102 protein-coding genes, 6 pseudogenes and 2 riboswitches (2 of these 110 cut by a window edge) are annotated in these 113,635 nt (G+C 61.4%); of the genes and pseudogenes, 60 read left to right on the top strand and 48 right to left on the bottom strand.

Going from position 1 to position 113,635, the window contains the following annotated elements; genetic code table 11:
- Positions 1-867, top strand: a pseudogene (locus AYR47_RS19810) (TonB-dependent siderophore receptor); it begins 1,636 nt to the left of the window's first position.
- A gap of 59 nt (positions 868-926) precedes the next feature.
- Here the strand turns inward: AYR47_RS19810 and AYR47_RS19815 are convergent.
- Both AYR47_RS19815 and pdxR read right to left on the bottom strand, forming a co-directional pair.
- On the bottom strand, positions 927-1,508 hold the full coding sequence (locus AYR47_RS19815; RefSeq protein WP_082781513.1) for a TIGR00730 family Rossman fold protein: 582 nt from the start codon (positions 1,506-1,508) through the stop codon (positions 927-929).
- Between the two features lie 80 nt (positions 1,509-1,588).
- Entirely contained in the window at positions 1,589-2,974 is a 1,386-nt protein-coding gene (pdxR, locus tag AYR47_RS19820) for a MocR-like pyridoxine biosynthesis transcription factor PdxR (protein ID WP_061436438.1), read from the bottom strand.
- A gap of 183 nt (positions 2,975-3,157) precedes the next feature.
- Here pdxR and AYR47_RS19825 point away from each other — a divergent pair, with 183 nt between their 5' ends.
- Both AYR47_RS19825 and AYR47_RS19830 read left to right on the top strand, forming a co-directional pair.
- Positions 3,158-3,598, top strand: a complete 441-nt coding sequence (locus tag AYR47_RS19825) for a carboxymuconolactone decarboxylase family protein (protein WP_061436440.1) — start codon at positions 3,158-3,160, stop codon at positions 3,596-3,598.
- 92 nt (positions 3,599-3,690) lie between these two features.
- Entirely contained in the window at positions 3,691-4,020 is a 330-nt protein-coding gene (locus tag AYR47_RS19830; RefSeq protein WP_033898242.1) for a hypothetical protein, read from the top strand.
- Positions 4,021-4,024: 4 nt separating this feature from the next.
- Here AYR47_RS19830 and AYR47_RS19835 read toward each other — a convergent pair whose 3' ends face one another.
- Positions 4,025-4,924, bottom strand: a complete 900-nt coding sequence (locus AYR47_RS19835) for a LysR family transcriptional regulator (RefSeq protein WP_061436442.1) — start codon at positions 4,922-4,924, stop codon at positions 4,025-4,027.
- 109 nt (positions 4,925-5,033) lie between these two features.
- Between AYR47_RS19835 and AYR47_RS19840 the strand changes: the two genes are divergently transcribed.
- From AYR47_RS19840 to AYR47_RS19860, 5 genes are all read left to right on the top strand, one after another.
- Positions 5,034-6,071 carry an AbrB family transcriptional regulator gene (locus tag AYR47_RS19840; RefSeq protein ID WP_061436444.1) on the top strand — a complete coding sequence of 346 codons (1,038 nt, stop codon included), beginning with the start codon at positions 5,034-5,036 and terminating at the stop codon, positions 6,069-6,071.
- A 65-nt stretch (positions 6,072-6,136) separates the two neighbouring features.
- Entirely contained in the window at positions 6,137-6,832 is a 696-nt protein-coding gene (locus AYR47_RS19845) for a fumarylacetoacetate hydrolase family protein (protein WP_033898239.1), read from the top strand.
- 36 nt (positions 6,833-6,868) lie between these two features.
- On the top strand, positions 6,869-7,777 hold the full coding sequence (locus AYR47_RS19850) for a helix-turn-helix transcriptional regulator (protein WP_033898240.1): 909 nt from the start codon (positions 6,869-6,871) through the stop codon (positions 7,775-7,777).
- Positions 7,778-7,851: 74 nt separating this feature from the next.
- Positions 7,852-8,298 (top strand): GNAT family N-acetyltransferase, encoded by a 447-nt coding sequence (locus tag AYR47_RS19855; RefSeq protein WP_061436445.1) that lies wholly within the window; start codon positions 7,852-7,854, stop codon positions 8,296-8,298.
- Positions 8,299-8,302: 4 nt separating this feature from the next.
- Positions 8,303-8,560 (top strand): hypothetical protein, encoded by a 258-nt coding sequence (locus tag AYR47_RS19860; RefSeq protein ID WP_061436447.1) that lies wholly within the window; start codon positions 8,303-8,305, stop codon positions 8,558-8,560.
- 266 nt (positions 8,561-8,826) lie between these two features.
- On the opposite strand, the gene AYR47_RS19865 is transcribed toward AYR47_RS19860, so the two are convergent.
- On the bottom strand, positions 8,827-9,771 hold the full coding sequence (locus AYR47_RS19865; RefSeq protein WP_033902310.1) for a sensor domain-containing diguanylate cyclase: 945 nt from the start codon (positions 9,769-9,771) through the stop codon (positions 8,827-8,829).
- Between the two features lie 247 nt (positions 9,772-10,018).
- Between AYR47_RS19865 and AYR47_RS19870 the strand changes: the two are divergent.
- Positions 10,019-10,268, top strand: a pseudogene (locus AYR47_RS19870) (DUF1652 domain-containing protein).
- Here AYR47_RS19870 and AYR47_RS32705 read toward each other — a convergent pair.
- A complete protein-coding gene (locus AYR47_RS32705; RefSeq protein WP_167351259.1) occupies positions 10,265-10,405 on the bottom strand; it encodes a hypothetical protein in 141 nt (46 codons plus the stop codon). The pseudogene AYR47_RS19870 and the gene AYR47_RS32705 sit on opposite strands and share 4 nt — an antisense overlap.
- 213 nt (positions 10,406-10,618) lie before the next feature.
- On the opposite strand from AYR47_RS32705, the gene AYR47_RS19875 reads away from it, so the two are divergent.
- From AYR47_RS19875 to AYR47_RS19890, 4 genes are read left to right on the top strand one after another with little or no spacing between them, the layout of a single operon-like run.
- The gene (locus AYR47_RS19875; RefSeq protein WP_028616441.1) at positions 10,619-10,930 is read left to right on the top strand and encodes a YXWGXW repeat-containing protein; all 312 of its coding nucleotides are present in this window, start codon (positions 10,619-10,621) and stop codon (positions 10,928-10,930) included.
- 15 nt (positions 10,931-10,945) lie between these two features.
- Complete coding sequence (locus AYR47_RS19880) at positions 10,946-11,524, top strand: RNA polymerase sigma factor (protein WP_033902308.1); 579 nt, start codon at positions 10,946-10,948, stop codon at positions 11,522-11,524.
- A complete protein-coding gene (locus AYR47_RS19885; RefSeq protein WP_033902307.1) occupies positions 11,521-11,952 on the top strand; it encodes a hypothetical protein in 432 nt (143 codons plus the stop codon). Before AYR47_RS19880 ends, AYR47_RS19885 begins: the two co-directional genes overlap by 4 nt.
- Positions 11,949-12,416: a periplasmic heavy metal sensor gene (locus AYR47_RS19890; protein ID WP_033902306.1), complete on the top strand. Its 468-nt coding sequence runs from the start codon at positions 11,949-11,951 to the stop codon at positions 12,414-12,416. Before AYR47_RS19885 ends, AYR47_RS19890 begins: the two co-directional genes overlap by 4 nt.
- A 168-nt stretch (positions 12,417-12,584) precedes the next feature.
- Here the strand turns inward: AYR47_RS19890 and AYR47_RS19895 are convergent, their stop codons facing one another.
- Both AYR47_RS19895 and AYR47_RS19900 read right to left on the bottom strand, forming a co-directional pair.
- Positions 12,585-14,018 (bottom strand): serine hydrolase domain-containing protein, encoded by a 1,434-nt coding sequence (locus AYR47_RS19895; RefSeq protein ID WP_061436448.1) that lies wholly within the window; start codon positions 14,016-14,018, stop codon positions 12,585-12,587.
- Positions 14,019-14,042: 24 nt separating this feature from the next.
- On the bottom strand, positions 14,043-14,957 hold the full coding sequence (locus AYR47_RS19900; protein ID WP_028616574.1) for a LysR substrate-binding domain-containing protein: 915 nt from the start codon (positions 14,955-14,957) through the stop codon (positions 14,043-14,045).
- A gap of 379 nt (positions 14,958-15,336) precedes the next feature.
- Between AYR47_RS19900 and AYR47_RS19905 the strand changes: the two genes are divergently transcribed.
- The 11 genes from AYR47_RS19905 to AYR47_RS19955 all read left to right on the top strand — a co-directional run bounded on the left by AYR47_RS19905 (position 15,337) and on the right by AYR47_RS19955 (position 29,268).
- On the top strand, positions 15,337-16,899 hold the full coding sequence (locus AYR47_RS19905; RefSeq protein WP_061436450.1) for an ABC transporter substrate-binding protein: 1,563 nt from the start codon (positions 15,337-15,339) through the stop codon (positions 16,897-16,899).
- Between the two features lie 2 nt (positions 16,900-16,901).
- Complete coding sequence (locus AYR47_RS19910; protein ID WP_033902298.1) at positions 16,902-17,843, top strand: ABC transporter permease; 942 nt, start codon at positions 16,902-16,904, stop codon at positions 17,841-17,843.
- Positions 17,840-18,718: an ABC transporter permease gene (locus AYR47_RS19915; protein WP_061436452.1), complete on the top strand. Its 879-nt coding sequence runs from the start codon at positions 17,840-17,842 to the stop codon at positions 18,716-18,718. The genes AYR47_RS19910 and AYR47_RS19915 overlap by 4 nt, the downstream gene beginning before the upstream one ends.
- Entirely contained in the window at positions 18,715-20,358 is a 1,644-nt protein-coding gene (locus AYR47_RS19920) for an ABC transporter ATP-binding protein (RefSeq protein ID WP_061436453.1), read from the top strand. Before AYR47_RS19915 ends, AYR47_RS19920 begins: the two co-directional genes overlap by 4 nt.
- Before the next feature lie 111 nt (positions 20,359-20,469).
- A complete protein-coding gene (locus tag AYR47_RS19925; RefSeq protein ID WP_016977186.1) occupies positions 20,470-21,723 on the top strand; it encodes an OprD family porin in 1,254 nt (417 codons plus the stop codon).
- A gap of 130 nt (positions 21,724-21,853) precedes the next feature.
- Positions 21,854-22,972, top strand: coding sequence for a succinylglutamate desuccinylase/aspartoacylase family protein (locus AYR47_RS19930; RefSeq protein ID WP_033902296.1), 1,119 nt, complete (start codon positions 21,854-21,856; stop codon positions 22,970-22,972).
- A 27-nt stretch (positions 22,973-22,999) separates the two neighbouring features.
- The gene (gene rocD / locus AYR47_RS19935; RefSeq protein ID WP_051422206.1) at positions 23,000-24,193 is read left to right on the top strand and encodes an ornithine--oxo-acid transaminase; all 1,194 of its coding nucleotides are present in this window, start codon (positions 23,000-23,002) and stop codon (positions 24,191-24,193) included.
- Positions 24,190-26,844 carry an aconitate hydratase AcnA gene (gene acnA / locus AYR47_RS19940; protein WP_061436455.1) on the top strand — a complete coding sequence of 885 codons (2,655 nt, stop codon included), beginning with the start codon at positions 24,190-24,192 and terminating at the stop codon, positions 26,842-26,844. Before rocD ends, acnA begins: the two co-directional genes overlap by 4 nt.
- Positions 26,837-27,550: a transporter substrate-binding domain-containing protein gene (locus AYR47_RS19945; protein ID WP_061436457.1), complete on the top strand. Its 714-nt coding sequence runs from the start codon at positions 26,837-26,839 to the stop codon at positions 27,548-27,550. The genes acnA and AYR47_RS19945 overlap by 8 nt, the downstream gene beginning before the upstream one ends.
- 71 nt (positions 27,551-27,621) lie before the next feature.
- On the top strand, positions 27,622-28,602 hold the full coding sequence (locus AYR47_RS19950; RefSeq protein ID WP_033902293.1) for a Gfo/Idh/MocA family protein: 981 nt from the start codon (positions 27,622-27,624) through the stop codon (positions 28,600-28,602).
- 36 nt (positions 28,603-28,638) lie between these two features.
- The gene (locus AYR47_RS19955) at positions 28,639-29,268 is read left to right on the top strand and encodes a ribonuclease T2 family protein (protein ID WP_061436458.1); all 630 of its coding nucleotides are present in this window, start codon (positions 28,639-28,641) and stop codon (positions 29,266-29,268) included.
- On the opposite strand, the gene AYR47_RS19960 is transcribed toward AYR47_RS19955, so the two are convergent.
- Entirely contained in the window at positions 29,265-29,702 is a 438-nt protein-coding gene (locus tag AYR47_RS19960) for an Rrf2 family transcriptional regulator (RefSeq protein ID WP_033902291.1), read from the bottom strand. The genes AYR47_RS19955 and AYR47_RS19960 overlap by 4 nt on opposite strands.
- A gap of 144 nt (positions 29,703-29,846) precedes the next feature.
- On the opposite strand from AYR47_RS19960, the gene AYR47_RS19965 reads away from it, so the two are divergent.
- Entirely contained in the window at positions 29,847-30,719 is an 873-nt protein-coding gene (locus AYR47_RS19965; RefSeq protein ID WP_061436460.1) for an NAD(P)/FAD-dependent oxidoreductase, read from the top strand.
- Here the strand turns inward: AYR47_RS19965 and AYR47_RS19970 are convergent.
- Positions 30,709-31,407 (bottom strand): SDR family oxidoreductase, encoded by a 699-nt coding sequence (locus tag AYR47_RS19970; RefSeq protein WP_061436462.1) that lies wholly within the window; start codon positions 31,405-31,407, stop codon positions 30,709-30,711. The genes AYR47_RS19965 and AYR47_RS19970 overlap by 11 nt on opposite strands.
- A 106-nt stretch (positions 31,408-31,513) precedes the next feature.
- Between AYR47_RS19970 and AYR47_RS19975 the strand changes: the two genes are divergently transcribed.
- The gene (locus AYR47_RS19975) at positions 31,514-31,948 is read left to right on the top strand and encodes a winged helix-turn-helix transcriptional regulator (protein WP_033902288.1); all 435 of its coding nucleotides are present in this window, start codon (positions 31,514-31,516) and stop codon (positions 31,946-31,948) included.
- A gap of 53 nt (positions 31,949-32,001) precedes the next feature.
- The gene (locus AYR47_RS19980) at positions 32,002-33,690 is read left to right on the top strand and encodes a phospholipase D-like domain-containing protein (protein WP_061436463.1); all 1,689 of its coding nucleotides are present in this window, start codon (positions 32,002-32,004) and stop codon (positions 33,688-33,690) included.
- Here the strand turns inward: AYR47_RS19980 and AYR47_RS19985 are convergent.
- The 3 genes from AYR47_RS19985 to AYR47_RS19995 form a co-directional block, all read right to left on the bottom strand.
- Complete coding sequence (locus AYR47_RS19985; RefSeq protein WP_237142485.1) at positions 33,683-34,276, bottom strand: TetR/AcrR family transcriptional regulator; 594 nt, start codon at positions 34,274-34,276, stop codon at positions 33,683-33,685. The genes AYR47_RS19980 and AYR47_RS19985 overlap by 8 nt on opposite strands.
- A gap of 64 nt (positions 34,277-34,340) precedes the next feature.
- Complete coding sequence (locus AYR47_RS19990; RefSeq protein WP_061436467.1) at positions 34,341-35,183, bottom strand: alpha/beta fold hydrolase; 843 nt, start codon at positions 35,181-35,183, stop codon at positions 34,341-34,343.
- 133 nt (positions 35,184-35,316) lie between these two features.
- On the bottom strand, positions 35,317-36,336 hold the full coding sequence (locus AYR47_RS19995; protein ID WP_033902284.1) for an NAD-dependent epimerase/dehydratase family protein: 1,020 nt from the start codon (positions 36,334-36,336) through the stop codon (positions 35,317-35,319).
- 172 nt (positions 36,337-36,508) lie between these two features.
- Between AYR47_RS19995 and AYR47_RS20000 the strand changes: the two genes are divergently transcribed.
- Positions 36,509-37,096, top strand: a complete 588-nt coding sequence (locus tag AYR47_RS20000) for a LysE family translocator (RefSeq protein ID WP_061436468.1) — start codon at positions 36,509-36,511, stop codon at positions 37,094-37,096.
- Here AYR47_RS20000 and AYR47_RS20005 read toward each other — a convergent pair.
- The 11 genes from AYR47_RS20005 to gloB all read right to left on the bottom strand — a co-directional run bounded on the left by AYR47_RS20005 (position 37,038) and on the right by gloB (position 52,106).
- Positions 37,038-37,931 (bottom strand): AraC family transcriptional regulator, encoded by an 894-nt coding sequence (locus AYR47_RS20005; RefSeq protein ID WP_033902282.1) that lies wholly within the window; start codon positions 37,929-37,931, stop codon positions 37,038-37,040. The genes AYR47_RS20000 and AYR47_RS20005 overlap by 59 nt on opposite strands.
- A 63-nt stretch (positions 37,932-37,994) precedes the next feature.
- Positions 37,995-40,457, bottom strand: coding sequence for a TonB-dependent siderophore receptor (locus tag AYR47_RS20010; protein WP_061436470.1), 2,463 nt, complete (start codon positions 40,455-40,457; stop codon positions 37,995-37,997).
- Between the two features lie 97 nt (positions 40,458-40,554).
- A complete protein-coding gene (locus AYR47_RS20015) occupies positions 40,555-41,505 on the bottom strand; it encodes a FecR domain-containing protein (RefSeq protein ID WP_061436472.1) in 951 nt (316 codons plus the stop codon).
- Positions 41,502-42,023 (bottom strand): sigma-70 family RNA polymerase sigma factor, encoded by a 522-nt coding sequence (locus tag AYR47_RS20020; RefSeq protein WP_033902279.1) that lies wholly within the window; start codon positions 42,021-42,023, stop codon positions 41,502-41,504. The genes AYR47_RS20015 and AYR47_RS20020 overlap by 4 nt, the downstream gene beginning before the upstream one ends.
- 219 nt (positions 42,024-42,242) lie before the next feature.
- Positions 42,243-43,844, bottom strand: a complete 1,602-nt coding sequence (locus AYR47_RS20025; RefSeq protein ID WP_061436474.1) for an ABC transporter ATP-binding protein — start codon at positions 43,842-43,844, stop codon at positions 42,243-42,245.
- Between the two features lies 1 nt (position 43,845).
- The gene (locus AYR47_RS20030; RefSeq protein WP_012723835.1) at positions 43,846-44,865 is read right to left on the bottom strand and encodes an ABC transporter permease; all 1,020 of its coding nucleotides are present in this window, start codon (positions 44,863-44,865) and stop codon (positions 43,846-43,848) included.
- Position 44,866: 1 nt separating this feature from the next.
- Positions 44,867-45,943: a microcin C ABC transporter permease YejB gene (locus AYR47_RS20035; protein ID WP_033902277.1), complete on the bottom strand. Its 1,077-nt coding sequence runs from the start codon at positions 45,941-45,943 to the stop codon at positions 44,867-44,869.
- Complete coding sequence (locus AYR47_RS20040) at positions 45,944-47,782, bottom strand: extracellular solute-binding protein (protein WP_061436475.1); 1,839 nt, start codon at positions 47,780-47,782, stop codon at positions 45,944-45,946. It abuts the gene before it with no gap.
- Complete coding sequence (locus AYR47_RS20045) at positions 47,779-49,608, bottom strand: extracellular solute-binding protein (RefSeq protein WP_033902275.1); 1,830 nt, start codon at positions 49,606-49,608, stop codon at positions 47,779-47,781. The genes AYR47_RS20040 and AYR47_RS20045 overlap by 4 nt, the downstream gene beginning before the upstream one ends.
- Positions 49,609-49,824: 216 nt before the next feature.
- On the bottom strand, positions 49,825-51,240 hold the full coding sequence (locus AYR47_RS20050; RefSeq protein ID WP_033902274.1) for a lytic transglycosylase domain-containing protein: 1,416 nt from the start codon (positions 51,238-51,240) through the stop codon (positions 49,825-49,827).
- A gap of 98 nt (positions 51,241-51,338) precedes the next feature.
- The gene (gene gloB / locus AYR47_RS20055) at positions 51,339-52,106 is read right to left on the bottom strand and encodes a hydroxyacylglutathione hydrolase (RefSeq protein ID WP_061436477.1); all 768 of its coding nucleotides are present in this window, start codon (positions 52,104-52,106) and stop codon (positions 51,339-51,341) included.
- Between the two features lie 65 nt (positions 52,107-52,171).
- On the opposite strand from gloB, the gene AYR47_RS20060 reads away from it, so the two are divergent.
- From AYR47_RS20060 to AYR47_RS20080, 5 genes and pseudogenes are all read left to right on the top strand, one after another.
- Entirely contained in the window at positions 52,172-52,930 is a 759-nt protein-coding gene (locus AYR47_RS20060; protein ID WP_016979721.1) for a methyltransferase domain-containing protein, read from the top strand.
- Positions 52,931-52,960: 30 nt separating this feature from the next.
- Positions 52,961-53,413: a ribonuclease HI gene (gene rnhA / locus AYR47_RS20065; RefSeq protein WP_010210917.1), complete on the top strand. Its 453-nt coding sequence runs from the start codon at positions 52,961-52,963 to the stop codon at positions 53,411-53,413.
- Positions 53,414-53,483: 70 nt separating this feature from the next.
- Positions 53,484-54,225, top strand: a pseudogene (dnaQ, locus tag AYR47_RS20070) (DNA polymerase III subunit epsilon).
- Positions 54,226-54,426: 201 nt separating this feature from the next.
- Positions 54,427-56,682 carry an Orn/Lys/Arg decarboxylase N-terminal domain-containing protein gene (locus AYR47_RS20075; RefSeq protein WP_061436479.1) on the top strand — a complete coding sequence of 752 codons (2,256 nt, stop codon included), beginning with the start codon at positions 54,427-54,429 and terminating at the stop codon, positions 56,680-56,682.
- Positions 56,683-56,690: 8 nt separating this feature from the next.
- Complete coding sequence (locus AYR47_RS20080) at positions 56,691-57,272, top strand: GNAT family N-acetyltransferase (RefSeq protein ID WP_082781514.1); 582 nt, start codon at positions 56,691-56,693, stop codon at positions 57,270-57,272.
- On the opposite strand, the gene AYR47_RS20085 is transcribed toward AYR47_RS20080, so the two are convergent.
- The gene (locus AYR47_RS20085; protein ID WP_061436482.1) at positions 57,269-58,162 is read right to left on the bottom strand and encodes a LysR substrate-binding domain-containing protein; all 894 of its coding nucleotides are present in this window, start codon (positions 58,160-58,162) and stop codon (positions 57,269-57,271) included. The two genes, AYR47_RS20080 and AYR47_RS20085, sit on opposite strands and share 4 nt — an antisense overlap.
- A gap of 108 nt (positions 58,163-58,270) precedes the next feature.
- Here AYR47_RS20085 and AYR47_RS20090 point away from each other — a divergent pair, with 108 nt between their 5' ends.
- Positions 58,271-58,615 (top strand): hypothetical protein, encoded by a 345-nt coding sequence (locus tag AYR47_RS20090; RefSeq protein WP_061436484.1) that lies wholly within the window; start codon positions 58,271-58,273, stop codon positions 58,613-58,615.
- Between the two features lie 61 nt (positions 58,616-58,676).
- Here AYR47_RS20090 and AYR47_RS20095 read toward each other — a convergent pair whose 3' ends face one another.
- Entirely contained in the window at positions 58,677-58,913 is a 237-nt protein-coding gene (locus tag AYR47_RS20095; protein ID WP_016979714.1) for a hypothetical protein, read from the bottom strand.
- 227 nt (positions 58,914-59,140) lie between these two features.
- Here AYR47_RS20095 and AYR47_RS20100 point away from each other — a divergent pair, with 227 nt between their 5' ends.
- Complete coding sequence (locus AYR47_RS20100; RefSeq protein ID WP_061436486.1) at positions 59,141-59,698, top strand: NADPH-dependent FMN reductase; 558 nt, start codon at positions 59,141-59,143, stop codon at positions 59,696-59,698.
- An 11-nt stretch (positions 59,699-59,709) separates the two neighbouring features.
- On the opposite strand, the pseudogene AYR47_RS33455 reads toward AYR47_RS20100, so the two are convergent.
- Together AYR47_RS33455 and AYR47_RS20105 are read right to left on the bottom strand one after the other, a co-directional pair.
- Positions 59,710-59,805 (bottom strand): annotated as a pseudogene (locus tag AYR47_RS33455) (N-acetyltransferase); the annotation flags it as partial.
- Between the two features lie 33 nt (positions 59,806-59,838).
- Entirely contained in the window at positions 59,839-60,468 is a 630-nt protein-coding gene (locus AYR47_RS20105) for an FMN-dependent NADH-azoreductase (protein ID WP_061436487.1), read from the bottom strand.
- A 95-nt stretch (positions 60,469-60,563) separates the two neighbouring features.
- On the opposite strand from AYR47_RS20105, the gene AYR47_RS20110 reads away from it, so the two are divergent.
- Positions 60,564-61,415 carry a LysR family transcriptional regulator gene (locus AYR47_RS20110; RefSeq protein WP_033902265.1) on the top strand — a complete coding sequence of 284 codons (852 nt, stop codon included), beginning with the start codon at positions 60,564-60,566 and terminating at the stop codon, positions 61,413-61,415.
- On the opposite strand, the gene poxB is transcribed toward AYR47_RS20110, so the two are convergent.
- A complete protein-coding gene (poxB, locus tag AYR47_RS20115) occupies positions 61,412-63,136 on the bottom strand; it encodes a ubiquinone-dependent pyruvate dehydrogenase (protein ID WP_061436489.1) in 1,725 nt (574 codons plus the stop codon). The genes AYR47_RS20110 and poxB overlap by 4 nt on opposite strands.
- Positions 63,137-63,213: 77 nt before the next feature.
- On the bottom strand, positions 63,214-64,446 hold the full coding sequence (locus AYR47_RS20120; RefSeq protein WP_033902263.1) for an NADH:flavin oxidoreductase/NADH oxidase family protein: 1,233 nt from the start codon (positions 64,444-64,446) through the stop codon (positions 63,214-63,216).
- Positions 64,447-64,517: 71 nt separating this feature from the next.
- Between AYR47_RS20120 and AYR47_RS20125 the strand changes: the two genes are divergently transcribed.
- Positions 64,518-64,922 (top strand): MerR family transcriptional regulator, encoded by a 405-nt coding sequence (locus AYR47_RS20125; protein WP_033902262.1) that lies wholly within the window; start codon positions 64,518-64,520, stop codon positions 64,920-64,922.
- A gap of 41 nt (positions 64,923-64,963) precedes the next feature.
- On the opposite strand, the gene AYR47_RS20130 is transcribed toward AYR47_RS20125, so the two are convergent.
- Together AYR47_RS20130 and AYR47_RS20135 are read right to left on the bottom strand one after the other, a co-directional pair.
- Positions 64,964-65,458, bottom strand: coding sequence for a DUF934 domain-containing protein (locus tag AYR47_RS20130; RefSeq protein ID WP_033902261.1), 495 nt, complete (start codon positions 65,456-65,458; stop codon positions 64,964-64,966).
- Positions 65,442-67,100, bottom strand: coding sequence for a nitrite/sulfite reductase (locus AYR47_RS20135; RefSeq protein WP_033902260.1), 1,659 nt, complete (start codon positions 67,098-67,100; stop codon positions 65,442-65,444). The genes AYR47_RS20130 and AYR47_RS20135 overlap by 17 nt, the downstream gene beginning before the upstream one ends.
- Positions 67,101-67,774: 674 nt before the next feature.
- Here AYR47_RS20135 and AYR47_RS20140 point away from each other — a divergent pair.
- Positions 67,775-68,836 carry an ABC transporter substrate-binding protein gene (locus AYR47_RS20140; RefSeq protein WP_061436491.1) on the top strand — a complete coding sequence of 354 codons (1,062 nt, stop codon included), beginning with the start codon at positions 67,775-67,777 and terminating at the stop codon, positions 68,834-68,836.
- Here the strand turns inward: AYR47_RS20140 and AYR47_RS20145 are convergent.
- Together AYR47_RS20145 and metH are read right to left on the bottom strand one after the other, a co-directional pair.
- Positions 68,833-69,051: a DUF2970 domain-containing protein gene (locus AYR47_RS20145; RefSeq protein WP_033902258.1), complete on the bottom strand. Its 219-nt coding sequence runs from the start codon at positions 69,049-69,051 to the stop codon at positions 68,833-68,835. The genes AYR47_RS20140 and AYR47_RS20145 overlap by 4 nt on opposite strands.
- 52 nt (positions 69,052-69,103) lie before the next feature.
- Positions 69,104-72,814 carry a methionine synthase gene (gene metH, locus AYR47_RS20150; protein ID WP_061436492.1) on the bottom strand — a complete coding sequence of 1,237 codons (3,711 nt, stop codon included), beginning with the start codon at positions 72,812-72,814 and terminating at the stop codon, positions 69,104-69,106.
- Between the two features lie 166 nt (positions 72,815-72,980).
- Here metH and AYR47_RS20155 point away from each other — a divergent pair, with 166 nt between their 5' ends.
- Both AYR47_RS20155 and nfuA read left to right on the top strand, forming a co-directional pair.
- Positions 72,981-75,272: a fatty acid cis/trans isomerase gene (locus AYR47_RS20155; RefSeq protein ID WP_061436494.1), complete on the top strand. Its 2,292-nt coding sequence runs from the start codon at positions 72,981-72,983 to the stop codon at positions 75,270-75,272.
- 781 nt (positions 75,273-76,053) lie between these two features.
- The gene (nfuA, locus tag AYR47_RS20160) at positions 76,054-76,638 is read left to right on the top strand and encodes a Fe-S biogenesis protein NfuA (protein ID WP_003190728.1); all 585 of its coding nucleotides are present in this window, start codon (positions 76,054-76,056) and stop codon (positions 76,636-76,638) included.
- A gap of 63 nt (positions 76,639-76,701) precedes the next feature.
- Here the strand turns inward: nfuA and cobM are convergent, their stop codons facing one another.
- The 4 genes from cobM to AYR47_RS20180 form a co-directional block, all read right to left on the bottom strand.
- Positions 76,702-77,448 carry a precorrin-4 C(11)-methyltransferase gene (cobM, locus tag AYR47_RS20165; RefSeq protein ID WP_061436496.1) on the bottom strand — a complete coding sequence of 249 codons (747 nt, stop codon included), beginning with the start codon at positions 77,446-77,448 and terminating at the stop codon, positions 76,702-76,704.
- Positions 77,449-77,517: 69 nt separating this feature from the next.
- Positions 77,518-77,910 (bottom strand): cobalamin biosynthesis protein, encoded by a 393-nt coding sequence (locus AYR47_RS20170; protein ID WP_061436498.1) that lies wholly within the window; start codon positions 77,908-77,910, stop codon positions 77,518-77,520.
- The gene (locus AYR47_RS20175; protein ID WP_061436499.1) at positions 77,907-78,611 is read right to left on the bottom strand and encodes a CbtA family protein; all 705 of its coding nucleotides are present in this window, start codon (positions 78,609-78,611) and stop codon (positions 77,907-77,909) included. Before AYR47_RS20175 ends, AYR47_RS20170 begins: the two co-directional genes overlap by 4 nt.
- 11 nt (positions 78,612-78,622) lie before the next feature.
- A complete protein-coding gene (locus tag AYR47_RS20180; RefSeq protein WP_012723860.1) occupies positions 78,623-78,811 on the bottom strand; it encodes a CbtB domain-containing protein in 189 nt (62 codons plus the stop codon).
- Between the two features lie 96 nt (positions 78,812-78,907).
- Positions 78,908-79,110, bottom strand: a riboswitch (cobalamin riboswitch).
- 115 nt (positions 79,111-79,225) lie between these two features.
- Positions 79,226-79,426, top strand: a riboswitch (cobalamin riboswitch).
- 93 nt (positions 79,427-79,519) lie between these two features.
- On the opposite strand from AYR47_RS20180, the gene cobW reads away from it, so the two are divergent.
- Genes cobW through AYR47_RS20200 form a run of 4 tightly spaced genes read left to right on the top strand, consistent with a single transcriptional unit; the run spans position 79,520 to position 85,997 of the window.
- Entirely contained in the window at positions 79,520-80,581 is a 1,062-nt protein-coding gene (cobW, locus tag AYR47_RS20185; RefSeq protein ID WP_033902251.1) for a cobalamin biosynthesis protein CobW, read from the top strand.
- Positions 80,582-80,584: 3 nt separating this feature from the next.
- Positions 80,585-84,346 (top strand): cobaltochelatase subunit CobN, encoded by a 3,762-nt coding sequence (gene cobN / locus AYR47_RS20190; protein WP_061436501.1) that lies wholly within the window; start codon positions 80,585-80,587, stop codon positions 84,344-84,346.
- Positions 84,346-85,344 carry an ATP-binding protein gene (locus AYR47_RS20195; RefSeq protein ID WP_061436503.1) on the top strand — a complete coding sequence of 333 codons (999 nt, stop codon included), beginning with the start codon at positions 84,346-84,348 and terminating at the stop codon, positions 85,342-85,344. Before cobN ends, AYR47_RS20195 begins: the two co-directional genes overlap by 1 nt.
- Positions 85,345-85,397: 53 nt before the next feature.
- On the top strand, positions 85,398-85,997 hold the full coding sequence (locus tag AYR47_RS20200) for a vWA domain-containing protein (protein WP_033902313.1): 600 nt from the start codon (positions 85,398-85,400) through the stop codon (positions 85,995-85,997).
- Here the strand turns inward: AYR47_RS20200 and AYR47_RS20205 are convergent.
- Positions 85,994-86,941 (bottom strand): DUF1853 family protein, encoded by a 948-nt coding sequence (locus tag AYR47_RS20205; protein WP_033902248.1) that lies wholly within the window; start codon positions 86,939-86,941, stop codon positions 85,994-85,996. The two genes, AYR47_RS20200 and AYR47_RS20205, sit on opposite strands and share 4 nt — an antisense overlap.
- Positions 86,942-87,085: 144 nt before the next feature.
- On the opposite strand from AYR47_RS20205, the gene AYR47_RS20210 reads away from it, so the two are divergent.
- The 8 genes from AYR47_RS20210 to pepN are packed head-to-tail and all read left to right on the top strand — an operon-like array spanning position 87,086 to position 95,555.
- Positions 87,086-87,976, top strand: coding sequence for an NAD(+) kinase (locus AYR47_RS20210; RefSeq protein WP_003217892.1), 891 nt, complete (start codon positions 87,086-87,088; stop codon positions 87,974-87,976).
- Positions 87,973-88,947: a metallophosphoesterase gene (locus tag AYR47_RS20215; protein WP_420492070.1), complete on the top strand. Its 975-nt coding sequence runs from the start codon at positions 87,973-87,975 to the stop codon at positions 88,945-88,947. The genes AYR47_RS20210 and AYR47_RS20215 overlap by 4 nt, the downstream gene beginning before the upstream one ends.
- 38 nt (positions 88,948-88,985) lie before the next feature.
- Positions 88,986-90,335 (top strand): ATP-binding protein, encoded by a 1,350-nt coding sequence (locus AYR47_RS20220; RefSeq protein WP_061436507.1) that lies wholly within the window; start codon positions 88,986-88,988, stop codon positions 90,333-90,335.
- The gene (locus tag AYR47_RS20225; protein WP_033902245.1) at positions 90,335-90,820 is read left to right on the top strand and encodes a hypothetical protein; all 486 of its coding nucleotides are present in this window, start codon (positions 90,335-90,337) and stop codon (positions 90,818-90,820) included. The genes AYR47_RS20220 and AYR47_RS20225 overlap by 1 nt, the downstream gene beginning before the upstream one ends.
- Positions 90,820-91,743 carry a tetratricopeptide repeat protein gene (locus tag AYR47_RS20230; protein WP_033902244.1) on the top strand — a complete coding sequence of 308 codons (924 nt, stop codon included), beginning with the start codon at positions 90,820-90,822 and terminating at the stop codon, positions 91,741-91,743. The genes AYR47_RS20225 and AYR47_RS20230 overlap by 1 nt, the downstream gene beginning before the upstream one ends.
- A gap of 53 nt (positions 91,744-91,796) precedes the next feature.
- The gene (locus AYR47_RS20235) at positions 91,797-92,057 is read left to right on the top strand and encodes a YeaC family protein (RefSeq protein WP_033902243.1); all 261 of its coding nucleotides are present in this window, start codon (positions 91,797-91,799) and stop codon (positions 92,055-92,057) included.
- Entirely contained in the window at positions 92,054-92,884 is an 831-nt protein-coding gene (locus AYR47_RS20240) for a DUF2797 domain-containing protein (RefSeq protein ID WP_038845285.1), read from the top strand. The genes AYR47_RS20235 and AYR47_RS20240 overlap by 4 nt, the downstream gene beginning before the upstream one ends.
- Before the next feature lie 13 nt (positions 92,885-92,897).
- Positions 92,898-95,555 (top strand): aminopeptidase N, encoded by a 2,658-nt coding sequence (pepN, locus tag AYR47_RS20245; RefSeq protein WP_061436509.1) that lies wholly within the window; start codon positions 92,898-92,900, stop codon positions 95,553-95,555.
- Between the two features lie 53 nt (positions 95,556-95,608).
- On the opposite strand, the gene AYR47_RS20250 is transcribed toward pepN, so the two are convergent.
- Positions 95,609-96,655, bottom strand: coding sequence for an aldo/keto reductase (locus AYR47_RS20250; RefSeq protein WP_033897452.1), 1,047 nt, complete (start codon positions 96,653-96,655; stop codon positions 95,609-95,611).
- Between the two features lie 159 nt (positions 96,656-96,814).
- Here AYR47_RS20250 and AYR47_RS20255 point away from each other — a divergent pair, with 159 nt between their 5' ends.
- The 4 genes from AYR47_RS20255 (at position 96,815) to AYR47_RS20270 (ending at position 99,704) form a co-directional block, all read left to right on the top strand.
- The gene (locus AYR47_RS20255; protein ID WP_033897453.1) at positions 96,815-97,531 is read left to right on the top strand and encodes a helix-turn-helix transcriptional regulator; all 717 of its coding nucleotides are present in this window, start codon (positions 96,815-96,817) and stop codon (positions 97,529-97,531) included.
- Between the two features lie 52 nt (positions 97,532-97,583).
- Positions 97,584-97,919: a nuclear transport factor 2 family protein gene (locus AYR47_RS20260; protein ID WP_033897454.1), complete on the top strand. Its 336-nt coding sequence runs from the start codon at positions 97,584-97,586 to the stop codon at positions 97,917-97,919.
- Between the two features lie 15 nt (positions 97,920-97,934).
- Positions 97,935-99,038, top strand: a complete 1,104-nt coding sequence (gene zapE, locus AYR47_RS20265; RefSeq protein WP_061436511.1) for a cell division protein ZapE — start codon at positions 97,935-97,937, stop codon at positions 99,036-99,038.
- A 174-nt stretch (positions 99,039-99,212) separates the two neighbouring features.
- Positions 99,213-99,704 (top strand): GNAT family N-acetyltransferase, encoded by a 492-nt coding sequence (locus AYR47_RS20270; RefSeq protein ID WP_033897456.1) that lies wholly within the window; start codon positions 99,213-99,215, stop codon positions 99,702-99,704.
- Positions 99,705-99,801: 97 nt separating this feature from the next.
- Here the strand turns inward: AYR47_RS20270 and AYR47_RS20275 are convergent, their stop codons facing one another.
- From AYR47_RS20275 to AYR47_RS32710, 4 genes and pseudogenes are all read right to left on the bottom strand, one after another.
- Positions 99,802-100,005: a hypothetical protein gene (locus AYR47_RS20275; protein WP_033897457.1), complete on the bottom strand. Its 204-nt coding sequence runs from the start codon at positions 100,003-100,005 to the stop codon at positions 99,802-99,804.
- A 150-nt stretch (positions 100,006-100,155) separates the two neighbouring features.
- Positions 100,156-102,373: pseudogene (locus AYR47_RS20280) on the bottom strand (TonB-dependent siderophore receptor).
- Positions 102,374-102,487: 114 nt separating this feature from the next.
- A complete protein-coding gene (locus AYR47_RS20285; protein WP_033897458.1) occupies positions 102,488-104,245 on the bottom strand; it encodes a phosphoethanolamine transferase CptA in 1,758 nt (585 codons plus the stop codon).
- Positions 104,246-104,405: 160 nt separating this feature from the next.
- A complete protein-coding gene (locus AYR47_RS32710; RefSeq protein ID WP_167351260.1) occupies positions 104,406-104,570 on the bottom strand; it encodes a DUF6026 family protein in 165 nt (54 codons plus the stop codon).
- A 284-nt stretch (positions 104,571-104,854) separates the two neighbouring features.
- On the opposite strand from AYR47_RS32710, the gene gnd reads away from it, so the two are divergent.
- Genes gnd through AYR47_RS20300 form a run of 3 tightly spaced genes read left to right on the top strand, consistent with a single transcriptional unit; the run spans position 104,855 to position 108,179 of the window.
- Positions 104,855-105,838, top strand: coding sequence for a phosphogluconate dehydrogenase (NAD(+)-dependent, decarboxylating) (gene gnd / locus AYR47_RS20290; protein WP_033897459.1), 984 nt, complete (start codon positions 104,855-104,857; stop codon positions 105,836-105,838).
- Complete coding sequence (zwf, locus tag AYR47_RS20295; protein WP_061436513.1) at positions 105,835-107,358, top strand: glucose-6-phosphate dehydrogenase; 1,524 nt, start codon at positions 105,835-105,837, stop codon at positions 107,356-107,358. The genes gnd and zwf overlap by 4 nt, the downstream gene beginning before the upstream one ends.
- Positions 107,355-108,179: a Cof-type HAD-IIB family hydrolase gene (locus tag AYR47_RS20300; RefSeq protein WP_061436514.1), complete on the top strand. Its 825-nt coding sequence runs from the start codon at positions 107,355-107,357 to the stop codon at positions 108,177-108,179. The genes zwf and AYR47_RS20300 overlap by 4 nt, the downstream gene beginning before the upstream one ends.
- Positions 108,180-108,245: 66 nt before the next feature.
- Here the strand turns inward: AYR47_RS20300 and AYR47_RS20305 are convergent, their stop codons facing one another.
- Positions 108,246-108,506: a hypothetical protein gene (locus AYR47_RS20305; protein ID WP_033897462.1), complete on the bottom strand. Its 261-nt coding sequence runs from the start codon at positions 108,504-108,506 to the stop codon at positions 108,246-108,248.
- A gap of 343 nt (positions 108,507-108,849) precedes the next feature.
- Between AYR47_RS20305 and AYR47_RS20310 the strand changes: the two genes are divergently transcribed.
- The gene (locus AYR47_RS20310) at positions 108,850-110,175 is read left to right on the top strand and encodes a sigma-54 dependent transcriptional regulator (protein ID WP_016979412.1); all 1,326 of its coding nucleotides are present in this window, start codon (positions 108,850-108,852) and stop codon (positions 110,173-110,175) included.
- Positions 110,176-110,239: 64 nt separating this feature from the next.
- On the opposite strand, the gene AYR47_RS20315 is transcribed toward AYR47_RS20310, so the two are convergent.
- From AYR47_RS20315 to AYR47_RS20330, 4 genes and pseudogenes are all read right to left on the bottom strand, one after another.
- The gene (locus tag AYR47_RS20315) at positions 110,240-111,547 is read right to left on the bottom strand and encodes a transporter (protein ID WP_061436516.1); all 1,308 of its coding nucleotides are present in this window, start codon (positions 111,545-111,547) and stop codon (positions 110,240-110,242) included.
- 49 nt (positions 111,548-111,596) lie between these two features.
- Positions 111,597-112,341 (bottom strand): annotated as a pseudogene (locus AYR47_RS20320) (hypothetical protein).
- 38 nt (positions 112,342-112,379) lie between these two features.
- Complete coding sequence (locus AYR47_RS20325) at positions 112,380-113,060, bottom strand: C39 family peptidase (protein ID WP_033900357.1); 681 nt, start codon at positions 113,058-113,060, stop codon at positions 112,380-112,382.
- 61 nt (positions 113,061-113,121) lie between these two features.
- A protein-coding gene (locus tag AYR47_RS20330) for a hypothetical protein (RefSeq protein WP_033900359.1) crosses the window boundary here: on the bottom strand, positions 113,122-113,635 show its 3' portion. The gene runs 233 nt beyond the window's last position; 514 of the gene's 747 nt are visible here — the last part of the coding sequence; its start codon lies off the right edge, out of view — the gene reads right to left on this strand; the stop codon is at positions 113,122-113,124.

A 113,635-nucleotide genomic window follows, 5' to 3' on the forward strand; every position in this document is an offset into this window, starting at 1 on the left:
GCCAGCACTGACAGCAGCACCAAGACGATTCGCACCGGCTCTAAATCCGAGTCGTCCCTGGACAGCAAGGCGTTTACCGGCCGTATCGGCCTGGTCTATCTGTTTGATAATGGCCTGGCGCCGTATGCCAGCTATGCGGAGTCGTTCAACCCGCAGTCGGGTACGGGCTACGGCGGTTCGGTGTTCAAGCCGACTGAAGGCAAGCAGTATGAAATCGGCATCAAGTACCAGCCGCCGGGCAGCAACAGCTTTATCACCGCGGCGATCTTCGACCTGCGCCAGACCAACGTGCTGACCACCGACCCGGACCCGACTCATCTGTGCGGCACCGGGCGCTGCCAGAGCCAGGACGGCGAAGTGCAATCCCGTGGCTTTGAGCTGGAAGGCAAGGCCAGCCTCAACGATAACCTGGACATCACTGCGGCCTATGCCTACCTGGACAACCGCATCAGCAAGTCCAACAACACCGTGCGTTACGCGCCCATCAGTGACATCGGCGTAGGCCCGGCTATCGCCGCTGAAGGCACCACCACTTACGGCGTGCCGCGTCACACCGCTTCGGCGTGGGCCGACTACACCTTCCATGATGGCAACCTGAAAGGTTTCGGTGCGGGCGCGGGTGCGCGGTATGTCGGCTCGTCCTGGGGCGATACGGCCAACACCCTGAAGGTGCCGGGCTACACCCTGTTCGATGCGGCGGTGCACTACGACATCCCGAACATCACCAACCTGAAGGACAACCTGCGCCTGGCGCTCAATGCCACCAACCTGGCGAATAAAGAGTACGTTGCGTCCTGCTACTCCTATTCGTGGTGCTGGTATGGCTCGCAGCGCACCGTACAGGCAAGCGCCACGTACCAGTGGTGAGGTGAAAAAAAGGCCTTGGCGAAAGGATTCGGGAGCAGCATCGCCAAGGCCGAAACGGGCTAGCGCTTAGCGGGCTCGATCCATTTGTCGACCACCGGCGCCTGCCACCGCCCAAGGGCATCGAGCAGGGCGCCGGGGTGGTCTTCGACGATCAGCATCTGGCTGTGCTCGGCCTTGATGAAGCCTTCCTTTACGCCGTGCGCGAACAGGCCCCGCAGCGGCGCGAAGAACTGTGCGGTATTCAGGCAGGCCACGCCTTTGTGGTGTTCGCCAAGCTGCGTCAAGGTCATCGCTTCCAACAACTCCTCGAAGGTGCCGAGGCCACCGGGCAGGGCGATAAACCCATCGGCCAGTTCGCTCATGCGCGCTTTGCGGCTGCGCATGTCTTCGGTGATTTCATAGGCGCTGAGCCCTGGATGCATGTGCCCGAGCTCATGCAGCAATCGGGTGATGACGCCGATCACTTCGCCACCCTCGGCCAGTGCGCTATCGGCAATCACGCCCATCAAGCCTTTGGCGCTGCCGCCGTAGACCAGGCGAATACCGCGCCGGGCGATTTCACGGCCCAGGGCTTTGGCGTCTTCACTGTAGCGAGGGTGGGTGCCGAAGTTGGAGCCGCAAAATACCGTGAGACTGCGCATCAGAATTCCTGGTTGGGGGAGGGCGTTGCAGTTTCACGCCTGTTGGCCGACAAGCACAGCGCCAAGAAATCGCCTGATGACTAGGCCACCCAGCATTCCAGGATGCGCCGGCCCAATGCTTCAGCGCTGGCCTGGGAATCGATGTTGGCAAATCCCAACAGCAGGCCGGGACCGCTGTGCTGCACGACATTCCATTCACTCAAGGCTTCTGCGAAGAGACCGACGCTCGCCAGTTTCTGCACCAGCAGGCGGTCTGATTGCGGGGTCTTGAACCGCAGGATCAGGTGCATCCCGCCAGGTTGTGCATCAATGGAAATATGCGCGCCCAATACCTTGCGCAACCCGTTGGCGGTGGCTTCGCGGCGCTCGCCGTACAGCTTGCGCATGCGCTGGATGTGCCGGGCGAAATGCCCTTCGGCAATAAAACTGGCGACGATGGCCTGGGTCAGTTCCGGGCAGTTGCCGAGGAAGCTCTGGCTGACCTGTTCGAAACGCCCGACCTGGGAAACGGGCACCACCAGATACGCCAGGCGAATGCCGGGGAACAGCACTTTGCTGAAGGTGCCCGCGTAAAGCACCCGGCCCTCACGGTCCAGGCTCTTGAGCGCTGGTAGAGGGCGGCTGACGTAACGGTACTCACCGTCGTAGTCGTCCTCGATGATCCAGGCGAGTTCACGGCGGGCCCAGTCCAGCAGTTCCAGGCGACGCGGCAGCGACAGCGACACACACAGCGGGCTTTGATGGGCTGGGGTGACGACCACGGCGCGGGCAGCGCTGAGGTGCTGTACGCAGAGGCCGTCCTGATCCACCGGCACAGGGATGGACTTGATCTGCAAATGGTCCAGCAAGGGTCGCGTGGGCAGATAACCTGGGTCTTCCACCAGCACCGCGTCGCCGGGTGACAGCAACGCATGGGTGACCAGGCTCAGCGTGTTGCGGTAGCCCGACGTGACGAAGATCTGCTCCGGCGAGCAATGGATTCCCCGCGCCACCTGCAAGTAACTGGCGATAGCGGTGCGCAGCGAAGGCAGGCCGTAGACCGGCGGGTGGGCCATGTCCGCCAGTTGCGTGGCGCGCACGCAACGGGCGGCAATTTTCGACCAGATTTTGCGCGGGAAAGCGTCCAGCGCCGGCAGGCCCATCTGGAAGGGCAGTACGTGTGACTGTTGTCGCACGGCGTTGTAGGGCGTAATGACCACGGGCGTAGGCTGGGCGCTCTGGATGCCGTGCGCCACCACCGTGCCCGCCTGGCCGCGAGCCTCAAGGTAACCCTCGGCGGTCAGCAATGCGTAGGTGCTGTCGATGGTGCCGCGCGCGAGCCCCAACTCCTTGGCCAGTGCCCGCGCTGACGGGACGCGCTCGCCGGGCTTGAGCAGGCTTTCGGCGATGGCATTGCGAAAACGCCAGTAAAGCTGGCGGTAGATCGGCTCGGCCGAGGTAGGGTCCAACGGGGGTAGGGTGTGCATGAGGGAGATTTCCTGGTCGCGCCTGCCTTAACTGTAGCGGCTGCATGACCTGTACCCAAGTGCCATAACTGCAACATTTGACTAGACCATCATGGTCCGGTCACCGGGCCCATTCTTGGCTCTTCAGAGGTGAGCCATGGCGCTGCAACATGGTGCCTTCACTCAACCTCGACAGGATTTATCATGACCACTCGCCTCGATTACACCCAAGCATCCCCGGAAGGCTACAAGGCTTTCGGTGGCGTCTATGTCTACCTGCAAAACAGCGGCTTGCCCAAGGCGTTGATCGACCTGGTCTACCTGCGTGTCTCGCAGATCAATGGCTGCGCCTTCTGCATCGACATGCACTCGCGTGACCTGCTCAAGCAAGGCCTGGCCGTGGACAAGCTGGTACTGGTGCCGGTGTGGCACGACGCACGGGATGTGTTCACCGCCCGTGAACGCATCGCCCTGGCTTTCGCTGAAGCGGTCACCCGCAGCGACGTCTCGGATGCAGAGTACGCAGCGGCCGCCGCCGAGTTCAGCGCCAAGGAGCTGGCCGACCTGACTTACGGCATTGCCTTGATGAACGCCTTCAACCGACTGGGCATCACCTTTCGCACCACGCCGGCTGCGGCTAACTGAAACCTTGCGCAATAAGGCAATTTAATGGCCCCTTTGTAACAAAATCCTCGCCAGAATCGCTTTTATTTTCAGGTGGTTAGGTGAGGATGCAAATGCGCTCTGTTGGAATGATGCTGATCGCCTGCTCCCTGGCTGGCGGCGCGGCTGCCGTGCAGGCACGGGAGCTGCGCGAGGGTGACAAGTACATGTGCAGTTGGGGCGCCGGCACCGCCGCCAGGGCCCAGGAACTCAAACTGTCGGGCGTGTCGTTGTACGCGGCGCGGCAGAAGATCCAAAGCATGAAGTTCAACAAGTCGTGGATGCGCATGATGGCCATGGGCATCACCGAGCAGACCTACGACAGCCGTTCACGGCTCAAGCCCGAGGCGATCCGCCAGGGTTTCTATCAGGATTGCGTGCGCTACAAAGTCGCACGCAAATAACCGCTTAACGTGACAGCGGCGAGCTGGCGTCCTCCTGGAAATACACCTTCGCCGTTTCAATGAACCGCCGATTGGCCTGGGACAGGTATTCGCTAGCGCGCCAGCACAAGTTGAAGTGCATGAACTGCGCCGGCTCGAATGACACGCCGGCCAACCCTGGCTCTTGCTCCTGCACCGACCGCAGTAAGGTGGACACGCCCATGCCGTTGCGCGTGGCGGTAATCACCAGCGGCACGAAGTTGCTTTCCAGCGCGATGTTGAAACGCACTCGGGCGTTGCTGCAAAAGGCGTCCAGCAGATGGCGTTGCAGGAAGGTGTTGTCGAACACCAGCATCGGTTCGTGTTGCAGCCGCTGCGCCGCAATGGACGAGTTGCCCGCCAGTGGGTGATCCTGGGCCATGCACAACACCATCTCATCACTGCCGAGCAGCACCGACTCCCACGCCGGATCCACCCGTCGCGACTCCAACAACGCCACATCGATATCCCGAGTGGCCAGGCGTTCGCTGATGTCATCGGCGCTGCCTTCCACCACATGCATGGCAATGCCGGGGTACCGGGCGCGAAATTGCATCAGCAGGTCGGGAATATGGCGGATGCCGTACATGGGCGGTACGCCCACGCGGATTTCGCCGCTGTGCAGTTGGGTCAGGTCCTGCAATTCACGGCGGGCACCGGCCAAGCCTTCAAGACACGCCTCGGCGCGTGCCAGGAACAACTGGCCTTCGGCAGTCACGCTGATCTGCCGCGTCGCGCGGTTGAACAGGGCCACACCCAGCTCATCCTCCAATCGGCTCACCGCCATGCTCAGCGCCGGCTGTGCCACGTGCAACGCTTGGGCGGCTTTGGTGAAGCTGCCTTGGCGGGCGATTTCGACGCAGTACTCCAGCGCTTTCAGGTTCATGATGGCTCGCATAACAAAGTGTGATAGCTGGCTTAACAAATGGATATTTTCTGTGATGACAGCAAGTCTATAGCCTGTCGGCATTCTTCTCCATGCCGAGTACCCGACCATGCCCAACCATTGGCTTTTCACACTGATTATCGGCGCGTTGGGCGGCAGCCTTGCCAGTTGGGCGGGGTGGCCGTTGCCCTGGGTGATCGGTTCGCTGGTCGCCGTGATGTTGACTCGTTGTGCCGGCAGCCTGGTGCCGGAAATTCCCCATGGCCGCCAGGCCGGGCAACTCATCGTGGCGGTTGCCATCGGCTGTCATTTCACGCTGCCGGTGATGCAGCAGGTGGCGGCTCATCTCGGGCTGATCATTACGGCGGTGTTGCTCACGCTGGTACTGGCGCTGTGTTCGGTGCTGCTCCTGCATCGCTGGGGCGTGCCTTTCAGCACCGCATTCTTTGCCTTGATGCCGGCCAATTCCAGCGAGATGGTGCACCTGGGCCGCCAACGCCAGGCGGACACCAGTTTTATCGCCGCCGCCCATAGCATCCGATTGTTGCTGATTCTTTTGACGGTGCCGGCAGTCGCCACCTTCGGCATGCCCCCCGTTGTTGCGCATGCGCCGTTGCCGGTGGTCTGGCCCTGGTTGATCTTCATCCTCGGTGTGGGCTGGCTGGCGGCCCTGGGTTTCAAACAGTGCAAGTTGCCTAACCCTTGGACGTTCGGGCCGTTCCTGATTTGCGCGGTGGGCGTGGGCTGCAATCACCTCTCGATGAGCATGCCGGGCTGGCTCAGCGGCAGCGGCCAGTTGCTGATTGGCTGTGCATTGGGTGTCGCGTTTGACCGCAGTTTCTTCCAGCGCGCGCCGGGCCTGCTGGGCAAAGTGCTGCTGCTATTGACCGGTTCGGTGATCGCCAGCGCATTGGCGGCCTGGGCGCTGGGTGCCGGGTTGGGCATGCCGTGGCTGTCGCTGGCCCTGGGCATGATGCCCGGCAGCGCGCCGGAAATGAGCCTTACCGCCGAGGCCCTGGGCCTGGCCGTGACATTGGTGACGGCGATGCAGGTCATCCGCATGCTGTTGATCCAGGCGGCGTGCCTGCCGTTGTATCGCCTGTTGGATCGGTCGCCTCAAGCACCGGCCAGTGCAAAATCTGCGTAGACCTGTCCAACTTCGCCCCGGCGCCACTCGCCATACTGGCGCCAGGTAACGACGAGGCCCAAGCCATGACTGACTATGTATTCACCCCGACGCCCATCCCATCCCTGGCCGTGCAGGGCAGCGAAGCCCGCTTCCCGCTGCGCCGGGTGTTCTGTGTGGGCCGTAACTACAGCGAACACGCCCGTGAGATGGGGCATGACCCGGACCGAGAGCCGCCGTTCTTCTTCATGAAACCGGCGGATGCCGTGGTGCCGGCCGAAGGCGTGGTCGCCTATCCGCCGCTGACCGCCGACCTGCACCACGAAGTGGAACTGGTGGTGGCCATCGGCAAGGGCGGGGTCGATATCAGCCCGGAACAGGCGTTTTCCCACATCTGGGGGTATGGCGTCGGCATCGACCTGACCCGCCGCGACCTGCAAGCCCAGGCGAAAAAGCTCTCACGCCCGTGGGATTGGGCCAAGGCTTTCGATGCGTCCGCACCGACAACGGCGCTGCAACCGGTGAGCGCGGTCGGGCATCCGTCCAGTGGCAAGATCTGGCTCAACGTGAATGGTGAACAGCGCCAGGTGGGCGACCTGGCCGACCAGATCTGGTCCGTCAGCGAAGTGATCAGCCATGCCTCCAAATCTGTCGCACTGAAGGCCGGCGATTTGATCTTTACCGGCACCCCGGTGGGCGTCGGCACCTTGCAACCGGGCGATGTCGTCACCGCCGGCATCGACGGCATCGGCGAGTTGCGTTTCACCCTCGGCCAGGGTTGAGGCTACAGTGGTGCCCAGGCCACCCGAGAGACCGTTATGCCAGGCACCCGCGTCACCACTTACGGCATGCAACAGCGCAGCGACCGCCCCGACTTCTATATCCGCGACAAACGCGGGCGGGCGGCGCTGACCAGCCCTCATCGCCATGAGTATTTCCAGATCCAGATCAACCTCGGCGGCGACACCGTGCAGCATATCGGCGGCGCGGTGCGGCCGTTTCCGCGCAAGGCGCTGGCGTTTATCCTGCCCCATCGCTTGCATGTGATTCCCCATCCTGAAGAGGGCGAATTCATGCTGATCAACTTCAGCCAGGCGTTTTTCCTGCCGCAATTGACCTGCGACCCCTTGGACCTGGAAGACATTCCCATCGGCCAGGCGCCGGAGCTGTCGCCGTTTCGCTTTCAGGAACAGCTGGACTTCATCCTTGAAGACGCGGCGTTCGAGCAGGTAAAAACCTGGCTCGCCCATATGCGCGAACTTGATGCCCACCGTACCTTCGGCGCCCGCGAACGCCTCAAGGGCTATCTGTTTCAACTGGTCGGCCTGGTCTGCGAACAATACGCCGAGCCGTTGCAGGCCTTCGCCGCCAACAATGCCACGCGGCGCGGGCGCAAGGATGCGTTGGCACGGGTGCAGGGCTATATCCGCGAGCACCTGCATGAACCGACGCTCAACCTCACGGACGCAGCGGCGGCGGCGTTCCTGTCGCCCAACTACCTCACTCATTTGTTGCGTAAGGAAACCGGTAAACCTTTCTCGCAACTGGTGCTCGACCGGCGCATGCAGTTGGCGCGCACCTTGTTGCTCAACAGTGCGCAGATGATTGGCGTGGTCGCGCACCGCTGCGGTTTCACTGACGAGGCGTATTTTTCCCGGTGTTTCCGCAAGGCCCATGGCGTGGCACCAGGGCAGTTCCGTCGCCAGCAGCAGGGCGAGGCGCTGTAGGGCGTTTTACAAATCCACGACATTCACTGTGTTTCTATTTGCTTACAATTGCGTCCTCTACTAGGGAGGCCAGTATGCAAACGCTAATCCGCGTGGCGACGCAGGACGATGTCGATACGCTCTTCGCCATTCGCACCTCGGTGGTGCAAAACCATTTGAGTGTCGAGCAAATGGCCGACCTGGGCATCACGCCCCAGGTGCTGGCCGACAGTATTCGTGCAGCGCCCTGCGTTTGGATCGCCGAGGTGGAGGGCCAGCCTGCCGCTTTTGCCATGGTCGACCTGGCTGGAGGCGAGGTGTTCGCGATGTTCGTGCGGCCGACTTTCGAGAACCTGGGCCTGGGCCGTCAACTGATGGCGGTGGCCGAGGCTGCGCTGTTTGAACACCATGATCGGTTGTTCCTGATCACCGACGGCCGCGACGGAATCCGTGCCAACGGGTTTTATCAGCGGCTGGGGTGGAGCGTGGTCGGTCCAGTAGACGGCGATGATGTGCGTTACGAGAAGAGCAGGGCGCAGTAATGTCATGAACCCACCCGAGCCGCCGTCCAACAGCTTTCGCTACTTCGTGCTCGCCGTGCTCTGCGCTGCAGTATTGCTGGGGTTCTATTTTATGCGGCTCAACGCCGAGGTTGACCGCGAGCGGGAAGCTGCCAACCAACGCCTGGCACTGTGCAGGCAGGTGGAAAGTGTGGGGCGCTCGGTTCTGCCCAATAGCCTTGAAACCCAGGAAGCCTGCAAACAATTGAATGAGCGTATATCCAAAAGTGTGACGCCGCGTTAATCCAATAACCCTTTTTTATAAGTGGAAATAGTGTCGGTAGTTGCACCAAAAAGTGGCACTCATAGACCGCGCCACCTTAAAAAATGTGTGGTTATTGAATGACTTACAGCACTTTTAATCCGACGAAAGGATTAAAATAATCTTGTTACAGGTTTTTACAATCGCTACTATAGCCGGGCGTTCACCTCCCACGGTTTATGCATTTTTAAATCCCAAGTTTCCATCAGCTACTTGGGATTTTTTTTGCCTGCGATTTGACCTTCGCGTCACACTTCACCGTCAGCGAACTCCGCGCGCATCCGCCCATTGCGTTTGGCTTGATACAACAACTTGTCGACCTCCTCGACAAACCCCAGCATCGGGCTGTCGGGTTTCACGATGCGCGTACCGACGCCCAGGCTCAGGGTCAGCAGGTTCGACACCGCCGAAAAACCATGCTCGATCTGCTGCTGGCGGATCAGGTGCAGGCAGCGCTGCGCCACTTGCCGGGCGGACGCCGCATCGGTTTCCGGCAACAACCACACAAACTCTTCGCCGCCAATACGCGCAATGAAATCCCTCGGACGGTTGGCCGCCTGGGACAGGGTGTTCGCCACCTGACGCAGGCATTCATCGCCCTTGATATGGCCGTAGTGGTCGTTGTACTGCTTGAAAAAATCGATATCCAGAATGATCAACGACAGCGGTAACTGGCTGCGCTGGGCGCTGGCCCATTCGCGCTCCAGCACAGTGTCAAACATGCGCCGGTTGGCGATGCCGGTCAGGCCATCCTGGTAGGAATATTCCTCGAGTTGTTTTTGCAGGCGCACCAGGTGCTCTTCGGTCTTCTTGCGTTCGCTGATATCGAACATGAACCCGATCAGTGCTTCGACCTCGCCGTCCTTGCGCACCACATGCACCACGTCGCGAATCCACACGTAGTCGCCGTTCACCGTCAGCGCGCGGTAGTCCGCTTCGTGGTCAACTCCGGCGCGCGATTGCGACACGCAGAAATTCACCACGTATTCCCGATCATCCGGGTGCATGCGCTCGACCCAGTCGTCCACGCTCACCCAACTCTGCGGAGTCCAACCCAGCAAGGTCTCGATCTGCGGGCCGATGTAACTGAAGGTCATGCTCTGCCAATCGATGCGCCAAGGGATGGCCTTGGTCGACTCCAGCAAGGTCTTGTACACATCGCTGTCGGGCTGGCTCGGAGGGTCGATGCTCATGGTGGTTTGGCTCAAGATGATGGCGAAAAGCCAAGAGCGTCTGGTGATCGACGCTTCGAGTCAAGCCCTCGCCGGAGCAGCAGACGAGAGGTCGAAATGCGGGTTTTCTGGCGTCAGTGATTCGGCGTTTCCGGGGCGAAATGAGGCATGGCTAACACTTTTGCATTAATGCTTCCATGGCCTGTAGAACCTCATCTACTCTGTCTCCATCACAACACCTCGTGAGGCCCAGGGATGGGAACTTGTCATGATTTCAATCGTTGAATTCAACCGCATCATGGCCTCGGGTTTCCTGCCGCTGGCGTGCGATTGCACACTCAATAGCGACGGCTCGTTGCGCATCAACATCTTCGAGCCCGTGTCCGGGCCGGGTCGACCTGTTGTTGACCGGTGTGTCCCCCGAAGGTTTGGACAGCATCCGTTCCATCTCAAACCTGATTGGCGAGTTGCGCACCGAAATCAAGGCCGGGCGCCGGGGGTTTGCGGCAGTCGGCTAGCTGTTGACGCTGCGGGTCGGCGTATCGAGCGCGCCGTAATAGCGCCAGCAGCAGTGGCGGTGTTCCGGCACGATCACGCAGCCGCTGAGGCTGGCGATCAGCAGTGCGGCAACCAGCAGGTAAAGTCGGCGGGACATGGTGTTTCCTCTTGGGTTGATCAGCGTTAATCCTTCAACGTTGCCACCGGCGTAAATCCGTCGCGAAGCTTTCAAACCTTTCATCAAGTGCCTTCCTCCCCTGGGCAATACTGCCTGCGACAATAATCTGCGCGTCCTGCGACGGATTTTTCGACACGCCCCGTTCAACCCATCAGCAACCGGCACTTTCGCCCGTCGCTTGAAGGAGTTGCCATGAGACCCCTGGCCACATTGCGCTTTGCCTTGCTTGCTCCGCTGGCCCTTGCCGCGTTTGTCAGCACCCCGGTGTTTGCCCAGACCGAAATCATCATCCGCCAGGCGCCGCCACCGGAGCGCGTGGAAATGGTCCCCGTGGAGCGGCCCGGTTACGCCTGGGACCGAGGCCACTGGCGCTGGGAAGGGCGCGGTTATGGCTGGGTGCCGGGTCATTGGCAGCCGGTGATGCGCAATGCACGTTGGGAGCCCGGCCATTGGGAAGCGCACGGTCCCAATTGGTACTGGCGCGAAGGGCATTGGATCCGCTGACCGAGAATTGCCCGATTGAACGACACTGATCCGGACGTTGAACTGCTGGCACGTATCGGCAACAACGAACCTGCGGCCGTCAACGAAATGGTGACGCGCAAACTGCCGCGTCTGCTGGCACTCGCCAGCCGGATCCTGGGGGATGCCGACGAAGCCAAGGACGTGGCCCAGGAAAGTTTCCTGCGTATCTGGCGCCAGGCATCCACCTGGCGCAGTGGCGAGGCGCGTTTCGACACGTGGCTGCACCGCGTGGCACTCAACCTGTGCCATGACCGCTTGCGTCGGCGCAAGGAGCGGCCTTTGAACGAGGAGGCGGCGCTGGAGCTGGCAGACAGCGCACCGCCTCTGGATGAACAATTGGAAAGCACCGAGCGCAGCGCGCGCATGGCCGCCGCACTGGCCGCTTTGCCCGAGCGCCAGCGCGAGGCGATTGTGTTGCAGTACTACCAGGAGCTGTCGAACATCGACGCCGCGGCCCTGATGAATATCAGCGTCGAGGCACTGGAGAGCCTGCTGTCGCGGGCCCGACGCCAGTTGCGCCGCCAACTTGCCGATACACCCGGGCTCGCCCGCCCAGGAAGGGGAACATCATGACACCCGAACGATTTGCTTATCTGGCTGACGCCTATGGCGCCGACCTGCATCGTTGGCCGCTGGCTGAGCGCGGGGCGGCTAAGGCGCTGCTCGATAGCGGCAATCCCAGTGCCCGTGAAGCGTTGGATCAGGCCGGTTGGCTCGACGCCCAGCTGGACAGTCATCAACTGGCATTTACCGACCCGGCGCTGACCCGACAGATCCGTGAGTCGGCGCCGCGCCGTAGGTCGTTCTGGTCGCGTTATGCCGGCTGGCTGTCACCGGCGGGGCTGGTGGGGGTGGGCATTGCCGGTGTCGTCACCGGCATGCTGGTGGCGTCCATGAGCGTGCCGCTGCCGATGGTGTCTGCCGAAGTGTTGCCCAGCGTGTTTGACCAGGGCGATGCGCAAGTCATCTTTACCGTCAACGCTGAGGAAACCGAGCAATGAGCGCCCAATCTCTTAAACCGTGGTTGCTGGTCTCGGTGTTGCTCAATGTGTTTTTGATTGGCGGGGTAGGTGGGGGGGTGTATCACTGGATGGCGAGTGCAAAGCCTGTGGAGGCGGTGGTCAATCAGCATGGGTTGCGCCAGGCGATGGTCAAGTTGCCGCCGGAGCGGCGGCGGGAGTTGCGTCAGTTGTTGCGCCATAACCGTGCCGACAGCCAGCCGCTGGTGATGGCGGGGCGGGAGGCGCGGTTGGGGGTGATCAAGCAGTTGGAGGCGCCGACCTTGGATCGGGATGTGTTGGTGGCGGAGTTGGCCAAGGCGCGGGAGGCGGATATGGCGCTGCGGGCGTTGGTGGATTCGACCTTGGCGCAGTTTGCCGGTACGTTGCCTCGGGAGGAGCGACAGAAGCTGGTGGAGGCGTTGTATTTGCGGGGGCAGGCGGGTGGGGTTAAGCCTCGGTCTTGAGTGAATATCCATTCCATGGTGCAGGGCTGCTAAACCGGCATTCCTGCCGGTTTAGCAGCCCCCCAAATCCAGCCATCTCATTCTACCTGACGGAACTTGATAGCTTCATTGGGGCCGCTTCGCAGCCCAACGGGAGCAAGCTCCCTCACCACAAGGGGGAGGGATCGCTTAGAGCGATTTACCCACCAACACTTCCTGCTCCCGCCCCGCACTGTTCACATTCACCGTACGAGCGAAGCTCACGCCACCCTCCTTGAATTCACACACCACCCGATCCCGAAACGCCGTCTGCGGATAGATCCAGGTCATTTCCAATGTGGTCTCATCCAACCAACGCGCACCTGCCACGATCTGTGCGTTGTTGAATTCATACCCATGGTGCAACGCACGGCCAGGCATGCTGGTGAGGCCGTTGAGCCAATGGTCGATGCCGACCTGCACGCGGTGAGTCGTCTGGCTGTCGGTCAGTTCGAAGGTCAGCACATCACCGGCAAACTCAAACGATAACTGACGCACGCCGAGTCCGTTCTCAGCCATGGCAAACACGCGCTTCGAGTCCTCGGGCGCCGTACAGTTCGAGATCAGCGAAGGCCGCTCAGCCATACTCGCTAACCGCTGCTCCAATCTTGCATCCGCCTCGGGCTTCACGCTGCGATCCTCACCCAATACCGCCGGAAAATGCCGCTCGATAGAGGGCACGATTTCCGCCGAATTTTTCATCCCGCCCACCAGCACCAAGGTTGCGTTGTGCTCGCGGTACACCGCTGCCATCTGCACAAACACCCCCAACGCACTGAACGCCGGGCGCGGTTTCATCATCCAGTGGTAGCCGTAACGGCTGTCCGGCCCGCCTTGGGGTTGGGTGGCGGCGCGGACCCAGGCGGCCGGCAGTATTTGCTGCCCATTCCAGAGCCCGTCCTGGGCGTGCAGCACTGCCAGTTTCAGCGCCGCCGACACGGGGGCGGTGAGGCCATTGCCGCCAGGGTTCACGCCGTCGGGGCCGATGTCCCAGGTTTCGTTGTGAATATCCAGGGGGATGAACAGGCGCGGCTTGAGGTAGTCGTGCAAGGTTTGCCCGGTGACGCGGTTGATCAGCGCCGAAAGCATGTAGCTGGCAGCGCTGGTGTAGACATATTCGGTGCCGGGCGCGTAGGCCAAAGGGATCTTGAAGAACTCAGCGATCCAGCTGGTGCTGATGCCGCGCCACACGGAGCCGGAGGTGTTGCTGGCGTGGCCGGTGCGCATGGTCAGCAGGTGTTCGACGGTCATGTCGGCCAGGCGTGGGGCGGCGTCGGCGGGCACTTCGTCGGGGAAGTAGGTGACCAGGCGATCATCCAGCTTGAGACAGCCTTCTTCGATGGCCAGGCCGATGGCGCAACCGGTGAAGCTCTTGGCCATGGAGTGCAGCACGCGGGGTTCGTTGGGGTCCACCGGCCAGGTCCAGCCTTCGGCAACGACGTGGCCGTGGCGGTGCAACATGAAGCCGTGCAGGTCGAGGCCGGCGGCCTTGACCTCGTCGAGAAACGCGATCAGGCGGTCGGGGTCAACGCCAACACTGCTGGCGCTGGCGCGGGGTAAACCATCGTAGGAGGTCAGGGGCATGGAAACGCTCGGCAAAAGGGTGGATCAACGGCTGCGGTGCACCAGCCGGGAATAGGAAATCAGCATGCTGGTGAGTTCCTGGCTGACCCCGGTGAGAGGCGCGGAACGGCGGCTGATCAGGCACACATCACGGGGCGCGAGGGGTTCTTCGATGGCGATGGTAGTCAGTGCGCTGGAGAACAGCTTCATCCCCGGCAGCATGCGCGGCTCGATGGTCAGGTAGTCGGTTTCCGAGACGATGTGCAGGGTTTCCAGCAGCGAGTCGGTGGTGATGGCGATCTTCGGCGGCGCCAGGCCCTGGGTGCGGAACAGCTGGACCAGGCGGTTTTCCGCGCCGCCGATTACGCCGGTGGAGCGCACGCTGATCCATTGGCAGTCCACCAGCTCCTGCACCGACTTGGCCTGGGCCAACGGGTGGCCTTTACGCGCAATGATGCCCGCGCTGGAGCTGTAGAGACGGTCGATGGACAGGTCGATATCGGTGACGTTCGGCGCCAACGGGCACAGCACGAAATCCAGGCGTCCATCGCGGACTTTTTCCACCAGGCCCTTGGTGGTGCCGCTGGCCACATGCACTTGGATGCGCGGGAAGCGCTGGGTGAAATTGCTCAGCACCGGCACCAGCAGTTCGGCCAGGGGTTCGGAGGTCACGCCCAGGTCGATATGGCCTTCGGGCTCGCCTTTCCACGGTTGCAGGTCGAGCAGGGCGCGTTCGCAGTCGAGGGTGATGGAGCGGGCGCGTACCAGGAACACTTCACCGGCCGAGGTCAGGTTGATGCCTTGGTTCGAGCGTTGCAGCAGCACCACACCGAGTTCTTTTTCCAGGGTCTGGATTGACTGGGTCAGGGTGCTTTGCGCCACGTCCAATTGGCGTGCGGCAGAGCGAAAGCTGCCTTTTTCGACCACGGCACAGAACGCACGAAGATGGGTGAGAGTCATGAAGGACTGCCTCAGGTTTCAGCATTTAAACCATTGAATGCCCGCCAGCTTATCTGATGGCTACAGGTGCGCACAGATCGGTTTGGCCGATCAGGTTCATTATTTTTGAACGCATGCAAACGGCTCCAGGCCCTGATTTTTCGGTAGGCTGGAGGCAAGTCAGGACAGGCTGGGCAGGTGATCGGAAAAGCCGAGCCTGATCACTTGGAGCGTTCTTCTCAAGCTTGCTGCGTGAAGAATAAGATCGGTCCAGGAACATTCGCCAACCGTGAAGGCGACTAAAACAACAACAACTCTCCAGGTGTTCGGCCGTGCCTCTTTTTGGGTCCTGCCAGCGTCCGAACCCCATGCGTAAGGAACATTTAAGGTGCAGTTATCCATGAACAAGACTCTTATCCTGGCAGGCGCCTTGTCTGCGGCGCTGGTGGGCACTGCCCACGCTGAAAGTGTATTGAAGGTCGCGCTCAACGCTGACATCCGCAGCACCGACCCGGGTGTGAACCGCGACACCAACTCCGACGCCGTGATCATGCACATCACCGAGGGGCTGGTAGCCTTCCGCGAAGATGCCACCGTTGGCCCGCTGGTGGCTAAGGACGTGCAGGTGTCCGACGACGGCTTGCGCTACACCTTTCACCTGCGCGACGGGGTGAAGTTCCAGAATGGCAAGGCGTTGACGTCTGCTGACGTGCTGTGGACCTGGAAGCGCTTCCTCGATCCCAAGACCCAATGGCGCTGCGCCCCAGAATTCGATGGGCATGGCGGCGCCAAGATCGTCGACATGAGCGCCCCGGATCCCCTCACCGTGGTGTTCACCCTCGACAAGCCCAACGGCTTGTTCCTGACCAGCACTGCACTGCCTGAATGTGGCGGTAGCGGCATCCTGTCTGCCGATTCGCTTAACGCCGACGGCAGCTGGAGAGCCCCAGTCGGCACCGGCCCATTCCAGCTGGGTGAGTGGAAGCCCGGCCAATACGTCGAGCTGCTGCGCAACCCCAACTACACCCCGCGCGACGAAACAGAGCCCGATGGCTACACCGGCAACAAATCCACCCGCCTGGACCGCGTGCGCCTGCTGGTAATCCCGGACCCGGCCGCCGCCAAAGCCGCGCTGTTGTCGAAAAACGTCGACCTACTGATTGATGTCACCCCGCTGGACGCCACAGAGCTGGCCGCCCATTCCGGCGTGAGCGTGACCTCCAGCGGCACCATGTCGGTCAATGCCTTGCTGTTCCAGACCCGCGACCCGCTGCTTAAAGATGTGCGTTTGCGCCAGGCCATCGCCCATGCCCTGGATTCGGCGCAAATCGTCGAGGCGCTCACCGGCGGTCGCTCCAAGGCCAACAACTCGATGGTCGCCAGCGGCAGCCATTACCACAGTGCCGTCGAAGACCAGGGCTTCACCTTCGACCCGGCCAAGACTGCGCAACTGCTGCGCGAAGCTGGCTACAAGGGCGAGCCGATCAAGCTGATCGTCAACAAACGCTACGCGGCGATCTTCGACATGGGCGTGTTCGTGCAGGCCATGGCCAAGGCCAGCGGCATCAACCTGGAGCTGGAAACCCTGGAGTGGGGCACGCAGTTGGAGCGCTACCAGAGCGGCAACTACCAGATGATGGCGTTCCCGTATTCCGAGCGCCTCGACCCGGCCTTGAGTTTCGACTCGATGACCGGCGACAAGGACAAGGAATCACGCAAGGTCTGGGACAACCCCCAGGCCCGCGAGTGGCTGCGTGAAGCCCAGCGCGAAGGTGACATCAGCAAGCGCCAGGCGCTGTTCGATCAACTGCACCAGCAGATGATCAAGGACGTGCCGATGATCCCGATGTACAACGGCAACGCGATTGCCGCCAGCCGTGACTACGTCAAGGGCCTGCGCACCTGGCCGGTGTCCAAGCCGCGCTTGTGGACCGTCAGCGTCCCCGCCGCCGGGAGTAATTGAGGATGTTCCGTTTTATCTCCCAACGCCTGGCGATGTCGGTGCCGACCTTGCTGCTGATCTCGCTGATGGTGTTCGCGATCATCCGCCTGGTGCCCGGTGACCCGGCCCTGCTGATGCTTGGCGACATGGCCGACGCCCACAGCCTGGAGGTGGCGCGTGCGTCGCTGGGGCTGGACCAGCCGCTGCCGGTGCAGTTTGTGATCTGGCTCAAGGCGGTGCTCAGCGGTGACCTTGGGCATTCGATCACCACCAATGAGGCGGTGTTGCCGCTGATCCTGGATCGGTTCCAGATGAGTGCCGGGATTGTCTTGGTGTCGGTGTTGTTGGCGGCCTTGATTGCGGTGCCGGCGGGCTTGCTGTCGGCGTGGAAGCAGGACAGTGCGCTGGACTTCGGCGTGGTGTCGACGGCGACGCTGTTGCTGTCGATCCCCAGTTTCTGGCTTGGCTTGCTGTTGCTGTATGCCTTCGGCATCAAGCTCGGCTGGTTGCCGGTGGTGGGTTATGTGTCGTTCGGCCAATCGCCGTGGCAGGCCTTGAGTTTTATCGTGCTGCCGATTGTCACCCTGACCTTGGTTGAACTGGGTGCGATCACGCGGATGGCACGGGCCAGTGCCATCGAAGTGCTGCGCCTGGAGTACATCACCCATGCCCGCGCCAAGGGCCTGTCGGAGCGGGCGGTGTTGTGGCGCCATGCGTTGCGCAACTCGTTTGCACCGACCTTGACCCTGATCGGCCTGATCCTTGGCAACCTGCTCAGCGGCATCGCTGTGCTGGAAACCGTGTTCACCCTGCCGGGTATCGGCCGCCTGATGGTCGACGCCATCTACGCCCGGGACTACCCGGTGCTGCAAGGCTGCCTGCTGCTGGTGACCTTTGTCTATGTGCTGGTCAACCTGTTGGTGGACCTGCTGTACCCGCTCTTCGACCCCAGGGTTAAGTTATGAATAAGCCACTGCCTGTTGCACCCGAGGTGCTGTTGCCCGCACCGATGCGTGCCCCCAGGGCCTGGCGCGTGCCGCCGTTGAACGCGCTGATCGGTGCGTTCCTGTTGGGCTTGCTGTTGATCATGGCCGCGCTCGGCCTGGTGTGGACGCCCCATGACCCGCTGGCGCTGAACCTGCTGGCACGTTTGCAGGCGCCGACCGCCGCGCATTGGCTGGGCACTGATGAATACGGCCGCGATGTGTTGAGCCGCCTGATGATCGGCGCACACACCAGCCTGTGGGTGAGTGTGCTGACGGTGAGCATGGCGATCATCGCCGGAACCTTTCTCGGCTTGCTCGCCGGTTTCCTGCGCGGCTGGGTCGACCGTGGCCTGATGATGGTCAATGACGCGTTGCTGGCGTTCCCCGGCATCCTGTTGGCCCTGGGCCTGATGGCGATCATCGGCCCGAGCCTGTATGGCATCGTCTTTGCCCTGAGCCTGGCCTATACGCCGTCGGTGGTGCGGGTGGTGCGCGGCACCGTGCTGTCGCTGCGGGAGAAGGAGTTCGTCGAAGCCTCTCGGGTGATTGGTAACTCGGAGCTGTACACCATGCTGCGTCACATCGCGCCGAACTGCGTCGCGCCGGTGTGCGTGCTGGCCACCAGCATGTTCGGCTGGGCGATCCTTGCCGAGAGTTCGTTGAGTTTCCTCGGCCTGGGCGTACCGCCACCGGCGGCGACCTGGGGCAACATGCTCGCGGCCAGTCGGCCGTACATCGCCACGGCCAGTTGGCTGGGGTTGTTTCCCGGTGTCTGCATCGCCATGGCGTTGCTGGCGTTCAATCTGTGCGGCGACGCCTTGCGTGACCGCCTTGATCCACGGATGAGTAAATGAGCATGACTGACGTATTACTGGCAGTCGATCACCTGAAAATCCGCATCGGCGCCCACGGCCCGCTGGCGGTCAATGACCTGAGCTTCACCATCGCTCCCGGCGAAATCGTCGCCTTGGTGGGCGAGTCCGGCAGCGGCAAGACCATGGCCGCCCGCGCCGCCATCGGCCTGTTGCCGCCACCGCTGGAACACTGCGGCGGCCAGGTGCGCTTCCAGGGCCATGACCTCAACAGCCTCAAGCCCGAGCAACTGCGCGAGCTGCGCGGGGCCAAGATCGGCATGGTGTTCCAGGAACCCATGGTGTCGCTGAATCCGTCCATGAGCATCGGCGAGCAAATGGCCGAGGGCCTGCGCCTGCACACCAAACTGACGGAAGCGCAGATCCGCGAACGCAGCGTGGAGATGCTCGGCCATATCGGCATCAACGACGCCGAACGCTGCCTGAGCGCGTTCCCCCACGAGTTCTCCGGTGGCATGCGCCAGCGCATCATGCTTGCCTCGGTGATGCTGCTGCGCCCGGCGCTGCTGATTGCCGACGAACCCACCACCGCGCTGGATTGCCTGGCGCAATTGGACGTGTTGAAGCTGATGCTCGACCTCACTCGCGAGCAGGGTACGGCGATTCTGTTCATCAGCCATGACCTGTCCCTGGTGGCGCGCTACGCCCATAAGGTGGTGGTGATGCGTGAAGGCCGCGCAGTGGAGCAGGGCACCATCGAACAGATCCTGCTGGCGCCCAAGGCCGACTACACCCGGCAGTTGCTGGAAGCATTGCCGCGTCGCGGGGTACTGGCGGACTTGCCCCAGGCCGACGGCCCGCTGCTGACGGTCAAGGACGTGTGCATCGAGCATCCTGGCCCGCGCAGCCTGTGGGGCCGCACCGCGTTCAAACGCGTGGTGCATTCGGCCAACCTCACCATTGCACCGGGGGAGACCCTGGCGCTGGTGGGCGGCAGCGGTTCGGGCAAGACCACCCTTGGACGCGCCATTGTCGGCCTGAACAAAGCCTGTGCCGGTGCTATCGAGTTTGAAGGAGTGGACATTCTCAAGTCCGGCAACCGCGAACATCGCCTGCAATGCCAGATGATTTTCCAGGACCCGTACTCGTCCCTCGATCCGCGCATGAAAATCGGTGACATCCTCGCCGAACCGTTGCGCCATGTGCCCGGCATGAGTGCCGAGCAGAAGCGTGAACGGGTCACCAAGACCTTGCTGGACATCGGTTTGGCCGAGCAGTTTGTCGACCGCTTCCCGCACCAGCTCTCCGGTGGCCAGCGCCAGCGTGTCGCGATTGGCCGCGCACTGGTGCGTCATCCTCGATTGGTGATTGCCGACGAGCCGATTTCGGCGTTGGACATGACCATCCAGAAGCAGATTCTGGAGCTGTTCGAACGCCTGCAGGCGCAATACGGCTTTGCCTGCTTGTTCATCTCCCACGACCTGGCGGCGGTGGAGCGCATCGCTCACCGGGTGGCGGTGATGAGCGAGGGCAGGGTGGTGGAAATGGGCGCCCGCGATGAAATTTTCGACCGCCCGCAACACCCTTACACCCGCAAGTTGCTGGCCGCTGCCAGCCCCTTGGAGAAGCTTGAAAACGGTGGCTACCGCATCCGCCAGGGCCCCGTACCGCTAGCGCTGTAACCCAGGACTGACTTTGCCCGCCGCGCAAATCCCGGATTTGCGCGAACGGCGAAGCCATGCCCGAAGAACAATAAAAACACCCCAAACCCCACACTGCCAGGAGCTAAAAAAATGAAAAAATCCCTGACTCAACTCATCACCGGCGTTGGCGTCGTGAGCAGCGGGATGATCCCGTTCGCCGCCCATGCCGACTTCATCAAGGACAGCAGCGGCACGCTGGAATTGAAGAACTACTACTTCAACCGTGACTACCGTGAAGAGGCCAGCCAATCGGTGCGTGCCGAATGGGCCCAAGGCTTTTTGCTGGGGATCAAGTCGGGCTTTACCGACGGTACCGTGGGCTTTGGCCTGGATGCCATCGGCATGCTTGGCGTGAAACTCGACTCCAGTCCGGACAAATCCGGCACCGGCCTGCTGCAGCGTGACAGCGACAAACGCGCTTCCGACAGCTATTCCAAACTGGGCGTCACCGCCAAGGCCCGCTTGGCCAAGAGCGAGCTGCGCGTGGGTTACCTGGTGCCGGACCTGCCGACCCTGCAACCCAACACCAGCCGCCTGTTTCCGCAATCCTTCAGCGGTACGCAACTGGTATCCAACGACATCAGCAACCTCAAGATCAGCCTCGGCCAACTGGACCAGGCCAAGGACCGCGACTCCACCAACTACGAAGACATGAAGCTGACCACCATCAGCAAGGTCTACAAAAGCACGGCCCTGAGCGACCAGTTCCGTTTTGCCGGCGGTGATTACTCGCTGACGCCCAACACCTTGCTCAGCTACCACTATGCCGAGCTGGACAGCATCTACCACCAGCAATATGGCGGCTTCAAGAACAGCTTTGGCCTGGGGCCGGGCAACCTGAAGACCGACGTGCGCTACTTCAAGGCCGACAAGGACGGTGCGGGCCTGGCCGGTAACGTTGATAACCGTGCCTTGAGTACACGCCTGACCTACCAGTACGGCGGTCACAGCATCGGCGGCGGCTTCCAGCAGCAGTACGGCACCACGCCGTTCACCTACCTTGATGGCTCCATCAGCTACCTGTTCACCGAATACCAGTTCACCAACTTCACCCAGACCAAGGAACGCGCCTGGCATGCGCGCTACGACTACAACTTTGCCGACCTTGGCCTGCCGGGCCTGTTGTTCGGCATCAAATACGCCAAGGGTGATTCGGCTGAAGTGATCGGCTTCAACGGCGAAGGCCGTGAATGGGAGCGCGACCTGGACATCAGCTACGTGGTGCAGACCGGCCCGTTCAAGGGCGTGTCGATGCGCTGGCGCAACGCCCTGGCCAAGGGCAACTTCTACAACGACGTCAACGAAAATCGCGTGCTGCTGGGCTACACCCTGGCGCTCTGGTAACCACAGGTGGGGCGGCCTGGGCTGATCGGTTTTGCAGATCAAGATAGCCCCGGCCGCCCTTACAGGCGATCACCCGGTCTCGTTAGTATTTTCTCAAGTTCCGTCACTCGAATATCGAGACTTCTGCGTTATGAAACTTAATCAACACCCCTTGCTGCAAGCGACACAAGGTACCCACAGGCACGTGGAGAGTGAGCATTACGGTGCAGTGGGTGCCGGTCGGAAAATCTACATCCAGGCGGCATTGCATGCCGATGAAACCCCGGCGATGTTGGTGGCAGCGCATCTGCGCCGGCAACTCGCAGTGTTGGAAAATGCCGGCCGCCTGAACGCGCAGATCGTGCTGGTGGCGGTCGCCAACCCGGCCGGCCTGGGCCAATACATCCTGGGTGCGCCCAGTGGCCGTTTTGAACTGGGCAGCGGGCGCAACTACAACCGTGGATTCCCGGTGCCTTATCAGGCCATCGCCGAAAAAATCGAGTTCCGGCTCGGCCAGGACATCGACGCCAACCGCGCGCTGATCCGCCAGGCCTGGGGTGAGTGCCTGCGCGCCGCTCAGCCGATGGATGAGTACCAGTCGCTGCAACAGACGCTGATGCTGCTGGCCCACGATGCCGACATCGTGCTCGACCTGCATTGCTCCCGCGAAGCCGCAATGCACCTCTACACCGGCGAGGCGGTGTGGCCGACCATCGAGCCGCTGGCCCGTTACATCGGTGCCGAGGCGACCTTGTTGGCGACCGACTCCCAGGCCAATTCCTTCGACGAAGCGCTGTACCTGCTGTGGGTCAACCTGCGCGAGCGTTTTGGCGCGCGTTTCCCGATCCCGGACAGCAGCATCGCAGTGACGGTCGAGCACCGTGGCCAGCGTGATGTGTCTTACGAGCTGGCGGACCATGACGCCACCGCGATCATCGATTACCTGACTCACCTGGGTGCCATCGAAGGCACGCCACGCCCGCTACCAGCGCTGCGCAGCCCAGCCACGCCGCTGGCGGGCAGCGAGCAGTTCTACGCACCGAGTGCCGGGGTGCTGGTGCACCGTGCGGCGGTGGGCAGCCGGATCGAAGCAGGGCAGGCGCTGTTCGATATCGTCGACCCCCACAGCGGCAAGACCGTCACGGTCAACAGTCACAACACCGGTGTGCTGTACATGCGCCGTGATGTGCGGTTTGTGAAACCGGGGGACCCGCTGGGTCGCGTCTCCGGGGCTACACCGATTCGCAGCGGCAAGCTGCTCAGCGCTTGATCAGATATCTACTAGGCAGGACTCTCCATGCACTCCAACCCGGCAATCACCCTCGAAAACCAATTCTGCGCCCATAACTATTCGCCACTGCCGGTGGTCATCGTCAAGGGCGAGGGCGTCTGGGCCATTGGCGATGACGGCAAGCGCTATCTGGACATGATGTCGGCCTATTCCGCCGTCAGCCACGGCCATGTGCACCCGCGCATCCGCGCCGCCGCCGTGGCGCAGATCGACAAGATCAGCGTGGTGTCGCGCGCGTTCTACAGTGAGCCGCTGGGCAATTTCCTCAAGGCGCTGTGCCGCCTCAGCGGCTTCGATTCCGCGCTGCCGATGAACAGTGGTGCCGAAGCGGTGGAAACCGCGATCAAGGCGGCGCGCCGCTGGGGTTATCGGGTCAAGGGCATCGCTGCAAACCAGGCGAAGATCGTGGTCGCCGACAACAACTTTCACGGGCGCACCTCGACCATCGTTGGCTTCTCGTCCGAACCGGACTACAAGGCCGACTTCGGGCCGTTCTGCAACGGTTTCACCGAGGCACGCTTTGGCGATATCGAGAGTTTCCGCCAGGCGATCACCGCCGACACTTGCGCGGTATTGATCGAACCCATCCAGGGCGAAGCCGGTATTCGCGTGCCACCGGCCGGGTTTCTGCGCGAGCTGCGAAAACTGTGCGACGCGACCAATACCTTGCTGATCCTCGATGAGATCCAGTCGGGCCTGGGCCGTACCGGCAAGTGGTTTGCCTTCCAGCATGAAGGCATTCGCCCGGATGCGCTGATCCTCGGTAAAGCGCTGGGCGGCGGGATCATGCCGGTGTCGGCGTTTTTGGCGGATCACTCGATCATGGACCTGTTCGATGCCGGCAGCCACGGCTCGACCTTTGGTGGCAATCCGTTGGCCGCCGCCATCGGCCTTGAAGCCCTGAACGTGCTCGAGGACGAAGGTTTGATCGACAACAGCGCGCAGCTCGGCCATTACCTGGTGGAACGTCTCAAGGCGATGAATTCCCCTGCGATCCAGGAGATTCGCGGGCGTGGGCTGTGGGTCGGCGTGGAGCTGGACCGCGACGCACGCCCCATCTGCGAAGCCCTGCTCGCCGAAGGTCTGCTGACCAAGGAAACCCACGAAAACGTGCTGCGCATCGCGCCGCCGTTGTCCATCACCCGCGACGAATTGGAGTGGGGCCTGGTCCGTATCGAACGGGTTTTTGCGCAGCTATGAGCACCTTTCTCAACCATTTGCACATCGACGGGCAACGTTACGCCTATATCGACCTGTATAAGCTGCTGACGCCAGCGCAATTGCACCGGCTGCCGTATTCGCTGCGCATCCTGCTGGAAAACATCGCCCGTTGTGCCCCGGCCTCATTGCCTGCCGTGCTTTCGCGCGCCACCGGAAACGGGCCTGATTGCGAGGTGCCATTCCAGCCCAACCGCCTGATGTTCCACGACACCACGTGCTTGCCGGCCCTGGCGGACTTTGCCGGGATGCGCGATGTGGTGGCGGAGCTCGGCGGTGACCCTATGGCGGTGAACCCGGCGATTCCGGCGGTGCTGACCATCGACCATTCGGTGATTGTCGAGCACTACGCCGAAGCGGGTGCGGTAGAGGCCAACCTGGACATCGACTTTCGCCGCAACAGCGAGCGCTACCGTTTTATCAAGTGGGCCCAGGCCAGTCTGGACAACTTCAACGTGATTCCGCCGGGCACGGGGATCATCCACCAGATGAACATGGAGTCCGTCGCACAGGTCGTTTGGGAGAGCACTGCGTCCGACGGCGGCGTGCTGCTGCACCCGGACTGCATGGTCGCCACCGACAGCCACACGCCGATGATCAATGCCATCGGAGTGTTGGGCTGGGGTGTGGGTGGGTTGGAAGGGCAGGCGGCGATGCTGGGCGAGCCGGTGCCGATTCCGTTCCCGCAGGTGGTGGGAATTCGCGTGAGCAATGCCTTGCGTCCCGGCGTAACGGCGACGGACTTGGCGCTGACCGTGACCGAGTTGCTGCGTCGGCGCAGCATGGTCGGCAAGTTTGTCGAGTTCACGGGGCCGGGGTTGGCGTCCTTGAGTTGGGCGGCGCGAGGCACGGTGGCGAACATGGCGCCGGAGTATGGCGCGACGGTGGTGTTTTTCCCGTTTGACGACGAGACCTTGTCTTACCTTGAGTTGAGCGCGCGGCCGAAGCCGTTGTTGGCCAAGGTCACGGCCTATATGGCGGCGCAGTCGTTGTGGCGCCAGGAAGGGGAGCCCGAGCCGCAGTTCGATGAATTGATCGAGCTGGACCTGGCGCAGGTGGAACCGAGCGTGGCCGGGCCGCATCAGCCCCATCAGCGTCAGTCGCTGGCGGCGGCCGGTGCCTCGTTTCACCAGCACGTGAAGGGCGAGGCCGGTCAGCAGTTTTTCGCACCATCGTTTGATGCGCCGCTGACCCATGGTGCGGTGGTGATGTCAGCGATCACCAGTTGCACCAACACCGCCAACCCGGCGCAGATGATCCAGGCCGGGTTGCTGGCGCGCAATGCGCGGGCACGTGGCGTGGGGCGCAGGCCGTGGGTGAAGACCTCGCTGTCGCCGGGCTCACGGGTAGTGGCGGACTACTTGGAAGCGGCAGGCTTGCTGGAGGATTTTGCCGCGCTGGGTTTTGACTTGGCGGGCTTTGGTTGCATGACTTGTATTGGTAACTCCGGCAGCCTCGAAGCGCATGTGGAGGCCTTCGCCGAGCAGGGGCTAAAGGGCGTGGTGGTGCTGTCGGGCAATCGCAATTTCGAGGGACGGGTCAACCCCAAAGTACCGGCCGGTTACCTGGCATCGCCCGCGGTGTGCGTGGCCTATGCGATTGCCGGGAGCATCGACATCGACCTGTCCAGTCAACCGCTGGCGCTGGATGCCCAGGGCCGGCCGGTGTACCTGCATGAGCTGATGCCCAGCGATGCCGAAGTGTCCGCGCAAGTCGCCGAAGTAGTGCGCCCGGCGCTGTTCCAGCAACGCAATGAGCTGCTCTGGCAGGGCACGCATCACTGGCAGGCGCTGGAGGCCGAAGGCAGCGTGCAGTTTGCCTGGCATCCCGGCTCTACCTATCTACGCCGCCCGCAGTACCTGGCGGACGTACAGCCGTTGCCGGTGCCGCGTCTTTCGGTACGTAACGCCAAGGCCTTGGTGGTGCTGGGCGACAACGTCACCACCGACCATATCTCCCCGGCGGGCACCATCCCGGCGCAGAGCCTGGCCGGTGCCTGGCTGCGTGAAAGGGGCGAGGCCGAGGCGGATTTCAACCAGTACTCGACCCGGCGCAGCAACCACGAGGTGATGGTGCGTGGCGCCTTTACCAACCCGCGCCTGAACAACCTGTTGGACCCAACGCAAGCGCCGCGCCAAGGCGTGTGGGCGTGGGACGCCGACCACACGGAGTATCAGCCGCTGTATCTGGCTGCGCAAAGCTACGTGGGTACGCCTACTGTGCTGTTTGCCGGGATCAACTACGGCGCTGGCTCCAGCCGCGATTGGGCGGCCAAGGTCCTCAGTCTGCTGGGCATCAAGGCGGTGGTGGCGCGCAGCATCGAGCGCATTCATCGCAGCAACCTGATCGGCATGGGGGTGTTGCCGTTGGTATTCAACGATGGGGGAACCGTGCAGGACTTGGCACTCGACGGCAGCGAGCGCCTGACTTTCCTCGGCCTGGATAACCTGCAGGTGGGCGCAAACCCGATTACGCTGCAGATCGATCGCGTCGACGGTGGTCTCACCCAATGCAGTCTGGTGTTGCGCCTCGACTCGCTGCAAGAGCTTGGTTACCTTGTGCACGGCGGCGTGCTGCCGTTTGTGATCCGCAAGACCGTGCAACGGACCCGCCAAGGAGCGCTTGATGATTGACACCCGCGTACTGCAACAATTGGCCCCCGATGGCGTGCTGCGCGCCGCCATCAACTTCGGCAACCCGGTGCTGGCGCAACGTGGTACGAACGCAGAGCCCCAGGGTGTTTCCGTGGCGCTGGCCAAGGCGCTGGCTGCAGAGCTGGGTGTCGAATTGGAGCTCATCACGTTTGAGGCGGCGGGTAAGGTATTCGCGGCCTTGGCCGAGGACGTCTGGCGCGTGGCGTTCCTGGCTATCGAGCCGGTGCGTGAAAAGGAAATCGCCTTCAGCGCGCCGTATGTGGCGATCAAGGGCACGTATCTGGTGGCAGCGGACTCACCTTTTACGCACGTCGCGCAACTGGATGCGCCGGGCCGGCGCATCGCCGTCGGCCAGGGTGCGGCCTACGATCTGTACTTGAGCCGAACGGTCGAGCATGCCGAATTGGTACGCGCGCCGACCTCGGCCGCAGCGGTGGATTGGTTTATCGAACAAGGCCTGGATGCGGCGGCAGGGGTGCGGGACTTCCTGCAAACCCAGATCACCGCGCAAAGGCGTTTGGTGCAGGACGATTTCATGACCATCCGCCAAGCCATGGCCGTACCGGTGGCGCACGCAGCCGCTGCCGCGTTCGTCAGGTCCTTTGTCGAACGGCAGAAAGAGAATGGTGGGGTGAAGCGAGGTCTGTTGGCCAGTGGCCAAAGCGCTGAACTTGCCGCAGGTTGATCATGAGGGATGGCGCATAAGCGGAGGGATGTGGATACTGCCCGATTGATCAAAACGCACGAGGAGAGCAGATGAGCAGCGTACGCTGGGGCATGATCGGCTGTGGCAGTGTCACTGAACTGAAGAGTGGACCGGCTTTCTACAAAGCGCCAGGTTCTGCGCTGGTGGCCGTGATGGGGCGCCGCGAAGAAGCCGTGCGTGATTATGCGGCACGCCATGGTATTGCACGCTTCTACACCGACGCCCAGGCACTGATCAACGACCCTGAAGTGGATGCCGTCTACATTGCCACGCCGCCCGACAGTCACCTCGAATACAGCCTGATGGTGGCGGCGGCCGGCAAGCATTGCTGCGTCGAGAAACCGATGTCGCTGAATGCCGAGCAGAGCGCCTTGATGCAGCGCACGTTCGAACGTGCCGGGTTGCATCTGTTTGTTTCCTATTACCGCCGTTCGCTGCCGCGCTTCCAGCAAGTGCGCGACTGGCTGCGAGATGGGCGTATCGGTGAGCTGCGCCACCTGACCTGGACCCTGTGCAAGCCACCGGCTGCCCACGACGCCAATGCCGCCAACTGGCGGACCGACCCGAGCGTGGCCGGGGGCGGTTATTTTGCCGACCTGGCGAGCCATGGCTTTGACCTGTTCCAGTACCTGGCCGGCGATATCATCGAAGTGTCCGGTTACACCTCGCGCCAGGAAGGCCGTTACGCGGCGGAAGATGCCGTGACGGCCAGCTGGCGCTTCGCGTCCGGCGCGCTGGGCATGGGCTGCTGGAACTTTGTGGCGGACCGTCGTGAAGACCGGGTGGAACTGATCGGCAGCCGTGGGCGTATCCAGTTCTCGGTCTTTGAGGACCAGCCCCTGCACCTTGAAGGCGAGACGCAGGAGGTGCTGGAAGTGCCGTGCCACGCGCATATCCAGTGGCATCACGTATTGGCGATGAACGCGCATATTCGCGGCGAAGCCGAGCATCCGTCGTTGGCCATCGAGGCGCTTAAGACCGATCGGATCCTGGACAAGGTGCTACAACGTAACCCCCATCACCCCGGCTAGGCACGATAGGGTTTTCTTTTTCCAAGGAATAGACGGATGAAATACTGGATAGCGGTGTGGCTGGTCCTGGCCACCAGTGCAATGGCGGCCCCGCGTAGCCAAGGCACGCCGGGGGAGTTTGATTTTTATGTGTTGTCGTTGTCGTGGTCGCCGACCTTTTGCCTGACGCACCCGGACAACGAACAGTGTTCAGGCAAGGGCTACGGGTTTGTGTTGCACGGCTTGTGGCCGCAGTACGCGCGGGGAGGGTGGCCGGCGTCGTGCTCGCCGCAGACACAGTTGAGCCGTGAAGAAATCGAGAAAGGTGCGGCATTGTTCCCGACCCGTTCGTTGCTCAGGCACGAATGGGCCAAGCATGGCACCTGCAGCGGCCTGGAGCCGTTGGCCTATTTGCAAAAGACCGATGAGGCGCTGGGCGTGGTGAGCATTCCGCAGCAATTGCAACCGTTCAATACGCCGCCCGCATTGCAGGCCAGTGAGATCGAGGCGCTGTTTCGTGAGAGCAACCCGCGCATGGGCAACCATGGGCTGGCGGTGATCTGCAAAGGCAAGGTGTTCTCGGAAGTACGGGTGTGCCTGAGCAAGGACCTGGCGTTTACCGGCTGCCCGCGCAGTGTGAAAACCCAGTGCCGCGACGGTGATATCCGCATCCCCACCCAGCGCTAAAGCAGCATCGCCAGGCGATAGCGCTCATCAAAATCTTCGGCCAATTGCGCCAAGGTGACTTGGCCCAGGCGCTCCAGCAGCAGCGCCTGGGCTTGCTCGAAGGCCTGCGTCAGCGCGGCGTTCACCGCTTGTTCCACCAGGCATTGCGGGTGGTCGGTGGACAAACCGATAGCAAATATCGAGGGTGTACCCAGGGCGTTGTGAATCTCCAGCAGGGTGATTTCACTCAACGGCTTGCCCAGGCTCCAGCCACCTTGATGGCCCTTTTCCGAACGGACGTAACCCTTTTCCTTGAGCAGCCCGAGCGTGCGCCGTACCACCACCGGGTTGGTGCCGAGCATCTGCGCGATGGTTTCCGACGTGGCGCGCTCTTCATGGCGACCCATATGGATCAGCACGTGGAGCATGCGCGAAAGGCGGGTGTCATTTCTCATCAAGGGGCCTCGGTTCATTCAAGCCGAAAGTATCGTTCGTAACCCTAAAAGTTGCGAGACGCTTGACGAGCTATTTTTACGTAACTTATGGTGTGTCGTGAAAGCCCTCGGATAACCGAGGGCACACAACATGGGGTCATTTTCATGATGTACGACGTGATTATCGTGGGTGGCAGCTACGCGGGCCTGTCTGCCGGCCTGCAACTGGCGCGGGCGCGGCGCCAGGTACTGGTGATCGACTCGGGGCAGAGGCGCAATCGCTTTGCGGCCACCTCCCACGGTTTTCTCGGCCAGGACGGCCAGGCGCCGGAGATGATCGCTGCCGAAGGGCGCAGCCAATTGATGGAGTACCCGACGGTCACGTGGGTGCAGGACCGCGTGGTTCAGGCGAAAGGTTGCAGCGTTCGCACCGAATACAACGGTGCGTTCCAGGCCAAGCGCCTGATCCTCGCCACCGGCGTTGTCGACGAGTTGCCCACTATCGAAGGCCTGCAAGAACGTTGGGGCAAGCACGTATTCCACTGCCCGTACTGCCACGGCTATGAGCTGGATCAAGGGCGCATCGGCGTTCTCGCCACCTCACCGCTGGCCATGCACCATGCGCTGATGTTGCCGGACTGGGGCACCACTACGCTGTTCACCAATGGCGTGTTTACCCCGGATGCCGAGCAACAAGCGCAGTTGGATCGACGTGGGGTCAGCGTGGAAAACGCGGCGGTACGGCGTATCAGCGGTGAGCGCGCCGACCTCGAACTGGACGATGGTCGAGTCTTCAACCTCGACGGCATCTTCACGATGTCCCGCACCCGCATCAGCCCCTTGGCCGAGCAGCTGGGTTGCGAATTGGCCGACGGCCCCACTGGCCCTTACCTGCACACCAACGACATGCGCCAGACCTCCGTGCCTGGCGTGTTTGCCTGTGGTGATACGTCGCTGGCCGCCGGTTCCGTCGCGCTGGCCGTGGCCGAAGGCGTGCGCGCCGGGGTGGGCGTGCACTTTTCGTTGATCAATGGTTGAGGTAGACCGGGCTGTCGGTGGACAACGAGGCTTTGACCCCGTGGGTCATGTCGGTGATCAGCACTTCTTCACGCTCGTCGCTCAAGGCTTGCAAGGTGAGGGCGACCACTTCCTGGGGCGTACTTTTCGGGGCTTGCACGTCGGCCACCATGTCGGTGTCGATGTAGGCCGGGTGCACGCCGATCACCAGGGTATTCTGCTCACGCAACTCGCCGCGCAGGCCGTTGGTCAGGCCCCACTGGGCGGACTTGGAGGCGCTGTAGCCACCGGCGCCCGGAGGGCTCAGCCAGCTCAGAACCGACAGCACATTGATCAACGCACCGCCGCCTTGCTTGGCCAGGATCGGCGCAAAGGCACGGCTGACGCGCAGGGTGCCGAAGGTGTTGACGTCGAAGTGCTGTTGCAGGTTCTCGACGCTGTCCTCCGCCAACAATGAGCCGTACTTCAGGAACCCCGCGTTGTTGATCACGATATCCACGTCCGTGCACTGCTCGGCGGCGCATTGCACGCTGGCCTGATCGGTGATGTCCAGGGCAATCGGCGTGCTGCCGGGGATGTTGACGCTGCTGGGGTCGCGCGCACCGGCGTAGACCTTGGCCGCGCCGCCTTCGAGCAAGGCAATGACGAACGCTTTGCCCAGGCCGCGATTGGCACCGGTAACCACTACCACTTTTCCACGAATATCCATGATCAGCTCCAGGTTACAAATTAGGTTTAATGATGAAACTGTTTTTATCCTGTGCCTGTTGGTCCTATAATGCAACCTAATTTTACAGCTGCCTGGAGGGCCGACGATGAAACGCAAATGCCTGGAAGGCGATTGCTGCCCAGTGGCGCGCGCCCTGGACGTGGTGGGTGACTGGTGGACGCTGTTGATCATCCGCGATGCATTCGCCGGGGTGACTCGCTTCGGAGATTTCCAGAAGCACCTGGGCGTGGCGAAAAACATCCTTGCCACCCGCCTGAAGGACATGGTCGAGCAAGGCTTGCTGCAAACCAGCGAAGTCGGCGCGCGCAGCGAATACCAGCTCACCGACAAGGGCCGCGCATTGATGCCGGTGTTGGTGACACTGGCGCAGTGGGGCCAAGCCTTCACCGAGCCTGAACATGTCGGCACCCAGGTACTCGATGCACGCTCGCTCAAGCCGCTGCGCAATGTCGAGATCCTCGCCGAGGACGGGCGGGTGTTGGGTATTGACGATATTGTCACTCAAGCGCCACTGGCTTGATCCGGCGCAGGCGCTAGACTCCAAGCACCGTCTCCCATTGGAAGGGACATCGCTTGAGCGCCGATTTCGAGAGCAAGACCACGTTCCAGGGGTTGACCTTCAAGCTGTACCGAGGAGAGGGCGCCGCACTGCTGGCGTTCGACCTGGCGCAGGACCTGGCCACCCCTGACTTTGTCGGCTTCAGCATCGAAGTGCGCTACCCCGGCGCCACCCATTGGGGCGTGCTGCACAACCGCCTGCACTTCGATTACCCACCCACGCCCGAACGGCCGCGGACTTTTCCGTCCACCGAGGCGCCCTTCCAGAAATTCCGCTGGATCCACGTACCCAGTGAGATCCTGCCAGGCTTTTTCCGCTACCGCGTCACCGCCTGCTACATGGGGGCTGACGGCACGCTGAGCAAGGGTGTCGGGGTGGAAGGGCAGGTGAGCCTCGAAGCGCAGATCATCAGCCAATTCGTCAATATCGGTTTTACCCGAGGCTTTGCGTCCTCCCAGGCCTACGGCGACCGTTTCGACAATGAAACACGTATCCTGCCACCGGCCCGTTCCGCCCCCAGTGCCTACCTGGAGCTGGACATGGCGCCTTTCGAGCGCAACTACCAATGGTTGGGTTTTGAGGCTCGGCTGTTGATTCTGCAGGTGCTGGACCAGGTGGCGAACGACCCGGAGTTGACCCTCGACGCACTGATCTACGAAAGCAAGGAGCCGGACATCCTGCGCCGCCTGGAGCAACTCGGCCCGCGCCTGCGTGCAATCATCGATGACCATGGCGACCAGGGCGCCGCCGACAGCTGCGAGAGCATCAGCGCCGCTCGCTTGAGTACTGCCGGGGCGCAGATCAAGCGCCTGCATTTCTCCAGTCAGCAGCACAACAAAGTGTTGATTGTGCGCCGCGCCGGCAAGGCGATCCGGGTGCTCGGTGGTTCCACCAACTTTGCTTTGCGCGGCTTGTATATCCAGGCCAATAACGTGCTGTTGTTTGACGACGAAACGGTCGCGGGCAAGTTCGCCGAAGTCTTCGACGCTTATTGGACCTCACCCACGACGTTCCGCAAGCACCCGCTCTCGCAACAGTGGTGGGTGGTGCGTGACGAGCCGGGCTCCAAGGTATCGCTGTGTTTTGCGCCGCATGCCGACAGCGCGTTGTCCCTCGACCCCATCGCCACCAGCATCGAAAACGCCACCAGTTCGGTGCTGTATTCCATAGTGTTCCTGAGCCTGATCAACGGCAAAGTGCGCACAGCACTGGACGAGCTGATGCAGCGCGCACTGTTCTCCTACGGCGTGGCCCAGCGCACCGGCAAGCTGGCCGTGCGCAAGCCGGACGGTTCGGTGGGGCTGTTGCCGTTCGCCTACCTGGCGAGCAACGCCCCGGCGCCGTTCAAGTCGGAGTGGTCGGGCAATGCGGGGAACATGGTGCACAACAAGTTTGTGGTCACGGACTTCAATGGCGCCAACCCCACGGTGTACACCGGTTCATCCAACCTGGCCGGCGGTGGAGAGAAGAACAACGGCGACCACCTGATCCGCATCGAAGACCGCAAGATCGCCGTGGTGTATGCCATCGAGGCGTTGCGCCTGTTCGACCATTTCCACTTTCGCGTCAATGCCAGCCAGCCTGGCGCGCTGCAAACCCTGCGTCTGGCCAAACCTCCGGCTGCGGGTGAGAAAGCCTGGTTTGACGCCTACTATCGCCCCGGCCATGTGAAGGCGCGGGACCGCGAACTGTTCGTCAAATAGGCCCCGGCTGGCCGTCCACCAACTGTTGGAACAACGGCGTCAGCAGGTCGATCAACACCTGCGGATCGGCCTTGGCCAATGCCGACAGTTCCAGCATCTGGCGCATCACCTGGAAGCCCGACACCAGCGCCATCACCAGCGCTGCGCGCTCTTCGTGATGGGCGCCCTTGAGCGCGGCGGCCATGGTCGCCTGATGGCCCTTTTCCACTTGCTCGCGGCCGATGATCGCCGCGCGTTTGCTGGACGCCGAATGCAGCATGATCTGGAAACCTTCCAGCGGCGTGCTGCCGGCTTCGGTGATGCTGACCAGTGCGGTAGCCATCGTGCGGCCGAGGTTTTCCGAGCTGAGATTGTTCTCGGTGAGGATGATCGGACTGGCCATGGTGTCGGCGATCACTTCGGCAAACAGCTGCTCCTTGGAGCCGAAGTAGCGGTTGACCAGCATTGCCGTCACGCCCGCGCCAGCGGCGATTTCGCGCACCCCGGCACCGTCATAGCCCGACTGGGCAAACGCCTTGCGTGCGGACAACAAAATGGCTTCGCGGGTGACGGCGGCATTGCGCCGGCGTGGAATGGGGTTGGGCATTGGCATCCTGACGTGGCTGGAAACTGTGGGCGCACACACGGTGCGCGCCGACAGGGTACAGGGTCTATTTGCTGTCGAGGAAGCCCAGCAGTGCGGCATTGAACAACGCCGGGTCTTGCAGGAAGGCAAAGTGACTGGTGTTCGGCAGGATCAGCAGGCCAGCACCGGGGATGGTTGCGGCCATGTACTCGGTGTGTTCGCGCTTGATCGCTTCGTCATGGTCGCCGTCGGCAATCAGGATCGGCGTCTTGATGCTTTGCAGTTGCGCGTCAGTCCAGTTCGGTTGGCTGGCCCACATATGGCTGATTTGCTCGACGAACGCGTCGTACTCTTTTGGCGTCGGCGACAGCTTGGCGTACTCCTTGCCCGCGCGTTCGATGAAGGCGGCGAAGGTCGGGTTTTTCTCCACACCGTCTTTTACGCCGGCGGTCTGGGTGTTGGCGGCGAAGGCGAACACTTTGCCGATACGGTCCGGATGACGCAGGGCCAGGTCGATGCCGATGATCGCGCCGTCGCTCCAGCCGACGATGTCGGCGCGGGGGATTTTCAGGTGGTCGAGCACGGCCACCACGTCGTCGGCCATCAGGTCGTAACCGTAGGGTTTTTCATCCCGCGAACTGCGCCCGTGGCCACGGCTGTCGATGCTGATCACCGTGTGTTTGGCCGACAGCGCCTTGACCTGGTTGCCCCAATAGTCGGAGTTGGACAGGCCGCCGTGCAGCAGCACCACCGGCGAGCCGTGGCCGGTGCGGGTGTAGTAGACCTTGATGCCGTTGACGGCAGCGTAGCCGGTCTTGGCGCCGGCCACGGCGGCGGGCGTTGGCGGCAGGGTTTCCCAGCGTTCAGCGGCTTGAGTAGCGGAAAAAGACAGCATCAGGCAGGCAGCTGCCAGCAGGCGACGTGACATAGCGGTTCCTTGTTTGCGATGAGTAGGGGCTGAACTCTAGCACCAGCGCCGGCACCGGAAATACGCATTTTTGCCTATCAAAACCGACCGTTTGAAAGAAAAAAATGCAGTTATATCAACGGAATAAAAGCGTCTAAACGACCTTGTGGGCGATCAGGCTATTGGCACAATCGATCAGCGTCTCGCTGCTGGGGCGCGGCTGCCAGCCCAGCATCACGCGGGCTTTTTCTGCGGTGTGGCGGTGTTGGCGGCCAAGGTTGGGGGTGAGGCCGCGCAGCAGCGGATCGAAACGTGCCAGCAGGCGCAGCAGCCAATCCGGGATGTTACGGCTGGGCACCTTGTTGGCGGCGTCGCCCAGGTGGTCGCGCAGTATCTGGGAAATTTCTGCCATCCACAGGAACTGCCCAACCCCCAACAGCCGCTGTCCGGCGGCGGCCGATGCGGTCATGGCGCGGATATGCAGGGCGGCGAGATCGCGTACATCCACCACTTCGAAGCCCAGGCGCGGGTTGCCTTTGGCGCGACCTTGCAACAGGCGGGCGATGACTTGCACGGACCCGAGGGTGTCGGCGCTCATGATCGGGCCGAACACCGCACCGGGGAGCACGGTGGTCAGTGTGGTCGGGCCGGTCTGTTTGTGCATGAAGTCCCACGCGGCACGCTCGGCCTGGCGCTTGGCGTGGCGATACGGGGTCACGTGGGTTTCATTGGGGTCGAACCACACGGACTCGTCGCTGAGGCTGTCGGGACTCTGCAAGGGTGGGGTGGCGACGGTGGCGGCGCTGGTCATGACCACCCGGCGAACACCCGCGTGGGTTGCTGCACGCAGGACACGCAAGGTCCCGTCCCGCGCCGGGGCAACCATGTCCTCCAGGTGTTGTGGCGCATCCAGGCCCAGGGGCGAGGCGACGTGCAGCACGTAGTCGCAACCGGCCATGGCCGCGCTCCACCCTTCATCGCGAGTCAGGTCGGCGGCAAAACAGGTGAGTCGGGTGTGATCGATACCCTGGCCGCTCAAGGCGGCGCGCAGGGCCGGTTCCTTGGCCAGGCTGCGCAAGCTGGTGCGCACGTCATAACCCTGTTGCAACAGGCCTGCCAGGCACCAACCGGCGATGTAGCCCGTGCCTCCGGTGACCAGAACCGTTTCCGCCATGACCTTTCTCCCGCCTGTGTGAATGAATTCATCCTGACTTTAGGGCTGAAATCGCTATAAGTCTACAGATGTATACAAAATTCTCCGAAGAGGGGCATTTTGTTCAATACCCCGATCCTTTTGCTCTTTACCGTAACGTCATTGTCACTCGTTCGAATAAAAGGGAACTGCAATGAGCTTGATCATTTCCATGGCCGCCTTCGCGTTGGCCACTTCCATCACGCCGGGACCGGTGAATGTGGTGGCGCTGAGTTCGGGGGCGCGTTTCGGGTTTGTCGCCAGCCAGAAACATGTGGTTGGCGCTGCTGTGGGGTTCACCTTGTTGCTGGTGCTGATTGGCCTGGGCCTGCATGAGGTACTGGTGCGCTGGCCGATCCTGACCCAACTGATCCAGTGGGGTGGAGTGGCCTTCCTGCTGTACATGGCTTGGAAGCTGGCGGTCGACGATGGTCGAGTGGATGCCGAGGGCACTGCCACCGCACCCTCGATGCTGTATGGCGCGATCATGCAATGGCTCAACCCCAAGGCGTGGCTTGCCTGTGTGGCGGGGATGGGGCTGTTCGTCGCGGACGGCGACGCCGCGCAAGTCTGGCTGTTTGCGGCGCTTTACCTGGTGATCTGCTACCTGTCGGTGGCTTGCTGGGCCTATGCGGGAACCTTCCTGCGCCGCTACCTGGGCAATCCCCAGGGCGTGCGGGTGTTCAACCGTTCAATGGCCGCGTTGCTGGTGGCCAGTGTGGGTTATTTGCTGATGGCGTGAGCCGGTCGCGGTACTGCCCCGGCGTGGCGGCGAAATGCTGTTTGAAGGTGCGCTGGAAATGCGCCTGGTCGGCGAAGCCTGCGGCCAGGGCTACATCGGCGATCAACTCGCCCTGGCGCAATTGCGTACGGGCAAAATGGATGCGCTGGTTGACCAGGAACGCATGGGGCGTGAGGCCGTAATACTGCTTGAAGGCCCGGATCAGGTAGGACGGTGACAGCTCGGCCGCACCGCAGATATCTTCGAGTTTCAGCGCCTGGGTGCAGTGCTCTCGGATGTACTCGGCGGCCCGCTCCAGCCTTTGGTTGACCTCGCGCAGCGGGGTATGGGAGGGGTTGAGTCGCTGCTGTACTTCGCTGAAGTAGCTCACCAAAGCGCTTTGTTTTTTCAGGTGCTCGGCCTGTTCATCCACCAATATCCGGTACAACGCCAGCAGGCCCTGGTACAGCACCGGGTCCTGGGTGTAAGGCGTGTTGAAGGGCCGGTAGCCCTGGTCAGCACTGAAGCCCAACTGATGCTGCAAATCCGTCAGCCAGGGCGTGTCGAGGTACACCATCTGATAGGACCACGGCTCATTGGCGATGGGATTGCACGCGTGCACGTCGCCGGGGTTCATCAACACCACGGTGCCGGCGCTGATCTCAAAGGTGTCGACGCCATAGTGGTAGTAGCTGCGGCCGGTTGTCACTGCACCAATGGAAAAGTGCTCGTGCGCGTGTCGGGTATAGGTCACCTTGCGCCCATCGTCGATGGTGCGTGCCTCGATGAAGGGCAGGCGCTCGTCGCGCCAGAAGCGCGGCGAGCGTGAAAGATGAGCGCGGTTGTGCATCGACATGGCGGCGGTTGCCTCCCTTGAGCGAGTGCAGGGATCATTACACACACCGCCAGTGCCGTCAGCTCAGAAGTCCCACTTGGTCGCCAGTTGCACGCTACGCGGCTCGCCATAGAAGCCCGTACCGAAGTTACCCAGGCCGGTGTAGTACTTTTTGTCGAACAGGTTCTTCACGTTGAGCGTGGTGCTCAGGTGCTCGTTGAAGCGGTAGCGCGCCATCAAGTCCACCAGGTAGTAGCTGTCCTGGGTGATCCGCGAGTTATGGCCGAAGTTGACGGTGTCGGCCGGATCGGGCTGGAACACATTGCCGAAGAACTCGCTCTGCCAGTTCACGCCGCCGCCCACGGTGACGTTCTGCAGGGCGCCGGGCAGGCGATAGGCGCTGAACAGGCGTACCACTTGCTGCGGCGTGGTGGTTTGCAGCACCGAGCTGTAGACGTAGCCATCATTGGCATCGCGGGTGTGCTGGTAGGTGTAGCCGGCGGAAAGGTTCCAGCCGTCCAGCACTTCACCCGACAGCTCTGCTTCGAAGCCCTTGGTGGTGGCGCCGGCAATAGGGCGGTACACCGAGTCGGTCTCGAAGCCCGAGACATACTCGGCGACGTTGTCCTGCTCGATGCGGAACGCGGCAAAACTGGCGTTCAGGCGGCCCTCGTAGAACGCGGCCTTGATCCCGGCTTCGTAGGTTTCGCCTTCGATCGGGTCGAGCAATTTGCGGTCCGCGTCCTTGCTGGTTTGCGGACGGTAGATTTGCGTGTAGCTGGTGTAGACCGACCAGGTGTCGTTGAGGTCGTAGACAATCCCCGCGTACGGCGTGACCACGCCGCTCTGATGATACGTGGTGCGATTGTCGGTCTTGGTCGGGTCGTAGAAGTCGGTGGTGTCGGCGCCACTGAAATTGCTGACGCGGGTGCCGAGGATCACCGACAGGTCATCGGTGGGTTTCAGGCGCGTGGCCAGGTAGGCGCCGGTCTGGCGTTGCACGATGTCGTTCTGGCCGCTGCGTGGGATATCCGGCTTGGCGTACTCGCCGCGCCAATCGAAGATGCTGCCGCCCACCGCGGGGTAGATCGAGCCATACACTGGTACGTCCTGCTTCGAACGGGTGGCCATGAAGCCCATGATCAACTCGTGCTCGCGACCAAACAGACTGAACGGCCCGCTGAGGTTGACGTCCAGGGTGTTCTGCACCTGATCGCCCTTGTACTTGCCCATGAACATGTACATGTTCTCGCCGCTGACCGGGTCCGGGTTGCCGCCGCTGGCGGAGGCGAGCAGGGTGTCGTGCTGGCTGCGCTTGCGGTCGAGGCTGACCTTGAGCGACCAGTCGTTTGCCAGCTTTTGCTGCACCGAAGCGAAGAGCGTCTGGTTCTGGAAGTCGCGACGGCTCCAGTCGGCCGCCGGGTTGAACGAGCGCGAGAAGTTCGTGCGCGAGCCGTCGCTGAAGTACATCGGGAAACCGGTCCAGCTGGCGCCGCGTGAGCGGGTGTTCTGCTGGTCGATGCCGAAGGTCAACAGCGTGTCGGGCGTAAGGTCCGCCTCAAGGATGCCGTAGGCGATGTCCTTGGTGTTCTGGTAATGGTCCAGGTACGACTGGCGGTCCTGATACACACCGACAAACCGTCCACGCACATTGCCTGATTCGGTCAGCGGGCCGGAGATATCGCCTTCGGTGCGGTAGTTGTCCCAGGAACCGAAGGTCTGGGTCACCGAGGCCTTGAACGCTGCCGTAGGTTTCTTGCGGATCAGGTTGACTGTGGCGGACGGGTCGCCGGAACCGCTCAACAGGCCAGCCGAACCCTTGATGATTTCCAGGTGGTCATACACCGCCATGTCGGTGCTGGTGGTGCCGTAGTCATACACGCCGTCGTAGGTGGAGTTGACGCCGTCGTACTGGAAATTGGTGATTGGCAGGCCACGGCTGGAGAACTCCCAGCGCTCACTGTCGTAGTTCTGCACGCTCACGCCGGGGGCGCGGCGCAGGGTGTCGGCGATGCTGTTGGAGCCTTGGTCATCCATCTGCTGGCGGGTGATCACGGTGACCGATTGCGGGGTCTCGCGCATCGACAGTGGCAGGCCGGTCGCCGAGGCCATGGAGCCAGTGGTGTAGGAGCGGGTGTCTTCGGTGGTGGCGCCGAGGTCCTGGCCGGAGATAGTCGTGGCGCCCAGTTCGAGGGCGCTGGTATTGGCCGGGATCTGTTCCAGCACATAGCCGTTGTTGCCTTGGGGCAGGGCCTGCAAACCGCTGCCCTGCAACAAGCGCTGCAACCCGGCTGCCGGGGTGTAGCTGCCATTCAGGCCGGGGCTGATCTTGCCGGCGGCGAGGTTGTTGTGGCCGGCGATGTAAATACCGGACTGCTCGGCAAAGCTGTTCAGCACACTGATCAGGGAGCCGGCGGCAATGCGATAGCTGCGGCTGGCTTCCTGGGTCGAGGGCGACTCGGCGGCTTGCAGCGTCGGTGTGCCAAGGCAAAACAGCGAGGTAGCCAGCGCCAATGGGCGCAGCGCGAAGCGAGCAGGTTGCGACATGGATGTTTCCCTTTGGATCAAATCGATCGGCGAAATGAAGCGTCTGCAGGGTTAACCGAACGAGTTTTCAAAAAGGGAACTGGCGGTTGAGGATTGTTTACCGAGGACCGACGGTGACCCACCATGTCATCGGTTTATCGACACGTATCGGCAATGCGGCTTGCAGCAGATTCAGCGCGTGGTCGCTGTCCATCAACGGGAATGAACCCATCACCGGCAAGTGCGCCACGGCCGGGTCGCAGCCCAGGTGGCCGGGGCGATAACGGTTGAGTTCGGCGATCAGTTGGCCAAGCGGCAGGTTGTCCGCCAGCAATACGCCGCGGCTCCAGGCCTCGCGCGACGGTGAGGCCGGTGCGGTTGGCTGGAAGCCGTTGCGGCTGAATGAGACTTGCTGGCCGGCTTCGATGATGCGCACGGGGTGGTTGGCAGCGGTGACTTGCACCCGGCCTTCGAAGACGTTGAGTTGGGTGTGGTCGTCGCTTTGTACCACGCTGAAACGAGTACCCAGCGCCTGCATACGGCCGTGTGCGGTATCCACCAGGAATGGCCGGCTGGCATCCTTGGCCGTGTCGATCAGCACTTCGCCGAAACGCAGTTGCAGCAAACGTTGAACCCCATCAAAGCGCACATCCAGAGCCGTCAAGGCGTTCAGCCACACATGACTGCCATCGGCCAGCAGCGCATCGCGGGTTTCACCGCTGCGGGTGGCATAGTCCGCGCTCCAGCCGCCGACCAGGCGGGGCAGGGCGGTTGTGCGCCAGGTGCCCCAGGCCAGTGTCGAACCGACGCCCAGCACCAGCAGCGTCTTGAGCGTTTGACGGCGCGAGGTGCGCAACGCCCGGCTGGCGCCGTGGGCGTGTTCCTGCAACGGGGTAAAACGCTGGCTTACACGCTGCACATACTGCCAGGCCGCCAAATGCTCGGGGTTCTGCGCGACCCAGGCCTGCCAGTGCAGTTGCTCCAGGGCACCCCCTTGATCCTGCAGGCGCACGTACCATTGCGCCGCCTGCTCCAGGCTGGCGTGGCTGAGTTTGCCGGGCGTGTTCATTGCACCAGCATGCCGTCGAGTTCCGCTTCCAGGATCGCGCAGTGCAGCAGGGCCTGAGCCATGTACTTCTTGACCATGCGCTCGCCCACGCCCAGTTGTTCGGCGATCTGCTTGTAGGCCAGGCCGTGGAGCTGGGCGAGCAGGAAGGCTTCGCGGACGTTCTTTGGCAGGCGCGCAAGCATGGCGTCCACTTCGTAGAGTGTTTCGACGATGATTGCGCGTTGTTCCGGTGACGGCTGGGTGGCTTGCGGACACAGGGCCAGGCTGTCCAGCCAGGCCTTCTCTAGCTGGCGCCGCCGCCAGAGGTCGATGCACAAGCCACGGGCGATGGTTGCCAGGTACGAGCGCTGGCCCACGTGGTCGGTTTCGACCGGCGGGCGGTTGAGGAGGCGAATAAAGGTGTCGTGGGCCAGGTCGGCGGCATCCCAGCGGTCATTCAGCCGACGGCGCAGCAGGCCGAGCAGCCAGCCGTGGTGAGTGCCGTAGAGGTGGGTGAAAGAGGTCGACACGATGTCCATCCAGCGCAAAAGGATTGGCGTAAATAAGAATTGGTCGCGATTAAAGCAAAGGGGGCGCGTGTGCGCAAATGATATTGAATGGCTATTGAAGGGGAGGTGTGCAGTCGATCAAATGTGGGAACGGGCTTGCTCGCGAATGCGTTTTGTCAGTCATAGATGCATCGACTGACACACTGCATTCGCGAGCAAGCCCGCTCCCACATTTCTGATCTACGTACATCAGGCGGGCACGAGGAACGCTGCTTCCAGCAGTTGCCGGGTGTAGGCATGCTGCGGGTCGGCAAAAATCGCCTTGGCATCGCCTTGTTCCACCACCTGCCCATGCTTGACCACCATCAACTGGTGACTCAGCGCCTTCACCACCGCCAGGTCATGGCTGATGAACAGGTAGGTCAGGTTGTACTTGGCCTGCAGGCTACGCAGCAGTTCCACCACTTGGCGTTGCACCGTGCGGTCCAGGGCTGAGGTAGGTTCATCGAGCAGGATCAGGCGCGGCTTGAGCACCAAGGCGCGGGCGATGGCGATGCGTTGGCGCTGGCCGCCGGAGAACTCGTGGGGGTAGCGGTGCCGGGATTCGGGGTCGAGGCCCACTTCCTTGAGCGCCGCGATGATCGCGGCTTCCTGCTCGGCCGGCGTACCCATCTTGTGGATGCGCAGGCCTTCGCCGACGATCTCGCTGACGCACATGCGCGGGCTCAGGCTGCCGAACGGGTCCTGGAACACCACCTGCATTTCCCGGCGCAGCGGGCGTACCTGCTGCTGGGTGAGCTTGTCCAGTTGCTGGCCTTCAAAGCGAATGCCGCCCTTGCTGGCGATCAACCGCAGAATCGCCAGGCCCAAGGTGGATTTGCCCGAGCCGCTTTCACCGACGATGCCCAGGGTCTGCCCCTGGGGCAGGCTGAAGTTGATGCCGTCCACCGCCTTGACGTAATCGACGGTGTTGCGCAAGAAGCCTTTCTTGATCGGGAACCAGACTTTCAGGTCATCGACTTCCAGCAACGGGGGGCCGACTTCGTTGCTGGCCGGTCCGCCGCTGGGCTCCGCCGCGAGCAGTTCCTGGGTGTACGGATGCTGGGGCGACTGGAACAGCGTTTCACAGTCGGCCTGCTCGACGATGCAACCCTTTTGCATCACGCACACGCGATGGGCGATGCGCCGCACCAGGTTCAAGTCATGGCTGATCAGCAGCAGGGCCATGCCCAGGCGCGCCTGCAATTCCTTGAGCAGTTCAAGGATCTTCAACTGCACGGTCACATCCAGCGCCGTGGTCGGCTCATCGGCGATCAGCAGCTCCGGCTCATTGGCCAGGGCCATGGCGATCATCACCCGCTGGCGCTGGCCGCCGGACAGCTCATGGGGCAGGGCCTTGAGGCGTTTGTGCGGCTCGGGAATGCCCACCAGATCGAGCAGCTCCAAGGTGCGCTGGGTGGCGATCTTGCCTTGCAGCCCCTTGTGCAGCCCGAGCACTTCGTTGATCTGCTTCTCGATAGAGTGCAGCGGGTTCAACGAGGTCATCGGCTCCTGGAAGATCATCGCAATGCGGTTGCCACGAATATGGCGGATGGTTTTTTCTTTCAGTGTGAGCAGGTCTTGCCCGGCATAGTCGATGGTGCCGGAGGGGTGCCGCGCCAGCGGGTAGGGCAGCAGGCGCAGGATCGAGTGGGCGGTCACCGATTTGCCCGAGCCACTTTCGCCCACCAGGGCAATGGTCTCGCCACGCTTGATGTCGAAGCTGACGTTGTTCACCACGCGGTGGTGATGGTCGCCCGTGACGAACTCGACGGAGAGGTCGCGGATTTCGATCAGATTATCCTGATTCATCTCATTTCCTCGGGTCGAAGGCATCGCGAGCGGACTCGCCGATAAACACCAGCAAACTCAACATGATCGCCAGCACGGCAAAGGCACTCATGCCCAGCCACGGCGCTTGCAGGTTGGATTTGCCCTGGGCCACCAGTTCTCCCAGCGACGGCGAACCGGCCGGCAAGCCGAAACCGAGGAAGTCCAGGGCGGTGAGGGTGCCGATGGCGCCGGTGAGAATGAACGGCATGAAGGTCATAGTCGACACCATCGCATTGGGCAGGATATGCCGGAACATGATCGCGCCATTCTGCATGCCCAGGGCCCTGGCGGCGCGCACGTATTCCAGGTTGCGCCCGCGCAGGAACTCGGCGCGCACCACGTCCACCAGGCTCATCCACGAAAACAGCAGCATGATGCCCAGCAACCACCAGAAGTTGGGTTGCACGAAACTGGCGAGGATGATCAGCAGGTACAGCACCGGCAACCCGGACCAGATCTCCAGGAAGCGCTGCCCGGCCAAGTCCACCCAACCGCCGTAGAAACCCTGCAAGGCCCCGGCGATCACGCCGATGATCGAACTGAGCACTGTCAGCGTCAGGGCAAACAGCACCGACACACGGAAGCCGTAGATCACTCGTGCCAGCACATCGCGGCCCTGGTCATCGGTGCCCAACAGGTTCACGCTGGAAGGCGGCGCGGGCGCCGGCACTTTCAGGTCGTAATTGATGCTCTGGTAGCTGAACGGAATCGGTGCCCACAAGGTCCAGGCATCCTTGGCCTTGAGCAGTTCCTGGATGTAGGGGCTCTTGTAGTTGGCCTCCAGCGGGAATTCACCGCCAAAGGTGGTCTCCGGGTAGCGCTTGAGCGCCGGGAAATACCAGCCGCCGTCGTAGTGCACAGCCAGCGGCTTGTCGTTGGCGATCAGCTCTGCGCCCAGGCTCAGCACGAACAGGATCAGGAACAGCCACAGCGACCACCAGCCACGCTTGTTTGCCTTGAACCGCTCGAACCGGCGGCGATTGAGGGGGGATAGATTCATCTCAATGCTCCCGGCTGGCAAAGTCGATACGCGGATCGACCAGGGTGTAAGTGAGGTCGCCGATCAGTTTCACGATCAGCCCCAGCAGGGTGAAGATAAACAGGGTGCCGAACACCACCGGGTAGTCCCGGTTGATCGCCGCTTCAAAGCTCATCAGGCCCAGGCCGTCGAGGGAGAAAATCACTTCCACCAGCAAAGAACCGGTGAAGAAAATCCCGATGAAGGCCGAAGGGAAACCGGCGATCACCAGCAACATCGCGTTGCGAAATACATGGCCGTACAGCACGCGGTGGTTGGTCAGGCCCTTGGCCTTGGCGGTGACGACGTACTGCTTGTTGATCTCATCGAGAAAGCTGTTCTTGGTCAGCAGGGTCATGGTGGCGAAGTTGCCGATCACCAGGGCTGTGATGGGCAGCGCCAGGTGCCAGAAGTAATCGAGGATCTTGCCGCCCCAGCTCAGTTCGTCGAAGTTGTTCGACGTAAGCCCGCGCAAGGGGAACCAGTCCAGGTAGCTACCACCGGCAAACACCACGATCAGCAGGATCGCAAACAGGAACGCCGGGATCGCGTAGCCGACGATGATCGCCGAGCTGGTCCACACATCAAAATGGCTGCCGTGTCGCGTGGCCTTGGCGATCCCCAGCGGGATCGACACCAGGTACATGATCAGCGTGCTCCATAACCCGAGGGAAATGGACACCGGCATCTTTTCCTTGATCAAGTCGATGACCTTGGCGTCGCGGAAGAAGCTGTCGCCAAAGTCCAGCTGGGCGTAGTTCTTGACCATGATCCACAAGCGTTCCGGCGCCGATTTGTCGAAGCCGTACATCTTCTCGATTTCCTTGATCAGCGCCGGGTCCAGGCCCTGGGCGCCACGGTAGCTGCTGGAACCGGCCACCGACACTTCGGCGCCGCCACCGGCAATGCGGCTGGTGGCGCCTTCAAAACCTTCAAGCTTGGCGATCATCTGCTCCACCGGGCCACCGGGGGCGGCCTGGATGATGACGAAGTTGATCAGCAGGATCCCGAACAACGTGGGGATGATCAGCAACAGGCGGCGAAAGATATAGGCCAGCATTTAATCGCCTCCACTCGCCGGATCGGCGCTGGTGTCTGGTTCTGAGGTGACGGCGGGTTTTACGTCAGGCTTGGCCCACCAGGTGGCGGTGCCAACGTCGTAGCGCGGCGGGACTTTGGGGTGGCCCAGGTGATCCCAGTACGCCACGCGGAAGGTCTTGATGTGCCAGTTCGGGATCACGTAGTAGCCGAACTGCAACACGCGGTCCAGGGCCTTGGCGTGCGCCACCAGGCTTTTGCGCGAATCGGCGTCGATCAGCTCTTCCACCAGCTGGTCGATGGCCGGGTCCTTGAGCCCCATGTAGTTGCGGCTGCCGGGTTTGTCGGCGCTGGAGGACTTCCAGAACTCGCGCTGTTCGTTCCCCGGCGAGGTGGACTGCGGGAAGCTGCCCACCAGCATGTCGAAGTCCCGCGAGCGAATGCGGTTGATGAACTGCGAGACGTCAACCCGACGGATCACCAGGTCGATGCCCAGGTCGGCCAGGTTGCGCTTGAACGGCAGCAGGATGCGTTCGAACTCGGTCTGGGCCAGCAGGAACTCGATTTTCACCGGCTTGCCGGTGGTGTCGACCATCTTGTCATCGACGATGCGCCAGCCGGCTTCCTGCAGCAGTTGGTAGGCCTCGCGCTGCTGGGTGCGGATCATGCCGCTACCGTCGGTCTTGGACGGTTCGAAGGCCTGGGTGAAGACTTCAGGCGGGATCTTGTCGCGCAGCGGTTCGAGGATCGCCAGTTCATCCGGGCCCGGCAGGCCGGTGGCGGCCATTTCCGAGTTTTCAAAGTAGCTGCGGGTGCGGGTATAGGCGCCGTTGAACAGCTGCTTGTTGCTCCATTCGAAATCCAGCAACAGGCTGATGGCCTTGCGCACGCGTGCGTCCTGGAACATCGGCTTGCGCATGTTGAACACGAAGCCCTGCATGCCGGTGGGGTTGCCGTTGGGAATTTCTTCCTTGATCAAGCGGCCCTGGGCCACCGCCGGGATGTTATAGGCGTTGGCCCAGTTCTTGGCGCTGAACTCCAGCCAATAGTCGAACTGCCCGGCCTTGAGGGCTTCCAGCGAGACAGTGCTGTCGCGGTAGTAGTCGGTGATGCGGTTATCGAAGTTATAGAAACCCTTGGCGACCGGCAGGTCCTTCGCCCAGTAATCCTTGACCCGCTCGTAGCGGATCATACGCCCGGCCTTGACCTCGGCGACCTTGTACGGCCCGCTGCCCAGCGGGACTTCGAGGTTGCCCTTGGCAAACTCACGGGTCGCCCACCAATGCTTGGGCAATACCGGCAGTTGCCCGAGGATCAGCGGCAATTCGCGGTTGTTGGTGCGCTTGAACTTGAATAGCACCTTCAGCGGGTCTTCGGCGATCACTTCGTCGACGTCGGCGTAGTAGGTGCGGTAGATCGGCGAGCCTTCCTTGATCAGTTCCTGGAAGGTAAACACCACGTCTTCGGCGCGGATCGGGTGGCCGTCATGGAAGCGGGCTTCCGGGCGCAGGTAGAAGCGCACCCAACTGTTGTCCGGGGCTTTTTCGATCTTGCCGGCGACCAGGCCGTATTCGGTGATGGGTTCGTCCAGGCTTTGCATGGCCAGGGTGTCGTAGATCAAACCGAGGTTATCCGCCGGAACGCCCTTGCTGATGTAGGGGTTGAGGCTGTCGAAGCCGCCCATGGCCGACTCGCGGAACGTGCCGCCTTTGGGCGCGTCCGGGTTGACGTAGTCGAAGTGCTTGAAGTCGGCGGGGTATTTCGGTGGTTCGTTGTAGAGCGTCAACGCATGTTGCGGGGCGGCTTGGGCCGCGGTGCACAGCAGCAGGCCGCCGAGCAGTGCAGTACGCAAATACATCATTGGGCTTTCTCCGAAGCTTTCAGCCACCACGCGCTCAGGCCCAGGCTATAGGGCGGCGTGGTGACAAAGGCGAACCGGTTGCGGTACGCCAAGCGATGATAGTTGAGGTACCAGTTGGGAATACTGTAGTGCTGCCACAGCAGCACCCGGTCCAGGGCACGGCCGGCGGCCAGTTGCTCTTCGCGGGTCTTGGCGGCCAGCAGTTGTTCCAGCAGGTGATCGACAATCGGGTTGGCAATGCCTGCGTAGTTCTTGCTGCCCTTGATCGCGGCCTGGCTGGAGTGGAAGTACTGCCACTGCTCAAGGCCCGGACTCAAGGTCTGGTTGAGGGTGATGAGGATCATGTCGAAGTCGAACTGATCCAGGCGTTGCTTGTATTGGGCGCGGTCGACGGTGCGCAGGCGCGCGTCGATGCCGATGCTGATCAGGTTCTCGACATAGGGCTGCAGGATGCGCTCCAGGTTCGGGTTGACCAGCAGGATCTCGAAGCGCAGCGGTTGGCCGTCTTTGTTCAGCAGACGTTGGCCGGAGAGTTTCCAGCCGGCGTCACCGAGCAGGGCCAGGGCGCGGCGCATGGTCTCGCGGGGGATGCCGCGCCCGTCGGTCTGGGGCAGGCTGAACGGCTGGGTAAACAGGTTGGCCGGCAATTGCTCGCGGTAGGGCGAGAGCATCAGCCATTCATGGCCGGTGGGCACGCCGGTGGCGGAGAATTCGCTGTTAGGGTAATAGCTCAAAGTACGTTTGTAGGCGCTGCTGAACAGGGTGCGGTTGGTCCATTCGAAGTCGAACATCAGCCCCAGGGCTTCGCGCACCTTGGTCTGGCTGAAATTCGGTCGCCGGCTGTTCATGAACAGGCCCTGGCTCTGGGTCGGGATCTGGTGGGCTATCTGCGCCTTGATCACGTCGCCCCGGTTCACCGCCGGGAAGTTGTAACCGTTGGCCCAGTTTTTGGCCTGATGCTCGATATAGATATCGAACTCGCCGGCCTTGAAGGCTTCGAAGGCCACGTCGCTGTCGCGATAGAACTCCACTTCGACCTTGTCGTAGTTATAAAACCCCTGGTTGACCGGCAGGTCCTTGCCCCAGTAGTCCTTGACCCGTTCGAACACCAGTTGCCGGCCAGGCGTGACCTTGCTGATACGGTACGGCCCGCTGCCCAGTGGTGGTTCGAAGGTGGTGGCCTTGAAGTCGCGGTTTTTCCAATAGTGCTGGGGCAATACCGGCAATTCGCCCAGACGCAGGATCAGCAACGGGTTGCCGGCGCGCTTGAACACAAAGCGGATCCGGTGTCGGTTGAGGATATCCACCCGCGCCACTTCCTGCAGGTTGGTGCGGTATTGCGGATGGCCTTCGGTCAGCAGGGTGCGATAGGAAAACGCCACGTCATAGGCCGTGATTGGTTTGCCATCATGAAAACGCGCTTCCGGGCGCAGGTTGAACACCACCCAGCTGCGGTCCTCGCTGTACTCCACCGACTGGGCGATCAGCCCATAACTGGAGGTGGGCTCATCGCCGGAGGGCGCGTACAGCCCGGTGCCGACCATCAATGGCTCGTTCAGCTCGTTGACGCCGTACTGCAGGAAATTGGGAGTGGAAACCGGGCTGGAGCCCTTGAAGGTATAGGGATTGAGCGTATCGAAGGTGCCAAAGGCCATGACCCGCAATGTCCCGCCTTTCGGCGCTGCGGGGTTTACCCAATCGAAGTGGGTGAATTTGGCCGGGTACTTGAGCCTGCCGAACTGCGTATAACCGTGGCTCTCGGTAATCGCCGCGTTCGCACCAAAGCTCAAGGCCAGACTTATTAGTAGAAGGAGGGGACGCTTCAAGTCAGGGATCCGATCCAGGCGGCTTGCGCTTTATGATCGGTACAGTAACAGCTTGTTCCGGTTGGAAAAAGGTTGCTGTTGTAGTGAGCGTAAGGGCTTCTTGTGGCGAGGGAGCTTGCTCCCGCTGGAGCGCGAAGCGCTCCCAAAACCGGAGTTACACCCGATGTTTGTTGGGGCTGCTGCGCAGCCCAGCGGGAGCAAGCTCCCTCGTCACAATCAGCGTGGCCCGGAAACCACCAGCATCTGCCCTGGCTTGAGCGCCTGGCCAGTACGCGGGTTCCAGCGCTTGAGATGTTGCATCTCAACGTTGAAACGCTTGGCGACGATGTACAACGAGTCGCCTTTCTTGACCTTGTATTGCACCGGCTTCTTGCTGTCGGCCTTGGCCACCAGCTTACGCGTGTCCTGCATCACCAGGGTCTGGCCGACCTTGAGCGCCTGGCCGTTCAGCTTGTTCCAGCGCTGCAGGTCATGCACATCGACCTTGTTGGCCTTGGCGATCAGCGTCAGGTTGTCCCCACTGCGCACCTTGTAGCTGCGGCTACGGCCGGCAACGCGCGCGGTCTCGACTTCGTCGAACACCTGCTTTTTCGGCCGCATCGCCAGCAATTCTTCTGGCTTCATCGTCGAAAGGGTACTAGTGAGCAGTTGTGCCTTGGAACTCGGCACCAGCAGATGCTGCGGGCCATCCAGGGTGGTGCGCTGTTTCAGCGCGGGGTTGAGCTGGAACAGTTCGTCTTCGTCGATTTCGGCCAGTGCGGCGACCCGTGACAGGTCCATGCTTTGCTTGACTTCAACCACTTCGAAGTACGGCGTGTTGGCAATCGGGTTCAGGTTGACGCCATAGGCCTCGGGCGCCAGCACCACTTGGGACAACGCCAGGAACTTGGGCACGTAGTCCTTGGTTTCCTGGGGCAGGGGCAGGTTCCAGTAGTCGGTCGGCAGGCCGAGCTTCTCGTTGCGCTCGATTGCCCGGCTCACCGTGCCTTCGCCGGCGTTGTAGGCGGCCAGGGCCAACAGCCAGTCACCGTTGAACATGTCGTGCAGACGGGTCAGGTAGTCGAGGGCGGCGGTGGTGGAGGCGGTGATGTCGCGGCGGCCATCATAGGCCCGGGTCTGGCGCAGGTTGAAGTAGCGCCCGGTGGAGGGAATGAACTGCCACAAGCCGACCGCATCGCTGCGCGAATAGGCCATCGGGTTGTAGGCACTTTCAATCACTGGCAGCAGCGCCAGCTCCAGTGGCATGTTGCGTTCTTCAAGGCGTTCGACGATGTAATGAATGTAGAGGCTGCCGCGTTCACCGGCGTTCTCGAGGAAGGAGGGGTTGCTGGCGAACCACAGTCGCTGTTGCTCGATACGTGGGTTGACGCCTACACCATCCTGCAATTGAAAGCCCCTTCGCATGCGCTCCCAGACATCCTGGGGCACTTCGGGAGCGGGCTTTTGAGAAAGCCAGATGACGGGTTTCTGTTTGATCTTGGCGCTGAGGTTTGGCTTGGGTTGCACGGTGGATTGTGCGGTGAAATTGCTTGATTGGCAGCCCGCCAGCGTGGCGGACACAGCCACCGCCACAGCTTGAGCCAGGCGGGTCAATGCGTCTGAATGGTTGGATTTACGAATAGATGACGACATTGGCTGGAAGTAAGTTCCGGGCAAAAATGTCGGGCGATTCTAGAAACCCGTTTGGTTCCGGTCAACCATTCAGAAATTACGTATCAGATTGCTTCCCGTTAGAACTTATCTTTCCACGCCCTCAAGCTAGCAAACACCTCGGCCCCAGAGCGGTTGTCGCGGCCATTCCGTTCGTCCGCTTTTTGTTTAACGGATGTTTCAGAGGTGCGCAGAAAGGGGTTGGTACGCTTTTCCAGGGCCAGGTTGGAAGGCAGCGTGATCTCGCCACGTTCGCGCAATTGGCGGACGTTTTCCACCCGTTCGGCGATATCGGCATTGTCCGGTTCCACGGCCTGGGCAAACTTGAGGTTGCTTTGTGTGTATTCGTGGGTGCAGTACACCAAGGTGTCGGCGGGCAGCGCGGCCAGACGCTCAAGGGAGGTGTGCATCTGTTCTGGCGTGCCTTCGAACAGACGCCCGCAACCGGCGGCGAACAGGGTGTCGCCACAGAACAGCACGCCTTGGTGATAAAACGCGATATGGCCCAGGGTGTGGCCGGGCACGGTATAAATGTCGAAATCCCAGCCGAGCACGCTGATCCGCTCGTCATCGTTAAGGGCGACGTCCCGCGCGGGGATTTTCTCGTTGGCTGGGCCGTAGACCTTGGCGTCAGTCACCCGTTTGAGTTGTTCGACGCCGCCGACATGGTCGTGGTGATGGTGAGTGATGAGGATGTCGCTCAGGACCCACTCAGGGTTTTGCTTGAGCCAGGCCAGTACCGGCGCGGCATCGCCGGGGTCGACCACGGCGCAGCGCTGGGTGCTCGGGTCTTGTAACAACCAGATGTAGTTATCGGTGAAGGCGGGCAGGGCACTGATCTGTATCATTCTTCGATTCGCCAAGCTGAACACATTGGTGCATCTTAGAACGTCTAGGCGAGTTGGAGAATGCAATGACTGATAAAGCGTTCGCCCAGGCCGATCCTGAGTGGCTGGCCCTGATCAGTGCAGCCCGTGAATGGCTGTCCGGTCCGATCGGGCAATTTCTGCTGGACGAAGAACGGCGCATGCTCGAAGACGAGTTGGGCCGGTTCTTTGGCGGCTACCTGGTGCATTACGGCCCCTCGGCCGAAACGCCGCCGTGCGCGCCCCAGGTGCAGCGCAATGTTCGCCTGGGTGCACCGTTGCCGGGGGTGGAGATTGTCTGCGAGGAGCAGGCCTGGCCGTTGAGCGAGCACGCCGCCGATGTGGTGGTGTTGCAGCATGGCCTGGATTTCTGCCTGTCGCCCCACGGCTTGCTGCGCGAAGCGGCGAGCAGTGTGCGTCCGGGTGGTCATTTGCTGATTGTCGGGATCAACCCCTGGAGCAGTTGGGGCTTGCGCCATGTGTTCGCCCACGACGCCTTGCGCCAGGCGCGTTGCATCTCGCCGCAACGGGTGGGGGACTGGCTGAACCTGCTGGGCTTCGCGCTGGAGAAACGCCGCTTCGGGTGCTATCGTCCGCCGCTTGCGTCGACCAAGTGGCAAGCCCGCCTGGCCGGCTGGGAGCGCCGCGCAGGCGCCTGGCAATTGTCGGGTGGCGGCTTCTATCTGCTGGTGGCGCGCAAGATCGTGGTTGGGTTGCGGCCGGTGCAACAGGTACGCCGCGAGCCGATGGGCAAGTTGGTGCCGATGCCGATGGCCAAGGTCAACCGCAAGCAAAGCGACGCATGACCCTCTTTTTGAATGAATACCGAGCAACCGATGACCGATAGCGTAGAACTCTTCACCGATGGCGCCTGCAAAGGCAACCCCGGCCCTGGCGGCTGGGGCGCGTTGCTGGTGTGCAAGGGCGTAGAGAAAGAGTTGTGGGGCGGCGAGCCCAATACCACCAACAACCGCATGGAGCTGATGGGCGCGATTCGCGGCCTGGAAGAACTCAAGCGCCGTTGCAACGTGTTGCTGGTGACCGACTCGCAATACGTGATGAAGGGCATCAACGAGTGGATGGTCAACTGGAAGAAACGCGGCTGGAAGACGGCGGCCAAGGAGCCGGTGAAGAACGCCGACCTGTGGCAACTGCTCGATGAACAATGCAATCGTCATGACATCACCTGGAAGTGGGTACGCGGCCACATCGGCCACCCCGGCAACGAGCGCGCCGACCAGTTGGCCAACCGTGGCGTGGACGAAGTGCGCGGCTACAAACAGAGCTGATGTCGACTCACGTGTTAATATCGCGCCCCTTGAATCACACTACACCGTTGAGAGCTGAACCCTGATGGCCATCCGATCTGTTGTACTCGATACCGAAACCACCGGCATGCCGGTGACCGACGGCCACCGGATCATTGAAATCGGCTGTGTCGAACTGATGGGTCGCCGCCTCACCGGGCGTCACTTTCACGTCTACCTGCAACCGGACCGCGACAGTGACGAAGGCGCGATCGGCGTCCACGGCATCACCGACGAGTTCCTCAAGGGCAAGCCGCGTTTCGCTGAAGTCGCCGATGAATTCTTTGAGTTCATCAACGGCGCCCAACTGATCATCCATAACGCGGCGTTCGACGTCGGCTTCATCAACAACGAATTTGCCCTGATGGGGCAGACTGATCGTGCAGACATTTCCCAGCACTGCTCGATCCTCGACACCTTGATGATGGCCCGTGAGCGCCACCCCGGCCAGCGCAACAGCCTCGATGCCTTGTGCAAGCGTTATGGCGTCGACAACTCCGGCCGTGAGCTGCACGGCGCCTTGCTCGACTCCGAGATTCTTGCCGACGTCTACCTGACCATGACCGGCGGGCAGACCAGCCTGTCCCTGGCGGGTAACGCTTCAGACGGCAGCGGCTCGGCGGAAGGCTCGGGCAACCGTCCTTCGGAAATCCGTCGCCTGCCAGGCGACCGCAAGCCGACCACGATCATCCGCGCCAGTGAGCAGGACCTGGCCCGAGCATGCGGCGCGGCTGGAAGCGATTGCCAAGTCGGCGGGTGCGCCGGCGTTGTGGTCAACCCTGACCCAGCAATAGGCCGGAAAAACGCGGTAAAAATGTGGGAGCGGGCTTGCTCGCGAATAGGGTGGTTCAGTTAACTTATCTATCGACTGACACACTGCATTCGCGAGCAAGCCCGCTCCCACCTTTGATTTGTACAACCGTTAAATCTTCATTCGCGTCATCGCCCCCCAGCTTCTACCCTTGAGTGCATAGCCCTCAGGACTGAACGCACTCATGTACAAAGACCTGAAGTTTCCTGTGCTTATCGTGCACCGTGACATCAAGGCCGACACCGTTGCCGGTGACCGGGTCCGAGGCATTGCCCGAGAGCTGGAACAAGAGGGCTTCAGTATTTTTTCCGCAGTGGATTACGCCGAAGGGCGATTGGTGGCGTCTACCCATCATGGCTTGGCGTGCATGCTGATCGCCGCCGAGGGTGCCGGCGAAAATACCCACCTGCTGCAAAACATGGTCGAGCTGATCCGCCTGGCGCGGCTGCGGGCGCCGAACCTGCCGATCTTTGCCCTGGGCGAGCAAGTCACCCTGGAAAATGCGCCCGCCGACGCCATGAGCGAACTCAACCAGCTGCGCGGCATTCTCTATCTATTCGAAGACACCGTGCCGTTTCTTGCGCGGCAAGTCGCCCGTGCGGCACGCACCTATTTGGATGGCCTGTTGCCGCCATTCTTCAAGGCGCTGGTGCAACATACCGCCGACTCCAATTACTCCTGGCACACCCCCGGCCATGGCGGTGGCGTGGCCTACCGCAAGAGCCCGGTGGGGCAGGCGTTTCATCAGTTCTTCGGGGAAAACACGCTGCGCTCCGACCTCTCGGTATCGGTGCCTGAACTCGGCTCGTTGCTGGACCACACCGGCCCACTGGCCGAAGCCGAAGCCCGCGCCGCGCGCAACTTTGGCGCCGACCACACCTTCTTCGTGATCAACGGCACCTCTACCGCCAACAAGATCGTCTGGCACTCCATGGTCGGCCGCGATGACCTGGTGCTGGTGGACCGCAATTGCCATAAGTCGGTGTTGCATTCGATCATCATGACCGGCGCCATCCCGTTGTACCTGTGCCCCGAACGCAACGAACTGGGGATTATCGGCCCGATTCCCCTGAGTGAATTCAGCCCCGAATCGATCCGCACCAAGATCGACGCCAGCCCGCTCACCCGTGGCCGCCCGCCGAAAGTGAAAATGGCCGTGGTGACCAATTCCACCTATGACGGCCTGTGCTACAACGCCGAACTGATCAAGCAGCAACTGGGCAACAGCGTCGAGGTGCTGCATTTTGACGAAGCCTGGTATGCCTACGCGGCATTCCATGAGTTCTTCGCCGGGCGCTACGGCATGGGCACTTCGCGCACGCCAGACAGTCCGTTGGTGTTCACCACCCACTCGACCCACAAGCTGCTGGCGGCCTTCAGCCAGGCCTCGATGATCCATGTGCAGGACGGTGGCGCACGCCAACTGGACCGTGATCGGTTCAACGAAGCCTTCATGATGCACATCTCCACGTCGCCGCAATACAGCATCATCGCCTCGCTGGATGTCGCGTCGGCGATGATGGAAGGCCCGGCCGGGCGTTCGCTGTTGCAGGAAATGTTCGACGAGGCGTTGAGTTTCCGCCGCGCCCTGGCCAACCTGCGCCAGCACATAGCTGAAGAGGATTGGTGGTTTTCGATCTGGCAGCCGCCCTCGGTGGCGGGTATCGACCGCGTCGTCACCGCCGATTGGCTGTTGCACCCTGAGGATGACTGGCACGGCTTCGGTGACGTGGCCGAAGACTACGTGCTGCTGGACCCGATCAAAGTGACCCTGGTGATGCCCGGCCTCAATGCCGGCGGTGCCCTCAGCGATTGCGGGATCCCCGCGGCCGTCGTCAGTAAATTCCTTTGGGAGCGTGGCCTAGTAGTGGAAAAAACTGGGCTGTATTCCTTCCTTGTGTTGTTCTCCATGGGCATCACCAAGGGCAAATGGAGTACCTTGCTCACCGAGTTGCTGGAATTCAAGCGCAGTTACGACGCCAATGTCAGCCTGGCCAGTTGCCTGCCTTCGGTGTTCGCCCAAGGGCCGGCGCGTTACCAGGGGCTGGGTTTGCGCGATCTGTGCAACCAATTGCACGGCTGTTACCGCAACAATGCCACGGCCAAACACCTCAAGCGCATGTACACCGTCTTGCCGGAAATCGCGATGAAACCGGCCGACGCCTACGATCAATTGGTGAGGGGCGAAGTGGAGGCAGTGTCCATTGATGCCTTGCAAGGCCGCGTCGCAGCAGTGATGCTGGTGCCTTACCCGCCCGGTATTCCATTGATCATGCCGGGCGAGCGCTTTACCGAGTCGACGCGCTCGATCATCGACTACCTGGCGTTTGCCCGGACGTTCGATAGCAGTTTTCCCGGTTTTGTCGCCGATGTTCATGGGTTGCAACACGAAGATGACGGCAGTGGTCGTTGTTACACCGTCGATTGCATCAAGGCTTAAGGATGGTTATGCAAGCTGTAATGAACCCGAAGTATCCGGGGCTCAGTGTACGGGTCGCCGACGAAGGCTTTGATGCCTACGTGTGGGGCAATGATTTCAGCTTTGAGGTCAGTGCCTACGGTGAGCCGCAGATGGGCAGGCGGGTCGATCAATGGCCCGTGGAGCGCATCCTGCCGTACCGCAAGTGCTATGGCATCGACCCTGAAGAGTTCGCCAGTTTCCGCGATGCGCCCGACAGCGCGATCTTCATGGCCTACCTGGATGATCGCCCGGTGGGACATATCGTGGTCAGCACCAACTGGAACGGTTTTGCCCACGTCGACGAGCTGGCGGTGGCCTTGCCCGCGCGGCGTCATGGGGTGGCCAAGGCGCTGCTGGATGTGGCGCAGTTCTGGAGTCGCAAGAAGAACCTGCCGGGCATGATGCTGGAAACCCAGAACAACAACCTGGGCGCCTGCCGATTGTACGAGCGTTGCGGTTATGTGATGGGCGGGGTCGATCACCTGCGCTATCGCGGCATCGATCCGCAAACCCGTGAAGTAGCGATATTCTGGTATCGGCTGTTCAAGAGCGAAGTCGACAAGCCTTAACCCGCCAACAGGCCCTCGGCCTTTTGCGTCACGATTTCCAGCAGCGCATTCAATGCGGGTGAGGTCACGCCGTCCTTGAGGGTCAGCGCGTACAGGCTGACCATGATCGGCGGCGACACCGGGCAGGCATCCAGCCCGGCCTCACGCGCGCCGAACGCGGTGAAGGGGTCGACCACTGCCAGGCCTTCTCCGGCTTCCACCATGCTGCGCATCATTTGGTAGGTCTGTACGCGTGTCTGCACCGACGGCAGCGGGCGCAGGGCTTGCAGCTTGGCATCCAGCAGGCGGCTGAGCGGGTCCTGGCCTTCCAGGCCGATCATCGATTGCCCGGCCAGGTCCTGTAGCGCGATGTATTTCTGCTTGGGCTTGAGCCAGCCGTGGGGGGCGAGCAATTGCAGTTTGCCCTGGGCCAGTACCGTGCTGTGGATTTGCGGGTGTTCCGGATCATGCAGGCTCAAACCCACATCGGCCTCGTGCAGCAGCAGGCTCCTGACGATTTCTCGGGTCGGTTGGCTCGACAGGTTGCACGGTGTGTCCTGAAAGCGTCGGCGCAACGCTGCAATGCTTTGCGGTAGCAGTTGATTGGCCAGGGGCGGCGTGCAGAGGGCGCGCAGAGTGGGGGCATGATGGTGTTTCAAGCGGCTGGCCAGACGTTGCACCGGCTCCAGCGCTTCATAGACGTGGGCGATCTCAGCTTGCAGTTCCAGGGTTTCCCGGGTGGCCTGCAAGCGTCCACGCACACTGGCGAACAACATAAAGCCCAACTGCTGCTCGGCGTCCTTGAGCGCGGCTTCCACATCGCCCACGGAGAGTTGCAACCACTCGGCGGCCAAGCCTGGGTGTCCGGTCTGCAAGATGGCCTGAATCACTTCGATATGACGTAAACGCATCGCCGGAGTCTATGTGCAGCGGGCCGGGTATTCAATAGAATGGCTGCGCTGATCATCAACGACCACAGCCGGCTACCGGCATTAACAACAAAAACAGGTCTGGTCTATATGCCTTTACCCTCGATTTTTCTCGGGGTAACGGCCAAGCAACTGCTGGTCCTGGTGACCGTCGGCTGCGTGGCTGCTTATCTCCTCGACACTCAGAACGAAACCGCGCCGGAAAACCTGGCCCTTGAAGCCTATATCCGTTCCCAGGAACAGGTGGTAGAGCAGGTGGGCTCGGTGCTGGGCATGGAGTTGGTCAGGCAGGTGGTCGCGCATCCGGGCTACAACTCGGCGGGCTACCAGCGTTCGCTGTATGCCGTTGAAGGCGAGCGGGGGCGGTTGATGGTCACGCTGAAGAAGGTGCAGGGAGAGCAGGGCATCGAGGTCACGGAAATCCGTCGTCCGTGATCACCCCAGCCCAGTCAATGCCGTCAATGGCCAGGACTGAGCAGGTGGATAGGGCGAGATCTTATGACGCGAGGGTGGTTTGCGATTCGCGCACAAGAATGGTGCCCGATTGGATCAACTTGAATTCGTCGCCTTCCAGTTTCTCTACACGGTCGCCAATGGCCAGCTTGTAGGTGGTGGTAGGTGCCGAGCCAGCCAGGTCGCCTTGCGCCGGGTTGGATTCCTGAAACTCATGCACCGAATACACGCGTCCTTCTGCGTCTCTGGCATGAAACTGTCCGACTAATACTGCTGCCATCTGTTTAGAACCTCTGGAGATAAACACTCGATTTGCGGTTCTGTAGACCGTCATGGAGCGGGGTAGTTTACTTACGGAATAAAAATACTATTCGCTGATATTTTCAGATGCTTCCTACGTGTCGCAGTGCCAGGCAAACGCCCGCAGGAATATCAAAACCTTCTGGTGAACACGCCGCGAAGACTCTATAACTACAAGCTCCTTTAGTCAGACGTCGGGAAACCCCAATGAGCAAGGTCTACACCGTAGCCGTCGTGGTCGGCAGCTTGAGAAAAGACTCGATCAACCGCAAGGTCGCACTGGCACTGGCCGAACTGGCCCCGGCCAACCTGAAGTTGAACATTGTGGAAATTGGCGATTTGCCGCTCTACAACGAAGACATTGACGGGGCGACACCGCCGGCAGCCTACAGTACTTTCCGCAAACACGTGAGTTCATCCGACGCGGTGTTGTTCGTGACCCCGGAATACAACCGCTCCGTGCCCGCCCCGTTGAAGAACGCCATCGACGTCGGTTCGCGGCCTTACGGGCAGAGCGCCTGGAGTGGCAAGCCGGGGGCGATCATCAGTGTATCGCCGGGTGCGATTGGTGGATTTGGCGCCAACCATCACCTGCGCCAGTCCCTGGTGTTCCTCGATATACCGTGCATGCAGCAGCCGGAGGCCTATCTGGGCGGCGCGGGCAGTGTGTTTGACGAGGCGGGCAAGGTCTCGGAAAAGACCAGGCCGTTCTTGCAGGCGTTCATTGACGCCTATGGCAAGTGGGTCGAAAAACAGCACGGCTGAATACTCCGGACTTTGTGGCGAGGGAGCTTGCTCCCGCTGGACTGCGTAGCAGGCCCATCTTTTGGGGCCGCTTCGCGGCCCAGCGGGAGCAAGCTCCCTCGCCACAGGTACAGTGTTCACATCAGTTTTTCCCCCGCGTGTCAGGCCAACTGTTCCGCAAGCAACAACGCCAACTCCGTGCTTTTCAGGCGCGATGCCTGATCGACTTCCGGCCCCAGGATGGTCTTTTCCACGTACAGCGAGTGCACATCCGTCACCCCGATAAAGCCTAGCCAGGCCTCCATGTAAGGCTTCTGGAAATCCATCGCCTGGGTGTCCGGCGCCGAAAAATCCATACCCCGCGCATACACGTTCACCGCCGTCTTGTTGCGCAGCAGCCCGCGCAACCCGTGCTCCGGGCTGAATTCGAACAACACGTCCTTCTGCGACACCACGTCGATAAAGTGCTTGAGCTTGTAGGGCACGGCGAAATTCCACAGCGGAACCGAGAACACCAGCACGTCAGCCTGATGCAGTTGGGCCGCCAGCCTTTTCAGCGTTTCCCAGGCGAGGGCTTGTTCTTCGCTCAAGGGCGTTCCACTGAGCCCGGCGTATTTGGCGTCCATGATCGGGCCGTCGAATTCGGGCAGGTCCAGCGCCCAGAGGTCCAGGGTAATGACCTGGGTGTCGGGCGCGTTCTGCTGATACCGCGCGATAAACTGGCGGGCGATTTCCAAAGAGGCGGAGCGCTGTTTGCGCGGTGAGCATTCGATGTGCAGGAGGGTGGTCATGGCAGGTCTCGGAGAAAGGTGACCCAAGCATTGCAACATAGCGCCAAGTGAAATATAAATCGTGTTTTATCGCCTGATTAATCTGTTATCAGAATATGTTCGATATCGTCCTGCTAAAAACCTTTGTTGCCGTGGTGGATGAAGAAGGCTTCAGCCGCGCCGCTGCCCGTTTGCACCTCACCCAATCGGCGGTCAGCGGGCATCTGCGTCGTTTGGAGGAACAGGTGGGCAAGCCTTTGCTCACCCGCACCACGCGCTCCCAGCAACTGACGCCTGACGGCGAACGCCTGATGGCGTATGCAAGGGGCATCCTGGCGCTGAATCGCAATGCCTGGGCCGAGCTGACGCGCTCGGCATTTGAAGGAAATCTGCGCGTTGGAGTGTCGGAAGAGTTCGCGGATGCGCGTCTGTTGCGCGAGTTGCAGGAGGTTGCCGCGCAATATCCCGGCCTGCAAATCACTGTGCAGGTGGGGATTCCCGGTTCGTTGCTGGCATTGATGAAGCAGGGCGAGCTGGATGTTGTGGTCGGTTCATTGTGCGAATCCAGCGAGCCTGGCCTGGCGCTGTGGCAGGAGCCGCTGGTGTGGGCCTGGTCTGCGCAACCGCTGACGACGTTGCCGACGCCCTTGCCCTTGGCGCTGTTTCCCGAGCCTTGCCCTTATCGCGAAGCGGCGCTTTCACGTCTGGCCCAGGCGGGCATCGTTCAGCGTACCGCTATGCTGTGCTCAAGCTATGCGGCGCTGCATGCCGCTGCGTTGGCGGGGTTTGCCATTGCACCGATCGCGCGCAGCCAACTGGTGCCCGGCTTGACGGTACTCGGCGCCGAGCACGGGTTACCCGAATTGCCCGATGCCGAGTTCCGCCTGTTCAGCGCGCCGGAGGCGGATCCACGCATGGTCGAGGTGATCACCGAAGTAGTGGTCCGCTACGGCGCTTCCTTGCGCTAGCGCAACCAGTTGGTGCGCGCCAGCTCGATCACCTCATCGCCACGGCCACTCATCACCGCCTTGAGCATATACAGGCTGAACCCCTTGGCCTGTTCCAGCTTGATGGTCGGCGGCATCACCAGCTCCTGGGTCGCGGTGACTACGTCCACCAGCACCGGGCCGTCATGGGCGAGGGCGCGGCGCAGGGCCGGTTCCAGGTCTTCGGACTGCTCCACGCGAATGCCGAGGATGCCCATGGCGTTGGACATGGCGGCGAAGTCCGGGTTTTTCAGCTCGGTACCGGCATCCAGATAGCCCGCTGCCTTCATTTCCATGGCTACGAACCCCAAGGAAGAGTTATCGAAAACGATGACTTTCACCGGCAGCTTCAGCTGCGCCAACGAGATGAAATCCCCCATCAGCATGGCGAAACCACCGTCACCCGACATCGAGATCACCTGCCGATCCGGAAAGGCTGCTTGCGCACCTATCGCCTGGGGCATGGCATTGGCCATCGAGCCGTGGTTGAACGAACCGATCAGGCGGCGCTTGCCATTCATCTTCAAATAGCGCGCAGCCCACACGGTGGGCGATCCGACATCGGCGGTAAAGATTGCATCGTCATCCGCCAATTCACTGAGCAAACGTGCGACGTATTGCGGGTGAATCGGTCGATTGGCTTTTGAGGGTTGAGCGAGGTCGTCCAGCCCTTGGCGGGCTTTCTCGTAATGCTTCAGGGACGTTTCGAGAAAGCTGCGATCGGTCTTGCGCGTCAGGCGCGGCAGCAGGGCGCCGATGGTTTCGCTGACATCCGCGGCAATGCCCTGGTCCAGTGTGGCGCGGCGGCCGAGGGCCTGCGGGTTACGGTCGACCTGAATGATCTTGGCGTCGGTTGGGTAGAACTGGCGGTAGGGGAAGTCGGTGCCGAGCATGATCAAGGTGTCGCAGTCGAGCATGGCATGGTAGCCAGAGCTGAAGCCGATCAGGCCGGTCATGCCCACGTCGAACGGGTTGTCCCATTCCACGTGTTCTTTACCGCGCAGGGCGTGTACCACAGGGGCGCCGAGGGTGTCGGCCAGGGCCACCACCTGGTCATGGGCGCCGGCACAGCCGCTGCCACACAGCAGGGTGGTTTTCTGGCTGCTTTCCAGGATCTCGGTGAGGCGTTGCAGGTCCTGCTCCGCCGGCAGCGTGCGTGGCGCATGCAAGGCGGGCCACGGCTTGAGCTTGTCTTCGACTTCCAGCAGCGACACATCGCCCGGAATCACCACCACCGCCACGCCGCGATTGAGGATCGCCGACCGCATGGCGCGGTGCAGCACGTGAGGCATCTGTTCGGGGTTGGTGACCAGCTCGATAAAGTGGCTGCACTCCTTGAACAGTTCCTGCGGATGGGTTTCCTGGAAGTAGTTCAGGCCGATCTCCGACGACGGGATCTGCGCGGCAATCGCCAGCACCGGCACATGATTGCGATGGCAGTCGAACAGGCCATTGATCAAATGCAGGTTGCCCGGCCCACAACTGCCGGCGCACACGGTCAGTTCTCCGGTGGCCGCCGCTTCGGCGCCGGCGGCGAACGCAGCCACTTCCTCATGACGCACATGCATCCACTCGATACTGTCCATGGTGCGCAGGGCGTCGGTGAGGCCGTTGAGGCTGTCGCCGGTCAGGCCCCAGATGCGCTTGATCCCCGCCTGTTCAAGGGTTGTCGCCAATTGCTGGGCCAGGTTGATTTTCGCCATGAAGAACTCCAATCGTCAGTGAGGTTAAAAACTGCTGATCAATAGGGGACAGTTCGATCACGGCGGATGTTCATCCTTTAATGTGAAGATTGCGTCATGGCCGCCCGGTATTGCCGGGTGCGTCGCGCCAGAAACCATTGGTCACGCACCAGCGCCATGCACGGCGCGACGTTGGCCTTGGGCAAATGGCCGCGGCTGAGGCGGCGCATCTGGTAGCGCACCACGGCAAGGACGGCGAGGGAGGCCAGGGGTTTGCGCTTCCAATCGATGGGCTTGAGTTGTGGGTGGGGGTCGCGGCCCTCACGCCAGTGCTGGATCAACTGCGGTTCCAGGGTCAGGGCCGTGGCGATCCCGGCCATGGCGACGCCGCTGTCCAGCACCTGTTGCACGATGGGCAGGCGACGGATGCCGCCGGTGACCATCACCGGCATCTTGGCAATGGTCGCCAGTTGGCTGGCGAACTCCAGGAAGTACGCCTCCCGCGCCAGGGTACGGCCGTCACGCGCTTCGCCTTGCATGGCCGGTGCTTCGTAACTGCCGCCGGATAATTCCAGCAGGTCGATGGGCAGCGGGTTGAGCATTTCGACCACGGCGCGTGCATCGGCTTCTGCAAAACCGCCCCGTTGGAAGTCGGCGGAGTTGAGTTTGACGGCGACACAAAACGACGGGCTGACGTTGGCGCGTACCGCACGGATCACTTCCAGCAACAACCGCGCGCGGTTCTCCAGGGAGCCGCCCCAGCGGTCGGTGCGTTGATTGCTCAACGGCGACAGGAACTGGCTGAGCAAGTAGCCATGGGCGCCGTGGATCTGCACGCCGGTAAACCCGGCTTTTTCAGCCAGGCGTGCGCTGGTGGCAAAGCGCTGGATCACATCCTGGATATCGTCCTCGGTCATGGCCTTGGGCGTGGCAAACATCTTGGAGAAACCGCCCAGGTCGAGCGCCACGGCGGACGGTGCAATGGCTTGCTGGCGCAAGTTGGCCGGTGTCTGGCGGCCTGGGTGGCTGAGCTGAACCCAGAAGTGCACGCCGTTGCCGCGCGCCACGTCGGTCCACTCGCGAAAGCTCGCCAGGTGCTGCTCGTCTTCGAGGGCCACGCCGCCAGGGCCGGTCATGGCGCGGCGGTCGACCATCACGTTGCCGGTGATCAACAAGCCAGGCTCGCCCTGCGCCCAGGCTTTGTATAACTGCTTCAGTTCAGGGGAAGGCGCCTGATTGCCATCGGCCATGTTTTCTTCCATCGCGGCCTTGGCGATGCGGTTGGAAAGGACTTGGCCATTGGGCAGTTGCAGGGCTTCAAAGGGTGACATGGGTTGACTCCTGAGCGGGGGAGGCCTCAGGCTAAGCTTAAAGTTAACTTTAATGTCAAGCAGGGGCGGCGATGAATATTGGTGAGCTGGCAAAGCAGAGTGGGCTGGCGGCGTCGCGGATCCGCTTTTATGAGGCCGAGGGGCTGATCAGCCAGGTGGGGCGTCAGGCCAATGGTTATCGGCGCTACTCGGCGGAAGCATTGCAGACGTTGCAGCTGATTCAGAGCGCGCAACAGGCCGGTTTTACCTTGCAGGAACTCAAGGCGCTGATGCCTGCGCCGGGTGAGCATAAGCGTGAAGAGCTGATCGAGGCGCTGGAGCGCAAGGTGGCGCAGATCGAAGAGATGCAAGCGCAACTGGCTCATAGCAAGGCGCAATTGCTGGGAGTGATCGAAGCGGTGCGGGCGCAGCCCGAAGGTGTGCCGTGCAGCATGGGGCAAAAGCAGGTGCTGGCGTCGATCAAACTCAATGCATAAAAAAAGCCCTGGCATGCCAGGGCTTTTTCATGCGCCGAGACTCAGCGACGGCGGAACAGCGGCAACGGTTCGTCCGTTGCGGCCTGGTACGTCACCGAGAAGTCCTTGAGGCTTTCCAGTGCTTCGTAGGGGTCTTTGTCGGCGCGCAGGGCGAAGGCATCGAACCCGCAGCGGCGCAGGTAGAACAGTTGGTCGCGCAGCACATCGCCAATCGCGCGCAGCTCGCCTTTGTAGCCATAACGGTCACGTAGCAAGCGGGCGTTGGAGTAATTGCGACCGTCGGTGAAGGCCGGGAAGTTAAGGGCGATGACCTGGAAGTGCTCCACGTCGTCACCGATTTCTTCGGCTTCTTCCTCTGCATCCAGCCATACGCCCAGGCCGCCATCGCGGGCCTTGAGGGCGTGCGCGTGTTCGCGCCACAGGGCCAACGGCACGATCAGGTCGTCGCAGTTGGAAATGCCGTCGAAGCTCGCGTCCTTGGGCAGCAGGTGCCAGGTTTCGTCGAGGACTTCGTTGTTCTTAATGATTCGCTGCATAGACGCGCTCCTTGAACAGGTCGATGCCGATGCGCTGGTAGGTGTCGATGAAACGCTCATCTTCGGTGCGCTGTTCGATGTACACATCGATCAACTTGCCGATCACCTCAGGCATGGCTTCCTGGGCGAAGGATGGGCCGAGGATCTTGCCCAGGCTCGCATCGCGGCTGGCGCTGCCACCCAGGGACACTTGGTAGAATTCTTCGCCTTTCTTGTCCACGCCCAGGATGCCGATGTGGCCGACGTGGTGGTGACCACAGGCGTTCATGCAACCGGAAATGTTCAGGTCCAGCTCGCCGATGTCGAACAGGTAATCCAGGTCGTCGAAACGGCGTTGGATCGATTCGGCAATCGGGATCGACTTGGCGTTGGCCAGGGAGCAGAAGTCGCCGCCCGGGCAGCAGATGATGTCGGTCAGCAGGCCGATGTTCGGCGTGGCGAAACCGCCTTCGCGCAGCTCGCCCCACAGGGTGAACAGTTGGCTCTGCTCAACGTCCGCGAGGATGATGTTCTGCTCGTGGGAGGTGCGCAGTTGACCGAAGCTGTAGCGCTCGGCCAGGTCGGCGACGGCATCCAGCTGCTTGTCGGTGATATCGCCCGGTGCAACACCGGTCGGTTTCAGCGACAGGGTCACCGCCACGTAGCCCGGCTTCTTGTGCGCCAAGGTGTTGCGGCCACGCCAGCGGGCGAAACCTGGATGTTCTTGGTCCAGTGCTGCGAACTCGGCGTCCTGATTGCTCAGGGCTTTGTATTCAGGGTCGACGAAGTGCTTGGCGACGCGGTGCACTTCGGCTTCGGTCAGGGTGGTCTGGCCGCCGCGCAGGTGTTCCATCTCGGCGTCGACTTTCTGGGCGAACACCTCAGGGGTCAGCGCCTTGACCAGGATCTTGATCCGGGCCTTGTACTTGTTGTCACGACGGCCGTAGCGGTTGTAGACCCGCAGGATCGCGTCGAGGTAGCTCAACAGGTCCTGCCACGGCAAGAATTCGTTGATGAAGGCACCGACCACCGGGGTACGGCCCAGGCCGCCACCGACCAATACGCGAAAGCCCAGCTCGCCGGCTGCGTTGTGCACCGGCTCCAGGCCGATATCGTGCACTTCGATGGCCGCACGGTCCGAGGTCGAGCCATTGATGGCGATCTTGAACTTGCGCGGCAGGTAGGCGAATTCCGGGTGGAAGGTGGTCCATTGGCGGACGATTTCGCACCAGGGGCGTGGGTCGATCAGCTCGTCGGCGGCAACACCGGCGAATTGGTCGGTGGTCACGTTGCGCAGGCAGTTACCGCTGGTCTGAATGGCGTGCATCTGCACGGTGGCCAATTCAGCCAGGATGTCCGGCACATCTTCCAGCGCCGGCCAGTTGAACTGTACGTTCTGGCGGGTACTGATGTGGGCATAGCCTTTGTCGAAGTCGCGGGCAATCTTGGCCATCATGCGCGTCTGGCGCGACGTCAGTTGGCCATAGGGCACGGCCACCCGCAGCATCGGCGCAAAGCGCTGAACATAAAGGCCATTTTGCAGGCGCAGAGGGCGGAACTCTTCTTCGCTCAGTTCACCTGCCAGATAGCGTCGGGTCTGATCACGGAACTGCTTGACGCGGTCCTCGATGATGCGCTGATCGTATTCGTCGTATACGTACATATAGGTCCTGTTCTCGGCAAATCTGCGCGCACGGCCGCGCACTCCCAACGGAGCCGGCGCACGATACCAGTTTGCGTTTATGCGCAAAAGTGATGTTTGAGTATATGCAAATAACCAAATCGCCTAATGAGAACCGTTATCGCCATACCCACATTTGTCATGCGGGCAATCGTCAACTTTACTGTGAGCGTGTTTAGGGGGCGTTCTCATCGATTTTCCCCGCCGCGTTGTGTCTTAAAGCGGGCCAGGCAAGGCGCAGGCCGCCGGGAATGGTGTTCCCTTTCCAAGGCCTGCAACGCAGCATGGCCCGCTTTCAGGCACAACCCGAAGGGCCGGGCCTGCTGCTGTGCAGGGCTGCGTTGCTCGAAGCTTATTTGGAAAAACCAAACTACGCTTCTCGCGCCTTGCCCTGCACAGCAGCAGACCCGGCGCGGCGGGGAAAATCGATGAGAACGCCCCCTAGCAATCACCTATAAAACCGACAAGAGGCGATGCGATGAGCAATCCGACAAAAGCCCGTAAACCCGACAGTACCGTTGATGCCTGGGCCATCCTGTTCCTGATCATTCTGGTCGTGGGAACTGCCGTGTTCTGGGTAAGCCACCAGTAAACAGCCTCGATTGACTGTCGCAATGCCACTATCATGGCGGTCAATATTCAAGGCTTGAACATCCATGTCGAAGGTGCTGATTGCGTGTGTGTGGTTGCTGGGATCGGCGTACGGGGCGATGGCCCATGCCACGTCGGTGGTGTTTCTCAACCCTGGCATGTCGACGGAAACCTTCTGGGTCAGCTACGCGCAATTCATGCAGGCCGGTGCCAAGGACCTCGGCCTGCATTTGCGTGTGCGCTATGCCGAGCGTGACGCCCATAACACCCTGAGCCAGGCCCGCGAAGCACTGCAAGGCAGCGAGCGGCCGGATTATCTGGTGCTGGTGAACGAGCAGTACGTCGCCCCGCAGATCCTGCGCATGGCCCAGGGCAGTGGGGTGAAGCTGCTGATCGTGAACAACGCGCTGACCGCCGATCAGGTGCAATTGCTCGGCAACAGTGCAGGCTGGATCGCCAGCATGGTTGCCGACGACGAACAGGCCGGCTACCTGATGCTCACCGATCTACTGCGCCAGCACGGTCCGGGCGCAGCCGGTGAGACCATCGACCTGCTGGCATTCTCCGGCACCAAGACCACCCCTGCCGCGCAATTGCGCGAACAGGGCTTGCACCGCGCCCTGGCCGAGCACCCTGAAGTACGCCTGCGCCAGTTGGTCTACGGCGAATGGAGCCGTCAACGTGCGTTCGAGCAAGCCACGCTGCTGTTCAAGCGCTATCCGCAAACCGCGCTGGTGTGGTCGGCCAACGACGAGATGGCGCTGGGTGCCATGCAGGCGTTACAGGACAGCGGGCGCGTGCCGGGCAAGGAGGTGTTGTTCAGCGCGGTGAACAGTTCGCCGCAGATCTTGCAGGCGCGGCTGGAAGGGCGCTTGAGTACGCTGGTCGCCGGGCATTTCACCCTGGGCGGCTGGGCGATGGTGTTGATCAATGATGACGCCAAGGGCGTGGATATCAGCGCCCATGGTGGGCGTGACCGCCAGGAGGCGCTGTTCCAGCTGATAGGCGCCTCCCAGGCACAACGCTTGCTGGGGCCCACGGCGCCTGTCGATTTTCGCGCACTGTCTGCCGTCGGCAAGCCGGTGTCCTACCGTTACCCGTTCAGCCTGCAACTGCTGCTGCGCTAGACACCGGCCAACAGCAGCACCAGCTTGACGATGCCGAACAGCGTCAAGGCAAACACCGCCGTGAACAGAATACCCAGCACTACAAAGTGGCTGGGTTTGCCGTGGGTGAAGTCGCGGGCGCGGTTCTTGCCGCTTTGCACGCCAAACGCAGCCGCCATCACGCTGTGCAGCATTTGCCAGAAGGTAGGGGGCTTGTTGTTGACTGGATCGTCCATACATCCCTCGACACAAGGTGTGTGAGGGACAGCATAGACAATCCCGCCGGGCTTAGTTGTCGTAACCCAGGTTTGGCGCCAGCCAACGCTCGGTCACGCTAAGGTCCTGGCCTTTGCGCGCTGTATAGCTCGCCACCTGGTCCTTGTCGATCTTGCCCACGGCAAAGTACTGCGCCTGCGGGTGGGCAAAGTACCAACCGCTGACCGCTGCCGCCGGGAACATCGCGTAGTGCTCGGTGAGGAACACGCCGCTGCGGCCGGCCTCCATCTCCCGGGCTTGCGGATCGAGCAGTTGGAACAAGGCGCCTTTCTCGGTGTGGTCCGGGCACGCCGGGTAACCCGGGGCAGGGCGGATGCCGCTGTACTGCTCCTTGATCAGCGCCTCGTTGTCCAGTTGCTCATCCTTGGCATAACCCCAGTAGTCTTTACGCACTTGCTGGTGCAGCCATTCGGCGCAGGCTTCGGCCAGGCGGTCGGCCAGGGCCTTGACCATGATCGAGTTGTAGTCGTCGCCCGCGTCCTGGTACGCCTTGGCCACTTCTTCGGCGCCGATGCCGGCGGTGGTGATGAAACCACCGATGTAGTCGGTCACGCCGCTGTCCTTGGGCGCCACGAAGTCGGCCAGGGAGAAGTTCGGCTTGCCGTCGGTCTTGATGATCTGCTGGCGCAGGTGGTGCAACTTGGCGATTGGCTGGCCGTCGTCGCCGTAGACTTCCAGGTCATCATCCTGCACCTGGTTGGTCGGCCAGAAACCGAACACGGCGCGGGCGCTGATGAGCTTTTCGTCGATCAGCTTGGCGAGCATTTCCCGGGCATCGGCGTACAGCGCGGTCGCCGCTTCACCGACAACTTCATCAGTCAGAATGCGTGGGAATTTCCCCGCCAGGTCCCAGGAAATGAAGAACGGCGTCCAGTCGATGTACTCGGCCAGCACCTTGAGGTCGATATTGTCCAGCACCTTGGCGCCGGTAAAGGTCGGCACTACCGGCGTGTAGGTGCTCCAGTCGAACTGCGGCTTCTTGGCGATGGCGGCCGGGTAGCTCAGGCGTTCGGTGCGGGCGCTGCGGTTTGCGGTGCGTTCACGCACTTCCACGTATTCTTCGCGGGTACGCTCCACGAAGCCGGCTTTCAGCTCCTTGGACAGCAACTGAGTCGCCACGCCGACCGCACGCGAGGCGTCGGTGACATACACCACGGCATCGTTGCTGTACTTGGGCTCGATCTTCACCGCCGTGTGCGCCTTGGAGGTGGTGGCGCCACCGATCATCAGCGGCAGGTGGAAGTCCTGGCGCTGCATCTCACGGGCCACGTGCACCATCTCGTCCAGGGACGGCGTGATCAGGCCGGACAGCCCGATGATGTCGCACTTCTGCTCCTTGGCCACCTGCAGGATCTTCTCCGCTGGCACCATCACGCCCAGGTCGACGATGTCGTAGCCGTTGCAACCCAGCACCACGCCGACAATGTTCTTGCCGATGTCATGCACGTCGCCTTTCACCGTGGCCATCAGGATCTTGCCCTTGGCTTCGGGTTTGTCGCCTTTTTCCAGCTCGATGAACGGAATCAAGTGCGCCACCGCCTGCTTCATCACGCGGGCGGATTTCACCACTTGGGGCAGGAACATTTTGCCCGCGCCAAACAGGTCGCCGACGATGTTCATGCCGGACATCAGCGGGCCTTCGATCACTTCGATAGGGCGCGCGAACGACAGTCGCGATTCTTCGGTGTCCTCGACAATATGCGTGGTGATGCCCTTGACCAGCGCGTGTTCCAGGCGCTTGTTCACCGGCCAGCCGCGCCATTCTTCGGTCTCGGCTTCTTTGACGCTGCCGTCGCCCTTGTACTTGTCGGCGATGGCGAGGAGGGCGTCGGTGCCGTCCGGCGTGCGGTTGAGCACCACGTCTTCCACGGCGTCACGCAGCTCGGCCGGGATCTGGTCGTAGATCTCCAGCTGGCCGGCGTTGACGATGCCCATGGTCAGGCCGTTGCGGATCGCATACAGCAGGAACACCGAGTGGATCGCCTCACGCACCGGGTTGTTGCCACGGAACGAGAACGACACGTTGGACACGCCGCCGGAGCTCAATGCGTAGGGCAGTTCATCGCGGATGTAGGCACAGGCGTTGATGAAGTCGACGGCGTAGTTGTTGTGCTCTTCAATCCCGGTGGCGACCGCGAAGATGTTCGGGTCGAAGATGATGTCTTCCGGCGGGAAGCCGACTTCGTTCACCAGGATGTCGTAGGAGCGTTTGCAGATCTCTTTCTTGCGCGCTTCGGTGTCGGCCTGGCCGGCTTCGTCGAACGCCATCACTACCACGGCGGCGCCGTAGCGCTTGCACAGCTTGGCGTGGTGGATGAACTGCTCCACACCTTCCTTCATGCTGATGGAGTTGACGATGCCCTTGCCCTGGATGCACTTGAGGCCAGCCTCGATCACTTCCCACTTGGAGGAGTCGATCATGATCGGCACGCGGGAGATGTCCGGCTCGCCGGCAATCAGATTGAGGAAGGTCACCATGGCCTTCTTCGAATCCAGCATGCCCTCGTCCATGTTGATGTCGATCACCTGGGCGCCGGCTTCCACCTGCTGCAGGGCGACTTCCAGGGCTTCGGTGTAGTTGTCCTCGCGGATCAGGCGGGCGAACTTGGCCGAGCCGGTGATGTTGGTGCGCTCACCGACGTTGACGAACAACGAGCTGCGGTCGATGGTGAAAGGTTCCAGGCCCGACAGGCGGCAGGCCTTGGGGATATCCGGGATCTGGCGCGGCGCGTAACCGGCCACGGCCTTGGCGATGGCCTCGATGTGGCCCGGCGTGGTACCGCAGCAACCGCCGACAATGTTGAGAAAGCCGCTCTGGGCGAACTCTTCGATGACCTTGGCGGTTTGTGACGGCAATTCATCGTACTCGCCGAACTCGTTCGGCAGGCCGGCGTTCGGGTGCGCAGAAACGTGGGTGTTGGCCTTGTTCGACAACTCTTCCAGGTACGGACGCAGCTCGCTGGCACCCAGGGCGCAGTTCAGGCCGACGGAAATCGGCTTGGCGTGGGCCACGGAGTTCCAGAACGCTTCGGTGGTTTGGCCCGACAGGGTGCGGCCGGAGGCGTCGGTGATGGTGCCGGAGATCATGATCGGCAGTTCGATGTTCAATGCCTCGAACACGCCCTGCACGGCAAAGATCGCGGCCTTGGCGTTGAGGGTGTCGAAAATGGTCTCGATCAGGATCAGGTCGGCGCCGCCTTCGATCAGCCCTTTGGTGGCCTCGGTGTAGTTCTCCACCAGCTCATCGAAGGTTACGTTGCGGTAGCCGGGGTTGTTCACGTCGGGCGACAGCGAGCAGGTGCGGCTGGTCGGGCCGAGCACGCCGGCGACGAAACGCGGCTTGGCCGGGTTTTCGGCGGTCTTGGCGTCGGCGATCTTGCGCGCCAGGCGTGCGCCTTCTACGTTTAGCTCATAGGCCAGTTCTTCCATGCCGTAGTCGGCCATGGAGATGCGCGTGGCGTTGAAGGTGTTGGTTTCGAGGATGTCGGCACCGGCATCCAGGTAGGCTTTTTCGATGCCACCGATCACGTCCGGACGGGTGATCACCAGCAGGTCGTTGTTACCCTTGACGTCGCTTGGCCAATCGGCGAAGCGTTTGCCACGGTAGTCGTTTTCCTCAAGCTTGTAGCTCTGGATCATCGTGCCCATACCGCCGTCGAGGATCAGGATACGTTCCTTGAGGGCTTGATGAAGGGCTTGCAGACGAACGCTACGATCGGACATGGGACTACTCTGGTCAGGCATTTCGGAGGGCGTGAATCATAACAAACCTGTGCCGATTTAGAGCATGCGCAGTTTTTGCATGAATATCGTTCATGTTGTTGTGGGGTGTGGCCCGGTAGAATCACCGGCAAATTTTCAGCGTACGTATTGAATCGGGACCGGATACATGTCACTTCGCCTCATCACCAGCGCCGTCCTGGCACTGGTCGCCTGCATTGCACAGGCCGACGGACCCGCCCCGGCGATTTCGTACACCCGCGACATTCAACCCATTTTCACCGAGAAATGCGTGGCCTGCCACGCCTGCTACGACTCCGCCTGCCAACTGAACCTGGGCAGCGGCGAAGGCGCAGCCCGTGGCGCCAGCAAAGTGCCGGTCTACGATGGCGAGCGCAGCCAGGCGACGCCGACCACCCGTTTGTTTTATGACGCGTTTGGCAAGCAAGCCTGGCAGCAAAAGGGCTTCTATTCAGTCCTGGACGCCCAGGGCAGCCAGGCTGCCTTGATGGCGCGCATGCTGGAATTGGGCCATAACGCACCGCTGCAGCCCAACGCCAAGTTGCCTGAAGACATCGTGCTGGGCCTGAACCGTGAAAACATGTGCGCCATGCCGGGTGAGTTCAACGCTTACGCGGGTGCCCATCCCAAGGAAGGCATGCCGTTGGCAGTCACGGGGCTGACGGACCAGCAGTACCAGACCTTGCAACGCTGGCTCGCGTCCGGCGCACCTATCGACGAGCAAGGTCTGGCGCCCAGTGCCAAGGAAGCCCTGCAGGTGCAGCAGTGGGAAAACCTGTTCAACCAGCCCGGAGCGCGGGAAAGCCTGGTGGCGCGCTGGCTGTTCGAGCACTTGTTCCTCGCGCATATCTATTTTGAAAACGGCGAGCCAGGGCATTTCTTCCAGTGGGTGCGCTCGCGTACGCCAAGCGGCCAGCCAATCGACCTGATCGCCACCCGTCGCCCCAATGATGACCCAGGCACCCGTGTGTATTACCGCCTGTGGCCGGTGCAGGGCGTGATCGTGCATAAGACCCACATCACGTACCCGTTCAGTGCCGAGAAAATGGCACGTATCAAAGAGCTGTTCTACGCCGGCAATTGGCAGGTCGACGCCTTGCCGGGCTATGGCCCAGGCCGTCGCGCCAATCCGTTCGAAACCTTCGAAGCCATCCCGGCCAAGGCGCGTTACCAGTTCATGCTGGACAACGCCGAGTACTTCGTACGCACCTTCATCCGTGGGCCGGTGTGCCGTGGGCAGATCGCCACGGACGTGATCCGCGACAACTTCTGGACCCTGTTCCAGGACCCGGAGCACGACCTCTACATCACCGATGCGCGCTATCGCGGCCAGGCCACGCCGTTGCTGGCCATGCCGGGGCAGAACGATGACGTGGGCAGTGTGCTTAGCCTGTGGTTGGCTTACCGCGACAAACGCAATGCTTACGAGGCCCTGCGCCGCGACAGCTACGCCGACTTGCCCCCGCCAAGCTGGTCGAGCCTGTGGGCCGGTAATGACAATGCCTTGCTGAGCATTTTCCGCCACTTCGACAGCGCCTCGGTCACCAAAGGCCTGATCGGCGAAGTGCCGCAGACGATGTGGCTGTTCGACTACCCGCTGCTGGAGCGCACCTATTATCAGCTGGCGGTGAACTTCGATGTGTTCGGCAATGTGTCGCACCAGGCCCAGACCCGGTTGTACTTCGACCTGATCCGCAATGGCGCCGAGCAGAACTTCCTGCGCCTGATGCCGGCCGATTCTCGCGATGACTTTATGGATGATTGGTATCAGAACAGCGGAAAACTCAAGCTGTGGCTGGACTATGAGGCGATTGATGACGATAAGCCTACCGGCCTGCATCTAAGCGAAAACGATCCGAAGCGCGACTTTGCCAACCAGTTGCTGGCGCGATATGGAGATTTGAATGCGAGCCCGGATCCGATCAACCGTTGCATGGGGGCCTATTGTTCCCGTGATGGTGTCGACCCCGCCATTCAGGATGCGGAGCAGGCGCTGAGCCGCCTGACGTCACGCCCGGCCGCTGGGCTCAAGGTTATCGATCAATTGCCTGAAGCGACGATGCTGCGGGTTGAGACTGCCAATGGTCAGCGTGTGGTTTACAGCATGTTGCGTAATCGCGCGCACAGTAACGTGGCGTTTCTGTTGGGTGAGGCTTATCGCTATCAGCCGGGCCTGGATACGGTGACGATTTATCCGGGTGTGTTGAGCAGCTACCCGAACTTTATGTTCAATATTCCGGCCCAGGAAGTGCCGGAGTTTGTGGCTGAAATGGAGCGGGCCAAGGATGCCAAGCGGTTTGAGAAGATTGTGGATCGTTGGGGTGTGCGGCGTAGTCATCCGCTGTTTTGGCAGTATTTTCATGATTTGTCGGCGTATATTCGTGAGACTACTCCGGTGGAGGAGGGGGTGTTGGATATGAATCGGTATGAGAATTTGTGAGGAGGGGGTACGCGTACATATCCGTTATTTAGGTGACGGCGGCTTATGGTTCCGCTCTTACAGCGGGTCACTTTTGGAGGGACCGGAATGCCGGCCCAGCCAAAAGTAACCAAAAGGTCCTCGCCCCAACACTCGGCACCTCGCTTAGGCTCGGTGTGCCCGAACGAAGGCTTGAATCCGTGGGCCGCCGCGATGGGCCATCCTTGGCCCAGCGCGGCTAACCCGGCGTCCTGCCGGGTTACCCACGGATTCAAGCCTGCGTTCGGCCAGCGTGTTTGACGGGGCGCCCCAGATCAAAATCAAGAGCGACTCGCTTCGCATCGTATATACGCGGTCCACTGTAGGAGCCGGCTTGCCGGCGAAAAACGTGAGAACGCCGCGTTTTGTCTGGTTACCCGCGTCATCGTTAACGTCTATCGCAGGCAAGCCAGCTCCTACAAGGGACCGCGTTTGCCCTTGCCTTTGCTCTACACCACTGAAGCCGGCTGTCAGGCCGCTGTGCTTTTGCTTTTGATTTTGATCTTAGGCGGCCCCCCAAATCCCTGTCGGATTACGGGCACACCGAGCCTAGGCGAGGTGCCGAGTGTTGGGGTAAGAGCCCTTTGGTTACTTTGGGGCTCTTTTCCAAAGTGACCCGCTGTAAGGGCGGAACCAATATCAGCCGTTACCCAAATAACGGATATGTACACCCCCCAACAAACCTATCCCGACAAAAACACTAGGACTTTGTACCTACGTAATATTTTGGCGTAAACTGCCGGCAAGCCTGTGAGGAGTTTCCATGACTGCCATAACCATTACCGACGCCGCCCACGATTACCTGGCTGACCTGCTGTCCAAGCAGAACACCCCAGGTATCGGCATCCGCGTCTTTATCACCCAGCCCGGCACCCAATACGCCGAGACTTGCATCGCCTACTGCAAGCCTGGGGAAGAGAAACCTGAAGACACCGCCCTGGGGCTGAAAAGCTTCACCGCCTACATCGATGCCTTCAGCGAAGCCTTCCTCGACGACGCCGTGGTCGACTACGCCACCGACCGCATGGGCGGCCAGCTGACCATCAAGGCGCCCAACGCCAAGGTGCCGAATGTCAACGCCGACAGCCCGGTGAACGAGCGCATCAACTACTACCTGCAGACCGAAATCAACCCCGGCCTTGCCAGCCACGGCGGCCAGGTCAGCCTGATCGACGTGGTTGATGACGGCATTGCGGTGTTGAAGTTTGGTGGCGGCTGCCAAGGCTGCGGCCAAGCGGACGTGACCCTGCGCGAAGGCATTGAGCGCACCTTGCTGGAGCGCATTCCAGAGCTCAAGGGCGTACGTGACGTGACCGACCACACGCAGAAAGAAAACGCCTACTACTGAGTAAGGTGTTCGCTGCGAACAAAAAAACGGCGCCCCGTGAGCGCCGTTTTTTTATGTCCCGTTTCAGGGGCGGTACAAATGAGCATGGCCCGCGCGATACAGCGACGATTCGCTGAAGCTGTCACTCGCCAACACCCGGCCCACCACAATCAGTGCCGTGCGCCGAAAGCCCTTGGCCGACACCTTCTGGGCAATATCACTCAAGGTGCCCATCGCCCAATCCTGATCCGGCCAGGTCGCCCGGTGCACCACGGCAATCGGGCAGTCCGCGCCGTAATGCGGCAGCAGTTCAGCGACAATCTTCTCCAAGTGATTGACCCCCAGGTGAATCGCCATGGTGGTGCCATGCCGGGCCAGGCTGTCGAAATCCTCGCCGGCGGGCATGCGGGTCTTGTCGGCGTAGCGAGTAAGGATCACGCTCTGGGCGATGTCAGGCAGGGTCAGCTCGGTTTCCAGCAAGGCGGCGCAGGCAGCCACGGCGGTGACGCCGGGAATGATCTGGAAGGGAATGCCCAGCTCCCGCATGTGGCGGATCTGCTCGCCAATGGCGCCATACAGGCTCGGGTCCCCAGAATGGACGCGCGCTACATCCTGGCCCTTCGCGTGGGCCGTCTTGATCAGATCGATGATTTGTTCCAGGTGCAATTCGGCACTGTTGGCCAGCGTTTCTGCCGAGTGGCCTTCCAAAACCGCCGCGGGCACCAACGAGCCGGCATAGATGATCACCGGGCAGCTGCGGATCAGCCGCTGGCCTTTGACGGTGATCAATTCCGGGTCGCCGGGGCCTGCGCCGATGAAGTAGACGGTCATGGTAATTCCTGTTGAAAAACGGGCGAGCATGAATGTTGCTCATGATCGAGGTCGGCAATTATCGGGATTTTAGCCGGCGCACGCCAATGCGAAGGTGGCCTGGGTGGTTTTTTGGCGAGTGATCAACAGGCGGGCAGGGCTGCCGGCGAGCTGTTCAGCGAGGGCCAATGCGGCGCTTTCGGCTATGCCGTAACAGCCGGTATGGGCAAAAGCGATGTCGGATTTGTGGCTCAGGCGGTGTTCAAACTCCGCCAGTTGTTCAGCGCTGAAAAACTGCAGTGGCAGGTTCAGTACCTCGGCCAATGCCGCTAGTCCTGCTTCATGTTGTTTGCGGTCGATACTGGCGAGCGCAGCAATGCGCTGGCGCTCGATACCGCCCTCGGCGAGGGCAGAATCGAACAACGCCAACAAGGTGTGAAGATCACAACCCCGCTGGCAACCCAGGCCAACCACAAAAGTCATGCCGAGTATTGGTCGTCACGGTTGCGGCGGAACAGCCATGCGCTGATCAGGCCCAAGGCCAGCCAGAAGGCAACGTTGGTCAACTGCGAGGCGATCTTGAACTGCGCTTCCAGGGCTTGCGGAGCGAGCATCGAATGCACTTCCGGTTGCGGCGCGCCGATCACATGCGGGACCGCCAGGATCGCCACGCCCAGCACTTTCAGCAGCCAGTTGCGACCAAACACGATCAAAGCGATGCCGGCAGCAGTAGACGCCGCAGTGCCGATCCACCAGGTCTGGCGCAGCGCCAGGTCGGCGGCGGCAGTGCCCGGCAGCTCAGGCGGCAGGCCCATCGTCGGTGCCAGCACGAAGGTTGCGTAGCCGGCCAAGCCCCACAGCAGGCCTTGGGCGGTGCGGGTTGGCGCACGCAGCGTGTAGAGACCGGCCAGCATCAGCGCAAAACCGACCGCGACCACTAGGTTGCCGCCCGTGGTGGACAGCACGCGCTGCCAGCCATCTTCCGGCTCCCAGGCTTCAGCGTCATGGGTGTGGGCGGCAGCGCCTTCGGCGTGTTCGTGGGCCATTTCGGTGGCGGCCGGGGCTTTTTCGAAGGTTTCCGCCTGCAGAATCAGCGGGGCGACCCAAAAGCTTTGCAGCAGGGTCAGCAGCAGGGCAGCCAGCAGGCCGGTGAAGCCTGCGGTTTGCGCGATACGCTTGATCATGTCGGCAGGTCTCAGTGGCACGGGAACGCGGCGCTGTGGCGGGTATCGTGGGCCGCGTTGTGCACGGCCTCGATGTGCGAGAAGCCGGCGAAATACACCAGGCACGCGCCGAGGATCGACGCGCCGATGGCGGCGGTCAGGCGTTGGCTCAGGGTCGAGGTGCTGCTGGCGGAGTGCGAGGTGCTGCTGATGATCGACATGGCGCGTCCCTTTCAGGTGTCAGGGTGAAACGAGCGCATGAAAACCCCGCGAGCCGGGCACGCAGGGTTTGAACAGCGCCCGCCCACCGCGGGTTTGTTATCTGATTTTTTCGGGCCGGTCTCCGGGCTTGCGAGGGGCATTGCGCCTATTAAGCATCGCCTTCCCATGCCGTAGGCACAGTGGATCTGACGCTTCGCTCGCTTACCGTTGCGGGGGCAGCACCGGACTGGTCATATCGCTATGACGCACCGGTTTCCCGTTTCACCCTGTGAAGGGCACCCGAAACAAGATGTGTAGGAGAGCATGGGGGTGGGAGGGGAGTCAATTGGGTTGTGCTTTTGGGTGGGGCGTATCCGTTACCGCAGAAACGGATATCTACCCAACCCCATCATTGACCATCCCCCAAGCACTGCGTAGCCTTGCACCCTCGAGGTTCTTCAGCCCCAGGCCGAAGCTAAGAAGGGAACGCGGTCCAAGCCGCGGCTGCCCCCGCAACTGTAAAGGGTTCAGCTGACTGCCACGCCACTGCCAAACCGGCGGGAAGGCGCAGCCAGCGCCGGTCGCAAGACCCGCACGCCCCAAGCCAGGAGACCTGCCTCGCAATCGATTTTCTACTTCAACCGGGCGGGGTGATCCGGTGACGAAATCCGCTGCTGCGCACTGTCGCAGGGCCTATCGTCCCATATGCCCGCCCCCAAGGGCATCCGATGAAAACACTGGCCAAACTCCCCGTCACCATCGTCACCGGCTTCCTCGGCTCGGGCAAGACCACTTTGTTGCGCCACATGCTCGACAACGCCCAGGGCCGCCGCATTGCGGTGATCGTCAACGAATTCGGCGAACTGGGTATCGACGGTGAAATCCTCAAGCAGTGTTCCATCGGCTGCACCGAAGAAGAAGCCAACGGCCGCGTCTACGAGCTGGCGAACGGCTGCCTGTGCTGCACCGTGCAGGAAGAGTTCTTCCCAGTGATGCGCGAATTGGTGGCCCGTCGCGGTGACCTCGATCACATTCTCATCGAAACCTCCGGCCTGGCCCTGCCAAAACCGCTGGTTCAAGCCTTCCAGTGGCCGGAAATCCGCAGCGCCTGCACCGTGGACGCCGTGATCACCGTGGTCGACAGCCCGGCGGTAGCCGCCGGCACCTTTGCTGCGTTCCCGGACCAAGTGGATGCCCAGCGCAAGCTCGACCCGAACCTGGACCACGAATCACCCCTGCACGAGCTGTTCGCCGACCAACTGGCCAGCGCCGACCTCGTTATCCTCAACAAATCCGACCTGATCAGCCCTGAAGACCTGGCCCGCGTGCGCCTGGAAGTCGCGGAAGAACTGCCGCCAGCGGTGAAGATCATCGAGGCCAGCAGCGGCCGCTTGCCCCTGGATGTATTGATCGGCCTGGGTGCGGGCTCCGAAGAGCACATCGACGGTCGCCACAGCCATCACGATCATCATCACGAAGGTGAAGACGATCACGATCACGATGCCTTCGACTCCATTTCCATCGATCTGCCGCAAGCCGACGAAGCACTGTTGCTCGACGCCCTGACCCAGTTGGTGGTGCAACACGGCATCCTGCGCGTCAAAGGTTTCGCCGCGATCCCGAACAAACCGATGCGCCTGCTGATCCAGGGCGTGGGAACGCGTTTCGACAAGCACTTCGACCGTGCCTGGGGCGCTGACGAAGCGCGCATCACGCGTCTGGTGCTGATCGGCCAGGACCTTGACGCGGCGGGCCTCGAAGCGCAACTGCGCGCTGCCCTCAGCGTTTAACCCATGCACCTGCTCAGGACCCAGCCCGGTGGTTTCGTCTCGGACGACAATATTGCCGACCTTGGACAAACCCCCGCTGACCTGGTGATCCTGTGCAGCGGCGATTCCAGCCTGGCGCTGCTGGCCGAAGCAGCGCAGCAGTTGCCGGACGACTACCCCAGCTTTCGCCTGGCCAACCCGATGCAGGTGCAGAACCATGCCTCGGTCGATCTGTATGTCGATGAGGTGCTGCGCCACGCCAAGGTCATCCTGATTTCGTTGCATGGCGGTATCGGTTATTGGCGTTACGGCATCGAGCGTCTGGTGGAATTGGCCGAGCAGGGCGTTCAACTGATCCTGGTGCCGGGGGATGATCGCCCGGACCCGGAACTCAGTGGCCTGAGCACCGTCGGCGCCGAAGCGCGTGATCGCCTCTGGCACTTCCTGCGCCAGGGCGGTCTGGGCAATGCACTGGATTTTTATCGCTGCCTGGCCAGCGCTTACCTGGGCCGTGACTACGCCTGGGCCGAGCCGCAAACCCTGCCGCGCACGGCGATTTATCATCCGCGCCACGCCAACGCCCGGCTGAATGATTGGCAGGCCGACTGGAATGCCGAGTGGCCGGTGGCGGCGGTGCTGTTCTACCGTTCTCATTTGCAGGCGGCGAATACCGGTTTTATTGATGTGTTCTGCCAGCGTTTGCAGGCCGCGGGCCTCAACCCGTTGCCGATGGCGGTGGCCAGCTTGAAAGAACCCGGCTGCCTGGCGGTGGTCGAGGACCTGCTGGATGAGGTGGGCGCGGCGGTGATTCTCAATACCACCGGTTTCGCCCAATCCAGTCCGGAAGCACCGCATTTGCGCCCGTTTCGCCGCAATATCCCGGTGATCCAAGCGATCTGCGCCCAGGACAACCAGCCCGGCTGGGAAGCCAGCGACCAAGGCCTCGGCCCCCGCGACTTGGCGATGCACATTGCTTTGCCGGAGTTGGACGGGCGCATCATCAGCCGGCCGATCAGCTTCAAGGATTTGGCGTGGCGTAGCGAGCGCAGTCAGTCGGACGTGGTGTGCTATCGCGCAGCGCCCGAGCGCATGGATTTTGTCGCTGAATTGGCGCGCCGCTGGGTCGAACTGGCGCGAGTGCCGAATGCCGACAAACGCATCGCGCTGATCCTCGCCAACTACCCGACCCGCGATGGGCGTATCGGCAATGGTGTTGGCCTGGATACGCCGGCAGCGGCGCTGAATATCCTGCGCGCCTTGCACGCTGAGGGTTATCCGGTGCCGGATGCGCTGCCGGAAAGCGGCACTGCGCTGATCCACGATTTGCTCGGCGGTGTCACCAACGACCTCGACAGCCTCGATCTACGGCCCTGCCATCAAAGCCTGGGCATGGATGACTACGAAGCGATGTTCAGTCGCTTGCCCGAGGCCAATCGCCAGGCCGTGCTGGATCGCTGGGGCACGCCCCATAACGACCCGATGTTCCGTGACGGCCGCCTGATGATTGCTGGTTTGCGCCTGGGCCTGACGTTCGTTGGTATCCAGCCAGCGCGGGGTTATCAGGTGGACGCGAGCGCCGTCTACCACGACCCGGACCTGGTGCCGCCCCACGGCTACCTGGCATTCTATTTCTGGCTGCGCCACACCTACGGTGCCCATGGTGTGATCCACGTGGGCAAGCACGGCAACCTTGAATGGTTGCCGGGCAAGGGCGTCGGCCTGTCGGAACACTGCTGGCCTGATGCGCTGCTGGGGCCGTTGCCGAATATCTACCCCTTTATCGTCAACGATCCGGGCGAGGGCGCTCAGGCCAAGCGCCGCACCCAGGCGGTGATCATCGATCACCTGATGCCGCCGCTGACCCGTGCCGAAACCTACGGGCCGCTGCGTAACCTTGAGCTGTTGGCCGACGAATATTACGAAGCGCAACTGCTCGATCCGCGACGCGCCCTGGAGTTGCAGAAAGACATCCTCAAGCTGGTGCGCGAAACCCGCATCGACCAGGAACTTGAGCTGGGGAGCGACGCCGACGCTGCCGTGTGGCTGCCGCGCCTGGACACTTACCTATGCGACTTGAAAGAGTCGCAGATCCGCGATGGCCTGCATATCTTTGGTGAGTCGCCCACAGGGCGCTTGCGTATCGACACCTTGCTGGCCTTGCTGCGCATCCCGCGTGGCGACGGCCGTGGCCCGCAATCAAGCCTGCTGCGCGTGCTGGCCAAGGCCTTTGAGTTGGGGTTCGACCCGCTGGACTGTGCGTTGGCCGAGCCTTGGACTGGGCGTCGACCGCTGGTGTTGCAGAAGATCGATCCGCAGTTGTGGCGCACCGCTGGCGATACCCGCGAACGCCTGGAGCTTTACGCGGCGCGATTGATCGAGCAAGCATTGGAAGGGCCGCTTGAACAGCTGGAAGAACCCGGTTGGGAGGACGTGAAGGCCGTTATCGAAAGCCTGCGCGTGGTGGTTGCGCCGCGTCTGGATGCTTGTGGCCCTGCGGAAATACGTGGGTTGCTGGATGCCCTTAGCGGCCGTTTTGTGCCGGCAGGCCCGAGTGGCGCACCGAGTCGCGGGCGTTTGGACGTACTGCCAACGGGGCGCAACTTTTTCACCGTCGACGTGCGCAACCTGCCGACCACCACGGCCTGGCGCATCGGCTTCCAGTCCGCCAACCTGATTCTTGAGCGGCATTTGCAAGACCACGGCGACCACCTGCGCCAGCTCGGCCTGTCGATATGGGGCACCGCCACCATGCGCACCGGCGGCGACGATATCGCCCAAGCCATGGCCCTGATGGGCGTGCGCCCGGTGTGGGCGACCGGCAGCCAGCGGGTGGATGATTTCGAGATCCTGCCGATCAGCCTGTTGGACCGTCCGCGCGTTGACGTGACCTTGCGGGTGTCGGGCTTTTTCCGCGATGCCTTCGCCAACCTGATCCGCCTGTTCGACGCCGCGGTGCAAGCCGTGGCGGCGCTGGATGAGCCGGATGATATGAACCCGCTGGCGGCCAAGGTGCGCAGTGAGCGTGAGGCGCTGCTCCAGTCTGGCCTGGACGCAGAAGCGGCGGCGAGGCAGGCCGGTTGGCGCATCTTCGGCGCCAAGCCCGGTGCCTACGGCGCGGGCGTGCAGGGCGCGGTGGATGGTCGCCTGTGGCAAAGCCGTGAAGACCTGGCCGAGGTTTACCTGAACTGGGGCGGCTATGCCTATGGCGGTTCCGACGAAGGCACCGCCGCCCGCGCGCAATTTGCCCAGCGTTTGAGCCAGGTGCAGGCGGTGTTGCAGAACCAGGACAACCGCGAGCACGACTTGCTCGACTCCAACGATTACTACCAATTCCAGGGCGGCATGCTCGCTGCCGTGGAAACGCTCAGTGGCGACAAGGCTGCCAGCTATCATGGCGACCACAGCCAGCCCGACCTGCCGAAGATCCGTACCCTGAAGGAAGAGCTGAACCGGGTGATCCGTTCCCGTGCTGCCAACCCTAAGTGGATCGAGGGCGTGAAGCGCCATGGCTATAAAGGTGCCTTCGAGATGGCGGCGACCGTGGACAACCTGTTCGCCTTCGACGCCACCACGGCGCTGATTGACGATCACCAATACGCCCTGTTGGCCGACGCTTACTTGCTCGACCCCGACACCCGCGCGTTTGTGCAGCAACACAACCCTGATGCGCTGCGGGATATGACTGAGCGCATGCTCGAAGCGCAACAGCGTGGCATGTGGCAGGAGCCGGGGGCGTACCGCGAAGCGTTGGAAAACCTGTTGCTCGATATAGAAGAAGACAGCTGATGACTGATATTCCCCATTTCCCGCTGTCCGCCGTAGTCGGCGCCGATGCCTTGAAGCTGGCGCTGTGCCTGACCGCCATCGACCCGAAGATCGGCGGTGTGCTGATCGAAGGCCCGCGCGGCATGGCCAAGTCGACCTTGGCGCGCGGTTTGGCGGACCTGCTGGCCAGCGGTCAGTTCGTGACCTTGCCCCTGGGCGCGACTGAAGAGCGCCTTGTCGGCACGTTGGACCTGGACGCTGCATTGGGCGAGGGCCGTGCGCAGTTTTCTCCCGGCGTATTGGCGAAGGCGGATGGCGGCGTGTTGTACGTCGATGAAGTCAACCTGCTGCCCGATCACTTGGTGGACCTGCTGCTGGATGTGGCCGCCAGCGGCACCAACCTGATCGAGCGCGACGGCATTTCCCATCGCCATTCGGCGCGCTTCGTGTTGATCGGCACCATGAACCCGGAGGAGGGCGAGTTGCGCCCGCAACTGCTCGACCGTTTCGGCTTCAACGTGGCGTTGAGCGGGCAGACCTTGCCGACCGAGCGTGGGCAGATCATCCGTCGTCGCCTGGATTTCGACAGCGACCCGGCGGCGTTCTGCGCGAAATGGGAAGCATCGCAGTCGGCCTTGCGCGAACGCTGCACCCAGGCACGGGCGCGGCTCGACACGATTGCGCTGGATGATGACGCGCTGGCTCAGATCACCGAGCGGTGTTTTGCCGCGGGCGTCGATGGTTTGCGTGCGGACCTTGTCTGGTTGCGGGGTGCCAGGGCCCATGCTGCTTGGCGGGGCGCCAGCGCGATTGCCGACGAAGATATCGACGCGGTTGCCGAGTTTGCCTTGCGCCACCGCCGCCAGGAGCAGGCGCCTCCAGCCAGTCCTCCGAACGAAGGGCAGTCGCCCAAACCCTCCGACACTTCGCCCGGCCAAGGCCAATGGGGCGACATGCCCACTCCGGCCCTGCCCACGGGGGCGCGCCGGGAAGTCCCCACCTGGCCAAAAAAGCCCTAGGCATTCGCCCCCGACCTGGCGTGGGGGCGGATGCCCGCCCCAAGGCCGGGCGACTGGACAGCGGCAGGCACGGCAAGGCGCGCAGCGCGAAACAAGGCTCGATCAATTGGCCGGGTACCTTGCTCGGTGGTCGGCCCCAGTCCCGCGAAGACTTGCTGTTTCACCTGCGCAGCCGTTCGGCTCATGAGCTGTGGCTGGTGATTGTGGATGCCTCGGCGTCCACCCGACGGCACAGCGCGCTCACCGACGCCAAGGGTTTGTTGGCGCAACTGTTTGATGATGCTTACCGCCAACGGGCGCGGATGGCGTTGTTGACTGCCAGCGGGCACTCGCCCAAATGGCAGGTCCAGGGATTGAAGGCGGCGAAGGGCTTGGCGGGTTGGCTGGATCAATTGGGCGCGGGCGGTGGTACGCCGTTGCTTGCGGCGTTGACCGAGGCCGGGGCGTGGCTGGCGCAGCGGCGCAAGCGGTATCCGGCTGAACAACAGCGGCTGCTGGTGATTACGGATGGGCGACTCAAGAATATCGACGGGTTGCCGTTGCTGGAGTGTCCTGGTGTGCTGGTGGATATCGAGCGTGGGCCGATCCGCTTGGGTCGGTCACAGGCGCTGGCGGTGGGGCTGCAACTGGATTACCGGCATATCGACGATTAGGTGTTGCCGGGCACGTTCGGCCACAGGTTGGCCACCAGGAACAACCGTTCGGCTTCCTCCCAATCCTCGTCCACTTGAACCATGCGCACCAACAACTGCGCCGGCGCCATCGGATCCAGCTCCGCCAGCCAGCCGCGCATCTGTTCTTCACTCCAGACGTGATCCGCCGTGTAATGCGCTGGCGCCAACCACGCATGCCGGGGCAGGGGTTGCCAACGGCCGGGTTGGCTGCGGCTGACAAACGCTTGCCAATCGCGCTGATGCAACCAGCGCCCACGCAAATGGTGCGGATGGGCGCCAGTGGGGGCTTGGGCCTCGCCAGGCCAGGGATACAGCAGATAACCGCCGAGCCACAAATGCGCATCGAACTGCTGGATATCCAACGCCGCCAACGCCTCGCGACTTTCCGCCCGCGCTGAAATGGGCAGTTGGTGCTGGGCCAGATGCGCCAGTTTTCGATCCAGCCGGTCATGACAGCCAGGCCCCAACCACTGCGCCGTATCCTGGCCATTGCCGTCCTGCGGCCCAAGATAGAGTTTGATCGCCAGTTCCAGGTGATGCACGCCGTCGCGGTCACGCAGCAGCATGTCCAGCTCGCCCAGGGTATGTCCGGCACGCCGGATTGGCAGGTTGGCCGCCAGCAACTCAACCCCCGGCGCATGCTGCACGGCGAACTGCCACAAGCGTTCGTAATACAGGCCCAGGCGCCGGGTGCGCGACTGGCTCAACCACTGCTGCAAGGTGCTGCTGTCCTGGTCGAGTTGGCGCAACCACTGCTCGAGTAAATGCGGGGCCTGCACCCAATCGCTGCCGGCCAGCGGATGGCGTTGCGGCCAAGGTGTCTGCGCCAGCATCGGCGGGGCGAGCATCACCCACGCCAGGTCGCGCACTTCGGGGTGGCGCAGCTGGCGGGGCAGGTTGTGCAGATCCGGGAACACAGTCATGGTCCGAGCATAGCCGTTTACAGGGGGCATGGGTGGCTGAGAACCATTGTCATCAAGGCGTCACGGCGACAAAGGATTTTGCCTGGGACGGCCTTTCGCCCATAATCCTTCTTTTTGCCACACCCCATATCCCGCAGGAGCCCCATGGAGCAATTTCGCAATATCGGCATTATCGGTCGCCTGGGCAGTACCCAGGTGTTGGACACCGTCCGCCGGCTGAAAAAATTCCTGCTGGAACGCCACCTGCATGTGATCCTCGAAGACACCATCGCTGAAATCCTCCCCGGCCACGGCCTGCAGACCTCGTCACGCAAGATGCTCGGCGAAGTCTGTGACATGGTGATTGTGGTCGGCGGCGACGGCAGCCTGTTGGGGGCCGCCCGTGCCTTGGCGCGGCATAACGTGCCGGTGCTGGGGATCAACCGGGGCAGCCTGGGTTTCCTGACCGATATCCGCCCTGATGAGCTGGAAGTCGAAGTGGCCAAGGTGCTCGACGGCCATTACCTGGTGGAGAACCGCTTCCTGCTGCAAGCCGAAGTGCGCCGCCACGGCGAGGCCATCGGCCAGGGCGATGCCTTGAATGACGTGGTGCTGCACCCCGGCAAGTCCACGCGGATGATCGAGTTCGAACTCTATATAGACGGCCAGTTCGTGTGCAGCCAAAAGGCCGACGGCCTGATCGTGGCCACGCCCACCGGTTCCACCGCCTACGCGTTGTCGGCGGGTGGCCCGATCATGCATCCCAAGCTGGATGCCATTGTGATCGTGCCGATGTACCCCCATATGTTGTCGAGCAGGCCGATTGTGGTCGACGGCAACAGTGAGCTGAAAATCGTGGTGTCCAAAGACATGCAGATCTACCCGCAGGTGTCGTGTGACGGGCAGAACCATTTCACCTGCGCCCCCGGTGACACCATCACCGTGAGCAAGAAGGCACAGAAGTTGCGGTTGATCCACCCGCTGGACCACAACTACTACGAAGTGTGCCGCACCAAGCTGGGCTGGGGCAGCCGCTTGGGGGGTGGAGGCGACTGATGCTCGATCCCGCGCGTAGCTACGACCTGATTGGTGACGTGCACGGTTGCGCCCACACCCTTGAGCATTTGCTCGACCGGTTGGGCTACCACAAGCAGGGCGGCACCTGGCGCCATCCGTCGCGCATGGCGGTGTTCCTCGGCGATATCATCGATCGGGGGCCGCGTATCCGCGAGGCGCTGCACATCGTCCACGACATGGCCGAGGCCGGCCAGGCGCTGTGCATCATGGGCAACCATGAATTCAACGCTCTGGGTTGGACCACACCGGCGCCGCCGGGCAGTGGCAAGCAGTTTGTGCGCGAGCACAACCCACGGCATGCGCGGTTGATCCACGAGACCCTGACCCAATTCGAACACCACCCGGCCGACTGGCACGACTTCCTCGGCTGGTTCTACGACATGCCGCTGTTTGTCGATGCCGGGCGCTTTCGCGTGGTGCATGCGTGCTGGGATGACGGCTTTATCGATCCGCTGCGCGCGACCTTCCCGGACGGCTGCATCGACGCGCATTTCCTGCAGGCCGCCGCCGTGCCGGGCAGTTTTGCCTGCAACGCCTTCGACAGGCTGCTGCGCGGCACCGACATGCGCCTGCCGGATGGCCTTACGCTGACCGGCGGCGATGGCCTGACGCGCTCGTTCTTTCGCACCAAGTTCTGGGAAGACGACCCCAAGACCTACGGCGACATTGTGTTCCAGCCCGACGCGTTGCCGGAACCGGTGGCGCGCACGCCGTTGTCGTCCACCGAAAAGAATTCCCTGCTGCGCTACGGCGTCGACGAACCCTTGTTGTTCGTCGGTCACTACTGGCGCAGCGGCAAACCGGCGCCGATCCGCGAGAACCTGGCTTGCCTGGACTACAGCGCGGTGCTGTACGGCAAGCTGGTCGCCTATCGTCTGGACCAGGAAACCCGCCTCGATCCGCGCAAGTTCGTCTGGGTCGATGTCGAGCGGCCGGAGGTGCTCACATGAGCCCCTGCGCGCTGCACATGCACTTTTGAGGAACCTCCATGGATGATTCGACGTTCGACCAACTGGAGGCTGCGCTGGCCGCGGCCCCTGGTAACGTCGCGCTGCTGACCGTGCTGCTGGGCGCCAGTGTTGAGCGCGGCGAGCACGCACGCGGGCTGAAGCTGTTGCCCGACGACCTTGAACAATGGCCTGACGCGCCCGCCTTGAAGTTCGCGGCGGCGCAGTTGTTGCTGGCCGACGGTCAAGCGCAAAGGGCGCTGCCTTTGATCGAAGGTGGCGACCCTGCCGCGCGACTGCTCAAGGCCCGTGCCCTGGCGGCACTGGAGCGTCTCAAGGATGCCCAAGTGGAATATCGCGCAGCGGTGGACGCCAATCCGGCCCTGGAAGACATGGCGCTGTGGCGCCGCTTGAACGTGTCGGTGGTGGATTTCCCTGGCGCCGAGGGTCGTCCGCGCCTGCGCGTGATCTCCAATGACGACACTGACCAGAGTGAAGTCGTGCGCCTGCTGGTGCCGGAAAACGAAACCCTGACCTTCGATGATATCGGCGGCCTGGATGAGCTGAAAAAGACCATCCACAAAAAGATCATCCTGCCGTACCAGAAACCGGGCCTGTTCCAACGCTTTCGCAAGAAAGTCGGCGGCGGCGTGCTGCTTTACGGTCCACCGGGTTGCGGCAAGACCATGCTGGCCCGGGCTACGGCGGGGGAGTGCAAGGCGACGTTTTTCAACGTGGCGATTTCCGATGTGCTGGACATGTACATCGGCGAATCCGAGCGCAAGTTGCACGCGTTGTTCGAACAGGCGCGGGCCCAGGCGCCGGCGGTGATGTTTTTCGACGAGGTCGAGGCGCTGGGTGGCAAACGTGCCAATACCCGCGAGTCGACATCGTCCAAGCTGGTGAGCCAGTTCCTCTCCGAGATGGACGGTTTCACCAACGACAACCACGGCGTGCTGATCCTGGCCGCGACCAACGTGCCGTGGTCGGTGGACTCGGCGTTCCGTCGCCCTGGCCGCTTTGACCGCGTGCTGTTTGTACCGCCACCGGACCGCCCGGCGCGGGAAGCCATGCTCAAGGCGATGATGAAAGGCCGGCCAATGGCGGACGACATCGACTTCGCCTTCCTGGCCAAGAACACCTCGGGCTTCTCCGGTGCCGACCTCAGCGAGTTGGTGGAAACCGCCGCTGATGAGGCGATTGAAGCCTCCATCGAGAGCGGTGCGGAACAATCGATTTGCGACCGGCATTTCAAGCAAGCCTTGAAAGAGGTCCGCGCCACCACCTTGGAATGGCTGACCACCGCGCGCAATTACGCGCGCTATGCCAATGAAGGCAACCAGTACGACGAAGTGCTGGCCTTCCTCGACAAGCACGGGAAGGGTCGCTGATGGCGCAGTACGGAGGTTATCGCATTGAGGATGAACCGCGTCCCGGCGCCTTGGCCAAGTGGGCGGTCTCGCCGTTCTGGCCGCTGCTCGGCCTGATGCTCGGCGGCGCGTGGCTGGGCTTGCCGTGGTTTGTGTTCAACTCCATTGCCGTCGGCAGCCCGACGCGGGTGCGCGAATGGGTGCTGGCGGGCGTTGCGCTGCTGGGCAGCATCGTGATCGGTTTTGCCTTGTTGCAGCTGGTGGGTGCGGGTTATCTGCAGACGCAGGCGCAAATCCAGTACGCCTTGCTGGTGCTGGTGGTGTGGAAACTCACCCTGGGCTACCTGTTGTACATGCAGCAAAGCGCGACCATCGAAATTTACCAGTACTACGGCGGCGAGTTGAGCCGCTTTGGTTTTCCCTTGGCGTTGATTGGTGGCTTCGTGCTTAAAGGCATGGTCGTCAAATGGCTGCCGTACACCTTGTGGTACCTGGTGGTGAGCTGATGAATACTGACTATCTGCTGCAACTGGCCTACCAGCGCCTGCAGGCCGACCACAACGACGGCGCGATCGATGCCCTGCGCCAACTGCTGGCCAGCGACCCGGATTCCGCCGAGGCCCACGCCTTGCTGGCGATCTGCCTGATGAACATGCGCCGCGTGCATGCCGCCAAGCGCGAAGTGCAGCTGGCCCTGGCCGCCGATGCGCAACTGCCGCTGTCCCACTATGCCGCCGCGCAGGTAGCGATTGCCCTGCGCAAGTTCACGTTGGCCCAGGAACACGTGACCCAGTTGTTGGACATGGAACCGCTGAACCCGGCGTACTACCGTTGCCAGGCCGAGTTGTACCAACTCACCGGTCGCCTGGCGCAGAGCCGCGAGCCGTTGCAGAAAGCCCTGGAGCTGGGTCCGGACGATCCGGCGAACCTGGTGGCCATGGCGCAATTTCACCGCGATAGCAGCCAGTGGGACCAGGCGTATCAATTCGCGCGCCAGGCGTTGCAAGCCGACCCTGCGAATGCGGCGGCCGTGGTGGTGCTCGGCCATCTGTTGCTGCGTAAAGGGGACATCAACGGTGCTCGCGATCACGCGATCTGGGCCCTGCAACAAAACGCCACCAACGTTGCGGCGCTGCACCTGCTCACGGCCGTCAAGGCCCGCAGCAACGTGTTCCTCGGCACCTGGTGGCGCTTCAACAGCTGGATGAACGAGCGCAGTGCGACCCGCGCCATCATCCTGCTGTTGTGCATGTTTGTGGTCTACCGTGTCGTGGTGATCACGTTGACCGACCAGGGCTACCCGCAGGTGGCCGAGATGGTCAATTGGCTGTGGCTGGCCTTTGCCGCCTACACTTTCGCGGCGCCGCAGATATTCCGGCGCCTGCTGGACAAGGAGCTTGTGCAGGTCAAGCTCTCCAAGGAATTCTGACGGGCCAGAGGCCCCGTCACCCATGTACTCGCTGAACCTCAGAGGTTGTTCACATGTCGTCTTTTGCTGAAATGATCGAAAACATCACCCCGGACATCTACGAGAGCCTCAAGCTCGCCGTGGAAATCGGCAAGTGGTCCGATGGCCGCAAGCTCTCCGCCGAACAGCGCGAGCTGTCGTTGCAGGCCATGATCGCCTGGGAAATCCAGAACCTGCCGGAAGAGCAGCGCACCGGCTACATGGGCCCGCAGGAATGTGCGTCCAAGTCGGCGCCCGTACCGAATATCCTGTTCAAGTCGGATGCGATCCATTGATTGAAATTGGTCGCGGTGCAGTCAGCAAAATGTCGGCGCAACTCGGTGAGCCGACCGTTCAATACGCGTTTCGCCTGGGCGATGTCGAGGTACCGGTCAACCCGTTGATCGGCACGCACGTACGCCTGGAATACCTCGGTGCCATCCATTGCAGCCATTGCGGCCGCAAGACCAAGACCAGCTTCAGCCAGGGTTACTGCTACCCGTGCATGACCAAGCTGGCCCAGTGTGACCTGTGCATCATGAGCCCCGAACGTTGCCATTACGACGCCGGCACCTGCCGCGATCCGGGCTGGGGCGAAAAATTCTGCATGACCGACCACGTGGTGTACCTGGCGAATTCGTCGGGGATCAAGGTCGGCATCACCCGCGCCACCCAGTTGCCGACACGCTGGCTGGACCAGGGCGCGAGCCAGGCCCTGCCGATCATGCGCGTGGCGACCCGCCAGCAGTCCGGTTTCGTCGAAGACCTGTTCCGCAGTCAGGTAGCCGATAAAACCAACTGGCGTGCGCTGCTCAAGGGCGACGCCCAAGCCGTCGACCTCAAGCAGGTGCGCGATGAGCTGTTCGCCTCCTGCGCCGAAGGCTTGCTCGGTTTGCAGGAACGCTTTGGCCTGCAGGCCATCCAAGCGGTAACCGACATCGAACCGATCGAAATCCGCTACCCGGTCGAGCAGTATCCGGCCAAGATCGTCAGCTTCAACCTGGACAAGAACCCGATTGCCGAAGGCACGCTGCTGGGGATCAAAGGCCAATACCTGATCTTCGACACCGGCGTTATCAACATTCGTAAGTACACGGCCTACCAGCTCGCCGTGCATCAGTAGAAGGATGCCACCCATGCGCACCGAACAACCGAAGATGATCTACCTGAAGGACTATCAGGCGCCGGACTACCTGATCGAAGAGACGCACCTGACCTTCGAGTTGTTCGAGGACCACAGCCTGGTCCACGCGCAACTGGTGATGCGCCGCAACCCTGAGCGCGGCGCCGGTTTGCCGCCATTGGTGCTGGACGGCCAGCAGCTTGAGCTGCTGAGCGTGAACCTTGCCGATCAGGAATTGACGGCAGATGACTACCAACTGACCGACAGCCACCTGACGGTACAGCCGAAGAGTGCGACTTTTACCCTGGACACCACGGTAAAAATCCACCCGGAAACCAACACCGCCCTGGAAGGCCTGTACAAGTCCGGCAGCATGTTCTGCACCCAGTGCGAGGCCGAAGGTTTCCGCAAGATCACTTACTACCTCGACCGCCCGGACGTGATGAGCATCTTCACCACCACGGTGATCGCCGAGCAACACCGCTACCCGATCCTGCTGTCCAACGGCAACCCGATTGCCAGTGGCCCCGGTGAAGATGGCCGCCACTGGGCGACCTGGGAGGACCCGTTCAAGAAACCGGCGTACCTGTTTGCCCTGGTGGCGGGTGATTTGTGGTGTGTCGAAGACACCTTCACCACCATGACCAGCCGCGAAGTCGCGCTGCGCATCTACGTCGAGCCGGAAAACATCGACAAGTGCCAGCACGCCATGACCAGCCTGAAAAAATCCATGCGCTGGGACGAAGAAACCTACGGCCGCGAGTACGACCTCGACATCTTCATGATCGTGGCGGTAAACGACTTCAACATGGGCGCCATGGAAAACAAGGGCCTGAACATCTTCAACTCCAGCGCCGTGCTGGCCCGCGCCGAAACCGCTACCGACGCCGCGCACCAGCGGGTTGAGGCGATCGTCGCTCACGAATACTTCCACAACTGGTCGGGCAACCGCGTGACTTGCCGCGATTGGTTCCAGCTGTCGCTCAAGGAAGGCTTCACCGTTTACCGTGACTCGCAGTTCTCCGCCGACATGAACTCGGCCACGGTCAAGCGCATCCAGGACGTGGCGTACCTGCGTACCCACCAGTTTGCCGAAGACGCCGGCCCGATGGCCCACGCGGTGCGTCCGGACAGCTTTATCGAAATCTCCAACTTCTACACCCTGACCGTGTACGAAAAGGGCTCGGAAGTTGTGGGCATGATCCGCACCTTGCTCGGTGCCGAAGGCTTCCGCAAAGGCAGTGACCTGTATTTCGAGCGCCATGACGGCCAGGCCGTGACCTGTGACGATTTCATTAAGGCCATGGAAGACGCCAACGGCGCCGACCTGACCCAGTTCAAGCGCTGGTACAGCCAGGCCGGAACGCCGCGATTGGCGGTGAGCGAGTCCTACGACGCCACGGCAAAAACCTACAGCCTGACCTTCCGCCAGAGCTGCCCGGAAACCCCGGACAAAGTGGAAAAACTGCCGTTCGTGATCCCGGTAGAACTGGGCTTGCTGGACGGGAAGGGCGCCGGTATCGCCTTGCGCCTTGCCGGGGAAGCGGCGGCTGGCGCGACGTCCCGCGTGATTTCCGTGACTGCAGCCGAGCAGACCTTCATCTTCGTCGATATTCCAGAGCAGCCATTGCCTTCGCTGCTGCGCGGTTTCTCGGCGCCGGTGAAGCTGAGTTTCCCGTACAACCGCGATCAACTGATGTTCCTGATGCAGCACGACAGCGACGGCTTCAACCGCTGGGACGCTGGCCAGCAGTTGTCGGTGCAGGTATTGCAGGAACTGATCGCCCAGCATCAGCAGGGCCAGGCCTTGCACATGGATCAGCGTTTGATCACCGCGCTACGCAGCGTGTTGAGCGACGAAAGCCTGGATCAAGCCATGGTTGCAGAGATGCTGTCGTTGCCGGGTGAAGCCTACCTGACCGAAATCAGCGAAGTAGCGGATGTGGATGCCATCCACGCCGCCCGTGAATTTGCCCGCAAGCAACTGGCGGACAACCTGCACGAAGCGTTGTGGCTGCGTTACCAGGCCAATCGCGAGCTGTCCAAGCAAACGCCGTATGTGGCCGCGGCCGAGCACTTTGCCCGTCGCGCCTTGCAGAACATTGCGTTGTCGTACCTGATGCTCAGTGGCAAGCCGGAAGTGTTGGCGGCGACCCTCGAACAGTTCGATACCGCCGACAACATGACCGAGCGCCTGACCGCGCTGGCGGTGCTGGTGAACTCGCCGTTCGAAGCGGAGAAGGCCCAGGCCCTGGCGGTGTTTGCCGAGAACTTCAAGGACAACCCGCTGGTCATGGACCAGTGGTTCAGCGTACAGGCCGGCAGCACCTTGCCGGGCGGGCTGGAGCGCGTGAAGGCATTGATGGAACATCCGGCGTTCACGCTGAAAAACCCGAACAAGGTGCGTGCACTGATTGGCGCGTTTGCCGGGCAGAACCTGATCAACTTCCATGCGGCGGACGGTTCGGGTTATCGCTTCCTGGCAGACCTGGTGATCGAGTTGAATGGCTTCAACCCGCAGATCGCGTCGCGCCAGTTGGCGCCGTTGACCCGCTGGCGCAAATACGACAGCGCGCGCCAGGCGCTGATGAAGGCGGAGCTGGAGCGCATTCGGGCGTCGGGTGAGCTGTCGAGCGATGTGTTTGAGGTGGTCAGCAAGAGCCTGGCTTAAGCGGGATCGCTGAATAAAAAAACGGCCTGTTCGACAGGCCGTTTTTTTTCGCCTCAGATAACGGGTGGGCGAGGAGTGTCCAGGCCGTGATCGATGGGGAAACGCTCGGCGATGATGCCGTGCGGTACACCCAGGGGTATAGCGCTGGCGTTGTCGAGACGGCTGACTTGCTCGCCTGACAGTTGCACAGTCAGCGCGCCCAAGGTGCTGTCCAGTTGGGCGCGAGTGCGTGAACCCAGGATCGGAATCAGTGCGGTGGTGGAGCGGCGCGCCTTTTCTCGCAGCCAGGCGATGGCAACGTGGGTCGGCGAAGCGTCCACTTCGGAGGCAACTGCCAGCAGGTTATCCAACACAGCGGTTTCACGGGCACTGTGTTCGGCGTGCACCAGGATCCCGAGTTTGTTGGCGCGGTTGTCGTCCTGGGTGTTGCGGTACTTGCCGGTCAGGAAGCCACCGCCGAGGGGCGACCACAGGGTGGCGGCCAGGCCCAGCGCTTCGGCCATCGGCAACAGTTCGCGGTCGGCAGTGCGCTCGACCAGGCTGTATTCCACCTGGATGCCGATGATTGGCGCGAAGTTGCGCACTTCGGCCAGCAGGTCGGCGCGGGCAATGCGCCAGGCCGGGAAGTTGGAAAGGCCGGCGTAGTGGATCTTGCCGGCACGGACGAGGTCATCGAGGCCGCGCAGGATCTCTTCCATGGGCGTGACGTTGTCGCTCATGTGCGCCCAGAGCAGGTCGATGCGGTCGGTGTTCAGGCGCTTGAGGCTTTCTTCCACTGAGCGGACCAGATTCTTGCGGTTATTGCCGAGCCTGATCGTGCCTTCATCGGACGGTTGGCTGCGTAGGGTGTATTTGCTGGCGACCACCAGGTTGTCGCGCTCGGAGGCGATGAATTCCCCCAGCAGTTTTTCCGACTGGCCGAACTGGTAGCCGTTGGCGGTATCCAGGAAATTGCCACCGGCTTCAAGGTAACCGTCGAAAATCTGCTTGGACTCATCACGCTCGGCACCATGGCCCCAGCCCGTGCCGAAATTGGCAGTGCCCAACGCCAGTTCAGATACCTGCAGACCGCTGCGGCGGCCAAAGACTTTATTGCGCATACAAGGACTCCTGAGGCGGTGATTTTCTTACATGTTTAGCAACATGTATTTAATATGATCGCTATAATTTATTCGGTCAAGGGCCTTTTTCACTGCTGACGTTTTCTGCCAGGGGGCTCTGCTAAGCTGCGGCACTTTTGTTTTTTGGCGGGGCTTTCCGTGTCGCGTACCACTCGTCTACTGACTTTGCTCCAGGCTTTACGCGGTAAGAAACGCCCGGTGACGGCTGCCGTGCTGGCGGCGCAACTGGAGGTGTCCGAGCGCACGCTTTACCGTGATATCGCGGAATTAACGGCGCTGGGAGCGCCGATTTTCGGCGAGGCGGGGGTGGGCTATGTGTTGCGCAGCGGCTTGTTTCTGCCGCCATTGATGCTGAACGCCGAGGAAACCGAGGCCATCGTGCTTGGCTTGCGCTACGTGGATCAGCGTGGCGATGAGGTGCTTAGCCGCGCCGCCGCCAACGCCTTGGCAAAGATCGCCGATGTGCTCGACCCCGCCGCCCAGGAAGCCTTTCGCAACCCGACGGTGTTGCCCGGCCCGCCTGGGTTCGGTTACCCGGAGAACCGCGTGCCGCTGAATGTGTTTCGCGAGGCCATTCGCAATCAGGCCAAGCTGCATATCGATTACGCGGACGCCAGCCAAACCCAGAGCCAGCGCCTGATCTGGCCCCTGGCCCTGGGTTTCCTGAATGAAGTGCGGGTGATTGTGGCCTGGTGTGAGTTGCGCGGCGCGTATCGCACCTTTCGTACCGACCGCGTGGCGAGCGCGCAAGCCCATGGCGAGCGTTATCCGGGGCGGCGCAGTGACTGGCTGCGCGGCTGGCGCAAGCTGATGGAACAGAATGAGTCCGGGCCGTTTACTCCTGACAAAAACTGACACAACCCTGGCTTAGCATGGCATGACAAATCATCAAGAAAGGAGCTGTGCCATGTCTATTCCTGAGTTGGCACCGGCCATCGTGGCCTACCTCGAAGCCGCCAATGCCCGTGACACCTCGGCGGTCGCCCGCTGTTTTGCCGATGACGCCAATGTGTTCGACGAGGGGCAGCATCAAGTTGGCACTGCTGCCATCGCGCGCTGGATGGAAGACACCGCGCGCCGTTACCAGCCAAGGGTCGAAGTGCTCAAGGTGCAACACCGTACGGGCAAAGTATTGGTTAGCAACGTGGTGTCCGGCAATTTTCCCGGCAGCCCCTTGGAGCTGCGCTACACCTTTCGCTTGAACGAACAGGGCAAGATTTCGCGGCTGGATATTTCCCTGTAGGTCATACTGGCGGGCATGACTTTCGACTCGCCCCTCGCAGCCTACCAACACGCCATCGCTCAACAGGGCTTCGTGGCCGACGACGCCCAGCGCCGCGCGGTGGACGCACTGCAAACCTGCCATGAAGCCTTGCACCACGGCCGTACGCCGATCACAGGCGTTTACCTGTGGGGGCCGGTGGGCCGTGGCAAGACCTGGCTGATGGATCAGTTCTACCAAAGCCTGCGGGTGCCCGCGCGGCGCCAGCATTTTCACCACTTCATGGGCTGGGTGCATCAATGCCTGTTTCACCTGACCGGCACGCACGATCCTTTGCAGGCGCTTGCTCGGGAATTGAGCCGTGAGGTGCGGGTGCTGTGCTTTGACGAACTGTTCGTCAATGACATCGGTGACGCGATTATCCTGGGGCGCCTGTTTCAGGTGATGTTCGAGGAAGGCGTGGTGATGGTCTGCACCTCCAACCAACCGCCCGACCAGCTGTATGCCGATGGTTTTAACCGCGAGCGGTTCTTGCCGGGAATTGCGGCCATACAACAGCACCTGCAGGTGGTTGCGGTGGATGGGGGAGAGGATCACCGGTTGCATCCGAGTGTGGGCCTTCAACGCTATTGGGTCAATCAGCCCGAGGCGCTGGCCAGCGTGTTCACGCAATTGGCCGAAGGCCAGCCAACCCGCAGCGGGCCGGTTGCTGTGGGGCATCGCTCCATCGTTGCGGTGCAATCGAGCGACACCGTGCTGTGGTGCCGTTATGCGGATCTGTGCGAGCAACCCTTGGCCGCCATGGATTTCATGCTGATCTGCGATCGTTTCAAGGCGATCCTGCTGGGCGAAGTGCCTAACCTTAGCGCGCAAAAACGACCTGGCCGGATCGCCCGTGGTACCGAAGATGGTGCGCAGCGAGTGGTCGCAGGTGATCGCGAATTGCCCGAGCTGTCGGTGCACGACGACAGCGTGCGGCGGTTTATCGCCTTGGTGGACGAGTGCTACGACCGTAAAGTACCGTTGTACATTGAGGCGCAGGTGCCGCTCGAACAGCTCTATACCGAGGGTTACCTGGAGTTTCCCTTCCGCCGCACCTTGAGCCGCCTGCAAGAAATGCAATTGCAGCGTTTTGCCTGAGGCCTGTGCGAAGAAACCCGTGGAGCGGGCAGTGCCGACCTTTTTAGGGCGATAACCTTGGCGTTTTCAAACGCCTATTTGTAGTTAATCTCCTTCAGTTAACGGCGCGTCCACGCTTACAATCATGCCTCTCAAAGGGAGCCGAATCCCTTGTTGCCGTTATCGAGGAAGGAAATGGACACCCCTGACATCCTGGTGCTGCAAGCCAGCTACACCAATGCCGTGCATGCCGAAGCCATCGCTTTGGTGCTCAACCATTACGCCGAAGATCCCATGGGGGGAGGGCACAGCCTGGACCCGGATTTGCTGGCGCAGTTGCCGGCAGAGTTGGCCAAGCGTGCGCACGCGTTCAGCGTATTGGCATTTGTGAACGGAGAGCCGGCCGGGCTGGTGAATTGTTTTGAAGGGTTCTCGACCTTCGCCTGCCGCCCATTGGTCAACGTGCACGATGTGGTGGTGATGGATCAATTTCGTGGCTTGGGCTTGAGTCAGAAAATGCTGCAAAAGGTCGAGGAAATCGCCCGTCAACGCGGCTGCTGCAAGATCACCCTGGAAGTGCTTGAAGGTAATGAAGTGGCGAAGTCGGCTTATCGCAAGTTCGGCTTTGATGGCGCCAAGTTTGATCCGGCTTATGGTGCAATGTTGTTTTGGAATAAGCCTTTATAAACTATTGGGTTAAACCCGAAATAAAAAAAGGCGCCACTGAGTGGCGCCAAATTAGCCCTTGTCAACGGAGCGGAATGACAAAGGTGTTAACGTTGCCTTAACTTTTTGGTTGCGCTGTATCATTCGCGTTTGGCTGCTTTACATCGCTGGAGGCTGTTTGTTCGGCTGTGCCGTTCGCCTTGTCCTGCATGAACTTGAAGTTGGCATAAAACTCTTTGGAGCGCTCTGCGCCGCCCTCGGCGAAGGCAGCAGCGGAGGTCAGGGTCATCAGGCCAGCAAGCATCAGAGTTGAGAGTTTCATCGTCGGTAGTCCCATAAGTGTGATCGGTGTCTGTTCTCTTAGATCAGACTCGTGGGGCCGATTATGTGCAGGGTCGATTAAGCGAAGCTTAACTGGATAGCGTCCAACCTTAACGATTTCGTTAAGGTTGGAGAGTGCGCGGAAAGTGTTTTAAAGCTTCCAATCCAGTGCAAGCGTTACAGTACGCGGGTCGCCCCAATAAACGCCGTTATAAAAGCCGACGCGTTCGTAATATTTTTTATCAAATAGATTGTTGACGTTGATCGACGCCGAAACCTGCTCGTCAAACTGGTAGCGCGACATCAGGTTGACCACGGTGTAGGCCTGTTGGGTGATTTTCGCGCGCTCGGTCACCAGCCTGTTACCGATGCGTTGCCCTGTAGGCCGGTTGCTGAATTCGTAGATATCGCTTTGCCAGTTGACCGCGCCGCCCACCGTCAGATTGCGCCATGCCCCCGGCAACCGGTAGGCGCTGGAGACCTTCACCAGGTTGAGCGGTTGCCCGGTGTTGTTACGCTTGTCCGTGCCATTCACCGAGTGGGTGTAGGTGTAGCCTGCCGTCAGGTTCCAGTCCGGCATCACTTCGCCGGCAACCTCCAGTTCAAAGCCATTGACCTTATTCCCCTTGCCGCCGGATTTGTAGTACTCCTCGCCGGTGGTCGGATTTGGCGGTGCCGAATAATCCCGTTCGGCGACGTTGTCCTGTTTGCTCCCGAAATACGCGGCCGCGACGTTCAAGCGCTCATTCAACAGACTCCCCTTGAGCCCGACCTCATGGTTGCTACCTACCACCGGTTCCAGGTATTTGTTGCTGACGTCCTTGAGGCTCTGCGGCTTGAAGATGTCGGTGTAGCTCGCGTAAACGGTGTATTCCGGCGTGATGTCGTAAAGCAAGCCAGCGTAGGGCGTCCACATATCGTTGTGGGTCTGGCGGGTCTTGTTGGCTCTGAGTAGCTCATCATTGTCATCGTACTCAGGCGCCGCGCTTTCCAGTTCCCAACTGCCATAGCGGCTTCCGAGTACCGCATGCAGGCGGTCGGTGAGGCTCAGGCGCGTAGCCAGGTAGCCGGCTTTCTGTTGCTTGCTGCTGTGCTCGCCCTTGAGACCAGTGACGGTGTCGCCGAACTTGCCGATCCCGCCCATGTATTTCCAGTCTTCGATCGTGTAGTAGCCGTCCGGAATGTTGCTGCGCATCACCGGGGACACGTCGCGTTGTGTCGCCTCGCCATACCCCATCATCAGTGCATGTTCGCGGCCCAACAGGGCGTAGCTGCCCGCGAGGTTGAGGTCGACCGCTTCCATTCTCGAGGTGCCGCGCATGTGGCTGGCCCAGGCGGTCATGCCGCTGCGGTCGTCATTGGGGAAACCCGCGCCGCCGTAGTACACCTTGCCATCTGTGTCGCTTTGGCGATGGGTATAGGCGGCTTTCAAATGCCAGTCACCGCCGAGCCGATGATCGAGGGTGGCGAAGGTGGTCTTGTCCGTCAGCGGCCAGGAGCTCCAGTGCGCCGCCATATTGGTGGAGCGGGACAGCCCGGCCTTGCCACCCTGGCTGTTCCAGTAGGGGACGGTGCCCCAGGAGGTGCCTTGGACCTGCTTGTTCTGGTAATCAAAGCCTACGGCCAAGACCGTATCGTCTGAGAGGTCGCCTTCAAGCCGACCGCCCGTTGCAGCCCGTAGTTGTCGCGAAAGGATTGGCTGTCCCGGTAGGCCAGTACCGTCCGCCCGCGCAGCTTGCCGTCAAATGCCAACGGACCGCCGACGTCCACGTAGAGCTATAGTAGTTGTCATAGCTGCCGGCCTTGACCCCGGTTTGCGCCTGCCATTGGGCAGTCGGGCGTTTGCGCACCATATTGACCGTGGCGGAAGGGTCGCCGGCGCCGGTGGTCAAGCCCGTGGCGCCCCGCACCACTTCGATGTGGTCATAGATGATGGTGTCGGAATCGGACTTCATGTAGCCAAACGTGTTGAGCATCCCGTCAATCTGGAAGTTGCTGATGCCATAGCCACGGGACTAGTACGACACACGGTCGGAGTCGTTGTGCTGGACGTTGACCCCCGTGGTCTGGCGCAACACCTCGGTCAAGGTATTGAGATTGAAATCATCCATCTGCTGGCGCGTGATCACCGAGATAGATTGCGGGGTTTCCTTGACGGACAGGTTGAGGCGGGTGGCGGTACTCATCGAACCGGTGGTGTAGGCCCCGGTGTGTTCGGTGGTGGCGCCCAGGCCTTCGGCAGTGATGCTGGTGGCGCCCAGCTCCAGGGCTTTGTTTTCGGGGTCGGTTTCAGCCAACAGAGCAGGGCTGGTGGCCACACTGAAGAGGCCGAGGGTGAGGGTCATGGAACGGGTGAAAGGCGCGAACATCGCGGAAGACTCCTTGTCGTCTTCGCGGCCTTTCCGGTCGGAAAAGGCCATGGTTCAAAGACGAAAGGAGGGGAGGAACTTTAGGCTTAAACGAGAATGATTGTTATCTTTCTGTTACAGCGCCGGTTTTTCCTGAAGCACAACGTCGGTTGGATTGGCTTTTTTTGGCTTGATCAGGCTGAAGTCGATCAGTGGTTTCTGCTGACGCAGGTAGGGGTTGCCGATCATTTGTGGGCGGGCCGTGAAGCTGTCGCTCACCAGGCTTTTCGTGCGGTCCAGCTCTTTGAAGCTCAGCCCGGCAAGGTCTGCCCAGGTGTGAATCAACTGCGAACTGCTGTAGGGCCGCTGTAAATCACCGGCGAAGCTCCAGTCGTGGGTTTCCCGCCATTTTGGCGAGGCATACGCCATGAAGGGAATGGTGTACATCGGCGCCGTCGGCTTGGCTTCGTTACGCCCCAGGGTCGCGTGGCCCGCCGAGTCGAACACGTCTTCGCCGTGGTCCGACAGGTACAGCAGGAAGCCATTGGGGTCGGTCTTGGCGTAGTCCTTGATCAGGCTCGACACCACGAAGTCGTTATACAGCACCGCATTGTCGTAGCTGTTGTAAGTGGGCAGTTGATCGTCGGTCACGCCTGCCGGTACGCCCTGGCGGTCGGTGAATTTGTCGAAGGTCGGCGGGTAGCGGTATTGGTAGCTCATGTGGGTGCCCAGCAAGTGGACCACGATGAATTTACGTTCCGCAGGGTCCGCCAACGCCTTGGAAAACGGTGCCAGCACATCGCCGTCGTATTGACGGGCGTTCTGGTTGCGGTTGTTGTTCAGGTACACCTGTTCGTCGGCCTGTTCGGAAAAGGTCGTGAGCATGGTGTTGCGCTTGGTCATGGTCTGCTGGTTGGTGATCCAGTAGGTCTTGTAGCCTGCCTGTTTCATCACGCTGACAATCGACGGCGTCTTGAGGTACAGGTCCGGGTTTTCTTCGTCGGCGAAGGTCAGTACCTGTTGCAACGCCTCGATGGTGTAGGGGCGCGGGGTGATGACGTTGTCGAACACCGCCAGTTGGTCGCGCAGTTTGTCCAATTCCGGCGTGGTGTCGCGCGGGTAGCCGTAGAGGCTCATGCGCTGACGGTTGGTCGACTCACCGATGACCAGCACCAGGGTGGACGGCTGGCCGGCCATGGTGTCCTTCAGGTTGGTCAGCGGCGGAATCTGGCTGGCGCTGTCGAGCATGCCTTGCATGTTGTCCAACTGCTCGGTGTAGCGGCGGTAGGCGACGATCATCTGCCACGGCACGGCGGGCTCGATGCGCGATTCAAAGCGGTCGATGGCGTCGTCGAGGGTGTCGCTGCGGGCAATCTGCTTGACCAGCGGGTAACCCACGACGCCCACCAGGATGGCCGTCGCCGCTATCAGTGCCTGGCCGCGTGGCAGATAGACCGGTCGTACGCGTGTCCATAGGAAAATAGCCACGGCGGTGTGGGCAATGAACGCCAGTACGATCCACCAGGCGAAATACTGGGTTGCGTATTCGCCGGCTTCAGAGATGTTCGACTCGAACATGATGAAGATGACGCTTTGGGAAAATTCCTGCTGGTAGATGAAGAAATAACCCAGGCTGGCCATGGAACAGGCCCACAGCACCACACCGATCAAGGCGGCAAGCAAGCGCGTACGACGGGGGAATACCAGCAGCGGCGCCAGCCAGATCGCGCTCATGAAGAAGGCCTGGCGGAAACCACTGAAGCCGGAGGTGCCACTGAGCTGAATCAGCAGTTGGGTAATACCCGAGAAGTACCAGAAAAACACGAATAGCCAGCCAAGGCCGGCCCAATCAAAGCCTTTCGCAGACTTCGTGCTGCGTTCGAACATCGCCATCCAGCGCTCCAACCCGATAATTTTTCAGTCGACACGCAGGGCTGCGCGCAACAGAGGCCACCCTTGCATGGGGTGGCCCTTCGGGCGGGAGTATCGGGAGAGGCGTGTGAAAACTTTGTGAGATTTTCGTAGGCGTAATCTTACAAAGCGATGACAGGGCTTAGCACAGCAGTGGCTGGGCGCCGGAAGGCTGGTCCAACTGGGCTTGGATGATGTGCGAGCGCAGGCGCAAGACTTCTTGCTGCAACTGTTCGCGTTCGTCTTTCAGCTGTCGCAACTCGTCGCGTCGAATGGTGACGTAGAGGGTCTGTGGCGGACGATTCATCTGTGCAGTGCTCATTGCTTACCTCGCAAATAGCCGGTGTGTCGCGGTGTGCCAGAACGCTTGAGTCGAGGTTCTCGGCAGCAGTCAGGACAATTCTGAATTCTTTTTTCGGGCAATGGAACTTTTTTATTTTTGATGGTCATGTGACTTTTTGTGTCGTGATGGTGAAATGGTGGCAGCTTTTTTCCATGAAACTACATCGATATCCGCCTGACTAACCCTCATTGGCCTCATTGCGCTATAAACTATGCACACATTTTTTTAGTAGTTAGGAGCATCAGCACATGCAACTGGGGATTATCGGACTAGGCCGCATGGGCGGGAATATTGCACGGCGCCTGATGCTCAATGGGCATACCACCGTTGTTTACGACCGTAACGAAGCCTTTGTAAAAGGCCTGAGCGAAGAGGGCGCCACCGGCGTTGCCGACCTCAAGGCACTGGTGGCCGGGCTGCAAAAGCCACGCACCGTTTGGGTGATGCTGCCTGCCGGCGCACCCACTGAAGACACCATCAATGAATTGAGCACGCTGTTGGAAGACGGTGACGCAATCATCGACGGCGGCAACACCAACTATAAGGACGACGTCCGCCGCGCCAAGGCGCTGGCGGAAAAAGGCCTGCACTATGTTGACGTCGGCACCTCCGGCGGCGTCTGGGGCCTGGAACGTGGCTACTGCATGATGATCGGTGGCGACGCCGAGACCGTGCAACGCCTCGATCCGATCTTCAACAGCCTGGCCCCAGGCCTCGGCAATATCCCGCGCACCAAAGACCGCAAAGACAGCGCTGACCCGCGCGCCGAGCAGGGCTACATCCATGCCGGCCCTGCGGGCTCCGGGCACTTCGTCAAGATGATCCACAACGGCATCGAGTACGGAATGATGCAGGCGTTTGCCGAAGGCTTTGACATCCTCAAGACCAAGAACTCGGAAAACCTGCCGGAAGACCAGCGCTTCGACCTGAACGTGGCTGACATCGCTGAAGTCTGGCGCCGTGGCAGCGTGGTCTCGTCCTGGCTGCTGGACCTGACCGCCGACGCCCTGGCCACCGACCCGAAACTCGACGGTTACTCCGGCTCCGTGGCCGACAGTGGCGAAGGCCGCTGGACCATCGAAGCCGCCATGGAACAAGCCGTGCCGGTGCCGGTGCTGTCCACTTCGTTGTTCGCACGTTTCCGTTCGCGTCAGCAGAGCACTTACGGTGACAAAATGCTGTCTGCCATGCGCTTCGGCTTTGGCGGCCACGTGGAGACTTCCAAAAAATGACCGCCAACGGCAAGAAACCCAAGGCCGAACCTGCTCCGCCCACCACACTGTTTCTGTTTGGTGCCCATGGTGATCTTGTCAAGCGCCTGCTCATGCCGGCGCTGTACAACCTCAGCCGCGATGGGCTGCTGGGCGATGGCCTGCGCATCGTTGGCGTTGATCACAACGCCATCAGCGACGCCGATTTCGCCAAGAAACTTGAAGACTTCATTCGCACCGAAGCGGCGAGCAAGGTCAGGGGTAATGGCGAAAACGCCCTGGACCCTGAGCTGTGGGCGCAACTGGCCAAGGGCATCAGCTACGTCGAGGGTGATTTCCTCGACGACAGCACCTACGCCGACATCGGCAAGAAGATCGCTGACAGCGGCACCGGCAACGCGGTGTTCTACCTGGCCACCGCACCGCGCTTCTTCAGTGACGTGGTGCAGCGCCTGGGCAGTGCCGGCTTGCTGACGGAAACTGACGACAGCTTCCGTCGCGTGGTGATCGAGAAGCCCTTCGGCTCCGACCTGGCCACCGCCGAAGCACTGAACGCCAGCCTGCTCAAAGTGATGAGCGAGAAGCAGATCTATCGCATCGACCATTACCTGGGCAAGGAAACGGTGCAGAACATCCTGATCAGCCGCTTCTCCAACGTGCTGTTCGAAGCGTTCTGGAACAACCATTACATCGACCACGTGCAAATCACCGCTGCCGAAACCGTCGGCGTTGAAACCCGTGGCAACTTCTTCGAGAAGACCGGCACCCTGCGCGACATGGTGCCCAACCACCTCTTCCAGTTGCTGGCGATGGTGGCCATGGAACCGCCCGCGGCCTTTGGCGCTGACGCCGTGCGCGGTGAAAAAGCCAAGGTGATCGGTGCGGTACGTCCTTGGTCCTTGGAAGATGCTCGGGCCAACTCGGTACGCGGTCAGTACACCGCCGGAGAGATTGGCGGCAAACAACTGCCGGGTTACCGCGAAGAAGCCAACGTTGCCCCGGATAGCAGCACCGAGACGTTTGTCGCCCTCAAGGTGATGATCGACAACTGGCGTTGGGTCGGCGTGCCGTTTTACCTGCGCACCGGCAAGCGCATGAGTGTGCGTGACACCGAGATCGTCATCTGCTTCAAGCCTGCGCCGTACGCGCAGTTCCGTGATACCGAGGTGGATGAGCTAAAGCCCACCTACCTGAAAATCCAGATCCAGCCCAATGAAGGCATGTGGTTCGACCTGCTGGCGAAAAAGCCTGGGCCGACCCTGGACATGGCCAATATCCAGCTGGGTTTTGCCTATAAGGACTTCTTCGAAATGCAGCCGTCGACCGGGTACGAAACCCTGATCTACGACTGCATGACCGGCGACCAGACCTTGTTCCAGCGCGCGGACAACATCGAGAACGGCTGGCGTGCGGTGCAGCCATTCCTCGATGCGTGGAAGGAAGACGACGGGATCCAGGCCTACAAGGCCGGTGAAGATGGCCCGGCCGCCGCCGATGCACTGCTGGCCCGTGATGGTCGCACCTGGCATAGCCTCGGATGAGTGATGCCGCGATCCATCCCATCCGTTTTATCCTGAGTGACGTGGACGGCACCTTGCTGCATCCCGATCACCGTCTCAGCCAACGCACCGCCGATGCGGTGCGGGCCTTGCGTGACAGCGGGGTGTTTTTCAGCCTGGCCAGCGGGCGTCCGCCCAAGGCCATGCTGCACCTGATCGAAACCTTCGGCATCGATGTGCCGGTGGCTGGTTTTAATGGCGGCACGTTGATCAACCCGGATGGCAGCATCCTGGTTGCCCATCATCTGCCGGCGGAGGCGGCGCTGGTGACCCTGGCGCTGTTCTCGGCGGAGCCGGATGTGGAAGTCTGGGTGTTTGCCGATGGCGACTGGCTGCGCCGCGACCCGCCAGGGCCGATGGTGCAGCGCGAGGCCGATGGCCTGGGCTACGGGCCGATTGTGGTAGAGAGTTTTGAGCCTTACCTGGACCGAGTGGATAAAATCGTCGCGGCCAGCAACAACACGCAATTGCTGGTGGAACTGGAGGCGCAGTTGCAGCCCAAGGTGCAAGGGTTGGCTCAGGTGTCGCGTTCACAGCCGGTGTACCTGGATGTGACGGCGATGCTGGCTAACAAGGGCGAGGCCTTGAAAACGCTGGCTGCACACCTTGGCGTCCCGATGGAACAGACGGCAGCTATAGGTGATGGCGGCAATGATCCGGCAATGTTTCACGTGGCCGGCTTGTCGATTGCCATGGGCCAGGCTGAAGAAACCGTCAAGCGCCAGGCCAGCGTTGTAACCGGTAGTAATATCGAGGACGGTGCCGCAGAGGCCATTGAACGGTTTATTCTGGCCGCTCAATAAGCGTCATACGCTCTAACACTGAACTTGCGCTTATCTAAACCGATAAGCGCAAGTTGCCGTGTTGGATTACTTCGGCATTGCCCAGGATTGCAACTGGTAGCCACTTTTATCGAGCTCGGCGCGGGCCTGCAACAGCAGGTCTTCCAGTTGTGCCGGGTCGGTATAAGCGCTCGAAGACAGTTGTTTGCTGCCGATACGGTTGTTGGTGCGGTCGATGACGCTCAGGCTGAGGGCGCCATTGCCGTCATGCCAGGCCACGCACTGAAAGGGCTGGAAGGCACGGTCTGCGATCAAAAGAGCTTCGTTGATGCGGAGCGGGGCGTTCATGTGGGGTTCTCTCTCATTGCCCATTCAAGTGAGTGCCGGCGGTTGGGCTGACCGTGCGGCGGGTTACTTGTACTGATGCACGATGGCGGGGTACGGGTCACATGTTAGAGCAACTATTTTCAACTTTTAGTGATTAACGTCATGTAAGCGGCTGTTTTGAAAGCTGAATGAAAGTTTCGCTGACGTGTAATTTTTTTTGCGTAAAGACGCGCAAGGGGCTTTTTGCCGGGGCTTATAGCGAAACGGTACAAGGTCAGCGTCAAGACCTTGCTAGTGTTAGCGCCAGGCGTCACAAACCGTTGTTTCTAAATAACTTTAACAATTTTGACGCCAAGGAATAGTCATGGTTGTTACACCTGTGCAGCGTCGCTTGCTCGTGGTCGACCCCTGTGACGACTGCCATGGGCTATTGCCCGGTTTGCGCACCGCCGGGTGGGAAGTGGACAGCTGTACCCTGGAGGCCGTGGGCGACCGGTCCTGCGATGTCGGCCTGCTGCGCCTGCAGCCCTATCACCTGGAGCGTCCGGAAGCGGTCAAGGAGCTGATCGGCCGCAGCGGCACCGAGTGGATCGCCGTACTCAGTCAAGACGTGTTGCGCCTGCAGAACGTCGGTGACTTCGTTTGTGAGTGGTTTTTCGATTTCCATACCTTGCCGTTCGATGTGGCCCGCGTGCAGGTTACGCTAGGGCGTGCCTTTGGCATGGCACGTCTGCGCGGCAAGGGCCATATGCCAGTGGACGAACCTGAGCATGAGTTGCTGGGTGACAGTCGACCGATCCGCGAACTGCGCAAGTTATTGTCCAAGCTTGCACCCACCGAATCTCCGGTGCTGATCCGTGGCGACAGCGGCACCGGTAAAGAGCTGGTGGCCAAGACCCTGCATCGCCAGTCCCAGCGCCACGCCAAGCCGTTTGTGGCGATCAACTGCGGGGCGATTCCTGAACATTTGATCCAATCCGAATTGTTCGGTCATGAGAAGGGCGCGTTTACCGGCGCCCATCAGCGCAAGGTCGGGCGTATCGAAGCGGCCAACGGTGGCACGTTGTTCCTCGATGAAATCGGTGATTTACCGATGGAGTTGCAGGCCAACCTGCTGCGGTTTCTGCAGGAAAAACAGATTGAGCGCGTCGGCGGCAGCCAGCCGATTCCCGTAGATGTGCGGGTATTGGCGGCTACTCACGTCGACCTGGAGGCAGCGGTAGAGAAGGGCACCTTTCGCGAAGATCTGTACTACCGCCTCAATGTCCTGCAAGTGGTCACGGCGCCGTTGCGTGATCGCCATGGCGACGTCGCGATGCTGGCCAATCACTTTTCACGGTTCTACAGCCAGGAGACCGGCCGCCGCCCGCGCAGCTTCAGCGACGATGCGCTGGTGGCAATGGGTGAACACGCCTGGCCGGGTAACGTCCGCGAGCTGGCCAACCGAGTCCGGCGCGGCCTGGTACTGGCCGAAGGGCGCCAGATCGAAGCCGTTGATCTGGGATTACACGGCCAACAGGCAATTTCGCCGCCTATGGCTACACTGGAAGACTATAAGCACCGCGCCGAACGTCAGGCGCTGTGCGACGTGCTCAACCGGCACAGCGATAACCTGAGTGTGGCGGCCCGTGTACTGGGGGTTTCCCGACCCACGTTCTACCGGTTGCTGCACAAACACCAGATCCGCTAGGGCGGGTAAACCGAAAAGCCCCGCAACGACCCTTATCGTTGCGGGGCTTTTCCTTGTGTGAGGGTTAGAAGTAGTAGGGGAATTTCAGGCTGAACGTAAAGTCCGGCGCATCATCTGTCATCCCGATCGCCAGGTTCGGCACGATCGTCAGGTTATCCGATGCTGCAATCGTCATGCCCACGTTAAAGTAACCGGCATTGGCATCACTGGACACCACCGACTGCCAGTCCCCGCCATTGGGCTTGAGCTTGCTTTTACGCTGGATCAGGTCGGACACCGAGAACGACATACTCATCTTCTCGTTCAGTGCAAAGGCAACACCGACACCCAGTTGAAAGCTGTCGCCCAGGCTGACCTTACCGCCGACTTTCTGGTTGACGTCACTGCTGATGTCATCAAACGACTCTTCGAAGTTGTGGGTGTAGGAGAACGAGCCAAACAGCACGGCCGGGTCGAACGTCTTGACCAGCGAGATTCCCGGCGTGATCGACCAGACACCGTTACCGGTCGGCAGGTTTTCCGGTACATACAGGTTGTCGTTGGCGGTTGAGCGTACCAACTTGATGCCGAACGGTTCCTTACCGGTAGGCGCCTTGACGCGCAGCGACACCACCGCATCCGGCAGGGTGGGGGTTTCATCCAGGAATTTGTACGCCACGCCGAAGTTGACGTCGCCGATGGTCGGGTCGCGGCTCACCGACTCTTCCGAGGTGGCATTGGCATTGTTGCCCGCACCGCCGGACTGGTAGGTCGATTCGCGGTACACCACCGGCACGTTTACATCGAACTGCCAGCGGTTATCGAGGTTGTAGCGACCGGTCAGGTCCAGCGTCCAGTTATCCGCCTTGATCCTGTCCAGGTTGATATTACCGAGGAAGATCGAGTCCAGTGCCAGGAAACCGTTGAGCGTGAGCTGGCGTGCATCGTAGCGCGCGTAGGTAATACCGGTTTCAAAGCTGAACTTGCCGTTGCCGAAGAAACCGCTGGCTTCGTTGTAGAGGTTGCTCACGCTTTGCGCGGGTGCCGAGTCGTCCTTGAGCGACTGCCCATAAGAACTGCCACCGCCACCGGCCCCGCCGGATGCGGCCGCAGCGCCTGTGCCTGCCACGGTCGCGCCGCCACTGGCTTTCTGGAAGTCTGCCGGGGATTTGGCCAAGCGTTTGGGCGCGGGCGTCGCCGGTTGGTCCTCGACTTGGCGAACCCGTTGTTCCAGTACCGCCAAGGCTTTTTGCTGCACTTCGTACCGCTGCTTGAGTTCCAGAAGTTCCTGTTTGAGGGTCTCGATATCGGCGTCTGGCGCGGCATACAACAGGGATGCGGGCAAGAGCGTACTTAAACAGACCACCGCACGTAGCGATAACGATCGATGCATGAAATAAGCCGTCCTTTTCTAATGCGTAAGTGTCGAGGGTCAGCGTAGTTCAATAACCGAGAGTGCGTAGGCCTTTGAGTTGATCCAGATTACAGTTCAGCGCCGGGTTGTTCAGGCCGTTGTTCATCACCACATTCAGCTGGGTCATGTTGGAGACGAAGTTTCTATCGCCGGTCAACACGGTGCCTTGCAGCACTTGGCCGCCGCCAATTTGCTGGAGGCTATTGCCTTGGTTGTGGTTGCCCTGGATCGCCATCTGCAAGCCGCCATTGTTGGCCGACACACTCACACGACCTGCCGCGCTGTCCCCGGTGACGGTGCCGCCGGCGACCAGTACCTGGCCGGATTGCACGATGTTGGACGGGGCGAAGCCGTTCTCGGTGACGTTGATCCCGACATTGTTGTACGCGGTGTTGCCGTCGCCGGCTGCGCGCACGCTTTGGGTCACACCTGTGCCGGTGCCCAGGCCCGGCGCCGCCGCTGACGTTACCGGTGCCCGCATTCGGATTGGTGCCCGTACCGGTAGAGCCCGTGGTCTGTACGTAGAATTGTGGCGTGATGGTGGAGGAATCGACTTGCATGCTGGCCTTGCCAGTAATGGTGTCGCCCACGGCATTGGTCCAGGTGCTGCTAATGACAATACCGAAACTGACAATCCGCCCCGGCATCACATAACGACCGCGCAGCTCGGCCATTTCCGAGTCCTTGAGTTCGATCGGTTTGAACCCCGACGAAGCATAAGCGGGCATTGAGGCTGCCAGACACAAGACCGTCAGCCAACGGGAAGTGTTCATCTTCTGCTCCTGGAGCGTCCTGCCCCTTATTGCGCTTCTTAGAAGAAGTCGCTCTGGATGAAACCGAAGTCCATCAGCTCGGCATCGCCTACGGGCCTGAACTCATTCAACTGGTTCTTGGCGGTCAGTGGCGTGGGCGGGTCGAGCAGGGCGTTGGCCTTGTCGTAACCTTCACCCAGCACGGCGAATACAATGCCATTCCAACCTTTGACGAAGTCATCGTGTGAATAGCGCTTGTGGCCCAGCACCGGGTCGCCGATATAGACCCAGTCCTTGTCCGCGCGCTGCAACACCACGAAGTGCTTGTAGCCCCGGATTTCCAGCAACACCACCACAGGGATCTTCACGGTCGCCAGGGTGTCTGGCCCGATTTTGTAGCCCCGGGCACGCATGCCGATGCTTTCGAGGTAGCGCTTCATGTCCAGCATGGAGAAACCCTGGGTACGTACCAGGTCCTGGTCTGCATTGACCAGCATGCCTTTGATGATGTGGTCTTCGTCTACGTCGAGCCAATAGCCCTGGCGCAGGATGGTGGCGAGTGCCGCAGCACCACAGCTGAAATCGGTTTTCTGTTCCACCAGGTTGGCGAATTTGCGTTCACGGATACTCTCGACCTTCTTGTAGATAACTGCACCGCCAGGCATGGCGGAGATCGCCATGGTGCCTGCCCAGGTCGGGCCGGTGAGCAACATCAGGAGGGTGAGGGTCGCGAGGCGCATGATCGAATGACCTGTTGGACACTGGAATAAAAAAGGGCCTTGTTGCCAAGGCCCCGTTGGATCAGAAGCGCACGCCGCTGCTGCAGACGCTGCAACCTTGGCCTACAGACAGGCTGTTGCTGCCTTGGTTGCCCGAGCCGGACAGTACGTTCACCCCAACGTTACCGCTGTTGGAGTTGACCGAGTTGTCCAGGCTGGCGTTGTTGGACACGTATTGAGGCTTGCCGCCATGGCCATAGCCGTGGCTGGTAGCGGCAGTGTTGAGGTAGCTGTTGTTGAGCGAATTTTGCTCGGTGTTGGCGGCAGCGGCGATGTTTTTGCCGTCAGCGGTAGTGATAGCCAGGTTGTTTTTACCTTGGTTTCCTTGACCGGACAGGCCGTTGTAGCCCACGTTGCCGGAGTTACGGTTGACGGAGTTATCCAGCGAAGCGTTGTTTTGGGTACCTTTGTTGACAAAGTTGTTGTGCTGGCTGCTTTGATCAACATCGATCACTGCAAACACTGTCGCGAAGTCGCCTTTGGCGCTGGAGATAGCGCCGGCGTTGTCGGCCTGGTTGCCGGAACCGGACAGCACG

The sequence above is a fragment of the Pseudomonas azotoformans genome (assembly GCF_001579805.1).
Classification (GTDB): Bacteria; Pseudomonadota; Gammaproteobacteria; order Pseudomonadales; family Pseudomonadaceae; genus Aquipseudomonas; species Aquipseudomonas azotoformans_A.

Coding starts and splice junctions, on each gene's coding strand:
- AYR47_RS19815 (WP_082781513.1), bottom strand. CDS start 1,508: ATGCGCAGTCTCACGGTATTTTGCGGCTCCAACTTCGGCACCCACCCT.
- pdxR (WP_061436438.1), bottom strand. CDS start 2,974: ATGCACACCCTACCCCCGTTGGACCCTACCTCGGCCGAGCCGATCTAC.
- AYR47_RS19825 (WP_061436440.1), top strand. CDS start 3,158: ATGACCACTCGCCTCGATTACACCCAAGCATCCCCGGAAGGCTACAAG.
- AYR47_RS19830 (WP_033898242.1), top strand. CDS start 3,691: ATGCGCTCTGTTGGAATGATGCTGATCGCCTGCTCCCTGGCTGGCGGC.
- AYR47_RS19835 (WP_061436442.1), bottom strand. CDS start 4,924: ATGAACCTGAAAGCGCTGGAGTACTGCGTCGAAATCGCCCGCCAAGGC.
- AYR47_RS19840 (WP_061436444.1), top strand. CDS start 5,034: ATGCCCAACCATTGGCTTTTCACACTGATTATCGGCGCGTTGGGCGGC.
- AYR47_RS19845 (WP_033898239.1), top strand. CDS start 6,137: ATGACTGACTATGTATTCACCCCGACGCCCATCCCATCCCTGGCCGTG.
- AYR47_RS19850 (WP_033898240.1), top strand. CDS start 6,869: ATGCCAGGCACCCGCGTCACCACTTACGGCATGCAACAGCGCAGCGAC.
- AYR47_RS19855 (WP_061436445.1), top strand. CDS start 7,852: ATGCAAACGCTAATCCGCGTGGCGACGCAGGACGATGTCGATACGCTC.
- AYR47_RS19860 (WP_061436447.1), top strand. CDS start 8,303: ATGAACCCACCCGAGCCGCCGTCCAACAGCTTTCGCTACTTCGTGCTC.
- AYR47_RS19865 (WP_033902310.1), bottom strand. CDS start 9,771: ATGAGCATCGACCCTCCGAGCCAGCCCGACAGCGATGTGTACAAGACC.
- AYR47_RS32705 (WP_167351259.1), bottom strand. CDS start 10,405: ATGTCCCGCCGACTTTACCTGCTGGTTGCCGCACTGCTGATCGCCAGC.
- AYR47_RS19875 (WP_028616441.1), top strand. CDS start 10,619: ATGAGACCCCTGGCCACATTGCGCTTTGCCTTGCTTGCTCCGCTGGCC.
- AYR47_RS19885 (WP_033902307.1), top strand. CDS start 11,521: ATGACACCCGAACGATTTGCTTATCTGGCTGACGCCTATGGCGCCGAC.
- AYR47_RS19890 (WP_033902306.1), top strand. CDS start 11,949: ATGAGCGCCCAATCTCTTAAACCGTGGTTGCTGGTCTCGGTGTTGCTC.
- AYR47_RS19895 (WP_061436448.1), bottom strand. CDS start 14,018: ATGCCCCTGACCTCCTACGATGGTTTACCCCGCGCCAGCGCCAGCAGT.
- AYR47_RS19900 (WP_028616574.1), bottom strand. CDS start 14,957: ATGACTCTCACCCATCTTCGTGCGTTCTGTGCCGTGGTCGAAAAAGGC.
- AYR47_RS19905 (WP_061436450.1), top strand. CDS start 15,337: ATGAACAAGACTCTTATCCTGGCAGGCGCCTTGTCTGCGGCGCTGGTG.
- AYR47_RS19910 (WP_033902298.1), top strand. CDS start 16,902: ATGTTCCGTTTTATCTCCCAACGCCTGGCGATGTCGGTGCCGACCTTG.
- AYR47_RS19915 (WP_061436452.1), top strand. CDS start 17,840: ATGAATAAGCCACTGCCTGTTGCACCCGAGGTGCTGTTGCCCGCACCG.
- AYR47_RS19920 (WP_061436453.1), top strand. CDS start 18,715: ATGAGCATGACTGACGTATTACTGGCAGTCGATCACCTGAAAATCCGC.
- AYR47_RS19925 (WP_016977186.1), top strand. CDS start 20,470: ATGAAAAAATCCCTGACTCAACTCATCACCGGCGTTGGCGTCGTGAGC.
- AYR47_RS19930 (WP_033902296.1), top strand. CDS start 21,854: ATGAAACTTAATCAACACCCCTTGCTGCAAGCGACACAAGGTACCCAC.
- rocD (WP_051422206.1), top strand. CDS start 23,000: ATGCACTCCAACCCGGCAATCACCCTCGAAAACCAATTCTGCGCCCAT.
- acnA (WP_061436455.1), top strand. CDS start 24,190: ATGAGCACCTTTCTCAACCATTTGCACATCGACGGGCAACGTTACGCC.
- AYR47_RS19945 (WP_061436457.1), top strand. CDS start 26,837: ATGATTGACACCCGCGTACTGCAACAATTGGCCCCCGATGGCGTGCTG.
- AYR47_RS19950 (WP_033902293.1), top strand. CDS start 27,622: ATGAGCAGCGTACGCTGGGGCATGATCGGCTGTGGCAGTGTCACTGAA.
- AYR47_RS19955 (WP_061436458.1), top strand. CDS start 28,639: ATGAAATACTGGATAGCGGTGTGGCTGGTCCTGGCCACCAGTGCAATG.
- AYR47_RS19960 (WP_033902291.1), bottom strand. CDS start 29,702: ATGAGAAATGACACCCGCCTTTCGCGCATGCTCCACGTGCTGATCCAT.
- AYR47_RS19965 (WP_061436460.1), top strand. CDS start 29,847: ATGATGTACGACGTGATTATCGTGGGTGGCAGCTACGCGGGCCTGTCT.
- AYR47_RS19970 (WP_061436462.1), bottom strand. CDS start 31,407: ATGGATATTCGTGGAAAAGTGGTAGTGGTTACCGGTGCCAATCGCGGC.
- AYR47_RS19975 (WP_033902288.1), top strand. CDS start 31,514: ATGAAACGCAAATGCCTGGAAGGCGATTGCTGCCCAGTGGCGCGCGCC.
- AYR47_RS19985 (WP_237142485.1), bottom strand. CDS start 34,276: ATGCCCAACCCCATTCCACGCCGGCGCAATGCCGCCGTCACCCGCGAA.
- AYR47_RS19990 (WP_061436467.1), bottom strand. CDS start 35,183: ATGTCACGTCGCCTGCTGGCAGCTGCCTGCCTGATGCTGTCTTTTTCC.
- AYR47_RS19995 (WP_033902284.1), bottom strand. CDS start 36,336: ATGGCGGAAACGGTTCTGGTCACCGGAGGCACGGGCTACATCGCCGGT.
- AYR47_RS20000 (WP_061436468.1), top strand. CDS start 36,509: ATGAGCTTGATCATTTCCATGGCCGCCTTCGCGTTGGCCACTTCCATC.
- AYR47_RS20005 (WP_033902282.1), bottom strand. CDS start 37,931: ATGTCGATGCACAACCGCGCTCATCTTTCACGCTCGCCGCGCTTCTGG.
- AYR47_RS20010 (WP_061436470.1), bottom strand. CDS start 40,457: ATGTCGCAACCTGCTCGCTTCGCGCTGCGCCCATTGGCGCTGGCTACC.
- AYR47_RS20015 (WP_061436472.1), bottom strand. CDS start 41,505: ATGAACACGCCCGGCAAACTCAGCCACGCCAGCCTGGAGCAGGCGGCG.
- AYR47_RS20020 (WP_033902279.1), bottom strand. CDS start 42,023: ATGGACATCGTGTCGACCTCTTTCACCCACCTCTACGGCACTCACCAC.
- AYR47_RS20025 (WP_061436474.1), bottom strand. CDS start 43,844: ATGAATCAGGATAATCTGATCGAAATCCGCGACCTCTCCGTCGAGTTC.
- AYR47_RS20030 (WP_012723835.1), bottom strand. CDS start 44,865: ATGAATCTATCCCCCCTCAATCGCCGCCGGTTCGAGCGGTTCAAGGCA.
- AYR47_RS20035 (WP_033902277.1), bottom strand. CDS start 45,943: ATGCTGGCCTATATCTTTCGCCGCCTGTTGCTGATCATCCCCACGTTG.
- AYR47_RS20040 (WP_061436475.1), bottom strand. CDS start 47,782: ATGATGTATTTGCGTACTGCACTGCTCGGCGGCCTGCTGCTGTGCACC.
- AYR47_RS20050 (WP_033902274.1), bottom strand. CDS start 51,240: ATGTCGTCATCTATTCGTAAATCCAACCATTCAGACGCATTGACCCGC.
- gloB (WP_061436477.1), bottom strand. CDS start 52,106: ATGATACAGATCAGTGCCCTGCCCGCCTTCACCGATAACTACATCTGG.
- AYR47_RS20060 (WP_016979721.1), top strand. CDS start 52,172: ATGACTGATAAAGCGTTCGCCCAGGCCGATCCTGAGTGGCTGGCCCTG.
- rnhA (WP_010210917.1), top strand. CDS start 52,961: ATGACCGATAGCGTAGAACTCTTCACCGATGGCGCCTGCAAAGGCAAC.
- AYR47_RS20075 (WP_061436479.1), top strand. CDS start 54,427: ATGTACAAAGACCTGAAGTTTCCTGTGCTTATCGTGCACCGTGACATC.
- AYR47_RS20080 (WP_082781514.1), top strand. CDS start 56,691: ATGCAAGCTGTAATGAACCCGAAGTATCCGGGGCTCAGTGTACGGGTC.
- AYR47_RS20085 (WP_061436482.1), bottom strand. CDS start 58,162: ATGCGTTTACGTCATATCGAAGTGATTCAGGCCATCTTGCAGACCGGA.
- AYR47_RS20090 (WP_061436484.1), top strand. CDS start 58,271: ATGCCTTTACCCTCGATTTTTCTCGGGGTAACGGCCAAGCAACTGCTG.
- AYR47_RS20095 (WP_016979714.1), bottom strand. CDS start 58,913: ATGGCAGCAGTATTAGTCGGACAGTTTCATGCCAGAGACGCAGAAGGA.
- AYR47_RS20100 (WP_061436486.1), top strand. CDS start 59,141: ATGAGCAAGGTCTACACCGTAGCCGTCGTGGTCGGCAGCTTGAGAAAA.
- AYR47_RS20105 (WP_061436487.1), bottom strand. CDS start 60,468: ATGACCACCCTCCTGCACATCGAATGCTCACCGCGCAAACAGCGCTCC.
- AYR47_RS20110 (WP_033902265.1), top strand. CDS start 60,564: ATGTTCGATATCGTCCTGCTAAAAACCTTTGTTGCCGTGGTGGATGAA.
- poxB (WP_061436489.1), bottom strand. CDS start 63,136: ATGGCGAAAATCAACCTGGCCCAGCAATTGGCGACAACCCTTGAACAG.
- AYR47_RS20120 (WP_033902263.1), bottom strand. CDS start 64,446: ATGTCACCCTTTGAAGCCCTGCAACTGCCCAATGGCCAAGTCCTTTCC.
- AYR47_RS20125 (WP_033902262.1), top strand. CDS start 64,518: ATGAATATTGGTGAGCTGGCAAAGCAGAGTGGGCTGGCGGCGTCGCGG.
- AYR47_RS20130 (WP_033902261.1), bottom strand. CDS start 65,458: ATGCAGCGAATCATTAAGAACAACGAAGTCCTCGACGAAACCTGGCAC.
- AYR47_RS20135 (WP_033902260.1), bottom strand. CDS start 67,100: ATGTACGTATACGACGAATACGATCAGCGCATCATCGAGGACCGCGTC.
- AYR47_RS20140 (WP_061436491.1), top strand. CDS start 67,775: ATGTCGAAGGTGCTGATTGCGTGTGTGTGGTTGCTGGGATCGGCGTAC.
- AYR47_RS20145 (WP_033902258.1), bottom strand. CDS start 69,051: ATGGACGATCCAGTCAACAACAAGCCCCCTACCTTCTGGCAAATGCTG.
- metH (WP_061436492.1), bottom strand. CDS start 72,814: ATGTCCGATCGTAGCGTTCGTCTGCAAGCCCTTCATCAAGCCCTCAAG.
- AYR47_RS20155 (WP_061436494.1), top strand. CDS start 72,981: ATGTCACTTCGCCTCATCACCAGCGCCGTCCTGGCACTGGTCGCCTGC.
- nfuA (WP_003190728.1), top strand. CDS start 76,054: ATGACTGCCATAACCATTACCGACGCCGCCCACGATTACCTGGCTGAC.
- cobM (WP_061436496.1), bottom strand. CDS start 77,448: ATGACCGTCTACTTCATCGGCGCAGGCCCCGGCGACCCGGAATTGATC.
- AYR47_RS20170 (WP_061436498.1), bottom strand. CDS start 77,910: ATGACTTTTGTGGTTGGCCTGGGTTGCCAGCGGGGTTGTGATCTTCAC.
- AYR47_RS20175 (WP_061436499.1), bottom strand. CDS start 78,611: ATGATCAAGCGTATCGCGCAAACCGCAGGCTTCACCGGCCTGCTGGCT.
- AYR47_RS20180 (WP_012723860.1), bottom strand. CDS start 78,811: ATGTCGATCATCAGCAGCACCTCGCACTCCGCCAGCAGCACCTCGACC.
- cobW (WP_033902251.1), top strand. CDS start 79,520: ATGAAAACACTGGCCAAACTCCCCGTCACCATCGTCACCGGCTTCCTC.
- cobN (WP_061436501.1), top strand. CDS start 80,585: ATGCACCTGCTCAGGACCCAGCCCGGTGGTTTCGTCTCGGACGACAAT.
- AYR47_RS20195 (WP_061436503.1), top strand. CDS start 84,346: ATGACTGATATTCCCCATTTCCCGCTGTCCGCCGTAGTCGGCGCCGAT.
- AYR47_RS20205 (WP_033902248.1), bottom strand. CDS start 86,941: ATGACTGTGTTCCCGGATCTGCACAACCTGCCCCGCCAGCTGCGCCAC.
- AYR47_RS20210 (WP_003217892.1), top strand. CDS start 87,086: ATGGAGCAATTTCGCAATATCGGCATTATCGGTCGCCTGGGCAGTACC.
- AYR47_RS20220 (WP_061436507.1), top strand. CDS start 88,986: ATGGATGATTCGACGTTCGACCAACTGGAGGCTGCGCTGGCCGCGGCC.
- AYR47_RS20225 (WP_033902245.1), top strand. CDS start 90,335: ATGGCGCAGTACGGAGGTTATCGCATTGAGGATGAACCGCGTCCCGGC.
- AYR47_RS20230 (WP_033902244.1), top strand. CDS start 90,820: ATGAATACTGACTATCTGCTGCAACTGGCCTACCAGCGCCTGCAGGCC.
- AYR47_RS20235 (WP_033902243.1), top strand. CDS start 91,797: ATGTCGTCTTTTGCTGAAATGATCGAAAACATCACCCCGGACATCTAC.
- pepN (WP_061436509.1), top strand. CDS start 92,898: ATGCGCACCGAACAACCGAAGATGATCTACCTGAAGGACTATCAGGCG.
- AYR47_RS20250 (WP_033897452.1), bottom strand. CDS start 96,655: ATGCGCAATAAAGTCTTTGGCCGCCGCAGCGGTCTGCAGGTATCTGAA.
- AYR47_RS20260 (WP_033897454.1), top strand. CDS start 97,584: ATGTCTATTCCTGAGTTGGCACCGGCCATCGTGGCCTACCTCGAAGCC.
- zapE (WP_061436511.1), top strand. CDS start 97,935: ATGACTTTCGACTCGCCCCTCGCAGCCTACCAACACGCCATCGCTCAA.
- AYR47_RS20270 (WP_033897456.1), top strand. CDS start 99,213: ATGGACACCCCTGACATCCTGGTGCTGCAAGCCAGCTACACCAATGCC.
- AYR47_RS20275 (WP_033897457.1), bottom strand. CDS start 100,005: ATGAAACTCTCAACTCTGATGCTTGCTGGCCTGATGACCCTGACCTCC.
- AYR47_RS20285 (WP_033897458.1), bottom strand. CDS start 104,245: ATGGCGATGTTCGAACGCAGCACGAAGTCTGCGAAAGGCTTTGATTGG.
- AYR47_RS32710 (WP_167351260.1), bottom strand. CDS start 104,570: ATGAATCGTCCGCCACAGACCCTCTACGTCACCATTCGACGCGACGAG.
- gnd (WP_033897459.1), top strand. CDS start 104,855: ATGCAACTGGGGATTATCGGACTAGGCCGCATGGGCGGGAATATTGCA.
- zwf (WP_061436513.1), top strand. CDS start 105,835: ATGACCGCCAACGGCAAGAAACCCAAGGCCGAACCTGCTCCGCCCACC.
- AYR47_RS20300 (WP_061436514.1), top strand. CDS start 107,355: ATGAGTGATGCCGCGATCCATCCCATCCGTTTTATCCTGAGTGACGTG.
- AYR47_RS20305 (WP_033897462.1), bottom strand. CDS start 108,506: ATGAACGCCCCGCTCCGCATCAACGAAGCTCTTTTGATCGCAGACCGT.
- AYR47_RS20310 (WP_016979412.1), top strand. CDS start 108,850: ATGGTTGTTACACCTGTGCAGCGTCGCTTGCTCGTGGTCGACCCCTGT.
- AYR47_RS20315 (WP_061436516.1), bottom strand. CDS start 111,547: ATGCATCGATCGTTATCGCTACGTGCGGTGGTCTGTTTAAGTACGCTC.
- AYR47_RS20325 (WP_033900357.1), bottom strand. CDS start 113,060: ATGCGCCTCGCGACCCTCACCCTCCTGATGTTGCTCACCGGCCCGACC.